Source organism: Pseudomonas sp. Marseille-Q5117 (assembly GCF_946901175.1).
In the GTDB taxonomy this organism is placed as follows: domain Bacteria; phylum Pseudomonadota; class Gammaproteobacteria; order Pseudomonadales; family Pseudomonadaceae; genus Aquipseudomonas; species Aquipseudomonas iranensis.
This window is the reverse complement of sequence record NZ_CAMPPP010000018.1, coordinates 55125-164037: the sequence shown is the minus strand read 5'-3', so window position 1 is coordinate 164037 and position 108913 is coordinate 55125. Positions and strand designations below refer to the sequence as shown.

85 protein-coding genes, 4 pseudogenes and 1 riboswitch (1 of these 90 running past the window's edge) are annotated in these 108913 nt (G+C 60.0%); of the genes and pseudogenes, 50 read left to right on the top strand and 39 right to left on the bottom strand.

Going from position 1 to position 108913, the window contains the following annotated elements; all coding sequences use genetic code 11:
- From OC605_RS24050 to OC605_RS24035, 4 genes are all read left to right on the top strand, one after another.
- Window positions 1-1326, top strand: a 1326-nt coding sequence (locus OC605_RS24050; protein WP_262139929.1) for a PLP-dependent aminotransferase family protein, incomplete at its 5' end; no start/stop codon positions are given.
- 123 nt (window positions 1327-1449) lie between these two features.
- Window positions 1450-1743: a putative quinol monooxygenase gene (locus tag OC605_RS24045; protein WP_039763960.1), complete on the top strand. Its 294-nt coding sequence runs from the start codon at window positions 1450-1452 to the stop codon at window positions 1741-1743.
- Between the two features lie 206 nt (window positions 1744-1949).
- Window positions 1950-2351: a cupin domain-containing protein gene (locus OC605_RS24040; RefSeq protein WP_262139927.1), complete on the top strand. Its 402-nt coding sequence runs from the start codon at window positions 1950-1952 to the stop codon at window positions 2349-2351.
- Window positions 2352-2568: 217 nt separating this feature from the next.
- A complete protein-coding gene (locus tag OC605_RS24035) occupies window positions 2569-3282 on the top strand; it encodes an ATPase (protein ID WP_262139925.1) in 714 nt (237 codons plus the stop codon).
- A gap of 164 nt (window positions 3283-3446) precedes the next feature.
- Here the strand turns inward: OC605_RS24035 and OC605_RS24030 are convergent, their stop codons facing one another.
- Together OC605_RS24030 and OC605_RS24025 are read right to left on the bottom strand one after the other, a co-directional pair.
- Window positions 3447-8342: an NAD-glutamate dehydrogenase gene (locus OC605_RS24030; RefSeq protein WP_262139923.1), complete on the bottom strand. Its 4896-nt coding sequence runs from the start codon at window positions 8340-8342 to the stop codon at window positions 3447-3449.
- A gap of 478 nt (window positions 8343-8820) precedes the next feature.
- Complete coding sequence (locus tag OC605_RS24025) at window positions 8821-10215, bottom strand: hypothetical protein (protein WP_262139921.1); 1395 nt, start codon at window positions 10213-10215, stop codon at window positions 8821-8823.
- A 293-nt stretch (window positions 10216-10508) separates the two neighbouring features.
- On the opposite strand from OC605_RS24025, the gene OC605_RS24020 reads away from it, so the two are divergent.
- From OC605_RS24020 to OC605_RS23990, 7 genes are all read left to right on the top strand, one after another.
- Complete coding sequence (locus OC605_RS24020; protein WP_262139919.1) at window positions 10509-10862, top strand: hypothetical protein; 354 nt, start codon at window positions 10509-10511, stop codon at window positions 10860-10862.
- Between the two features lie 325 nt (window positions 10863-11187).
- A complete protein-coding gene (locus OC605_RS24015) occupies window positions 11188-12147 on the top strand; it encodes an AAA family ATPase (RefSeq protein ID WP_007913915.1) in 960 nt (319 codons plus the stop codon).
- 5 nt (window positions 12148-12152) lie between these two features.
- Window positions 12153-13097, top strand: a complete 945-nt coding sequence (locus OC605_RS24010) for a DUF58 domain-containing protein (RefSeq protein ID WP_016774988.1) — start codon at window positions 12153-12155, stop codon at window positions 13095-13097.
- Window positions 13094-13591 (top strand): DUF4381 domain-containing protein, encoded by a 498-nt coding sequence (locus OC605_RS24005; protein WP_042606790.1) that lies wholly within the window; start codon window positions 13094-13096, stop codon window positions 13589-13591. Before OC605_RS24010 ends, OC605_RS24005 begins: the two co-directional genes overlap by 4 nt.
- On the top strand, window positions 13584-14663 hold the full coding sequence (locus OC605_RS24000) for a VWA domain-containing protein (RefSeq protein ID WP_262139915.1): 1080 nt from the start codon (window positions 13584-13586) through the stop codon (window positions 14661-14663). Before OC605_RS24005 ends, OC605_RS24000 begins: the two co-directional genes overlap by 8 nt.
- Entirely contained in the window at window positions 14660-16396 is a 1737-nt protein-coding gene (locus OC605_RS23995; protein WP_262139913.1) for a tetratricopeptide repeat protein, read from the top strand. Before OC605_RS24000 ends, OC605_RS23995 begins: the two co-directional genes overlap by 4 nt.
- Window positions 16393-18024 (top strand): BatD family protein, encoded by a 1632-nt coding sequence (locus OC605_RS23990; protein WP_262139912.1) that lies wholly within the window; start codon window positions 16393-16395, stop codon window positions 18022-18024. The genes OC605_RS23995 and OC605_RS23990 overlap by 4 nt, the downstream gene beginning before the upstream one ends.
- Before the next feature lie 109 nt (window positions 18025-18133).
- On the opposite strand, the gene OC605_RS23985 is transcribed toward OC605_RS23990, so the two are convergent.
- The 3 genes from OC605_RS23985 to OC605_RS23975 form a co-directional block, all read right to left on the bottom strand.
- Window positions 18134-18547, bottom strand: coding sequence for a hypothetical protein (locus OC605_RS23985; protein ID WP_122506745.1), 414 nt, complete (start codon window positions 18545-18547; stop codon window positions 18134-18136).
- 147 nt (window positions 18548-18694) lie between these two features.
- Window positions 18695-18982: a hypothetical protein gene (locus OC605_RS23980; RefSeq protein WP_262139910.1), complete on the bottom strand. Its 288-nt coding sequence runs from the start codon at window positions 18980-18982 to the stop codon at window positions 18695-18697.
- Window positions 18983-19525: 543 nt separating this feature from the next.
- Window positions 19526-20002: a hypothetical protein gene (locus OC605_RS23975; RefSeq protein WP_262139908.1), complete on the bottom strand. Its 477-nt coding sequence runs from the start codon at window positions 20000-20002 to the stop codon at window positions 19526-19528.
- Window positions 20003-20269: 267 nt separating this feature from the next.
- On the opposite strand from OC605_RS23975, the gene OC605_RS23970 reads away from it, so the two are divergent.
- Genes OC605_RS23970 through OC605_RS23960 form a run of 3 tightly spaced genes read left to right on the top strand, consistent with a single transcriptional unit; the run spans window position 20270 to window position 25745 of the window.
- The gene (locus OC605_RS23970; RefSeq protein WP_262139906.1) at window positions 20270-21514 is read left to right on the top strand and encodes an exonuclease SbcCD subunit D C-terminal domain-containing protein; all 1245 of its coding nucleotides are present in this window, start codon (window positions 20270-20272) and stop codon (window positions 21512-21514) included.
- Window positions 21511-25152, top strand: coding sequence for an AAA family ATPase (locus OC605_RS23965; protein WP_262139904.1), 3642 nt, complete (start codon window positions 21511-21513; stop codon window positions 25150-25152). Before OC605_RS23970 ends, OC605_RS23965 begins: the two co-directional genes overlap by 4 nt.
- Complete coding sequence (locus OC605_RS23960; RefSeq protein ID WP_262139902.1) at window positions 25149-25745, top strand: glutathione S-transferase; 597 nt, start codon at window positions 25149-25151, stop codon at window positions 25743-25745. Before OC605_RS23965 ends, OC605_RS23960 begins: the two co-directional genes overlap by 4 nt.
- Before the next feature lie 35 nt (window positions 25746-25780).
- Here OC605_RS23960 and OC605_RS23955 read toward each other — a convergent pair whose 3' ends face one another.
- The 8 genes from OC605_RS23955 to OC605_RS23920 form a co-directional block, all read right to left on the bottom strand.
- Window positions 25781-26038 (bottom strand): hypothetical protein, encoded by a 258-nt coding sequence (locus OC605_RS23955; RefSeq protein ID WP_039763921.1) that lies wholly within the window; start codon window positions 26036-26038, stop codon window positions 25781-25783.
- The gene (locus tag OC605_RS23950; protein ID WP_039763920.1) at window positions 26035-26247 is read right to left on the bottom strand and encodes a hypothetical protein; all 213 of its coding nucleotides are present in this window, start codon (window positions 26245-26247) and stop codon (window positions 26035-26037) included. The genes OC605_RS23955 and OC605_RS23950 overlap by 4 nt, the downstream gene beginning before the upstream one ends.
- A gap of 245 nt (window positions 26248-26492) precedes the next feature.
- The gene (locus OC605_RS23945) at window positions 26493-26672 is read right to left on the bottom strand and encodes a hypothetical protein (protein WP_016775003.1); all 180 of its coding nucleotides are present in this window, start codon (window positions 26670-26672) and stop codon (window positions 26493-26495) included.
- A 156-nt stretch (window positions 26673-26828) separates the two neighbouring features.
- Window positions 26829-28004, bottom strand: coding sequence for a lactonase family protein (locus tag OC605_RS23940; RefSeq protein ID WP_122610894.1), 1176 nt, complete (start codon window positions 28002-28004; stop codon window positions 26829-26831).
- Window positions 27991-28302: a DUF5629 family protein gene (locus tag OC605_RS23935; protein WP_122507909.1), complete on the bottom strand. Its 312-nt coding sequence runs from the start codon at window positions 28300-28302 to the stop codon at window positions 27991-27993. Before OC605_RS23935 ends, OC605_RS23940 begins: the two co-directional genes overlap by 14 nt.
- A 247-nt stretch (window positions 28303-28549) precedes the next feature.
- Window positions 28550-30130: an aldehyde dehydrogenase (NADP(+)) gene (locus tag OC605_RS23930; RefSeq protein ID WP_122507910.1), complete on the bottom strand. Its 1581-nt coding sequence runs from the start codon at window positions 30128-30130 to the stop codon at window positions 28550-28552.
- Between the two features lie 9 nt (window positions 30131-30139).
- A complete protein-coding gene (gene araD1 / locus OC605_RS23925) occupies window positions 30140-31132 on the bottom strand; it encodes an AraD1 family protein (RefSeq protein WP_262139896.1) in 993 nt (330 codons plus the stop codon).
- Window positions 31133-31288: 156 nt separating this feature from the next.
- The gene (locus tag OC605_RS23920) at window positions 31289-32611 is read right to left on the bottom strand and encodes an MFS transporter (protein ID WP_024013183.1); all 1323 of its coding nucleotides are present in this window, start codon (window positions 32609-32611) and stop codon (window positions 31289-31291) included.
- Between the two features lie 192 nt (window positions 32612-32803).
- Between OC605_RS23920 and OC605_RS23915 the strand changes: the two genes are divergently transcribed.
- Both OC605_RS23915 and OC605_RS23910 read left to right on the top strand, forming a co-directional pair.
- Window positions 32804-34540: an IlvD/Edd family dehydratase gene (locus tag OC605_RS23915; protein ID WP_071172698.1), complete on the top strand. Its 1737-nt coding sequence runs from the start codon at window positions 32804-32806 to the stop codon at window positions 34538-34540.
- Window positions 34541-34727: 187 nt separating this feature from the next.
- Window positions 34728-35446 (top strand): annotated as a pseudogene (locus OC605_RS23910) (FadR/GntR family transcriptional regulator).
- 264 nt (window positions 35447-35710) lie between these two features.
- Here the strand turns inward: OC605_RS23910 and OC605_RS23905 are convergent.
- Window positions 35711-38095, bottom strand: a complete 2385-nt coding sequence (locus OC605_RS23905) for an efflux RND transporter permease subunit (RefSeq protein ID WP_024013186.1) — start codon at window positions 38093-38095, stop codon at window positions 35711-35713.
- The gene (locus OC605_RS23900; protein WP_122507913.1) at window positions 38092-39135 is read right to left on the bottom strand and encodes a WD40/YVTN/BNR-like repeat-containing protein; all 1044 of its coding nucleotides are present in this window, start codon (window positions 39133-39135) and stop codon (window positions 38092-38094) included. Before OC605_RS23900 ends, OC605_RS23905 begins: the two co-directional genes overlap by 4 nt.
- Before the next feature lie 450 nt (window positions 39136-39585).
- Here OC605_RS23900 and OC605_RS23890 point away from each other — a divergent pair, with 450 nt between their 5' ends.
- From OC605_RS23890 to OC605_RS23860, 7 genes are all read left to right on the top strand, one after another.
- On the top strand, window positions 39586-40176 hold the full coding sequence (locus tag OC605_RS23890; RefSeq protein WP_073471126.1) for an amino acid synthesis family protein: 591 nt from the start codon (window positions 39586-39588) through the stop codon (window positions 40174-40176).
- 31 nt (window positions 40177-40207) lie between these two features.
- Window positions 40208-41041, top strand: coding sequence for an alpha/beta fold hydrolase (locus OC605_RS23885; protein WP_116658480.1), 834 nt, complete (start codon window positions 40208-40210; stop codon window positions 41039-41041).
- On the top strand, window positions 41038-42519 hold the full coding sequence (locus OC605_RS23880; protein WP_071172701.1) for an aldehyde dehydrogenase: 1482 nt from the start codon (window positions 41038-41040) through the stop codon (window positions 42517-42519). The genes OC605_RS23885 and OC605_RS23880 overlap by 4 nt, the downstream gene beginning before the upstream one ends.
- A 12-nt stretch (window positions 42520-42531) precedes the next feature.
- Window positions 42532-43017, top strand: a complete 486-nt coding sequence (locus OC605_RS23875) for a flavin reductase family protein (RefSeq protein WP_262139888.1) — start codon at window positions 42532-42534, stop codon at window positions 43015-43017.
- 136 nt (window positions 43018-43153) lie between these two features.
- Window positions 43154-43543, top strand: a complete 390-nt coding sequence (locus tag OC605_RS23870; RefSeq protein WP_262139886.1) for a carboxymuconolactone decarboxylase family protein — start codon at window positions 43154-43156, stop codon at window positions 43541-43543.
- Between the two features lie 57 nt (window positions 43544-43600).
- A complete protein-coding gene (locus OC605_RS23865; protein WP_016775014.1) occupies window positions 43601-44365 on the top strand; it encodes a GntR family transcriptional regulator in 765 nt (254 codons plus the stop codon).
- A gap of 1 nt (window position 44366) precedes the next feature.
- Complete coding sequence (locus tag OC605_RS23860; RefSeq protein ID WP_262139884.1) at window positions 44367-44930, top strand: NUDIX hydrolase; 564 nt, start codon at window positions 44367-44369, stop codon at window positions 44928-44930.
- Window positions 44931-45068: 138 nt separating this feature from the next.
- Here the strand turns inward: OC605_RS23860 and OC605_RS23855 are convergent, their stop codons facing one another.
- Window positions 45069-45365: a DUF1330 domain-containing protein gene (locus OC605_RS23855; protein WP_262139882.1), complete on the bottom strand. Its 297-nt coding sequence runs from the start codon at window positions 45363-45365 to the stop codon at window positions 45069-45071.
- A gap of 69 nt (window positions 45366-45434) precedes the next feature.
- Here OC605_RS23855 and ribBA point away from each other — a divergent pair, with 69 nt between their 5' ends.
- The 5 genes from ribBA to OC605_RS23830 all read left to right on the top strand — a co-directional run bounded on the left by ribBA (window position 45435) and on the right by OC605_RS23830 (window position 50820).
- Window positions 45435-46544, top strand: a complete 1110-nt coding sequence (gene ribBA / locus OC605_RS23850; protein ID WP_016775017.1) for a bifunctional 3,4-dihydroxy-2-butanone-4-phosphate synthase/GTP cyclohydrolase II — start codon at window positions 45435-45437, stop codon at window positions 46542-46544.
- A 357-nt stretch (window positions 46545-46901) separates the two neighbouring features.
- Window positions 46902-47927, top strand: coding sequence for an ABC transporter substrate-binding protein (locus OC605_RS23845; protein ID WP_016775018.1), 1026 nt, complete (start codon window positions 46902-46904; stop codon window positions 47925-47927).
- Window positions 47924-48832 carry an ABC transporter permease gene (locus tag OC605_RS23840; RefSeq protein WP_262139937.1) on the top strand — a complete coding sequence of 303 codons (909 nt, stop codon included), beginning with the start codon at window positions 47924-47926 and terminating at the stop codon, window positions 48830-48832. Before OC605_RS23845 ends, OC605_RS23840 begins: the two co-directional genes overlap by 4 nt.
- A gap of 6 nt (window positions 48833-48838) precedes the next feature.
- Window positions 48839-49648 carry an ABC transporter permease gene (locus OC605_RS23835; protein WP_262139879.1) on the top strand — a complete coding sequence of 270 codons (810 nt, stop codon included), beginning with the start codon at window positions 48839-48841 and terminating at the stop codon, window positions 49646-49648.
- A 17-nt stretch (window positions 49649-49665) separates the two neighbouring features.
- The gene (locus OC605_RS23830; protein WP_133336457.1) at window positions 49666-50820 is read left to right on the top strand and encodes an ABC transporter ATP-binding protein; all 1155 of its coding nucleotides are present in this window, start codon (window positions 49666-49668) and stop codon (window positions 50818-50820) included.
- 203 nt (window positions 50821-51023) lie between these two features.
- On the opposite strand, the gene map is transcribed toward OC605_RS23830, so the two are convergent.
- Window positions 51024-51815 (bottom strand): type I methionyl aminopeptidase, encoded by a 792-nt coding sequence (map, locus tag OC605_RS23825; protein ID WP_262139876.1) that lies wholly within the window; start codon window positions 51813-51815, stop codon window positions 51024-51026.
- Window positions 51812-52039 (bottom strand): ParD-like family protein, encoded by a 228-nt coding sequence (locus tag OC605_RS23820; RefSeq protein ID WP_262139874.1) that lies wholly within the window; start codon window positions 52037-52039, stop codon window positions 51812-51814. The genes map and OC605_RS23820 overlap by 4 nt, the downstream gene beginning before the upstream one ends.
- A 120-nt stretch (window positions 52040-52159) precedes the next feature.
- A riboswitch (cobalamin riboswitch) is annotated at window positions 52160-52354 on the top strand.
- 138 nt (window positions 52355-52492) lie between these two features.
- Here OC605_RS23820 and OC605_RS23815 point away from each other — a divergent pair.
- Genes OC605_RS23815 through OC605_RS23805 form a run of 3 tightly spaced genes read left to right on the top strand, consistent with a single transcriptional unit; the run spans window position 52493 to window position 55280 of the window.
- Complete coding sequence (locus OC605_RS23815; protein ID WP_016775023.1) at window positions 52493-53506, top strand: ABC transporter substrate-binding protein; 1014 nt, start codon at window positions 52493-52495, stop codon at window positions 53504-53506.
- Entirely contained in the window at window positions 53503-54519 is a 1017-nt protein-coding gene (locus tag OC605_RS23810; RefSeq protein WP_073471135.1) for a FecCD family ABC transporter permease, read from the top strand. Before OC605_RS23815 ends, OC605_RS23810 begins: the two co-directional genes overlap by 4 nt.
- Window positions 54516-55280, top strand: coding sequence for an ABC transporter ATP-binding protein (locus OC605_RS23805; RefSeq protein WP_262139873.1), 765 nt, complete (start codon window positions 54516-54518; stop codon window positions 55278-55280). Before OC605_RS23810 ends, OC605_RS23805 begins: the two co-directional genes overlap by 4 nt.
- 476 nt (window positions 55281-55756) lie before the next feature.
- Here OC605_RS23805 and metE read toward each other — a convergent pair whose 3' ends face one another.
- Window positions 55757-58045 (bottom strand): 5-methyltetrahydropteroyltriglutamate--homocysteine S-methyltransferase, encoded by a 2289-nt coding sequence (gene metE, locus OC605_RS23800; RefSeq protein WP_262139871.1) that lies wholly within the window; start codon window positions 58043-58045, stop codon window positions 55757-55759.
- Window positions 58046-58409: 364 nt separating this feature from the next.
- Here metE and OC605_RS23795 point away from each other — a divergent pair, with 364 nt between their 5' ends.
- The 3 genes from OC605_RS23795 (at window position 58410) to yecR (ending at window position 61464) form a co-directional block, all read left to right on the top strand.
- Window positions 58410-59786 carry a pyridoxal-phosphate dependent enzyme gene (locus OC605_RS23795; RefSeq protein ID WP_262139869.1) on the top strand — a complete coding sequence of 459 codons (1377 nt, stop codon included), beginning with the start codon at window positions 58410-58412 and terminating at the stop codon, window positions 59784-59786.
- The gene (locus OC605_RS23790) at window positions 59783-60955 is read left to right on the top strand and encodes a cystathionine gamma-synthase (protein WP_262139867.1); all 1173 of its coding nucleotides are present in this window, start codon (window positions 59783-59785) and stop codon (window positions 60953-60955) included. The genes OC605_RS23795 and OC605_RS23790 overlap by 4 nt, the downstream gene beginning before the upstream one ends.
- Window positions 60956-61155: 200 nt before the next feature.
- Window positions 61156-61464 (top strand): YecR family lipoprotein, encoded by a 309-nt coding sequence (gene yecR, locus OC605_RS23785; RefSeq protein WP_186569583.1) that lies wholly within the window; start codon window positions 61156-61158, stop codon window positions 61462-61464.
- 19 nt (window positions 61465-61483) lie between these two features.
- Here yecR and OC605_RS23780 read toward each other — a convergent pair whose 3' ends face one another.
- Entirely contained in the window at window positions 61484-63091 is a 1608-nt protein-coding gene (locus OC605_RS23780) for a hybrid sensor histidine kinase/response regulator (protein ID WP_262139864.1), read from the bottom strand.
- 113 nt (window positions 63092-63204) lie between these two features.
- On the opposite strand from OC605_RS23780, the gene OC605_RS23775 reads away from it, so the two are divergent.
- Complete coding sequence (locus OC605_RS23775) at window positions 63205-63807, top strand: LuxR C-terminal-related transcriptional regulator (protein WP_262139862.1); 603 nt, start codon at window positions 63205-63207, stop codon at window positions 63805-63807.
- 7 nt (window positions 63808-63814) lie between these two features.
- On the opposite strand, the gene OC605_RS23770 is transcribed toward OC605_RS23775, so the two are convergent.
- A complete protein-coding gene (locus tag OC605_RS23770; RefSeq protein WP_262139860.1) occupies window positions 63815-64813 on the bottom strand; it encodes a bile acid:sodium symporter family protein in 999 nt (332 codons plus the stop codon).
- An 81-nt stretch (window positions 64814-64894) separates the two neighbouring features.
- On the opposite strand from OC605_RS23770, the gene OC605_RS23765 reads away from it, so the two are divergent.
- The 3 genes from OC605_RS23765 to OC605_RS23755 all read left to right on the top strand — a co-directional run bounded on the left by OC605_RS23765 (window position 64895) and on the right by OC605_RS23755 (window position 67562).
- Window positions 64895-65683: an AraC family transcriptional regulator gene (locus OC605_RS23765; protein ID WP_262139858.1), complete on the top strand. Its 789-nt coding sequence runs from the start codon at window positions 64895-64897 to the stop codon at window positions 65681-65683.
- 175 nt (window positions 65684-65858) lie between these two features.
- Entirely contained in the window at window positions 65859-66326 is a 468-nt protein-coding gene (locus OC605_RS23760; protein ID WP_186569586.1) for a hypothetical protein, read from the top strand.
- Window positions 66327-66587: 261 nt separating this feature from the next.
- Window positions 66588-67562 (top strand): TerC family protein, encoded by a 975-nt coding sequence (locus OC605_RS23755; RefSeq protein ID WP_262139856.1) that lies wholly within the window; start codon window positions 66588-66590, stop codon window positions 67560-67562.
- 124 nt (window positions 67563-67686) lie between these two features.
- On the opposite strand, the gene OC605_RS23750 is transcribed toward OC605_RS23755, so the two are convergent.
- Window positions 67687-68787, bottom strand: coding sequence for a polyamine ABC transporter substrate-binding protein (locus OC605_RS23750; RefSeq protein ID WP_262139854.1), 1101 nt, complete (start codon window positions 68785-68787; stop codon window positions 67687-67689).
- Window positions 68788-69036: 249 nt separating this feature from the next.
- Window positions 69037-70443 (bottom strand): purine-cytosine permease family protein, encoded by a 1407-nt coding sequence (locus OC605_RS23745; protein WP_262139852.1) that lies wholly within the window; start codon window positions 70441-70443, stop codon window positions 69037-69039.
- A gap of 323 nt (window positions 70444-70766) precedes the next feature.
- Between OC605_RS23745 and OC605_RS23740 the strand changes: the two genes are divergently transcribed.
- Window positions 70767-71252: a flavin reductase family protein gene (locus tag OC605_RS23740; protein WP_016775037.1), complete on the top strand. Its 486-nt coding sequence runs from the start codon at window positions 70767-70769 to the stop codon at window positions 71250-71252.
- A gap of 140 nt (window positions 71253-71392) precedes the next feature.
- Here the strand turns inward: OC605_RS23740 and OC605_RS28275 are convergent.
- Both OC605_RS28275 and OC605_RS28270 read right to left on the bottom strand, forming a co-directional pair.
- Window positions 71393-71992, bottom strand: a pseudogene (locus OC605_RS28275) (methyl-accepting chemotaxis protein); the annotation flags it as partial.
- A 306-nt stretch (window positions 71993-72298) separates the two neighbouring features.
- Window positions 72299-73183: pseudogene (locus tag OC605_RS28270) on the bottom strand (cache domain-containing protein); the annotation flags it as partial.
- Window positions 73184-73542: 359 nt separating this feature from the next.
- Between OC605_RS28270 and OC605_RS23730 the strand changes: the two are divergent.
- Window positions 73543-74586 (top strand): LLM class flavin-dependent oxidoreductase, encoded by a 1044-nt coding sequence (locus tag OC605_RS23730; RefSeq protein ID WP_110603706.1) that lies wholly within the window; start codon window positions 73543-73545, stop codon window positions 74584-74586.
- A 54-nt stretch (window positions 74587-74640) separates the two neighbouring features.
- Here OC605_RS23730 and OC605_RS23725 read toward each other — a convergent pair whose 3' ends face one another.
- Window positions 74641-75192 carry a hypothetical protein gene (locus tag OC605_RS23725; RefSeq protein ID WP_262139849.1) on the bottom strand — a complete coding sequence of 184 codons (552 nt, stop codon included), beginning with the start codon at window positions 75190-75192 and terminating at the stop codon, window positions 74641-74643.
- Between the two features lie 90 nt (window positions 75193-75282).
- On the opposite strand from OC605_RS23725, the gene OC605_RS23720 reads away from it, so the two are divergent.
- Entirely contained in the window at window positions 75283-75885 is a 603-nt protein-coding gene (locus OC605_RS23720) for a DUF4291 domain-containing protein (RefSeq protein WP_133336490.1), read from the top strand.
- A gap of 8 nt (window positions 75886-75893) precedes the next feature.
- Here OC605_RS23720 and OC605_RS23715 read toward each other — a convergent pair whose 3' ends face one another.
- From OC605_RS23715 to OC605_RS23705, 3 genes are read right to left on the bottom strand one after another with little or no spacing between them, the layout of a single operon-like run.
- Window positions 75894-76388 (bottom strand): hypothetical protein, encoded by a 495-nt coding sequence (locus tag OC605_RS23715; RefSeq protein WP_133336492.1) that lies wholly within the window; start codon window positions 76386-76388, stop codon window positions 75894-75896.
- Window positions 76385-89224, bottom strand: coding sequence for a hemagglutinin repeat-containing protein (locus OC605_RS23710; RefSeq protein ID WP_262139846.1), 12840 nt, complete (start codon window positions 89222-89224; stop codon window positions 76385-76387). Before OC605_RS23710 ends, OC605_RS23715 begins: the two co-directional genes overlap by 4 nt.
- A 24-nt stretch (window positions 89225-89248) precedes the next feature.
- On the bottom strand, window positions 89249-90955 hold the full coding sequence (locus OC605_RS23705) for a ShlB/FhaC/HecB family hemolysin secretion/activation protein (RefSeq protein WP_262139844.1): 1707 nt from the start codon (window positions 90953-90955) through the stop codon (window positions 89249-89251).
- A gap of 223 nt (window positions 90956-91178) precedes the next feature.
- On the opposite strand from OC605_RS23705, the gene OC605_RS23700 reads away from it, so the two are divergent.
- Both OC605_RS23700 and OC605_RS23695 read left to right on the top strand, forming a co-directional pair.
- Window positions 91179-91997 (top strand): alpha/beta fold hydrolase, encoded by an 819-nt coding sequence (locus OC605_RS23700; RefSeq protein WP_262139842.1) that lies wholly within the window; start codon window positions 91179-91181, stop codon window positions 91995-91997.
- A 115-nt stretch (window positions 91998-92112) separates the two neighbouring features.
- Complete coding sequence (locus OC605_RS23695; RefSeq protein WP_262139840.1) at window positions 92113-92736, top strand: glutathione S-transferase family protein; 624 nt, start codon at window positions 92113-92115, stop codon at window positions 92734-92736.
- Window positions 92737-92748: 12 nt separating this feature from the next.
- Here OC605_RS23695 and ptrR read toward each other — a convergent pair whose 3' ends face one another.
- A complete protein-coding gene (ptrR, locus tag OC605_RS23690) occupies window positions 92749-93627 on the bottom strand; it encodes a putrescine utilization regulator PtrR (protein WP_262139935.1) in 879 nt (292 codons plus the stop codon).
- Window positions 93628-93730: 103 nt separating this feature from the next.
- On the opposite strand from ptrR, the pseudogene OC605_RS23685 reads away from it, so the two are divergent.
- Window positions 93731-95121, top strand: a pseudogene (locus OC605_RS23685) (aldehyde dehydrogenase family protein).
- Between the two features lie 160 nt (window positions 95122-95281).
- On the opposite strand, the gene OC605_RS23680 reads toward OC605_RS23685, so the two are convergent.
- Window positions 95282-96451 carry a DUF1624 domain-containing protein gene (locus OC605_RS23680; RefSeq protein ID WP_262139838.1) on the bottom strand — a complete coding sequence of 390 codons (1170 nt, stop codon included), beginning with the start codon at window positions 96449-96451 and terminating at the stop codon, window positions 95282-95284.
- Window positions 96452-96621: 170 nt separating this feature from the next.
- Here OC605_RS23680 and OC605_RS23675 point away from each other — a divergent pair, with 170 nt between their 5' ends.
- The gene (locus OC605_RS23675; protein ID WP_016775060.1) at window positions 96622-97218 is read left to right on the top strand and encodes a paraquat-inducible protein A; all 597 of its coding nucleotides are present in this window, start codon (window positions 96622-96624) and stop codon (window positions 97216-97218) included.
- Window positions 97215-97901, top strand: a complete 687-nt coding sequence (locus OC605_RS23670; protein WP_262139836.1) for a paraquat-inducible protein A — start codon at window positions 97215-97217, stop codon at window positions 97899-97901. Before OC605_RS23675 ends, OC605_RS23670 begins: the two co-directional genes overlap by 4 nt.
- Here OC605_RS23670 and OC605_RS23665 read toward each other — a convergent pair.
- Window positions 97834-100860, bottom strand: a complete 3027-nt coding sequence (locus OC605_RS23665; RefSeq protein WP_262139933.1) for an FAD-binding and (Fe-S)-binding domain-containing protein — start codon at window positions 100858-100860, stop codon at window positions 97834-97836. The genes OC605_RS23670 and OC605_RS23665 overlap by 68 nt on opposite strands.
- 157 nt (window positions 100861-101017) lie before the next feature.
- On the opposite strand from OC605_RS23665, the gene OC605_RS23660 reads away from it, so the two are divergent.
- The gene (locus OC605_RS23660; protein WP_262139834.1) at window positions 101018-101902 is read left to right on the top strand and encodes a LysR substrate-binding domain-containing protein; all 885 of its coding nucleotides are present in this window, start codon (window positions 101018-101020) and stop codon (window positions 101900-101902) included.
- A gap of 102 nt (window positions 101903-102004) precedes the next feature.
- Here OC605_RS23660 and OC605_RS23655 read toward each other — a convergent pair whose 3' ends face one another.
- Together OC605_RS23655 and OC605_RS23650 are read right to left on the bottom strand one after the other, a co-directional pair.
- Window positions 102005-103279: a glucarate dehydratase family protein gene (locus OC605_RS23655; RefSeq protein ID WP_262139832.1), complete on the bottom strand. Its 1275-nt coding sequence runs from the start codon at window positions 103277-103279 to the stop codon at window positions 102005-102007.
- A gap of 30 nt (window positions 103280-103309) precedes the next feature.
- Complete coding sequence (locus tag OC605_RS23650) at window positions 103310-104677, bottom strand: MFS transporter (protein ID WP_262139831.1); 1368 nt, start codon at window positions 104675-104677, stop codon at window positions 103310-103312.
- A 119-nt stretch (window positions 104678-104796) separates the two neighbouring features.
- Here OC605_RS23650 and OC605_RS23645 point away from each other — a divergent pair, with 119 nt between their 5' ends.
- Window positions 104797-105696, top strand: a complete 900-nt coding sequence (locus OC605_RS23645) for a LysR family transcriptional regulator (protein WP_016775066.1) — start codon at window positions 104797-104799, stop codon at window positions 105694-105696.
- Window positions 105697-105836: 140 nt separating this feature from the next.
- Here OC605_RS23645 and OC605_RS23640 read toward each other — a convergent pair whose 3' ends face one another.
- A complete protein-coding gene (locus OC605_RS23640; protein ID WP_016775068.1) occupies window positions 105837-106442 on the bottom strand; it encodes a DUF6338 family protein in 606 nt (201 codons plus the stop codon).
- A 189-nt stretch (window positions 106443-106631) separates the two neighbouring features.
- Entirely contained in the window at window positions 106632-106967 is a 336-nt protein-coding gene (locus OC605_RS23635) for a hypothetical protein (protein ID WP_024013232.1), read from the bottom strand.
- Window positions 106968-107151: 184 nt separating this feature from the next.
- Between OC605_RS23635 and OC605_RS23630 the strand changes: the two genes are divergently transcribed.
- The gene (locus OC605_RS23630; protein ID WP_051600740.1) at window positions 107152-107391 is read left to right on the top strand and encodes a hypothetical protein; all 240 of its coding nucleotides are present in this window, start codon (window positions 107152-107154) and stop codon (window positions 107389-107391) included.
- A gap of 55 nt (window positions 107392-107446) precedes the next feature.
- Here OC605_RS23630 and OC605_RS23625 read toward each other — a convergent pair whose 3' ends face one another.
- Complete coding sequence (locus OC605_RS23625) at window positions 107447-107644, bottom strand: hypothetical protein (RefSeq protein ID WP_024013234.1); 198 nt, start codon at window positions 107642-107644, stop codon at window positions 107447-107449.
- 218 nt (window positions 107645-107862) lie between these two features.
- On the opposite strand from OC605_RS23625, the gene OC605_RS23620 reads away from it, so the two are divergent.
- Window positions 107863-108225: an NUDIX hydrolase gene (locus tag OC605_RS23620; RefSeq protein WP_186566706.1), complete on the top strand. Its 363-nt coding sequence runs from the start codon at window positions 107863-107865 to the stop codon at window positions 108223-108225.
- A gap of 3 nt (window positions 108226-108228) precedes the next feature.
- On the opposite strand, the gene OC605_RS23615 is transcribed toward OC605_RS23620, so the two are convergent.
- Window positions 108229-108471: a DUF1652 domain-containing protein gene (locus tag OC605_RS23615; protein WP_016775073.1), complete on the bottom strand. Its 243-nt coding sequence runs from the start codon at window positions 108469-108471 to the stop codon at window positions 108229-108231.
- A gap of 105 nt (window positions 108472-108576) precedes the next feature.
- On the bottom strand, window positions 108577-108913 hold the final stretch of the coding sequence (locus OC605_RS23610) for a polysaccharide deacetylase family protein (RefSeq protein ID WP_262139826.1). 563 nt of this gene lie beyond the right edge of the window; 337 of the gene's 900 nt are visible here — the last part of the coding sequence; its start codon lies off the right edge, out of view — the gene reads right to left on this strand; it ends in the stop codon at window positions 108577-108579.

The window sequence follows — 108913 nt, the reverse complement described above, 5'->3', positions numbered from 1 at the left end:
CCGCCGAGCCGCTTGCTGGCCGAGCAATTGGGCATCTCGCGCAAGACCATTTCCGACACTTACGCGCAGCTGACCTACGAAAATTTCCTCACCGGGGTGATCGGCAAAGGCACCTACGTCAACGCCCGCCCGGCGCAGGTGCAGCGCAAGCAGAGCCACACCGAGCTGGCCAGTGCCGAGGTGATCGAGAGCTGGCGCAATCTGCCGGTGTTCCTCCGTCACCCGACGCTTGAAGGTTCGCTGCGCTACGACTTCATCGGTGGCGCCACCAGCAAAGGCCAGTTCCCACACGACGACTGGCGCCGCTGCGTCGCCCATGCGATGCGGCAGATGGCGCAGTCGAAAGGCTTCTACAGCGTCGCCGAAGGCTTGCCGGCGCTGCGCAATGCGATCGCCCGGCACATCGCCTTTTCTCGCGGCATCAACTGTCAGGACGAGGACATCGTGGTGTGCAACGGCGCGCAGCAGGCGCTGGACCTGATTGCCCGGGTACTGACCCGCCCGGGCGACCTGGTGGCGATGGAAGATCCGGGCTATCCACCCGCGCGCTTGCTGTTCGGCACCCACGGCGCCGAAGTGGTCGGCGTGCCGGTGGATGCCGAGGGTATTCAGGTCGAGCACATTCCCGATGGCACGCGGCTCATTTACGTCACCCCGTCGCACCAGTTTCCGCTGGGCATGGCCATGAGTCAGGCGCGCCGCGAGGCCCTGCTCGCCCGTGCCCACGAGCTCGGCGCGATCATCATCGAGGATGATTACGACAGCGAATTCCGCTACGAAGGCCGGCCCACCGATTCGCTGTACAACCTCGATCAGCGCGGTATCGTCGCCTACGTCGGCACCTTCTCGAAAACCTTGCTGCCGGAGTTGCGCCTGGGCTACGCGATCCTGCCGCCGTCGATCATCGAAGCGGTGATTCGCGCCAAGCAGTTGACCGATCTGCACGCCTCGACCCTGCCGCAATGGGCGCTGGCCAAGTTCATCGCCGAAGGTTGCCTGCTCAAGCACATCCGCCGCTGCCACACGATCTACGCGCAACGCCGCGAACGCATCCTGGAGCGCATGGCGACGGATCTGGCGCCATGGCTGCAAGCCGTGCCGGCCAGTGCCGGGTTTCACATGGCGGTGTTCTGCAAGGTGCCGATCGATTTGCCGTTGGTCATCGAGCTGGCAAAAAAGGTCGAGGTCGGCCTGTATGCGATCAGTGGTTTCTACTACCAGCAGCCGGCGAAAGAAGGCCTTTACTTCGGTTTCGGCGCTATCGAAACCCTCGACATCGACATCGCCCTCGATCGCCTGCGCGACATCCTCGAACAGCTGTCATGAGCCGTTGGTATAAGGCTTTTACCGCCGATTGGTTATTGGTGATTCACGGCGGCAGGCCTATTCTGCACAGGCGTTATCCCTCAATGAGCAGGATTCGTCCGGCCTGATTCAGGAGTGTGAGCAATGTCCAGCGAAGTGATCAATACGGTTGAGGTGAAGGCTGCTGCGGGCCGCTCGGAAGAGCTCGGCAAGCAATTGCAGAAGATCGTCGACACCCTGCGCGAAACTCCGGGCTGCGATTCCTACCTGGTCGACCGCTGCCCCGAAGACAGCCACCGCTGGACGGTCAGCGCGCGCTGGCAGTCGGAAGCGGCGATGCAGGCGCATTTCAACCGGCCCGAGGCACAGGGGTTTATCGACCTGATCGACAGCCGCCTGGCCAATAGCGTGGATTTCAACAGCTTTCCCATTGTTTGATATGCCCCTTCGCGAGCAGGCTCGCTCCCACATTTGGAATGCGGTCAACTGTGGGAGCGAGCCTGCTCGCGAAGGCGATTTGCGCCGCACCGAAATCCTTCCGAGGCCAATTGGTCACCTGATCTTCCCGAATATTGGCCGTTTGAATGCGCCACCCTGCGGACTACTGTGATCAGCAACACCCCAACCATCACAGGTAACCCGCCATGAAAGCCCTGCACCTCGTCGCCGCCGCCCTCGCCTTCAGCCTGTCCGCTTCGGCAATGGCTCACGACCCGTCCGAGAAAATCACCGTCCTGCAGGAACAACTGCTGAAAAACGCCCCCGGCAAGAAAGCCATGATGATCGAAGTTGACTACCAGCCCGGGCAATCCTCGATCGCGCACAAACACGAAGGTACGGCGATGGCTTACGTACTGGACGGCGAGGTGATTTCACAGGTCAAGGGCGAAAAAGCGATCACTTACAAGAAGGGCCAGTTCTGGTACGAGCCGGCCGGTTCCGAGCATCTGGTGTCGAAAAACGCCAGTTCGACCAAGCCGGCCAAGTTGCTGGTGTTCATGGTCCTGGCCCCGGATGAGCAGGTGCTGATCCCGCTGGAAAACTGATGGCTGAACGGCCAGCCATAAACGAAAGGCGCGAATCGAGCATTTGCGCCTTTTTTATTGCCTTGGGGCATTACCTGCAAACGCTTAAAGCCAATAAAACTAAACCCGCACAGGTTATTCAGGCAACGGTCAGGCCGGCAGGTTTACCCTGAATATCCGCCGATATCTTCGGCCCGTGCACACTCCTCGACAGACCTTGTTTCACGGGAGAAACACCATGAAACCTGCGCTTCCCGCCTTGCTGGCGATCTCCGTTCTGCTGCTCTCTGCCTGCTCTGTTCCCACTGCTCCGCAAGCCGTGTCATCCCTCGACACGCTGCTGCCGCACCCGACCGGTCGCAGCAGTGCTACTCAGGTCAAGAGCGGTCCCGGCGTCTCGCTGGGGGTGATTTACAGCCCCGGCACCCAGGCCAATCGCCAATACTTGCGCGAGTATCAGGCCAAGGCCGGCACCGGTTTGGGTCAGAGCCTGCTGGTGCAACCGATCCACGACGCCTACGTCGCCAGCTCCAGCCCGGATCGCGCGGTGCAGTGGGTCAATGCTTCGCTGCAACGCCAGTTCGGCTCGGTGACGGTGTACCCAGACATGCAAAGCCTGCGTGCCGCCAGGCCGGATGTGGTGGCGATCGTCGATACCCACAGCCAGTTGATCACCTCGCGCAGCTCGGATATCCGCGCGGATGTCAGTGCCGATTTTTACGATGCGCAATTGAACTACATCGGCACAGCGAAGGGCTCGCAGGCGCGGGAACTGACCCCGGTGTGGGCGGACTTCAAGCGCTCGGAAGAAATCGTCGCGGATATCAATCAGCAGGAGGAATTGCAGCTGGCGGCGTTGCGCGAGTTTGACCGTTCGCTGAGTAATCTGGTTGTGCGGCCGGGGGAGAAAGTGTCGATGCTTGAGGGTAAACCAGCTCAAAAGTTGTATTGAATGTAAGTGCCTCTTCGCGAGCAGGCTCGCTCCAACATTTGGAATGCGATCAACTGTGGGAGCGAGCCTGCTCGCGAAAACGCCAGCCCAGACACCAAAAAAAACACAGGCATAAAAAAGCCCCGGCATCTCTCGACACCGGGGCTTTTTCATTCAGCCACTACTTACGCCAGTTCAAGCTCGGCGCTCGCAGCAACCGCAGGCAGGATCGCTTGCCCGCTCAACGCCAGATCCAGCAGTTCGCGGTTGGCCACCGCGTACATGGCGTAGTCCGTACCGCTCGCAGCACGGATTTCCACCAGCATGGCGCGCCAGCGTTCGATCATGCTTTCGTGCTGGGCCATCCACAGCGCCAGGCGTGCTTCCACGTCCTGGGAGCCGTCGCCCTGTTGCAGGACGGAGATGGTGATCGCCCGTTGCTGCCAGTCGACATCATCACGGAACGCTTCACGGGCCAGAGCCTGCCAGTTGTTTTCCACCGGCAGGGCGCTGATCTGTTGCAGGTACCAGGTGATGTCCAGCGCAGAGCCCACGGCGAAGTAAGCCTTGGCCACTTCGGCCGGGTCCTGCCCGGTGACGTCGGCGGCTTCGATGATCGGCAGCAGCGTGTACAGGTGCGAGGTGCCCGCAACCATACGCGCCAGCAATTCCGGCACACCGGCTTCGACGTACGCCTGATAGCGCGACTGCCAGTTCTCGCGGATTTCGCCGCTGAGCAGTTCGTCGAGTTTCAGACCCAGCTCTTTCAGATGCGGACCGAAGTGCGCGACGTCACGGGCAGCGTTCTGCTCGTTGCGGCGGGCACGCAGGAACCAGCGCGTGGCACGACGGCCCAGACGCATCAGCTCGTCCATCAGTTCCAGCTGCACGTCAGCGGAAACCTGATAGTCCAGCGCTTCGATCTGACGGAACCAGTGCGGGAGGTGGAAGATGTCGCGCACGATCACGTAAGCGCCAGCCACGTTCGCCGGGCTCATGCCGGTCGACTCTTTGAGTCGCTGCACAAAAGTGATGCCCATGTGGTTGACCAGATCGTTGGCGATCTGGGTGCTGACGATCTCGCGCTTCAGACGGTGACGACGCATGGCTTCGGAGAACTTGCTGACCAGGGTCGGCGGGAACGCCGTTTCCATGTCGCGGGTCAGGTAATCGTCGTCCGGCACCAGCGAGCCCAGCAACTGCTCTTTCAGGTCGATCTTGCTGTAGGAAATCAGCACCGACAGCTCAGGACGGGTCAGGCCGTGGCCCTCAGCGACGCGCTCGGTCAGTTGCTCTTCGGTCGGCAGGAACTCGATGGCACGGTCCAGCTTGCCACGGCCTTCCAGATCGCTCATCAGACGCTTGTACTCAGCGATGCGCGCGTAGGCACGGCGCGCCGCCAGGGACAGGGCCTGAGTCTGCTTGTAGTTGTTGCCCAGCACCAGATTGCCGACTTCGTCGGTCATGCTCGCCAACAACTGGTTGCGTTGCTTGTCGGTCATGTCACCAGCCTGAACCACTTCGTTCAGCAGGATCTTGATGTTCACTTCGTGGTCGGAGCAGTCCACGCCACCGGCGTTGTCGATGAAGTCGGTGTTGGAGCCGCCGCCATTCAAGCCGAATTCCACACGACCCAGTTGGGTCATGCCGAGGTTACCGCCCTCGCCCACGACTTTGCAGCGCAGCTCGTTGCCGTTGACGCGCAGCGCATCGTTGGCCTTGTCGCCGACATCGGCGTGGCTTTCGGTGCTGGCCTTGACGTAGGTGCCGATACCGCCGTTCCACAACAGATCCACCGGCGCCTTGAGCAAGGCATTGAGCAGTTCGGTCGGGGTCAGCTTGTCAGCCTTGATGTCGAAGCGTTCTTTCATCTGCGGCGAGATCGCGATGCTCTTCGCGCTGCGCGAGAAGATACCGCCACCTTCGGACATGATGCTGGTGTCGTAGTCGGTCCAGGCCGAACGCGGCAGATCGAACAGACGCTGACGCTCGACGAAACTGGTCGCCGGGTTCGGGTTCGGGTCGATGAAGATGTGCATGTGGTTGAACGCAGCGACCAGTTGCAGCTTGTCGGACATCAACAGGCCGTTACCGAACACGTCGCCGGCCATGTCGCCGACACCAACCACCGTGATGCTGTCTTCCTGGACATTGATGCCGCGCTCGCGGAAGTGGCGCTGTACGCCGACCCACGCGCCCTTGGCGGTGATGCCCATTTTCTTGTGGTCGTAACCGGCCGAACCACCGGAGGCAAACGCGTCACCCAGCCAGAAGCCGTAGTCGATGGCAATGCCGTTGGCGATGTCGGAGAAGGTTGCAGTGCCCTTGTCCGCCGCGACCACCAGGTACGGGTCATCGTCGTCATGACGCACGACGTTGACCGGCGGTACCAGTGCGCCGTCCTTCAGGTTGTCGGTGATGTCCAACAGACCGGAAATGAAGATGCGGTAGCAGGCGATGCCCTCGGCCGCGATCTCGTCACGGCTGCCGCCCAGTGGCAGACGACGCGGCAGGAAGCCGCCCTTCGCGCCCACTGGCACGATGACCGAGTTCTTCACTTGCTGGGCTTTTACCAGGCCGAGCACTTCGGTACGGAAGTCTTCTTCACGGTCGGACCAGCGCAGACCACCACGGGCAACGTTGCCGAAGCGCAGGTGCACGCCTTCGACGCGTGGCGAGTACACGAAGATTTCGAACTTCGGCACTGGCTTGGGCAGCTCAGGGATAGCATGCGGGTTGAACTTGAAGCTGAAGTACGACTTGTTCTGGCCGTTGGCGTCAGTCTGATAGAAGTTGGTGCGCAGGGTGGCTTTGATCAGATCCAGGTAACGACGCAGGATGCGGTCTTCGTTGAGCACCTGAACATCGTCCAGTGCGGTCAGAATCGCTTGTTCCAGACGCAGTTGCTTGTCTTCCAGATCATCGCTGCCGAGCTTGCGCGCCAGGTAGAAACGGGTCTTGAACAACCGGGTCAGTTCGCGAGCGATGTCGGTGTGGTTGTTCAGGGTGCTGGCGATGTAACCCAGGTCGAAGCCCAGACGAATCTGCTTCAGGTAACGGGCGTAGGCACGCAGCAGCGCCACGTCGCGCCATGGCAGACCGGCGGTCAGCACCAGACGGTTGAACGCATCGTTCTCGGCATCGCCGCGCACGATGTGTACGAACGCGTCCTGCAGGGTGTCGTTGAGTTGCTGGATGTCGAGGTCCAGACCTTCGGCAGCAGTGAACGCGAAGTCGTGAATCCAGAACTCGCGGCCATTGGTGTGACGCAGGCGATACGGGAATTCACCGAGTACGCGCAGACCGAGGTTTTCCAGAATCGGCAGGACGTCGGACAGCGCCAGCGGCGTGTCGGCGTGATACAGCTTGCAATGCAGCTCGCGCTGGCCGGAGACCTGACCGAGCGGCTGATAAAAGCTCATCACCAGCGGATTTTTTTCGTTGAGGCTCAGCAGGTGCTGCATGTCGACCACGGCCGAATGCGCGGCAAAACGCTCGCGGTAACCGGCCGGGAAGCCTTTCGGGAAGTCGGCCAGCACGTTGGTGCCGTGGGCTTCGCCGAAGCTTTCGACGGTCAGTGCGGCGTAGTCGTCCTGCCAGCTGCGGCAGGCCTGGACCACTTCTTTTTCCAGCAGCAGCGGGTCGATGTCGAGGCGGTTCTTCGGATCGACGCGCAGAATCAGCTGCACGCGGGCCAGCACGGATTCCGAGAAGAACGTCCAGAATTCGCAGTCGGAGGCTTTCAGGCGCTCCATCAGCACTTGCTGGATCTTCTGGCGCACTTCGGTGGAATAGATGTCGCGCGGCACGTAGGCCAGGCAGTAGCAGAAGCGACCGTACGGGTCTTTACGCAGAAACACGCGGATCTTGTTGCGTTCCTGGATCTGCACGATCGACATCACGGTGGTGAACAGTTCGTCGACCGGGGTCTGGAACAGATCATCACGCGGCAGCACTTCGAGGACCTGCGCCAGTTCCTTGCCCAGGTGAGCCTTGGACTGGAAGCCGGAGCGGCGCTCGATTTCTTCGACCTTGCGGCGGATGAACGGGATGACTCGCACGCTCTCGCCGTACACCGAGGAGGTGTACAGGCCCATGAAACGGTGTTCCTTGATGACTTTGCCGTCGGCGTCGATTTCACGGATCGACACGTAGTCCGGGTAAGCCGGACGATGCACGCGGCTCGGGTGCGCAGCCTTGGCGAACGACAGCAGGGTCGGTTCGCGCAGGTAGGAGACGGCGTAGTCTTCGATGCGCAGGTCTTCGTAGGTCAGGCCGGTGCGCAGCAGTTTGGTCAGGCCGAGGAAGGAGCTCTGGTCGTACTCGATGTGGCCGCCATCGGCCTGGTCGGTGACCACGAACTCTTCGTAGCCGAGGAAGGTGAAGTGGTTGCCCACCAGCCATTCCAGGAAGCTCTTGATTTCGTTCTTTTCGTCGGCATCGACCGGATAGGCGCTGTTGTTCAGCTGGGTGAGGATGTCCTGCACCTTGGCTTTCATCGGCTCGAAGTCAGCGACGGCGACGCGCACTTCACCGAGCACCTGCTCAAGCTCTTTGCTCAGCACGTTCAGCTCGGCCGCGTTGGCGCAACGGTCGATTTCCAGGTACATCAGCGATTCGTGCAGCACGCCTTCGCCGATGCTGCCTTTTGGCAGGACTTCCAGCAATTCGCCCTTGCTGCCACGACGTACGCTGAGCACGGTGGTCTGCAGGGTGTGAATGCTGTAGCCGCGACGGTTCAGCTCGGTACGCACCGAGTCGACCAGAAATGGCAGGTCGTGGTGCAGCACTTCGACCGCGGTGTGGGTCGACTGCCAGCCGTGGCGTTCGTAATCGGGGTTGTAGACACGCACTTGCGGTTGCGCGTGATCGAAGCGCTCAAGCAGGCGCCACGCAGAGAGAGTACAGCCAGCGAGGTCGGAGAGGCGACGTTGAGTCAGCTCGTCCAGGGAAATGATGCCGAAGAATTGTTCAGCGAACAGCGCCACTTGTGGCAGTGCCTGTTCACTGATGTGCTGCGCCAGTGCCGCTTGCAGTTGGTGCTGGAAGTCGGCTTTGCTGGCTGCGGTGAAGAACGCCATCTGTGGTACTCCGCTTAAGCTTGTTATTGATGGAAAGCGTCGCGTGCAACACCCCTTTCGGGGCTGGTGTCGCCCTGTTCCTGATTCTCGGGCAGAGGAAACAGGGAGACAGGTGGGTGAAGCTGGACGGGACACTCAGGTCACATTCACCTTCCATGAATGAGCATCTGCAAAAGCGACTGCCAGCACTGCCGGCAATGCCTTTACGGGTGCTCATCCGTTGCGCAGCTTAATGGGTGCGACAATGTGTCTGCTTGCGGTGCTGCGACATATTCGGTCATTGGCACGTAAATGCAGGGTTTGGCCTGCATCAACACTAGCAGGCGTGCGCCGAAATGCAGGTTCGAACCCCGGTTTCACGGGACTTTCGTGCCAGGTCGGTCGTCGAGGACGTTACATATCCGGAAACGAAAACGCCCAAGGCCCTGTTATCGACCCTGAGCGTGGCATCCGGTTCAGCGCCAGCGGTTGACGCGGATCAGTCCGGCAGTTCCTCAAAGGCTCTGAATTTGCTTACCGTGGCGCAGTCGTAGCACATCGTCTGCAGGATCTGCTTGTCCATGCTGGCGTCGATGTTGCTCGAATCGCATTCGCGGCAGAACAGGCGCAGATGGCTGAGCAAGTCGCTGTCGAACGCCACGGCGCAAAAGAATTGCGGGACCAGTTCGTCACGCCAGTACATGCCCGGCGATTTGGAAAATCCGGCGCCGCTGTCCTTGAGCACCACGTCGTAGAGCAAGCGCTGCAAGGCCGTTTGCGGTACTCGCGCATCGCGATGGGCGTTCTTGCGCCAGTTGCGCGCGAGCGCGTCCTGCGCCGTGCTCAGCATGTTGCGCGGAATGGTGTTGGAGGCGTGACTGCGCCCTTTGGAATTGCCGGTGGCATAAAAGTGCGCGGCGTTTCGTACCGCCAAGCGGGCGAAGTAATACAACTGACTCACCGAGAAGTCCTGCAGCAACTGCCCGACCACCTCCTCGGCACGGGCCTCGGCCGTGAAGGCAAAATCCACTTCAGCGGCCAGCACACGGATGTATTGAATGGACGCTTCGCGGGCGAGACTGAAGACCAGCGAATAGATTTCGCTCTTCCAGGCGGCTTTGACGCTGCCCGACAACTCCTGATACAGCACCTGATACAAATTCTCGCGGGCACAGCGCGTTACGCCGTCGAGCGTGACGCTGGGCAGCCAGCGCACCGCGCTGTACTCGCGGATATTGCAGCCCTCGCTGCGATCGAAGGCGTTGATGTCGGAATCGGTGGAAACAGCCAGCACTCCGGCTTCGTGCAGGCCTTTGAGCAGCTCCTCACGGGCCTCGAACGTCAGGGCGAGCAGCTCTTCTCTGGATGGCGCATTCAACGGCGCAATCCATTCAACGGTTGCGCCGTAACCATCATCCAGCAAAGCGAGCAACGTCAGCTTCTGCACAAACCCCAGATTGGCGTAAGGCACTGCGGGGCATCGCGCGCCATATCGAGCTTCCAATTCCAGGCGATCACGCGCGGCCCGGGCGGCAAGCTGCTGCTGGCGCACCTTGAAACATTCTGTGCAGCTGCAAGTCGTGTGGCGGGTATTGGTGCCGGGAAGGCTTTGCTGGTGCTCACAGCGTACGCATTTGAAGGTACTGCGCAGCGAAAGCGGAGTACCTCTGGCGTGTCGGCGCACCCACATCGGCAGTTTGCAGTAAGGACAACTGAGGTCGGCACTGATAACCGGGGGCAGAACCTTGAGCAGACTGCGCACCGATGCAGGGATCTGAAATTCCGCCATCAGCGCGGCAGTTTTTTCGCCTTCGAGATAGCGCTTGTAGATTTCCTCGATCTGTTCATCGGACAGGTGGCGGATTTGTTCGCCGCGGTCGAAATATTGGGTCATGGCAAAGTTCCCTTTTTGGGGTTGTCGTAACGCACTCCATTGCGCAAGAGCGGCGAAACTAACGGTAAAAAGGCGGCGATCACAAGCGAAAAATCGCAATTTCGGATGGATTTTGCCCATCCGGTAATTGCCTTACGCTGGCGTCGGATTTTCCCTTCTTGCTACTCGGAAATGGGCGACGGAAATATCCTGCTTTGCCACTTTTTACCGATGCAGGCAGCGCAAACCGGTTGAGACTGGCAAAATCGCGCCTTCGAAAAGACTCACCGCCGCCACTGCCCAGGATTTCCCCCATGCAAATGACCACCGCCCTACTGATCGTCAACCCGTGCGACGACGAAGAAGACAACATGGCCATGCTCTGCTGCCACAGCGACAAGGGCGAGATGTTCCTGATGAGCCGTTATCCGGATGAGGATGAGCTGGAGATCACCCTGGATGGCGAGCCTTCGACGCTTGACGGAGTGAAGGTCACGCTGACGCCGAATCTGCTGAAGATCGAGATTGCTGCGGCGGATGCCGATGCGTTGAATGGCGATGATGTGCTGGAGATCAGTTTTAATCCGGATATGGTGGATATGGATGAGGTTGTCGAGACTTTGAAGAACATTCTCGATGGCACCGGGACCTTTATCAGCGAGGTTTGATATTGACCGGGCTGGCCCTTTCGCGAGCAGGCTCGCTCCCACATTGGAATGCGTACACCAGACCCTGTGGGAGCGAGCCTGCTCGCGAAGAGGCCGGAACTGCCACCCGATAAATTTCCTCCTGACAGGAGATCAAAAGATCGCAGCCTTCGGCAGCTACTACAGGGGATCGCATTCCAACCGGGAAGCTGCCAAAAGCCGCGATCTTTTGCTCTTTTGCACAAAATGCCGTTAGTCGCCGCCCCCCACGATGGATTAAAGTAACGCCCCCAGCCCCGGCGTTATCCGAACGCCCCGGCCACCCCCTTTCCAGGAACAGTCACCGATGGAACATCGTGAAGCGCTGCTGGCGCTGCGAACCTTTCTTTCAACGCAGATTCTCGGCCAGGAAAAACTCATCGAGCGTTTGCTCATCGCCCTGCTCGCCGACGGCCACATGCTGGTCGAGGGCGCTCCCGGTCTGGCCAAGACCAAAGCGATCAAAGAACTCGCCGAGGGCATCGAAGCCCAGTTCCATCGAATTCAGTTCACCCCCGACCTGCTGCCGGCCGACATCACCGGCACCGAAATCTACCGTCCGGAAACCGGCAGTTTCGTCTTCCAGCAAGGGCCGATCTTCCACAACCTGGTGCTGGCCGACGAAATCAACCGTGCGCCGGCCAAGGTGCAGTCGGCCTTGCTCGAAGCAATGGCCGAGCGCCAGGTCAGCGTCGGCCGCAGCACCTATGAGCTGTCGCCGCTGTTTCTGGTGATGGCCACGCAGAACCCGATCGAACAGGAAGGCACCTATCCGCTGCCGGAAGCCCAGCTCGACCGTTTCCTCATGCACGTCAAGATTGGCTTCCCCGACGCCGCTGTCGAACGGCGCATCCTCCAGCAGGCCCGTGGCGAGGCGCTGAACGGTGAGACCAAGCCCGAGCGCCGGGTCAGCCAGCAGGCGATCTTCGCCGCGCGCAAGGAAATCCTCGGTTTGTACATGGCCGACGCCGTGGAGGAATACCTGGTGCAACTGGTCATGGCCACGCGCAACCCGGCCAAGTTCGATCCGGAAATGGCCGAGTGGATCGCTTACGGTGCCAGTCCGCGCGGCTCGATCGCCCTCGATCGCTGCGCCCGCGCCCACGCCTGGCTGGCCGGCCGCGATTTCGTCAGCCCGGAAGACATTCAGGCCGTACTGTTCGACGTGTTGCGCCATCGCATCATTCTGTCGTTCGAAGCCGAAGCCGCTGGCATCGATCAGGATCGCGTGGTGCAGCGGATTCTCGACGTCGTCGCCGTCGCTTGACCCCCATGAACGCCGCCCTGCCCTCCGAACCCGGTATCCGCATCAGCCTCGCCGAGCTGATCGAAATGCGTCACCGCGTGCGCGAGGTACAACTGTTTTCGACGCCGAGTCAGCGCAGCCCGCTGATCGGCCTGCATCACTCGAAATTCCGTGGGCGTGGCGTCGACTTCGACCAAGTGCGGGTGTATCAGGCCGGTGACGACGTGCGCACCATCGACTGGCGCGTCACCGCGCGCACGCAGGAACCGCACACCAAGCTGTTCCACGAAGAGCGCGAGCGACCGATTTTCATCATGGTCGAGCAAAGTACGCGGCTGTTTTTCGGCTCGGGGCTGATGTTCAAGTCAGTGCTGGCGGCGCAGGTTGCAGCGTTGATCGGCTGGGCCGCGCTGGGGCACAACGACCGCGTCGGCGGGTTGGTGTTCGGCGACAACGAGCACTACGAAATCAAGCCTCGACGCAGCAAACAGAGCCTGCTGCAACTGCTCAACCGTCTGGTCAAGGTCAATCAATCGCTGCACAGCGAGCGCGAACCGGATCGCGATGCTTTCGGCGTGGCCCTGCGCCGCGCGCGGGAAGTGCTGCGTCCGGGCAGTCTGGCCATCGTCATTTGCGATGAACGCGCGTTGTCCGACAGCGCCGAGCAGCAGTTGAGTTTGCTGGCGCGGCATTGTGATCTGCTGATGCTGCCGCTGTCCGACCCACTCGATCACGCCCTGCCCGCTGCCGGCCTGCTGCGCTTTGCCGAGCGTGGCGCGCAACTGGAAATCGACACGCTGAACTTCGACCTGCGCCAGACCTACCGCGCCCAGGCCGAAGCGCGCATCGCCCGTTGGGAATTGCTCGCACAAAAGCTGCGGGTGTTGCTGATGCCGTTGAGCACGCAGAGCGAAATGGTCGAGCAGATGCGCGAGTTCCTCAACCCGCAGCGTCCGGGGAAAGGTCGATGAACGGCCTCGAACAACTGCAACCGCTGATCTCGCCGCCGCCGATCGCCTTCTGGCCACCGGCGCCGGGCTGGTGGCTGCTGCTTCTGCTGTTGCCGCTGCTGGGTTTTGCCGTGTGGAAGCTACGCCGCTTCATTCCGATGAAAAAACGCCCAGTGGTGCGCGCCGAGCAACCGCTGGACCCGGTACGCATCGCCGCGCTCGCCGAACTGGCGCAAATGCCCAAGCCTTACGACGGCGCACCCGCCGGCGCCTGGCTGCAACAACTCAACGGCCTGCTCAAACGCCTGTGCCGCAACCACTATCCGTACAGCCAGAGCCACACCCTCAACGGTCGCAAATGGCTGGCCTTCCTCGATAACCGCTGCCCGGCTGCCGGCCTGACGCGCTGGATGGTACTCGTCGAAGGTGCGTACAAACCGGAATGCAAACTCGATGACAAAGCCATCGCCGGCCTGACCCAAGCGGTCGACACGTGGATTCGCAAACATGTTTGAGTTCGCCTGGCCGTGGATCTTCGTGCTGTTGCCGCTGCCGTGGCTGATGCGTCTTGTCCTGCCGGTGGCCGACAGCGGCGAGCCGGCGCTAAAAGTCAGTTTCCTCGCCGACCTCGAAGGCCTCGCCCGCCGCCGCGCCCGCGCCAACTTGCCGGCCTGGCGGCAGCAGGCGCCGTTTATCTTGCTGTGGCTGATTCTGCTGACCGCCGCCGCCCGCCCGCAATGGCTTGGCGAGCCACTGCCGATTGCCGCCAGTGGCCGTGATCTGCTGGTGGCGGTGGACGTGTCCGGTTCGATGGATTTCCCCGACATGCAATGGCAGGACGAGGAAGTCAGTCGCCTGTCGCTGGTGCAGCACTTGCTCGGTGATTTCCTCGAAAGCCGCGACGGCGACCGCGTCGGCCTGATCCTGTTTGGCAGCCAGGCCTACCTGCAAGCGCCGCTGACCTTCGACCGGCGCACCGTTCGCGTGTGGCTCGACGAGGCGCGGATCGGCATCGCCGATCGCGGTGTTCTTGCCGGCGATGCCATCGGCCTGGCCCTCAAACGCTTGCGTCTGCGCCCGGCGCAAAGTCGCGTGCTGATTCTCGTCACCGACGGCGCCAACAATGGCGGCGAAATCAATCAGCTGACCGCCGCAAAACTGGCCGCCCGTGAAGGCGTCAGAATCTATCCGATCGGCCTCGGCGCCAATCCCGAGGACAGCGGCTCGACCGGCCTGCTCGGGGTCAATCCGAGCCTTGATCTGGATGAGCCGGCGCTCAAAGCCATCGCCGAAATCACCGGCGGCCAGTACTTCCGCGCCCATGACGGCCTGGAGCTGCAAGCGATCAAGGACACCCTCGACCAGCTCGAACCGGTGACCCAGCAACCGACTCAGGCACGCCCGGCGCAAGCCTTGTATCACTGGCCGCTGGCGCTGGCGTTGTGGTTGAGTCTGTTGCTGGTCGTCCGCGAACTGTGGCCGGACAATCCGCTGCAACGCCTGTTTACCAAACAACTGTATTTACAAAGTCCGCTGCCGGACTGGCGTGAGCGCTTGCAGCGTCTGCGCCTGCGGAGGCGCCGATGATCGCGCTCTGGCCGCACTGGTTCCGCCCTTGGTGGCTGTTGCTGTTGCCGCTGCTCGGCTGGCTGCTCTGGCAACTCTGGCACCGGCAGAAACGCGCCGGTCGCTGGCAGATGATTCTGCCGCCGGCATTTCACGCTGCGCTGCTCAGTGGCGGCAGCGGGCGCCAGAGCAAATTGCCGTGGATCGCCCTAGGCGTGGCGTGGTTGCTGACCATTCTGGCCTTGCTTGGGCCGAGCTGGGAGCGCGTCGAACAGACCAGCCAGAACCCCGCCGATCCGCTGGTAGTCGTGCTCGAACTGACCCCGGAGATGCTCGCCACCGACACGCCGCCGACGCGTCTGGAACAGGCGCGGCGCAAGCTGTTCGACCTGTTGCAGGCGCGCAGCGATGCGCAGACCGCCATCGTCGTTTATGCCGGCAGCGCGCACACGCTGGTGCCGCTGTCGGATGATCTGGCGACCAGTCGCAACCTGCTCGACGCGCTCAAGCCGTCGCTGATGCCGGAAGCCGGCCACCGCGCCGATCTGGCCGTGGGCAAGGCGCTGGCCTTGCTCAAGCAAGGTGCGCTGGGACAGGGACGGATTTTGCTGATCGGTTCGTCGCTCAACGAAGAAGAACGGCGAGGCATCCGCCGTGCGCTCAATGGCGAGTCGACGCAACTGCTGATGCTCGGCATCGGCACCGCTGAAGGTGCGCCGATTGCCCAGGAGGACGGCAGTTTCCTCAAGGACGAGCAAGGCGCGATCCGCGTGCCGCAACTCGACAGCCCGGGCCTGGCGACTTTCCTCAACAGCGTCGGCGGCGAGTATCACCCGGCGCGACTCGACGAGGCTGATCTCGGCGCCCTTGGCCTGCTCAACGGCCCGCGCAACCTGCGCGACGACGGCCAGACCGTGCGTCTGGATACTTGGGCGGATCAGGGCTATTGGCTGCTGTTGCCGCTGTTGTTGCTGGCTGCGTGTGCCGGGCGCCGTGGCTGGCTGTTCTGCCTGCCGCTGCTGTGGTGCCTGCCGCAACCGAGCTACGCTTTCGACTTCGAAGATTTGTGGCTGCGCCCCGACCAGCAGGGTTTGCACCTGCTCAAGCAGAAACGCCCGGCCGAAGCCGCGCAGCATTTTGAAGATCATCAGTGGCAAGGGGTGGCGTTGTACGAGGCCGGCGACTACAGTGGCGCCGCTCAGCGTTTTGCCGAGGGCAGCGATGCCCGCGCCCACTACAATCGTGGCAACGCTTTGGCAAAAAGTGGCGAGCTGGAAGCAGCAATCGACGCCTACGAACAGGCGCTGGAACTGCAACCGGATCTACGTCCGGCGCAGACCAACAAGGCGCTGGTGGAAAACCTGCTGAAGCAGAAAAACGCCCCGCCGCCGTCGGAACCGGACAACCAGCCAAACGAACAAAGTCTGCCCGGCGATGAGCCTTCGCCCACCACCGCGCCCCCTCCGGCGGTGAGCAGTGAAACCCAGAGCGAGGCGCAACCGGCCGAGTCGGCCAGCGAACCGCCGCCGACCGCCCCGCCGCTGCCAGGCCCCAATGAAATCCCCGGCAGCAACGAGGAAGAGGAAACCGACACGGTGCCGACCCTGCGCCCGAGCGAGAACAACCTCGAAGGCGAGCAGCGTCAGGCGCTCGAGCAATGGCTGGGCAAGATCCCGGACGACCCGGGCGAACTGCTCAGGCGCAAATTCTGGTACGAACAGCAACAACATCAGGATCAGGAAAACAATCGATGACCCGCTTCACCGCTCTCTTGCTGCCCCTGCTGATCTGCACGGCCACCGCTCAGGCGGCCGAGCTGACCGCCAGCGTGGATCGCAGTCGCCTGAACTCCGGCGAGACGGTCGAGCTCACCCTCGAAACTGACGACGTCACCCAATTCGGCAAGCCCGATCTGTCGGCGCTGGAAGCGCTGTTCGAAGTGCGCGGCACGCGCCAGGTCAACCAGCTCAACACCCTCAACGGCGACAACCGCGCGACCACCCGCTGGATCATCACCCTGCTGCCGAAAGAGAACGGCAGCGTAGTGATTCCGCCGCTGCAACTGGGTGAAGCACAGAGCCAGCCGATCACCGTGCAGGTGATCGCCAGCGACAACCGCGAAGACAACAACAGCCTTGATCCGGTGTTCATCGAAGCCAGCCTCGATCAGACCAGCGTTTACGTGCAGGCCCAGGCCATCCTGACCCTGCGCATCTACCACTCGGTGTCGCTGTACGACGACAGCAGCCTGAGCCCGCTACAAATCGCCGACGCACGCATCGAACAACTTGGCGACACCCGCACCTACGAGAAAGACATCAATGGCCTGCGCCACGGCGTGATCGAGATGCGCTACGCGATCTACCCGCAACACAGCGGCTTGCTGACGATCGCCCCGCAGACGTTCAGCGCGACATTGGTCGATACCGCGCCATCAGCAGACGCCTCGGGGCCGAAGCCTGGGAAATTGATGCACGTGAGTTCTGCGTCGATTCCGCTGATGGTCAAACCGAAACCGCTGACCTACCCGGTCGATGCGCCATGGCTGCCGGCGCGCAGCCTCAGCCTCAGCGAAAGCTGGAGCCCGGAACCGGATCACACCCAGGTCGGCGATTCCCTGACCCGCAGCCTGACCCTGAAAGTCGAAGGCCTCGCCAGCTCACAACTGCCAGCCCTGCCCGCCACCGACGTCAACGGCCTGCGCCGCTACCCCGATCAACCGGTGCTGAGCAACCAGAGCAGCGACCGCGGCATCATCGGCAGCCGCGAAGAACGCGAAGCCCTGGTGCCAAGCCGCAGCGGCGCGATCGACCTGCCAACCGTCGACGTGGTCTGGTGGAACACCTTCGAAGACCACCTCGAACACAGCAGCCTGCCCGCGCGCACCCTGCAAGTGGCGAACAACCCCAGCCTGCAGATCGACACCCCGGCCGGCACCCTGCAACCGAGCACGCCCGACAACGACACTCTGTGGTGGTGGAAACTCAGCACCCTGATCCTCGCCTGCACCACCCTGCTCGGCTTCGGCCTCTGGTGGCGCGCCCGCTGGCAACCGGCAATCCACCGCGCCGCCCAGACCGGCCCGAGTCCACGCACCCTGCTCGACGACATCAAACGCGCCAGCCAGGCCAACGACCCCCACGCCACCCGCCAGGCACTGGACGCCTGGGCGCGGCAGCAGCCGGAGACACTGGCGGACATGGCGGCGCGGTTTGTGCCGTTGTCGGATGCGTTGGACGGGCTGAACGGCGCGCTGTACAGCGAGACCGGGCAGCACTGGCAGGGTGAGGATTTGTGGCGGGCGATACGTACTATTCCCGCCGCCGAGCGCGTGCAGGATCCGGTAAGTGAGAGTGGATTGCCGCCGCTTTATCCGAAGTGAAAAGCGAAAGATCGCAGCCTTTGGTAGCGCCTACGGATTGTGAGCAGGAGCTGCCGAAGGCTGCGATCTTTTGATTCTCATAAGTACTGATTCCTGAGTACCGTCGAACCTAGGGCAGTTTGACCAGCACAATTTCATCGGAGCCCTTTGGCAACTCCAGCAAATACTTCCAGCTTTCAATAATTTTCTTCCACTCTTCCAAGCTGAATTTGCTTTCCGGCTGACCGATCCAGTCATCGTTTATGTTTATATCGACCTGTACACCACTCGCATCAATATTCAGGACAACATCATTTCCGCCTTCACACACTGATAGCTGAGTGCCGTTCATTACTGACGTTAAGGACTCAAGCAGGCGATCACAATCCCCGGAGTATTGGGCAATAGCGCCAAGGACAGAGCAGACATATAGCTCATACCGTTGAACTCCCTCTTGGCCTGGGCTCACTTGCGCCATGTCATGAAAAACCTCACCCAATACTGGGTGAGTGCCAGCCCTATGATAAAAAAATTGCAATTCCATAAATGCATTCTCAGCGAGTAATTCGGGAAAGCTACGCAGTCCCAGAAGATCTATGAGCCTGGTTTTCTGGTGCGTCTTACACGGACAACTCTACGTAGACAGCCTCAACGATGGCGTCGCCTTCTTCGAAATCAGGCACATAAAACCTTAAACCCACGCCAGTGACACTGAAGCCTGAATTATTGAAACGAGAACCTCTCCTCGCTTGGCCAAAAACTGTCGAACCACAAGCGCATTCTCACCGACCAGTTTCTGGTTGTCCCAAACAAGCTCACTCCATTTCAAAAACTCAACGCCAACGAGCCGGTAGCGCTCATCAAAGTAAACGTGCACGCCTAAATCATCGTAAGCGTCGGTCGGTACTGTCGAATCTTCGGCTTTGTAAAACGCCTCAAACCGACCACCAAGCGCCTTCCTTGATTCTTCTCGGGACATGCCAGCGTGATCCAGAACACTTCGAAACCGGCTCCAAGAATGTCGCGCACTTGTCCTCTGGACAACTTTCCATTCAAAGGGCCGGCCGCTCCGTACTCCGCAATTGAAAAGTCCATTTGAAGCCTATTGCTGGCGAACAATCCAGTCCCCACTCTTACCCGAAAGCATGTGGGCGCGCTCTATCATAGCTCCTTGATATAGGAAGAAAAGTTTCCACCACCTTGATCAATATGTAGTCGTTCGCATTTATTACATCGATAAACAGTAGTAGCACCCGCACCTATTTGCTGATAGAACTCTTCCTCAGACAACCAACGATCTGCCAAGGCAGCACCCAGCTCATCTATCTTTCGCTCGGCAACCATCGAATATTCTGACTCGGACGTACCATGAGACAAATTGATTATCTGACCGCAGACACAGGAAAATTTAGGCATTGTATTGGTGGCTCAACTCAAGAAATGTAAAAAACTCGCCCACGGTCTTGAGGCGGACACATCAAAACAAAAAATCTTTCATCAGCGAGTGTTGGGAAGGGATCAATCATTGTTTCACCTGATAAAACGTAACCACCGGGCCGTAATCCTCATCCGAGTTCGACACCTCGACAGTGAATAATGTGTCCGGGAATTTCTCCTTCAACACCATTCGCCAGGCAAATCCGATCATCTCGCACAGTTGAAGAAATATTCTCGGCGATACACCATTTCCGTATTGGCCAAAAACATCATAAATCTTCACATAATTCATAAGCCGCTCAACCTCCACCATGTCGCCAGCGGCCAGGTTCACGCAGCGCGCGAACGCTTCATGTGAAAAATTCCGCTCGAGGAAAACGCCTCCCTCAGACACGATGAACGTCGGGAACAGCAACGTGGAAAATATCAATATCTGTTCCGGGTGGCATTGGTCGTTGATATACGAATGAATATCCAGGCCTTCCTGATTCGACCACTGCTGCTTCCATGTGTCGAAGGGTTCTGTGTCGATAACCAATGGCATAGAGTTGATCACTTGCATTACATTGGCTCCCCACTCGATCTTCCGGCGTCAGCTTTATCGAATAACGCTGAAGACTGGACGTAACGCTTGCGACTGAGATGATATCAATACGATGGCTCGATATTAGGTAGCCGCTGTAAGGGCGTCAACAAGCGAATCGTCGAAATGCCCTGCGGCGTTCCGCTGGGACAAGCTCCACCGGCGCAATAATCTGTAAACTCTCCCCTCTTTCGCCGCCCTCATTTCATCTGCGGCCATCACCTCTTTTCTGTAGCGGAGTCCACCTTGCGTCTGTTCCACACCTCCGACTGGCACCTTGGGCAAAACCTGCACGGCCAGGAGCGCGATTTCGAGCACGCGTGTTTTCTCGAATGGCTGCTGCGCCAGTTGCACCTGGCGCAGCCGGATGTGCTGCTGATCGCCGGCGATATCTTCGATACGGTCAATCCGCCGGTCAAAGCGCAGGAACGCCTCTACGACTTCATCGTCAGCGCTCACGAACAGCAGCCGTTGCTGACCATCGTGATGATCGCCGGCAACCATGATTCCGGTTCGCGGATCGAGCTGCCGGCGCCGTTGATGCGGCGTTTGCGCACCCATGCGTTGGGTCGGGTGCTGTGGCTGGATGACGGGCAGCTCGACGCCGAACGTTTGTTGCTGCCGCTGCCGAATGCGCAGGGAGAAATCACCGCGTGGTGCCTGGCGCTGCCGTTCTTGCGGCCGGCGGAAGTCACTGGCGCGCATCTGGGTGACAACTATTTGCGTGGCATCGGACAGGTGCACGAATGGCTGATCGAAGCGGCCAACGCAAAGCGCAAACCCGGTCAGGCATTGATCGCCATCAGCCACGCGCCCATGGCCGGCGGTTCGGTGTCGGAAGACTCCGAGCGCAGCCTGATCATCGGCAATGCCGAAGCGCTGCCCGCCAGCCTGTTCGGCGAAAGCATCAGCTATGTCGCCCTCGGCCATTTGCACAAGCCGCAGAAGGTCAACGGTGAGGAGCGCATCCGCTACAGCGGCTCGCCGATTCCGCTGTCGTTTTCGGAGATCGGTTATCAGCATCAGATTCTCGATGTGGTCCTGGACGGTGAAACACTAGTCAGCGTCGAGCCGAAACTGATCCCGCGCTCGGTCAATCTGCAGCGCATCGGCCCGGCGCCGCTGGCCGAGATTTTGCTGCAACTGGCCGACCTGCCGAACATCGATCTGCTCGCCGAAACGCAACGCCAACCATGGCTGGAAGTGCGCGTACGTCTTGACGAGCCGCAACCGGATCTGCGGCATCAAGTGGAAACCGCACTGCAAGGCAAAGCCGTGCGACTGGTGCGCATCGCTGCTGAATACGCCGGCAATCGCGGCGTTGATGGCAGTGATGACGGCAGCACGCTGATCGAACTCGACCAACTCACCCCGCAGGAATTGTTCAGCCGCGCCTGGCTCGACAACTACGGCAGCGAGGTCGACGAGCAGACGCTCAAGGACTTCGCCGAACTGCTGCAGGACGTGCAACTGGAGGGCGAGCAGCCATGAAAATTCTCGCCATTCGTTTGAAGAACCTGGCCTCGCTGGCCGGTCCGTTCGAGATCGATTTCACAGCCGAACCGCTGGCCAGCGCCGGTCTGTTCGCAATCACCGGCCCGACCGGCGCCGGCAAAAGCACGTTGCTCGATGCCTTGTGCCTGGCGCTGTTTGGCGCTGTGCCGCGTCTGAACAACACCGGCCGTGATGCGAAAGTCCCGGATGCTGACGGTGAAATCGCCACTGGCGACCCGCGCACCTTGCTGCGACGCGGCACCGGTGAAGGCTATGCCGAAGTGGATTTTGTCGGCGTCGATGGCCGCCGCTATCGCGCGCGCTGGGAAGCCAACCGTGCTCGCGAGAAGGCTGGCGGCAAGCTCCAGGCCAGTCGACAGAGCCTGCGCGACATCGATCAGGATCAACTGCTCGCCAGCCAGAAAGGCGAATACAAAACCCAGCTGGAAGCCGCGCTGGGCCTGAACTTTGAACAGTTCACCCGCGCTGTGCTGCTGGCGCAGAGTGAATTCAGCGCGTTCCTCAAGGCTGATGACAACGACCGCAGTGAACTGCTGGAAAAACTCACCGACACCGCGCTGTACACCCGCCTCGGCCGCCGCGCCTTCGACAAGACCAAAGAAGCCCGTGAAGCGCACAAGCAGTTGCAGGATCAGGCCACCGGTGTGACGCCTTTGGCGCCGGAAGCGCGCGCCGAACTCGACGAGCGTTTCAACACCGCTCAGCAACAGATGAAGGCGCAACAGGCGCAGCTCAAACAGCTTGAGCAACAGCATGCCTGGCTGAAGGATTTGCGTCTGTTGCAGGAAGCGCAGCAAGCGGCCAGCGAACAACTGCAAACCGCGAAACAGCAATGGCAGGCACTGGCCGGCGAGCGGGTAAAACTGACGCGTCTGGAACAGCTTGGCCCGCAGCGTCATCAGTTCGCGCGCAAGGCTGAGCTCGATGCGCTGCTCACGCCATTGGCGGCGCAGATTGCCGCGCACACGCAACAACACGCGGCACTCGGGGAACGCCAGACGCAACTGGAACAGAACCTCGACGCAGCGAAAGTCGCCCTGAGCGAAGCGCAACAGCGCCAGAGCGAAAACGCGCCGTTGCTGCGCCAGGCGTTTGAAGAGCAAAGCACCCTCGCCCGCCTGATCAAGGACACCGCCAGCAGCGCCGAAGCCCGGCAAGCGGCCGACCAAGCGTTCAAGGATGGCCAGAGCACGATTCAGGCTTTGCAGGAAAAACAGGCTGAAGTCGCCGCGCGCTTGCAACGCATCGCCAGCGAGCTTGAGCAGAGTGCCCATCTGGCGCCGTTGAGCGATGCCTGGAGCGCCTATCGCGATCGTCTGCAACAGCTGATGCTGATCGGCAACCGCTTGAACAAGGGCCAGAGCGAACTGGCGTCCCTCGAACGGAACGCCGCGCACAGTGCTGAGCAACTGGCCTCGCACAAACAGCAACTGGAAGTGCTGTTCAAAGAGGCTGGCGCAGAGCCGGACGCAGTCGCCGAACAGATCGGCCTGCTCGGCACCTTGCTGCAGGACAACCGCAAACAGCTGCGCGCGATCGAAGACCTGTCGCGCCTGTGGGCGACTCAGCAGTATCTGGACAAGCGCAGCGCCGAGTTGCAACAACGTCAGCTCGACGCGCAGCAGCAACGCGAACGCCTGACCCAGGATGGGGTGAAAACCAAGGCCGAACTGACCGTCGCCGAGCAGACCCTCAGCGTCACTCGCGAACTGCTTGAACGTCAGCGGCTGGCGCGCAGCGCCAGTGTCGAAGAGTTGCGTGCGCAGTTGCAGGACGATCAGCCCTGCCCGGTCTGCGGCAGCAACGAGCATCCCTATCACCAGCCCGAAGCGCTGTTGCAAAGCCTTGGCCGTCACGATGAAAACGAGCAGGCCAACGCCCAGCAAGTGGTCGATCAGCTCAAGGAAAAACTGATCGAGCTGCGCGGCGAAGTCGGTGGCGTGATCGCACAACAGAAAGAGCTGCTGCAGCAACAGGAACAACTCGCGGCGCAGCAACAAGCCCTGGCCCCGAGCCTCGACGCGCATCCACTGGCCGCGCAACTGTTCAATCAGGACGCCGACAAACGCGACGCCTGGCTCAGCCGCCAGACCGAGCAGTTGAACCAGAGCATCACTCAAGACGAACAACGCCAAAGTGCGCTGCTCACCTTGCAACAGGACGCGGCACGCTTGTCGCAACAATTGCGTCAGGCCGAAGTGGCGCATCAGCAAACGGCGCAACAGCTGAGCCATCAGCAGCATGAACTCAACAGCGACCGTCAGCGTCTTGAAGAAGAACTCAGCGCGTTCGGCCCGCTGCTGCCCGCCGACACACTTGAGGCATTGCGCCTGGAGCCGGCGGCAACGTTCATGCAGCTGGACCGGCAGATCGCCGAGCGTTTGACCCAGCTCGAACAGCAAAAGGAAGAGCTGAGCGAACAGCAGCAACGCCAGCAGACGCTGGAGAAAGAGCAGGATCGCCAGCAGCTGCGCACTCAGCAACTGCACAGTGCCGAACAGCAATTCACGGCGTTGACCGAGCAGCAGCAAAGCTGTCAGGAAAAACTCGCGCAGTTACTTGGCGAGCACAGCAACGCCGAGCATTTGCAGCAGCAATTGGAACACGCGGTGGAACAGACGCGTAGCGCCGAAACCCGTACCGCTGAGGAGCTGCAAAGCGTGCGCACGCAGCTGGTGCAAATCGCTGCAGAGCTCAAGTCTCAGCAGGAACGCCTGCAAGCACTGCAAGCTGAAGACCAGGCACTCGCCGGCAAGATCGCCGATTGGCGCGCCAGCCATCCGGAACTGGATGACGGCGGCCTCGAAGACTTGCTGCGCTTCGACGACGCGCAAGTCGCCACGCTGCGCCAGACCCTTCAGCACAACGAAAAAGCCATCGAACAGGCGCAGGTCCTGTTGCAGGAGCGCGATCAGCGTCTGCTCGATCACCAGACCCGGCAGGACGGCAATCTTGACGCCGAACAGCTGGACAGCGCCCTCGCCGAGCTGCAAACCCAGTTTGCCGTCAGCGAGCAGCAGTGCGCCGAACTGCGCGCCGAACAGGTGGAAGACCAGCGCCGAAAGAACGCCAATCAGGCGCTGGCCCAGCAGATCGCCGACGCCTATGCCGAGTACCAGCGCTGGGCGCGACTCAGTGCCTTGATCGGCTCGGCCACCGGCGACACCTTCCGCAAGATCGCCCAGGCGTACAACCTCGACCTGCTGGTGCATCACGCCAACGCGCAGCTGCGCCAACTGGTCAAACGCTATCGCCTCAAACGCGGCGGCAGCATGCTCGGCCTGCTGGTGATGGACACGGAAATGGGCGACGAACTGCGCTCGGTGCATTCGTTGTCGGGCGGCGAGACGTTCCTCGTATCGCTGGCATTGGCGCTGGGTCTGGCCTCGATGGCGTCGAGCACGCTGAAAATCGAGTCGCTGTTTATCGATGAAGGCTTTGGCAGCCTCGATCCGGAATCCTTGCAACTGGCCATGGACGCGCTCGATGGCTTGCAGGCGCAGGGACGCAAGGTGGCGGTGATTTCCCATGTGCAGGAAATGCACGAACGGATCCCGGTGCAGATTCAGGTGCGGCGCCAGGGCAATGGTTTGAGCACGCTGGAGGTGAAATGAACACGCTGTTTTCCTTCCGCCGCTGCCCTTACGCGATGCGTGCGCGAATGGCGCTGCGTTATGCGGGCGTGCCGGTGGAGATCGTTGAGGTCAGCCTCAAGAACAAGCCGGCGGAAATGCTCGCGCTCTCGCCCAAGGGCACCGTGCCGGTGCTGAATGCCGATGGCGTGGTGATTGATGAAAGTCTGCAGATCATGCGCTGGGCGTTGGCGCAGAATGATCCGGATGATTGGTTGCTGGCCGGCGACTCGTTCGCAGCGCTGTGGATGGAAAAACTGATTGAGGGTAATGATCAGATTTTCAAATCGGCATTGAATCGCTACAAGTACGCCGAGCGCTACCCCGAGCAGCCGATGGAAGCTTATCGAGCTGAAGGTGCGTTGTTTCTGCAGAAACTGGATGAGCTGCTCCAAGGCCGCGATTATTTGCTCGCCGATCACCCAAGCCTCGCCGACATCGCCCTGCTGCCCTTCGTCCGACAGTTCGCTCACGTTGATCGCGAGTGGTTTGCGCAGACGCCTTATGTTCGCTTGCAGGTGTGGTTGCAGCGTTTCCTCGAATCCGACCTGTTCACCTCGATCATGAAGAAGTAACCCGATGTTGGAGCTGCCGAAGGCTGCGATCTTCGTCAGGCCAGGGCGTTACACATGCCCAGCGCCATGCAATCCACTTCAAACGGCCCGAGAAAATCCACCGCGACCTTGACCGGTGGATTGCCGGCCATCAGCCCCAGCGTGTTGGCGCGTTCAATGTTGTGCGCGATGTTGTGGTTGGCCTCTATGGCCCGGGCCAAACCGCCCACCGAGCCCTGGCCAAACCCCAAGAGTGAGGCGCCGTTGGTCATCAGCGCGAGGCTGGCGATGACCCAGAGTCTGTAGCCTTTCATGCGCCGCCGACTCCTGCGAGTTCGGCCCTGTCGACCATCGCGCTTTGCGAGCGCAGTTCGAACTGGATGCCGGGGTGGGCGACGTCGATCGGGGCGTCGAAGCTGTGTTCCATCTGCGCGCCGATGCTGACGAACAGCACCACGGCCAGGTACAGACCGATGGCCAGGTAGGCGCCGCGTTTGGCGGAAGTGAGGATTGCGCTGGCCATGGTGTTCTCCGTGGGCAAAGGTTTCGATGGCCACAGAATCAATCAAAAAAGCCGAAGCAACCACTCAGGGTTTGCAATGGTGAATATCAGCTTCGTTGATTATTTACTGGCTCTATTCCCCTGCTTGAAGAAACTTATAACCAAATGCCGCGCACACGCGTAGGAGCTGCCGAAGGCTGCGATCTTTTGACGATGAAGATCAAGAGATCGCAGCCTTCGGCAGCTCCAACAAGGAGACGGCAATTTCAGGCTTGGGTTTTGTGATCCAGCGCGGCGTAGAAGTTGGCGCTTTGTTGTAGGTATTTCTGGGTGTAGCTCTGGGTGTGGGATTTTTTGCTGGCGATTTCGACGTTGGCACCGGCTGGCAATACCACGGTGGCAGAAATGGCGGAAGCGGCGATGACGGAGAAGAGATTGAAATTCATGGCGGTAACCCTCGTGTTCGTTTGCTTGGTTTGCCCGGTCGGGCTGTGAAACAAACGTAACGCTCGAGGGTTGCCTCCTTGAAATCTTTTGTAGCATTAGCCGATATCAGTGCAATTAATACAACGATGCAGGCCCCGCAGACCGGGGCCTGTGGCTTATTGTCGCACCAGGAATTTCAGGTCGCTTGGCGCGTCCATCGGCAGTTTTTGCACGGTTTTGCCCAGCAGACCGGTCTTGGCATCGCGCTCGACGACGACAATCTGGTTGCTCTTCTGGTTGGCAATCAAGACAAATTTACCGCTCGGATCGAGGGCAAACTCGCGCGGGTGATCACCCTCGACCGAGCGCTTTTGCAGCTCTTTGAGCTGACCGGTCGCAGGATCAATGCTGAACACTACGAGCTGATTGGCCGTGCCGCGATTGCTCACGTAGAGAAACTTGCCGTCAGCCGAAGCATGCAGCGCCGCGCCGGCTTTGTCCGAGGTCGGCTGGCCCGCTGCCAGATCGACCAGTTGCGTCTGGGTCAGTACGCCGTCTTTGTAGTCGAACACCGCGACCTGTGCGCTCATCTCCATGGTCAGCCAAGCGTGTTTGCCATCAGCGCTGAACAGCAGATGACGCGGGCCACTACCGGCCGGCAAGGCTACCGAGGCGGTTTTCGCCGGGGTTAGCGGCAAGTGCGGGTTGGCCTTCGGGTCGTATTGATAGATGAAAACCTTGTCCGCGCCCAAATCATTGGAGAACACATAGCGCCCGTCCGGCGAAGACACCGTCGAGTGCACATGATTGGAAGCCTGACGCTCAGGATTGACCCGGCTGGCCGGGTGGCCGCTCATCTGCACCACCGGTTTCAGCTGGCCGTCGGCATCGACCGGCAATACCGCCAGGGTGCCGCCCGGATCTTCCATCACTGAGTAGTTGCTGACGAACAGGTGTCTGGCATCAGCGCTGAGGCTGGAATGGGTAGGCTCGTTGCCCAGGCTCTGCACCTGATTGATCAGGCTCAGCGCATGGGTCTTCGGGTCGATGGCGAAGCTGCTGACGCGGCCGACCGGGTCAGTCTGGCCCGGGCCGTTTTCGTTGACCACGAACAAGCGTTTCTGGTCTTTCGAGAGGGTCAGCCACGACGGGTTTTCGGTCTTGACCACTTGCAGTGGCTTGGCGTCGATCTGGCCGGTGGCGCTGTCGAACTGCATGCGGTAGATGCCCTGGCTGGAACCGGCGGTGTATGAGCCGACCAGCAACTGCAAGGTGTCGGCAGAGGCGCTGGAAAGCCCCATCGCGCCGACGCTGCCGGCCATCAGCAAAGGCCAGAAGTTACGCATTTTCATTATTGTCATCCTCATCGTCGCTGCTGCTGACTACGTCGCCGAGGCACACCAGACGATGCTCGCCCGTGGTCTTGGTGTCGCTGGCGTAACCGGTGATCAGCCAGCTCTGCAGCGTCTCATCGAACGTCGCTTGCGCGACCTGCGCCGGGGTGAATTCCCAGTGCTTGGCTTCGCGGCCATCGATGCATTCGATGTGCAGGTTATCGTCCTCGTCGAGGGCGAATTCGAAGGCGTGCAGGCCATCGATTTCGACCATACCGCAGTGTTCGAGGGCGTTGAGAAGGGTTTGGGCAGTCATGGCAAACAGTCTTTCTAGGGGGGAAAGGGCCAATGATAGCCCAATGTGATCCGAAGGCCCCTGCTGGAACCTCTGTGGGAGCGAGCCTGCTCGCGAAAGCGGTGTGCCAGTTGCTCGTTCCCACGCTCTGCGTGGGAATGCCTCAAGGGACGCTCCGCGTTCCAGTGGGACGCAGAGCGTCCCGGGCTGCATTCCCACGCGGAGCGTGGGAACGATCAATCAAAGACACAGGAAATTACGGTGCTGGCTAGATCGCCTCACGCGATGGCTTGCCATCCACCAAACGCTGAATCCGCAGCGGGTTGGCGTTTTTCAGCGGTTCGGGCAGCAAGCTGTCCGGGTAGTTCTGGAAGCACACCGGGCGCAGGAAGCGATCGATCGCCAGCGTGCCCACCGACGTGCCGCGCGCATCCGACGTTGCCGGGTACGGCCCGCCATGCACCATCGAATCGCACACTTCGACACCGGTCGGATAACCGTTGAGCAGGATGCGCCCGACCTTCTGTTCCAGCAGTGGCGTCAGTTCGGCGAATTGCTCGAAGTCAGACGGCTCACCGATGATCGTCGCGGTCAATTGACCGTGCAGGCCGTGCAGCGCTGCGCTCAGTTGTGCCTGATCGGCCACTTCGACGATCACCGTGGTCGGGCCGAACACTTCTTCCTGCAGCACTTCGTCACCGTTGATCAACAGGCTGACATCGGCCTTGAACAACTGCGGCTGCGCCTGATTGCCCTGCTGCGGATTACCGGCCAGATGCGCGATGCCGCTGTGCGCCAGAAGCTTTTCCAGGCCTTTGCCATAGCTGCCGAGGGTGCCGGCGTTGAGCATGGTTTGCGCCGGTTGATCACCGATTGCAGCGGCGACTTGTTGGACAAACGCGCTGAACTGCGGCGAGCGAATACCGATGACCAGACCCGGGTTGGTGCAGAACTGACCGCAACCCTGAACCACCGAAGCGGTGAGGTCGCGCGCGACGGTTTCCGAACGTGTGGCCAGTGCTTGCGGCAAAACGATCACCGGGTTGATGCTCGACATCTCGGCGAACACCGGGATCGGTTGCGGACGTGCGGCAGCCATGTCGCACAAGGCGCGACCGCCTTTCAGCGAGCCGGTGAAACCAACGGCCTGAATTACCGGATGCTTGACCAGCCATTCACCGACGCCGCCACCGTAGATCATGTTGAACACGCCAGCGGGCATACCGGTTTTTTCTGCGGCACGAATGATCGCGTCGGCGACCAGTTCAGCGGTGGCCATGTGGCCGCTGTGCGCCTTGAAAACCACCGGGCAACCGGCGGCCAGTGCTGCTGCGGTATCGCCACCGGCAGTGGAGAACGCCAGCGGGAAGTTGCTCGCGCCGAACACCGCGACCGGGCCGAGGCCGATGCGGTACTGACGCAGATCCGGACGTGGCAGCGGCTGGCGATCCGGCAATGCCTGATCGATCCGTGCGCCGTAGAAATCACCACGACGCAGGACTTTGGCGAACAGACGCATCTGCCCGCTGGTGCGACCGCGCTCGCCCTGAATGCGTCCGGCCGGCAGCGCGGTTTCGCGGCAGACCACAGCAACGAAATCGTCGCCAAGCGCATCCAGCTCATCCGCGACCGCATCGAGGAACTGCGCGCGACGTTCGGCGCTGAGGCTGCGATAGGTCGGGTAAGCCGCAGCGGCGGCCTTGGCGGCGGCGTCGACTTCTTCGGCCGTGGCCTGAATGAAATCGTGCGGCAGGGCCTCGCCAGTGCTGGCGTCGACCGAGTGCAGTTTGACGCTGCCGGCGGCGCTGCGCTGACCGCCGATGTAGTTGTGACCGAGAATCTGAGTCATGGGATCTCCTTAAAGGGTGCCGATGCTGTCCGGTTCAAAAGCAGCCTGAACCGGTGCGATACCGTTGACCAGCGGTGCGCCGAAGTCGGCCTGGCTGATCTCGAACGTGTCGCCCGGCTGGGTGCGGATGCCGTCGGCAAACGACAGGGTCGCAGTGCCGAAAAAGTGAATGTGCACGTCCCCCGGACGCAGGAACTGACTGTATTTGAAGTGGTGGTACTCAAGGTTCGCCAGGCTGTGGCACATGTTGGCCTCGCCGCTGAGGAACTCGTTCTGCCAGAGCACTTCGCCGTCACGCAGGATTCGGCTGGTGCCGGCAAGGTGTTGAGGCAATTCACCGGTACGAAGTTCCGGGCCATAACTGCAACTGCGCAATTTCGAGTGCGCCAGGTACAGGTAATTCTTGCGTTCCATGACGTGGTCGGAGAACTCGTTACCGACGGCGAAACCGAGGCGATACGGCTTGCCATCGTTGCCGATGACATACAGGCCGGCCATCTCCGGCTCTTCGCCGGCGTCTTCAGCGAACGGCGGCAGCGGGAACGGCTGCCCCGGACGCACGACAATGCTGCCGTCGCCCTTGTAGAACCACTCTGGTTGCACGCCGGCCTGCCCCGCCGCCGGTTTGCCACCCTCCACGCCCCATTTGAAAATGCGCATGGTGTCGGTCATCGCCGCTTCATCGCCGGCCTGCTGGTGCATCTTGTCGCGGGCCGAAGCACTGCCCAGATGGGTCAGACCAGTACCGCTGACCAGCATGTGAGCCGGGTCCGGGTGATCCAGTGGCGGCAGGATGCGCAGGTCTTTGAGCAACTGCGTGTAGTCGTGGCTGGCACCGAGGCCGAGGCTTTGCACTTGCTGCTCAAGGGAGCTGCCGGCCTCGATTGCAGCCAGGGCCAGATCACGGACACTGCGGGCGTCCTCGACTTCGCGGACCTGACCGTTGTCGACCACGCCGACACGGCGCTCGCCGTTGGGTAATTCGAATTGAACCAGATGCATATGTCCTCTCCTTTATCCAAAATTCCGAAACACCGCAAAACCCTGTGGGAGCTGGCTTGCCAGCGATAGCAACCTGTCTGACACATCAATGTTGGATGTGCCGCCGTCATCGCTGGCAAGCCAGCTCCCACAGGGGTGGTAATTGATCCATAGGTGTCAGGTTCGGGTCGCGCCACGGGCGCTGGCGGCGAACTGGTCGACGGGCAGCACGTGTTTGCGTTCCAGCACGCGGTAGACGATGCCGGTCAGAATCAGCCCGAACACCATCACGCCCGAGAGGAAGTACAACCCCGAAGCCAGATTGCCGGTGTATTCCTTCAACGCGCCGATCACGAACGGCCCGATATACCCGCCGAGGTTGCCCACCGAGTTGATCAAGGCAATCCCCGCCGCGGCACTCGCGCCGGCAAAGAAGCGCCCGGGCAAGGTCCAGAACACCGCGGTGCATGAGAACAAGGCAAACGCCACCAGACACAGCGCCGCCAGTTGCGCCACCGGCAGCGACAGCCAGGCACTGAGAAACAGGCCCAGCGCACCGAGCACATAGAGCACCGCCAAGTGGCCGTAGCGATCATTCAAGCGGTCGGAGCTGCGCGGAATGATCAGCAGGCCGATGATCCCGAAAATGTATGGCACCGACGAGACGAACCCGGTGACCAGATCGCTGCCGCCGAACTGTTTGATCAGCGTCGGCAGCCACAGGCCGAGGCCATAAATGCTCAGGGTCACCGGCAGATAGAACAGCGCCAGCAGCAACACGCGTTTGTCTTTCAGCGCATGCAGCGGATTGCCGTGACGGGTCTGGCCGTATTCCTGCAAATCCTTTTTCAGTTCGCCGGTCAGCCAGTCTTTTTCCGCCTGATCCATCCACTTCACTTGCTGCGGGCCGTCCGGCAGCCAGCGCAGGACCGGCCAGGTCAGCAGGATCGCCGGGGTGCCGATGACGATGAACAGCCACTGCCAGCCATGCAGACCAAGGATGCCGTCCATGCCCAGCAAGCCACCGGACACGGGACCGGTGATCATCATCGCGATCGGTTGCGAGAGGATGAACAGGCCGAGGATCTTGCCGCGATGGCGCACCGGGAACCATTGGGTGATGTAGTACAGCACGCCAGGGAAGAAGCCCGCCTCCGCCGCGCCGAGCAGAAAGCGCATCACATAGAAGCTGTGCGGCCCTTGCACAAAAGCCATGCCGATGGTGATCGCGCCCCAGGTGATCATGATCCGCGCGAACCAGCGCCGCGCGCCGAAGCGTTCGAGCATCAGGTTGCTGGGAATCTCTAGAAGAAAGTAGCCGATGAAAAACAGCCCGGCACCGAGGCCATAGGCGGCGTCGCCGATGCCGATGTCGGCGCCCATGTGCAGCTTGGCAAAGCCGACGGCGGAGCGATCCACATAGGCGATCAAGTACAGCAGGATCAGGAAGGGAATCAGTTTCAGTGTGATGCGCCGGACAAGCCGCAATTCCTGGCTCATGAGATCGGTCTCCGATTGTTGTTTTTATAGAACCTCGGGGGACGCCTCTCGCCAAAACAGCCAGGGCCATCCCTCCGTCGCAAACGACTATATAGTAATACTAATTACCCAACAACTCTTCCAAAGCGCGGATTTTGAGCTTAGATTAAGCGTCAGCTCGCAAACAATAGTCTTACAATAAGAGAATCGATCATGTCTGATAAGAAACCCACCCTGCGCTCCGCCCAATGGTTTGGCACGGCCGACAAGAACGGCTTCATGTACCGCAGCTGGATGAAGAATCAGGGCATCGCCGACCATCAGTTCCACGGCAAGCCGATCATCGGCATCTGCAATACCTGGTCGGAACTGACCCCATGCAACGCGCACTTCCGCCAGATCGCGGAGCACGTCAAACGCGGGGTGATCGAGGCCGGTGGTTTTCCGGTGGAATTCCCGGTGTTCTCCAACGGCGAATCGAACCTGCGCCCGACCGCCATGCTCACCCGCAACCTGGCGAGCATGGACGTTGAAGAAGCGATTCGCGGCAACCCGATCGACGGCGTAGTGCTGCTCACCGGTTGCGACAAAACCACTCCAGCACTGTTGATGGGTGCGGCCAGTTGCGACGTGCCGGCCATCGTCGTCACCGGCGGGCCGATGCTCAACGGCAAGCACAAAGGCAAGGACATCGGTTCCGGCACCGTGGTCTGGCAGCTCAGCGAACAGGTCAAGGCCGGCACCATCACCATCGATGACTTCCTCGCAGCCGAGGGCGGCATGTCGCGTTCGGCGGGCACCTGCAACACCATGGGCACCGCGTCGACCATGGCGTGCATGGCGGAAGCGCTGGGCACTTCGCTGCCGCACAACGCGGCGATTCCGGCTGTGGATGCACGCCGTTATGTGCTGGCGCACATGTCCGGCATGCGTGCGGTGGAGATGGTGCGTGAAGACCTGAAACTGTCGAAGATCCTCACCAAGGAAGCCTTCGAAAACGCTATTCGTGTCAACGCTGCCATCGGCGGTTCGACCAACGCCGTGATCCACTTGAAAGCCATCGCAGGGCGCATCGGCGTCGAGCTCGACCTGGACGACTGGACGCGCATCGGTCGCGGCATGCCGACCATCGTCGACCTGCAACCGTCCGGGCGTTTCCTGATGGAAGAGTTCTACTACGCCGGCGGTTTGCCAGCGGTACTGCGTCGCCTCGGTGAAGCCAATCTGATCCCCAACCCGAACGCACTGACCGTCAACGGCAAGTCCATCGGCGAGAACACCAAGGACGCGCCGATCTACGGCGAAGACCAAGTGATCCGCACCCTCGACAATCCGATTCGCGCCGACGGCGGCATCTGCGTGTTGCGCGGCAATCTGGCGCCGTTGGGCGCGGTGCTCAAGCCGTCCGCCGCTAGCGCTGAACTGATGCAGCATCGCGGTCGCGCGGTGGTGTTCGAGAACTTCGACATGTACAAGGCGCGGATCAACGATCCGGAGCTGGACGTCGATAAGGATTCGATTCTGGTGATGAAAAACTGCGGACCGAAGGGTTATCCGGGCATGGCCGAAGTCGGCAACATGGGCCTGCCGGCCAAGCTGTTGGCAGAAGGCGTGACCGACATGGTGCGCATTTCCGATGCACGCATGAGCGGCACCGCGTACGGCACGGTGGTTCTGCACGTCGCCCCGGAAGCCGCAGCCGGCGGGCCTTTAGCGGCAGTAAAGGAAGGCGACTGGATCGAGCTCGATTGTGCCAGCGGCCGTCTGCATCTGGACATTCCGGATGCTGAACTGGCCGCGCGCATGGCCGATCTGCAAGCACCGCAGCAATTGCTGGTGGGCGGTTATCGTCAGCTGTACATCGATCACGTGCTGCAGGCGGATCAGGGTTGCGACTTTGACTTCCTCGTCGGTTGCCGTGGTGCCGAGGTTCCGCGCCACTCTCACTAACAGCGCAATTCCCCTGTGGGAGCGAGCCTGCTCGCGAAGAGGGAGTGTCAGTCGAGATCTATTTGACTGATATGCCGCCTTCGCGAGCAGGCTCGCTCCCACAGTTGCTTTTGCGTATCGCCTCAAATCTGTGCCGTGCCTGCTATGATGCGCGGCATCTCCATCGCTCAGGATCGCGCCACTCCCCATGGATTACCGCAAACCTTCCGACCGTAAAAGCATGCACTCGCGCATCGTCCAGGAACTGGGCATGCAGATCGTCTCCGGACGCTTTTTGCCCGACGACAAACTGCCCGCCGAAGCCCTGCTGTGCGAGGAGTACGCGGTCAGTCGGCCGGTGTTGCGCGAGGCCACCCGAGTGCTGGTGGCCAAGGGGCTGGTGTATTCCAAGCCTCGCGTGGGCACAGTGGTCAAGGCTCGCCGCGAATGGCACATGCTCGACCCGGACGTGCTGCACTGGCTGATGCAAAGTAGCCCGCAGAATGAATTCTTCAACGTGCTGACCAGTGTGCGCAGCATCATCGAGCCGGCAGCGGCCGCCTCGCCGCCCAGCATGCAACCGATGCCGACATCGCCGCGATCAACGAAGCCTACCAACGCATGGAAGCCGCGCCGACCCCGGAAGCGCTGTTGCAGCCGGACCTGGACTTCCACAGCCGCATCGCCGATGCCACGCACAACGACCTGCTGGCGAACCTGTGCAACATGTTGGCGGTAGCGATTGCCGAGGCGTTGAAGCATTCCAATCAACGGCCGAATCTGCATGAACTGGCGTTGCCGCGGCACAAGGCGATCCTGACCGCCATCGAGAATCGTGATGCGCTGGGTGCCCGGCATGCGACGCTGGTGCAGCTGGATGATGCGCGCAGTGCGTTGAGTGTGGTGCTTGGCGCTGAGCTTTCTTAGGGCTTGAGACCGCTTGCCCTCACCCTAGCCCTCTCCCAGAGGTAGAGGGGACCGATTGGGGAATATTTGAGATTTACGCCGACTTGAACGTTCTGCTGTGAATCCATAACCGACTCGGTATTTCAGGTCGATATATCTAGCCGCCCCCCTCGGTCAGTCCCCTCTCCCTCCGGGAGAGGGCTAGGGTGAGGGGCTCTTGATCTTGATTCACAAAAAAAGCCGCAACCCCTCAAGGTTGCGGCTTTGCCGTTTCAGTCCATCAGATCAATGCGCAAACAGCGAATTGCCCTTCTGCCCCGCCAGCTTCTCAGGCTTGATCAGGAACTTCGCCAGCGCTGGCAGCAGCCACAGCGCACCGAACATGTTCCACAGCAGCATGAAGGTCAGCATCAGGCCCATGTCGGCCTGGAACTTGATCGCCGAGAAGATCCAGGTGCACACGCCGATCGCCAGGCACAGGCCGGTGAACAGCACCGCTTTACCGGTCGACTTCAGCGTCTGGTAATAGGCTTCCTGCAACGGCAGCCCGGCGCGCAGGAAACTTTCCAGGCGGCTGTAGATGTAGATGCCGTAGTCCACGCCAATCCCCACGCCCAACGCCACCACCGGCAGGGTCGCAACTTTCACGCCGATGCCCATGAACGCCATCAGCGCGTTGCCGAGCACCGAGGTCAGCACCAGCGGCAGGACGATGCACAGGGTTGCCGCCCATGAGCGGAAGGTGATCATGCACATCACCGCCACGCAGATGTACACCAGGATCAGGATGGTCAGCTCAGCCTGTTTGATGACTTCGTTGGTGGCTGCTTCGATCCCGGCGTTACCGGCGGCGAGGATGAATTCCAGGCCGTCCTTGTTGTTTTCCTTGGCGAACTCCTGCACCGCGTTGACCGCACGATCGAGGGTCTCAGCTTTGTGATCGTTGAGGAACACCAGCACTGGCGCCAGCGAGCAGCTGTTGTTGTACAGGCCATCGGCGCGGGCGATCGAGTTATTCAGTACGTCCGGGTTGCGCGACAGGGTTTCCCATTTCAGGTTGCCCTCGTTCATACCCTTGATCATCTGCTTGGACACGGTCACCAGCGAGATCGCCGACTGCACGCCCTCGGTGTTCTGCATCTTCCACATCAGCTGATCGATCGGCGCCATGGCTTCGTAGCGCGAGCACCCTTCGGCCTTGGTCTTGACCATCACCACCAGCACGTCGGAGCTGGTCGAGTAGTTGCTGATGATGAAGTTGTTGTCCTTGTTGTAACGCGAGTCCGGACGCAGTTCCGGCGCGCCTTGGTCGAGGTCGCCAATCTTCAGGTTCTGGCTATACCAGAGGCCGCCACCGAAGGCGATCAGCGCCAGCGCTACCGAAATCGGCGCGACTTTCGGGCTGGCGAAGTTCGACAGCAGGCGCCAGAACGGGTGCTCGCGGTTGGCGTCCTTCTTGCTCTTGGCAATCGCGCGCTTGCTGATGCCGACATAGGAAATCGCCACCGGCAGCAGGATCAGGTTGGTGAACACGATCACCGCCACGCCGATCGACGCGCCGATCGCCAGTTCACGGATCACGCCGATGTCGATGATCAGCAGGGTGATGAAGCCCACCGCATCGGCCAGAATCGCGATCATCCCCGGCAGGAACAACTGGCGGAAGGTGCGCCGAGCAGCGGTCAGCGCGTTATCGGCCTCGCTGGATTGCAGGGCGATACCGTTGATCTTCTGCACGCCGTGGGAGATGCCAATGGCGAAAATCAGGAACGGCACCAGCATCGAATACGGGTCGAGGCCGAAGCCGAAGAAGTGCATCAACCCGAGTTGCCAGACCACCGCCACCAGCGTCGTGCTCAACACCGCGATGGTGCTGCGCAGGCAGTTGGTGAACCACAGCAGCAGAATCAGGGTGATGACGAAGGCGACCCCGAAGAACAGCACCACCATCACCAGACCGTCGATCAGGTCGCCGACCTTCTTGGCGAAACCAACGATGTGGATCTTGATGTTGGGGTTCTGCGCTTCGAACTTGTTGCGGATCTTGTCTTCGAGTTCATGGGAGAACTGGCGATAGTCCAGCGCCAGCAACTTGCCCTGATCCTGCGGGTCCGGATAGGCCTCGAGCAGCGGGATGTCGACGATGCTCGACTTGAAGTCGTTGGCCACCAGACGCCCGACCTGGCCGGACTTGAGCACGTTGTTGCGCAGCAGATCGAGGCTGTCCTGCGAGCCGTTGTAGCTCTGCGGAATCACTTCACCGCCGGCGAAACCCTCTTCGGTTACTTCGGTCCAGCGTACGCTCGGGCTCCACAGCGATTTGAGGCCGGAACGATCGACGCCGGAAATGTAGAACACTTCGTCGTTGATCTGGCGCAGGGTCTCCATGTACTCCTTGGAGAAGATGTCGCCGTCGGTGGCTTCCACCGAAATACGCACGGTGTTGCCCAGGTTCGCCAGATCGTTGCGGTGCTCCATCATCTTTTCGATGAAGGGATGCTGCAGCGGGATCATTTTTTCAAAACTGGTCGACGGCCGAATCAGCGTGGCCTGCCAGAACAGGAAAATGCTCACCACCAGGCAGATCAGGATCACGGCCGGACGGTTGTTGAAGATCAGGCGCTCGAGAACCGTCGCCTTTTCCTGCTGAGGAGTGATCAAGGAAGTCATAGCCCCGCCTTCTTGTTATTGGTCTCGGCACCGTTTGGCTGGGTGATGTGCAAGCCACCCTGCCCGGTCAGAATCAGGTTGCCGTTGCCGGCGGCGGTGACCGACGACAGCGAAATGCGATCCGGGCGGTTGAACACGCTGAAGGTTTCGCCGTTGTCGCTGCTGCTGATCACCGAGCCGCCGTTGCCGACGATGACGATCGAGCCGTCTTCCAGCAGCGTGCCGCCGGACAGGCCGAACTCCAGTGCACCGCGTGCGGCTTTGAGTTCGACCTGCTCCCAGTTGCTGCCGAAATCAGTGGAGCGATAAAGATTGCCGCGCAAGCCGTACGCCAGCAGGGTCTGCGGCTGCGCCGTGCCGATCACGCCGAACAGCGAACCTTCGTACGGGCCTTCAAGCTTTTCCCAGGTCTGGCCGTCATCGGCGGAGCGGAACATGCTGCCGGACTCGCCGACGATGAACAGCCCGGCGTCTTTCACGGCGGCGATGGCGTTGAGGTGGAACTGGTCTTCGTTGTCGAGGCGATCGCTGACGTCTTCCCAGTGCTTGCCGCCATCGGAGGTTTCCAGCAGCGTGCCGTAGGCGCCCACGGCAAAGCCGCTGCTGGCGTCCTTGAACCAGACGTCGAGCAGCGGCGATTCGCGTGCGAGGTCTTCGAATTGTTTGGTCCAGGTCAGACCGCCGTCTGCGCTGGCGAGAATCTGTGCGTCGTGGCCCACGGCCCAACCGTTTTTGTCGTCGACGAAATACACGGCGGTGAGCAGTTGCCGGGTCGGCACCTTGGCCTGGGTCCAGGTCTTGCCCTGGTCATCGGAATAGACGATGTGCCCGCGATCGCCGACCGCGACCAGACGCGCGCCAGCGTGGACGACATCAAGAATCAGGCTTTTTGCGGCCTTGGCCGATTCGGTGGCATAGACCACGTCAGCCGGGGCCTCGGCGGCAATCACAGGTGCCGATAACGTGGCAAAGCCCAGCAGTGAGAGTGCTGTGGCCAGCAACGCGGTGTTGCGTAACGCCGGCGGGCGGCAACGACTCATAGACCTTCCCCTATTTATTATTGTTGGGCCATCGGGCCTTCAAGGGCGCCGCAAGGGTGCTCGGCTAGTGGCAGATCAGAAGCATAGTCCTGAAACCCGCAATCCAGAGCCCCTTCGGAAGCTGGCTCATCCTATCGGGCTTTGCAAATGTCTGACAATCGGCGCCGCGTTATCTTTTGTTAACCGAAAGCGGCTCTCTGTAACCCATCATTTTCCCTGTGGGAGCGAGCCTGCTCGCGAAAGCGGTGGGTCAGCCAATAAACAGGGTGACTGATACACCGCATTCGCGAGCAGGCTCGCTCCCACAGGTGTTGGTGGTGAGTGCGGGATTTGAATACATGACCATTCGCCGGGGTGATGAAGCAAATCTCATCAGAGGGACTTGCAGGATCGGTATTATGGTATACCATCAGACGCACAGACACTCTCAATCCCCCAACGGAGCAGCTCATGAGTTTCGAAATTCGCAAGATCGTCAGCTATGTCGAAGAAACCTTCATTGAAGGCGGCAAGGCTACTGACAAGCCGGTGACCATGGTCGGCCTCGCCGTGGTGATGAAGAACCCGTGGGTGGGCAATGGTTTTGTCGAAGACCTCAAGCCGCAGATCCGCGCCAACTGCTCCGACCTCGGCGCCATGATGGTCGAGCGCCTGGTGGGCATCATTGGTGGCGCCGAGAAGATCGAGGCTTACGGCAAAGCGGCGGTGGTCGGCGCTGACGGCGAGATCGAGCACGCGTCGGCGGTGATCCACACCCTGCGCTTCGGTAACCACTATCGCGAAGCGGTGAAAGCCAAGAGCTACCTGAGCTTTACCAACAAGCGCGGCGGCCCGGGCACTTCAATTCAGATCCCGATGATGCACAAGGACGACGAAGGCCTGCGTTCGCACTACATCACCCTGGAAATGCAGATCGAAGACGCGCCGCGTGCTGACGAAATCGTCGTCGTGCTGGGTTGCGCCGACGGTGGCCGCTTGCACCCGCGCATCGGCAACCGCTACATCGATCTGGAAGAACTGGCTGCCGAACAAGCCCAGTAATCACAATAAAAAGGCATTGCAGGAGCGCTCCATGATTCGGCTCACCGCTGAACTCACCCCGGCTGGCACCAGTTACCTGGCGACCGGCCAAGGCCAGCCCGTGGTCTTGATCCACGGCGTGGGCCTGAACAAAGAAATGTGGGGCGGGCAGATTGTCGGCCTCGCCAGCCAGTACCAGGTGATCGCCTACGACATGCTCGGCCACGGCGCCAGCCCGCGCCCGGCCAGCGGCACCGACCTGCTCGGTTACGCCGATCAGTTGCTCGAGCTGCTCGATCACCTCAATCTGCCCCAGGCAGCGGTGATCGGCTTCTCCATGGGCGGCCTGGTCGCGCGGGCCTTCGCCCTGCATTACCCGGAGCGCCTGCAAAGCCTGGTGGTGCTGAACAGCGTGTTCAACCGCAGCGAAGAACAGCGTGCCGGCGTGATTGCCCGCACTGCACAGGCTGCCGAACACGGCCCGGACGCCAATGCCGAAGCGGCGTTGTCGCGCTGGTTCAGCCGTGAATATCAGGCGGCCAACCCGGCGCAGATCGCCGCGTTGCGCCAGACCTTGGCCAACAACGATCCGCAGGGCTACCTGACCACCTACGAATTGTTTGCCACCCAGGACATGTACCGCGCCGACGACCTGAGCAGCATTCAGGCACCGACGCTGATCGCCACCGGCGAACTCGACCCCGGTTCGACCCCGGAAATGGCCGAGCAACTGGCCCGACGCATCCCCGGCGCGAAGGTTGCCGTGCTGCCCGAGCAACGGCATATGATGCCGGTAGAGTCGCCGCGTCTGGTCAACCAGATGCTGCTGGAATTTCTCCAATTCGCACACTCCCGACAAAACCATATAAAGGGGATCGTTGCATGACACTCGCACGCTTCCAGATGTGCATCGGCGGAGACTGGGTCGACGCCCTCTCCGGCAAGACCTTCGAAAGCCTCAACCCGGCCTCCGCGCAAGCCTGGGCGGAACTGCCCGACGCCGATGAAGCGGACGTCGAACGCGCCGTGCAAGCAGCGCAAAATGCCTTCGACAGCCCGGCCTGGCGCGGCCTGACCGCCACTGCGCGGGGCAAATTGTTGCGCCGCCTCGGTGATCTGATCGCAGAAAACAAGGAACACCTGGCGCAGCTGGAAAGCCGCGACAACGGCAAGCTGATCCGCGAAACCCGTGGCCAGGTCAGCTATCTGCCGGAGTTCTTCCACTACACCGCAGGCCTCGCTGACAAACTGGAAGGCGGCACCCTGCCGCTGGATAAACCGGATCTGTTTGCCTACACCGTGCACGAAGCCATGGGTGTGGTCGCCGCGATCATTCCATGGAACAGCCCGCTGTACCTGACCGCGATCAAACTGGCCCCGGCCCTCGCCGCCGGCAACACGATTGTGATCAAGCCGTCCGAGCACGCCTCGGCGACCATTCTCGAGCTGGCACGCCTGGCCCTCGAAGCCGGGATTCCGCCGGGCGTGGTCAACGTCGTTACCGGTTACGGCCCGAGCACCGGCGCCGCCCTCACCCGCCATCCGTTGATCCGCAAGATCGCCTTCACCGGCGGCGCGGCCACGGCGCGGCATGTGGTGCGCAGCAGCGCCGAGAATTTCGCCAAGCTGTCGCTGGAGCTGGGCGGCAAGTCGCCGAATATCATCTTCGCCGACGCCGATCTCGACAGTGCAATTAACGGTGCGATTGCCGGCATCTACGCGGCGTCCGGGCAGAGTTGCGTGTCTGGTTCGCGCTTGCTGGTGCAGGACGAAATCTACGACGAATTCGTCAATCGTCTGGTCGAGCGCGCCCAGCGCATCCGCATCGGCAACCCGCAGGAAGACCACAGCGAGATGGGGCCGATGGCCACCGCGCAGCAACTGGCGGTGGTCGAAGGTCTGGTCGCCGATGCGATCGCCGAAGGCGCGCGTTTGCGCACCGGTGGCAAGCGTCCGGCGGATCTTGGCGAAGGCTGGTTCTACGAGCCGACGCTGTTCGAATGCGACCGCAATTCGATGAAGATCATGCAGGAAGAAGTCTTCGGCCCGGTGGCTTCGGTGATTCGTTTCAAAGACGAAGCCGAAGCGCTGGCGATCGCCAACGACTCGCAGTTCGGCCTCGCTGCCGGCATCTGGACCCGTGACCTGGGTCGCGCCCATCGTCTGGCGCGGGATGTGCGCTCGGGGATCATCTGGGTCAACACCTACCGCGCAGTGTCGGCGATGGCGCCGATCGGCGGCTTCAAGAACAGTGGCTATGGACGCGAAAGCGGCATCGATTCGGTGCTGGCCTACACCGAACTGAAAACGGTGTGGATCAACCTCTCCCAGGCGCCAATGCCTGATCCGTTTGTGATGCGCTAGGAGTCCTGCGAAATGATCGAACCCGGCATTTACAAAGACGTCATGAGCTCGTTTCCGTCCGGCGTTACGGTGGTCACCACCCTCGACCCGGAAGGCGGCATTGTCGGCATCACCGCCAGCGCGTTCAGCGCGCTGTCGATCGACCCGGCGCTGGTGTTGTTCTGCCCCAACTACGCGTCCGACACCTACCCGGTGCTGCGCGACAGCAAAAAATTCGCCATCCATTTGCTCTCCGCCGAGCAGACCGCCGAAGCCTACGCGTTCGCCGGCAAGGGCAAGGAAAAGGCCAAGGGCATCGAGTGGCATTTGAGCGATCTGGGCAACCCGATTCTGGCCAAGGCCACGGCGATCATCGAGTGCGAGTTGTGGCGTGAATACGACGGCGGCGATCACGCGATCATTGTCGGCGCAGTGAAGAACCTGATCCTGCCCGAGCAACCGGTGACGCCGATGATTTATCACAAGGGCAAGTTGGGTGCGTTGCCGCCCCTGGCCTGACAGGCAGACACGATTGCCAATGTGGGAGCGAGCCTGCTCGCGAAAGCGGTCGATCATTCAACATTTGCATCGACTGACACGACGCCTTCGCGAGCAGGCTCGCTCCCACAGGGAACACCTGTGGATTGGAGGAATGATGAGTAACGATAAGTACGAAAAAGGGCTGCAGATCCGTACGCAGGTATTGGGCGAAGCCTATGTTCAGCGCTCGATCGAGAACGCCGACGACTTCACCCGTCCGCTGCAGGAAATGGTCACTGAATACTGCTGGGGCAATGTCTGGGGGCGTGAGGGTCTGTCGCTCAAGGAGCGCAGCATGATCAACCTGGCGATGATCTCGGCGCTCAACCGCCCGCATGAACTCAAGCTGCATGTGCGTGGCGCCTTGCGTAACGGCCTGAGTCGTGAGCAAATACGCGAAATTCTGCTTCAGGTCGGCATTTATTGCGGCGTTCCGGCGGCCGTGGACAGTTTCCGGCTGGCCCGTGAAGCCTTTGCCGAAGCCGACGCCGAGGCCTCCAGTTAACCCTCGGCTGTTTTGATGCCCGTCTGGCATGGACAGCCAAGCTCAAGAGCGGACCCCATGAAACGCCAGCCACTCGACGACAGCTTCAAGGTCAATCGCAACCCCGTTACCCTGCGCGAAATCGTGCTGGACAAACTGCGTAGCGCGATCATGAATTTCCAGCTCATGCCAGGTGATCGCCTGGTCGAACGCGACCTCTGCGATCGCCTCGGTGTCAGCCGCACCTCGGTGCGCGAAGCCTTGCGTCACCTTGAATCCGAAGGCCTGGTGGAATTCGCCGACGCCAAAGGCCCGCGCGTAGCCATCATCACCCTCGACGACGCCGTCGATATCTACGAATTGCGTTGCGTACTCGAAGGCCTGATCGTCCAGCTGTTCACCCTGCGCGCCAAGGCCAAGGACATCAAAGCCCTGGAAAAAGCCCTCGATGACAACCGCAAGGCGTTGAAGGACGGCGAGCTGCAACAGGTGATCGACTCAGTGCAGGGCTTCTACGACGTGCTGCTCGAAGGCTCGGGCAACCATGTCGCAGCCACCCAATTGCGCCAGTTGCAGGCGCGCATCAGCTATCTGCGCGCGACCTCGGTCTCCCAGGAAAACCGACGCGGCGCGAGTAATCACGAGATGGAAAAAATGGTCGAGGCGATCAAGAGCGGCGATCCGCTGGCGGCGCATCAGGCCTGTGTCGATCACGTCCGCGCGGCGGCTGCCGTGGCCCTCGACTACCTCAAGCGCAAGCAGGAAGAAACCGGCGTCGCCGTCAAAGGCACCCCGGCGATCACCCTGCCGATCGCGCTGAAAGAACCCCGCATAGGTCAATGACATGTTCAGCCCGAGCTTTTGCCCGAAATGCGGTGGCCCTGACCTCGGTCAGCAGACGCCGCCGGGTGATACGCACGAGCGCCTGATGTGCCGCGGCTGCGGCTATATCCACTACGTCAATCCGAAGATCATTGCCGGCTGCATCATCGAGCAGGACGGCAAATACCTCTTGTGCCAACGGGCGATTCCCCCGCGCCCCGGCACCTGGACCCTGCCGGCCGGTTTCATGGAAAGCGGTGAGACCACCGAACAGGCGGCGCTGCGCGAAGTCTGGGAAGAAAGCGGCGTGCACGCGGAAATCGTCTCGCCGTATTCGATCTTCAGCGTGCCGAAGATCAGCGAGGTGTACATCATCTTCCGCGCCATCGCCCTGGAGATCACCGGGCAGTACGGGCCGGAGACCATGGATTACAAGTTCTTCGCCCCGGAAGAGATTCCGTGGGAGCAGATCTATTACCCGGCGATCCGGCAGATTCTCGAGCGCTATATCGAAGAGCGCCAGGCGGGGGTTTACGGGATTTACATGGGTAATGATGACAGCGGCAAGATCCATTTCATGCGCTAAAAATCACCAGTCCCCTGATCGTTCCCACGCTCCGCGTGGGAATGCCTCTACGGACGCTCCGCGTTCGGCTCTGGATGGGACGCAGAGCGTCCCGGGCTGCATTCCCACGCGGAGCGTGGGAACGATCATCAGTGTGGCTTAAATTGGGGTGATGCCTTCAACGATGATGATCTCCGCCCTCGCCCAGTCCTCGCGATAACTTTTCGCCTCCTGATACGCCGCCGAGCGGTAGCACGCCACGGCTGTTTCGTAGTTTTCAAACTCGATGATCACCGTGCGCTGTGGCGTCTGCCGTCCTTCCATCGCTTCGCTGCGCCCGCCTCTGGCGACAAACTTGCCGCCGAATGCGGCAATCGCCTGCGGGGTGCGCTGGGTGTATTGGCTGTAGTGCTCGGTATCGGCTATATCCACATGTGCAATCCAGTACGCCTTCATAGTGACCTCTTTGTTGATTTTTGTATTATGGTATACCAATATATTTCCAACGAACCCTGAGAGTCCAGCATGGCCTTCAACAGCATCGAAGAAATCATCGAAGATTATCGCCTCGGCAAAATGGTCCTGCTGGTCGATGACGAAGACCGCGAGAACGAAGGCGACCTGCTGCTGGCCGCTGATCGTTGCACACCGGAGGCTATCAGCTTCATGGCCCGCGAGGCACGCGGGCTGATCTGCCTGACCCTGACCGACGAACATTGTCAGCGCTTGGGCCTGGAGCAAATGGTACCCGCCAATGGCAGCGTGTTCAGCACTGCATTTACCGTGTCGATCGAAGCGGCGGTCGGCGTGACTACCGGCATTTCCGCCGCAGATCGCGCCTGCACAGTCGCCGCCGCCGTCGCGCCGAATGCCCGCGCCGAAGACCTGGTGCAGCCCGGCCACATCTTCCCGCTGCGCGCCAAGGAAGGTGGCGTGCTGACCCGTGCCGGGCACACCGAGGCCGGTTGCGATCTGGCGCGTCTGGCCGGTTTCACCCCGGCCTCGGTGATTGTCGAAGTCATGAACGACGACGGCACCATGGCGCGCCGTCCGGATCTGGAGCAGTTCGCGCGCAAGCACGGAATCAAGATCGGCACCATCGCCGACCTCATCCACTACCGCCTGAGCACCGAGCACACCATCGAACGCATCGGCGAACGTGAGCTGCCGACGGTGCATGGCACGTTCCGTTTGATCACTTTCGAGGATCGCATCGAAGGCGGTGTGCACATGGCGATGGTCATGGGCGACTTGCGCCGTGAAGAGCCGACGCTGGTGCGCGTGCATGTGATCGATCCGCTGCGCGACCTGGTCGGCGCCGAGTACAGCGGGCCGACGAACTGGACGCTATGGGCGGCGCTGCAACGGGTCGCGGCGGAAGGTCACGGGGTTGTGGTGGTGCTGGCCAACCATGAATCGTCGCAGGCGTTGCTCGAGCGCGTGCCGCAGCTGACCCAGCCGCCACGGCAGTTCAGCCGTTCGCAGTCGCGGATCTATTCCGAGGTCGGGACTGGGGCGCAGATTCTGCAGAATCTGGGGGTTGGCAAGCTGCGCCACCTTGGCCCACCGCTGAAGTATGCGGGGTTGACCGGGTATGACCTTGAGGTGGTTGAGAGCATTCCGTTCACCGAATAACCCTGTTATCGATGCTCCCCTGTGGCGAGGGGATTTATCCCCGTCGGGCTGCGAAGCGGCCCCGATTCCTGCCAACGCGATCCGCCAGAAATATCGCATGTCCCGCTTTCAGGGCTGCTCCGCAGCCCAACGGGGATAAATCCCCTCGCCACAGTTTCATTCGCTACACATCTGGATGAAGGCCGGAAAGACAGATCCGCCAGATAACCGGTAAGGCAAAGTGCTTGCACAAAGTCTGGAATACCATAATATGATATTCCATAGACCGGACGACCTGAAAAAGCGTCCAGCTACTGCTCCCGACAGGCGGGCAACAACGCAAGGCCCGCTCAAAAACACAACAATGAGGGCGTGAACATGGTGTTGAACAAAGCTGCAACCGCGATCTTTTTCGCGGGACTGCTCAGCGTTACCGGCCAGGCTGCAATGGCTGCCGAAAGCGTGAATTTTGTCAGCTGGGGCGGTAGCACCCAGGATGCGCAGAAACAGGCCTGGGCCGATCCGTTCAGCAAGGCCAGCGGCATCACCGTCGTTCAGGACGGTCCCACCGACTACGGCAAACTCAAGGCCATGGTCGAAAGCGGCAACGTGCAGTGGGACGTGGTCGATGTTGAAGCCGATTTCGCCTTGCGCGCCGCTGCCGAAGGCCTGCTCGAACCCCTCGACTTCAAAGTGATCCAGCGCGACAGGATCGACCCGCGCTTCGTCAGCGATCACGGCGTCGGCTCGTTCTTCTTCTCCTTTGTCCTCGGCTACAACGAAGGCAAGCTCGGCGCCAACAAGCCGCAGGACTGGAGCGCGCTGTTCGACACCAAGACCTACCCGGGCAAACGCGCCCTGTACAAATGGCCAAGCCCCGGCGTGCTCGAACTGGCGCTGCTGGCCGACGGCGTTGCAGCTGACAAGCTCTACCCGCTGGATCTGGATCGCGCCTTCAAGAAACTCGACACCATCAAGAAAGACATCGTCTGGTGGGGCGGCGGCGCGCAGTCGCAGCAACTGCTGGCGTCCGGCGAAGCGAGCATGGGCCAGTTCTGGAATGGCCGTGTGCACGCCTTGCAGGAAGATGGCGCGCCGGTCGGCGTGAGCTGGAAACAGAACCTGGTCATGGCCGACATTCTGGTCATTCCAAAAGGCTCGAAAAACAAAGATGCGGCGATGAAGTTCCTCGCCAATGCGAGCAGTGCCAAAGGCCAGGCCGACTTCTCCAACCTGACCGCCTACGCGCCGGTCAACCTCGACAGTGTGGAGCGTCTGGATTCGACGCTGGCCCCCAACCTGCCGACGGCTTACGCCAAGGATCAGATCACCCTTGATTTCGCTTACTGGGCCAAGAACGGTCCGGCTATCGCGACACGGTGGAACGAATGGCTGGTCAAATGAAAATCGCGGCCACTGCGGCCCGTCCTTCCACTGCCACCGGGAGCGCCGCCGGCGCTGCCGGTTCGGCTTTCAAGCAACGCTGGCGCGGTGCCGGCAACCTCGTCCCGGCGCTGCTGTTCCTCGGCCTGTTCTTTCTGGCGCCGTTGATTGGCCTGCTGCTGCGCGGTGTGCTGGAACCTGTACCTGGCCTTGGCAACTACGAACAACTGTTCGCCAACTCGGCCTATGCGCGGGTGCTGCTCAACACCTTTTCGGTGGCCGGGCTGGTGACGCTGTTCAGCCTGCTGCTGGGCTTTCCACTGGCTTGGGCGATCACTCTGGTGCCGCGTGGCTGGGGGCGCTGGATCCTCAACATCGTGCTGCTGTCGATGTGGACCAGCCTGCTCGCCCGCACCTATTCGTGGCTGGTGTTGCTGCAAGCCTCGGGCGTGATCAACAAGGCGCTGATGGCGCTGGGCATCATCGATCAACCGCTGGAGATGGTGCACAACCTGACGGGCGTGGTGATCGGCATGAGCTACATCATGATCCCGTTCATCGTGCTGCCGTTGCAGGCGACCATGCAGGCCATCGACCCGATGATCCTGCAGGCCGGCTCGATCTGCGGTGCCAGTCCGTGGACCAACTTCTTCCGGGTGTTCCTGCCGCTGTGCCGGCCGGGTCTGGCGTCCGGCGGTTTGATGGTGTTCGTGATGTCGCTCGGTTACTACGTCACCCCCGCTTTGCTGGGCGGGGCGCAGAACATGATGCTGCCGGAGTTCATCATTCAGCAGGTGCAATCGTTCCTCAACTGGGGCCTGGCCAGTGCCGGCGCCGCGTTGCTGATCGCAATCACCCTGGTGCTGTTCTACTTCTACCTGAAGCTTCAACCGGAATCCCCGGTTGGCGCCAGTAATGCGAGGTAAGCCGACATGCTCCTGACCCCCAATGCCATGAGCCGGCGCATGCGTTTCGGCCTCTACGCCACGACTGGGCTGATCGGTCTGTTCCTGCTGTTGCCGATCGTGTTCATCGTGCTGCTGTCGTTCGGCTCCTCGCAGTGGCTGGTGTTCCCGCCACCGGGCTGGACGCTGAAATGGTACGGCCAGTTCTTCTCCAATCCCGACTGGATGAACGCCGCTGCCGCCAGCCTCAAGGTGGCCGTGCTGACCACGATCTGCGCCGTTGCCCTCGGTCTGCCGACCGCGTTTGCGCTGGTGCGCGGGCGCTTCCCCGGCCGCGAGATGCTCTACGGCCTGTTCACCCTGCCGATGATCGTGCCGCTGGTGATCATTGCCGTGGCGGTGTACGCGCTGTTTCTCAAGCCCGGCTACACCGGGCCCACGTTCGCTTTCGTCGTCAGCCACGTGATCGTCGCGCTGCCGTTCACCATCATCTCGATCATCAACTCGCTGAAGCTGTTCGATCAGTCGATTGAAGACGCGGCGGTGATCTGCGGTGCCTCGCGCCTGCAAGCGGTGTTCAAGGTGACGTTTCCGGCGATCCGCCCGGGCATGGTCGCCGGCGCCCTCTTCGCCTTCCTCGTTTCATGGGACGAAGTGGTGCTCAGCGTGATGATGGCAAGCCCTACTCTGCAAACCCTTCCCGTGAAAATGTGGACCACCCTGCGCCAGGACCTGACGCCAGTGATCGCCGTCGCTTCGACGCTGCTGATCGGCCTGTCGGTATTGGTCATGGTGATCGCCGCCGCCCTGCGCCGGCGCAACGAAATCAGCGCCTGAGCGCCCAGGAGTACGACATGAGTGCCGTGATCAAAGACGCATCCCAGCAGAGCGACAAACCCCTGGTCAGCCTGCGCAACCTGAACAAGCACTACGGCGATTTTGCTGCCGTCGACAATATCTCGCTGGACATCAAGGACGGCGAATTCCTCACCTTCCTCGGCTCCAGCGGCTCGGGCAAAAGCACCACGCTGTCGATGCTCGCCGGGTTCGAAACACCGAGCAGCGGCGAGATCCTCGTCAATGGTCAGTCGCTGGTCAACGTGCCGCCGCACAAGCGCGACATCGGCATGGTCTTTCAGCGTTACTCGCTGTTCCCGCATCTGTCGGTGCGCGACAACATCGCCTTCCCTTTGGCGATTCGCAAACTGGCTGCCGCCGAGCGTGAAAAACGCGTCGATGCGATGTTGAAGCTGGTGCAGCTCGAACAGTTCGCCCATCGCCGCCCTTCGCAGTTGTCTGGCGGCCAGCAACAACGTGTCGCCATCGCCCGGGCGCTGGTTTACGAGCCGCGCATTCTGCTGATGGATGAACCGCTGGGCGCGCTGGACAAGAAACTGCGCGAGGACTTGCAGGATGAACTGCGCCAACTGCACCGGCGCCTGGGCATCACCATCGTTTACGTGACCCACGACCAGGAAGAAGCCATGCGGCTGTCGCAACGCATCGCGATTTTCAGCCACGGCAAGATTGTCGGCTTGGGCAGCGGGTATGACCTTTATCAGAATCCGCCGAATGCGTTTGTCGCGTCGTTTCTGGGCAACTCGAACTTCCTCAAGCTCAAGGCGCAGAGCAATGCAGCGGCGAGTTTCGAGGGACAGTCATTGTCGATTCGGCTGACAGCGGGATTGCATACCGATCAGGATGTGCTGCTGATGGTGCGTCCGGAAAAGGCCTTGGCGCTGAGCGTGCAACAAGCGCTGGATGAGCCGCTGGCGGCGGGCTGGAATGAGGTATCGGCGAATGTTGTGGAGGTGCTGTTTCTCGGTGAAAGCCAGACGTGCAGCGTGGTGACTGCGGGCGGGACGTCGATGACGGTGAAAGCCCTGTCGGCAGCCGGAATGCCACTCAAGGCCGGCGATCCGGTACGGGTGCGCTGGGCGACGGCGGATGCTTGTGTCTATACCGAGTGGACCGAGAGCGATTTGAACAAGGCTGCCGGTGCTCACTGATTGCGCTGAGTCAGTTGGATCTACCCCCTCACCCCAGCCCTCTCCCCCACGGGGGGCGAGGGGGAAAGGGAGCCGATCTTCATGCTGTGCAAAATGTAAGTTCGACTCGGTATCGCACGTCGGCGTATCTCGCAACAACACCTCGGTCAGTCCCCTCTCCCATTGGGAGAGGGCTAGGGTGAGGGCAAGCAGGCCACACGGTATCAGCCAATGGCCCGGTACCCTTCAATCTCATCCGGCCAAGCCGTCAGCACTTCAAACCCGCTCTCCGTCACCGCGACCATATGCTCCCACTGCGCTGACAAGGAGCCATCCTTGGTCAATACGGTCCAGCCATCCGGCATGTTCTTCACATGGCGTTTGCCGGCATTGAGCATCGGTTCCACGGTGAAAATCATCCCGGCCTTGAGCTTCAGCCCTTGATTGGGAAAGCCGTAATGCAGGATCTGCGGTTCGTCGTGATAGACCTTGCCGATGCCGTGGCCGCAGTATTCGCGTACCACGCTGAAGCCCTCCGCCTCCGCCAGGCTCTGGATCGCGTAACCGATATCGCCGAGCGTTGCGCCCGGTTTCACTGCGCGAATGCCCGCGCACATCGCGTCGTAAGTGGTCTTGATCAGGTGCTGCGCTTCAGGAGTTGCCTCACCCACGACGTACATGCGGCTGGTATCACCGAACCAGCCATCTTTGATCACGGCGATGTCGAGATTGACGATGTCGCCATCCTTCAATGGCGTACCCGATGGAATCCCGTGACACACCACGTCGTTGACCGACGCGCAGACGGTTTTCGGAAAGCCGTGATAACCGACGTTGGCCGGCACGGCTTTCTGCACATTGACGATGTAATCGTTGCACATCCGGTCCAGCTCATCGGTGGTCACCCCGGCCTTCACATGCGGCACCAGCATCGCCAGTACTTCGGCGGCGAGTTTGCCGGCGGCGCGGGATTTTTCGATGTCGGCCGGGGTGTTGATCTTGATCTGGTTTCTCATGCGCTGACGGCTTCCTGAGTCAGTTGTTGCAGATCCAGTCCGCCGTTCTGTTCGGCGCGGATCAGCAGGCGGCAAATGGCGCTGTGGTCGAGGTTGGGATGCAGCTCGGCGAGCATGCCGATGCGCATCCAGTGCTCGGCCTGCGCGTTGATCGAGCGGCTGAGGGCGTTGCTGGAGACGCGCAGGTTCTCGTGCATGTCCTCTGAAATCTTTACGATGCCCATATATGAATCCTATACGATGTGTATATGGATCGTATATTAGCTAGGGCATATGACAGATTGCAATGCCGACGACAAAATCGACGCTCTCACAGATTCGCCTCCCCCTCCACCGCGCAAATCGACTACCATGCCGCCGCCGGTTTCCACACGGAATTAATAGGGAATCCGAAATGCTTGCACAGCATCGATCGGAACTGCCCCCGCAACTGTAGGTGCCGAGCCTGCTCCTCGACTGCCACTGGGTGAATCCCGGGAAGGCCGGAGCGTGGCGATGACGCATCAGTCAGGAGACCTGCCGGCACAGTGACTGACTAACCGGCGGGGTGTCCGGGAAGGACATCGTGCCGTGCTTGTTTTCACTATGCCGGCCTTGCGCAGTTTCCACGACTGCGCCCGAGGTGTGTTTCCAACCGTACCCGCCCGCTCCCGTACGGTTCCCCTGGAGACTGCCCCATGCTGCTGCCCCGCGTTGCCACCCTGCTCACCGCTCTGAGCCTTTGCGCCCTGGCGCAAGCGGCGCCGACTGCGTATCCGCTGACCGTCGAAAACTGCGGCAGCAGCCTGACCTTTCAGCACGCGCCCGCGCGCACGGTGACCATCGGCCAGGCCGGCACCGAAATGCTCTACGCCTTGGGTCTGGGCGACAAGGTCGTCGGCACCTCACTGTGGTTCAACGACGTGCTGGGCACATACAAAGCGCAGAACGACAGGATCGAGCGCCTCGCCGACAACGAGCCGAGTTTCGAAGCGGTGATCGCTAAACGCCCGGAGCTGGTTGCCGTCGAGCTGGAATGGATGGTCGGTCCGCAAGGCGCGGTCGGCACTCGCGAGCAGTTCCATGAACTGAAGATTCCCACCTACCTGCTGCCCTCCGATTGCGAAGCCAAGGACAACCTCGTCGGCTCGGACGGCACGCGGCTGGCGCCGTTTCGCATCGACAGCATCTACAAAAGCGTGAGCCAACTGGCGGCGATTTTCGATGTGCAGGCGCGTGGCGAGCAGCTCAATGAGCAGCTCAAAGCCAGCCTCGCGCAATCGATCGCTACCGCGAAAAAGCAGCAGCGCAAAGACGTCAGCGCCCTGGTGTGGTTCTCCAGCGCCGAGATGGACATCGAGCCTTTCGTGGCCGGGCACAAAGGCGTTCCCGATTTCATGCTCAGCACCCTCGGCGTGCGCAACGTGGTCGAGTCGGATGAAGAATGGCCGACCGTCGGCTGGGAAACCATCGCCAAGGCCAACCCGACATTTCTGGTGATCGCGCGCATGGATCGTCGACGTTTCCCGGCGGACGACTATCAGAAAAAACTCGCCTTCCTGCGCAGTGATCCGGTGACGCGCAACATGGACGCGGTCAAGCACAACCGCATCATCATCCTTGACGCCATGGCCATGCAGGCCAGCCTGCGCACCTTCGACGGCCTCGCACAACTGGCCAGCGCCATCAACGGCTACGACCTGTCGCCATGAGCAGACGCCTGATCCGTTTGCTGCTGGTGCTGTTGACGCTGTCGGTCGCGCTGATTGGCGGCGTGGCCATTGGCGAGACTTCGATCGAGCCGAGCGTAGTGTTGCAGGTGCTGGCCAACAAGCTGTGGGGCGCCGGTTATGTGCTCGACCCGATCGACGAAGGCATCGTCTGGAACTATCGCCTGACCCGCGCGCTGGTCGCGGCGGCCTGCGGCGCCGGCCTGGCGACGTGCGGGGTGATCCTGCAATCGCTGCTGCGCAATCCGTTGGCCGATCCGTATCTGCTGGGAATTTCTGCTGGCGCCTCGACTGGCGCGGTGATGGTCGCCCTGCTTGGCGTCGGCGCCGGGGCGATTTCATTGTCGGTCGGTGCCTTTGCCGGCGCGGTGACCGCGTTCGTACTGGTGATTTTGTTGGCACGGGTCAGCGGCTCGGCCAGTGGCACCGGGCAGATCATTCTGGCCGGGATTGCCGGCTCGCAACTGTTCAACGCCCTCACCGCTTTTCTGATCACCCGCTCGGCCAGCTCCGAACAAGCGCGCGGCATCATGTTCTGGCTGCTGGGCAATCTCGGCGGCGTACGCTGGCCGTCGGTGTGGCTGGCGGTGCCGGTGGCGGTGTTGGGCTTGGTTGTTTGTCTGTGGCATCGCCGAGCCTTGGATGCGTTCACCTTTGGCGCGGATTCAGCAGCCTCCCTCGGCATTGCCGTGCGCCGCGTGCAGATTCTGTTGATCGGCTGCGCCGCGCTGGTGACGGCGGTGATGGTGTCGATTGTCGGCTCGATCGGTTTTGTCGGCCTGGTGATCCCCCATGCCGCGCGGTTGTTGCTCGGCACGGGGCATGCGCGTCTGTTGCCCGCCAGTGCGCTGGGCGGTGCGGTGTTTCTGATTGCCGCCGATGTGCTGTCGCGCACCCTGATCAAGGGTCAGGTGATCCCGGTCGGCGTGATCACTGCGCTGGTCGGCGCACCGGTGTTCGCGCTGATTCTGGTGGGCCGGAGATCGGCGCGATGAACACGGTTCTGAGTTGTGCGGGTGTGGGCTTCAAAGTGCGCGGTGCCGAGTTGCTCAATGGTGTCAGCCTCGACGTTCAGCGCGGCGAGACCCTGGGCATTGTCGGGCCGAACGGTTCGGGGAAATCCACTTTGCTGAAACTGCTCGCCGGCCTGCGCGAACCGAGCGCAGGTCAGGTGCAGCTCGACGGTCGGACGCTGGGCAAGATGTCCCGGCGCACTATCGCGCAGACGCTGGCGGTGGTTGAGCAACAGGCCGATACCGACGATGGCATTCGCGTGTTCGACGCGGTGGCGCTGGGGCGCACGCCGTGGTTGTCAGCGCTGCAACCGTGGTCGCCGGCCGATGACGCCATCGTCGAGCAAGCGCTGATTGACGTCGACGCCGTGCACCTGCGCAACCGCCTCTGGCGCAGCCTCTCCGGCGGTGAACGCCAACGCGTGCACATCGCCCGCGCACTGGCGCAGCGCCCGCAGATCCTGCTGCTCGACGAGCCGGCCAACCACCTCGATATCCAGCATCAGTTGAGCATTCTGCAAGTGGTGCGCGCACTGCCGGTGACGACGTTGATCGCCTTGCACGATCTCAATCAGGCGCTCAAATGCGATCGCTTGGCAGTGCTGGAGCGCGGGCGTCTGGTGGCATTGGGCGAGCCGCTGCACGTGCTGACGCCGGAGCGGTTACAGACGACTTTCGGGGTCAGGGCGCACTATCTGACGGACCCGTTCGATGGTGCGCCGATATTGCGCTTCCTTGCCTGATGCATGTGTAGCTGACACACCGCTTTCGCGAGCAGGCTCGCTCCCACAAGGGGATTGTGTGTTGCCGTGAATGACGGGGAGAACGCGAGTTCTGTGGGAGCTAGCCTGCTCGCGAAGGCGTCAGGTCATCCAACATTGATGTCGATTGACACACCGCTTTCGCGAGCAGGCTCGCTCCCACAAGGGTTTTGTGTGTTGCCGTGAATGTCGTGGGAATGTGAATGCTGTGGGAGCGAGCCTGCTCGCGAAGGCGTCAGGTCATCCAACATGGTGTCGACTGACACACCGCTTTCGCGAGCAGGCTCGCTCCCACAAGGGGATTGTGTGTTGCCGTGAATGTCGGGGGAATGTGAATGCTGTGGGAGCGAGCCTGCTCGCGAAGGCGTCAGGTCATCCAACATTGAGGTCGACTGACACACCGCTTTCGCGAGCAGGCTCGCTGCCACAAAGGTTATGTATTCCAGGGCGGTAAAGGGTCAGGCCCACTCTTTGCGCAGTTGCCGCGCTGCGCTGACCATGTGCACCAACGCCGCTTCGGTCTCTGGCCAGCCTCGGGTCTTCAAACCGCAATCCGGATTGACCCACAGCCGCGCAACCGGAATACGCTGCGCCGCCTTGCGAAGCAAGCCAATCATTTCCGACACATCGGGAATCCGTGGCGAGTGAATATCGTAGACGCCCGGACCGATGTCGTTCGGGTAGGCGAACGCTTCAAACGCTTCGAGCAGTTCCATGTCCGATCGTGAGGTTTCGATGGTGATGACATCGGCGTCCATCGCCGCGATCGACTCGATCACATCGTTGAATTCGCTGTAGCACATGTGCGTGTGGATTTGCGTTTCGTCGCGCACGCCGGAGGCGCACAGGCGGAACGCTGCGCTTGCCCATTCCAGATACGCCGGCCACTGCGCCCGGCGTAACGGCAAGCCTTCACGGAACGCCGCTTCGTCGATCTGCACGATTTTGATTCCTGCCGCTTCCAGATCATTCACTTCGTCACGAATGGCCAGCGCCAGCTGTCGAGCCTGCACCTCGCGGCTGACGTCTTCGCGGGCGAAGGACCACATCAGCATGGTCACCGGGCCGGTCAGCATGCCTTTCATGACCTTGTCGGTGAGGCCCTGGGCGTAGCAGATCCACTCGACCGTCATCGCTTGCGGGCGGCTCAGGTCACCGAAGATCACCGCTGGCTTGACGCAGCGCGAACCGTAGCTCTGCACCCAGCCAAAGCGGGTGAAGGCATAGCCGTCGAGCTGTTCGGCGAAGTATTCGACCATGTCGTTGCGCTCTGCCTCACCGTGCACCAGCACATCCAGGCCGAGGCGTTCTTGAATTTCCACCGCGTGGCGAATCTCCGTGTGCATCGCATCGGTGTAATCGGCCGCGCTGAGCTTGCCTTGCCTGTAGGCCTGGCGCGCCAGACGGATCGCCGCCGTTTGCGGAAACGAGCCAATGGTGGTGGTCGGGAATAACGGCAGGTCAAGCTTGCCGCGCTGTTTGGCAATACGCTGGGCAAACGGCGATTGGCGTTGTGCATCCTTGGCAGTGATCGCCGCAACCCGCGCTTGCACGGCCGGTTTGTGAATACGCGGCGAGGCGGCGCGGCTGGTTTGTACCGAGCGGCTTTGCGCCAGGGCGCGCAATACCTGCGGCGATTCCGGCTCGCTGACCGCTCGGGCGAGCACGGCGACCTCTTCGCACTTCTGCACGGCAAACGCCAGCCAGCTTTTCAGTTCGGCATCGAGCTGGTCTTCGCGGCCGAGATCGACCGGGCTGTGCAGCAACGAGCAGGACGGCGCCACCCACAAGCGATCACCCAAACGTTCATGGGCATGACGCAGCGTCGCCAGCGCGTTTTGCAGATCGCAGCGCCAGACGTTCCGGCCGTTGACCACACCCAGCGACAGCACTTTATAGGCCGGCAGACGATCCAGAATGGTCGGGTATTGATCCGGCGCGCGCACCAGATCGATGTGCAGGCCGTCGACCGGCAGGTTCGCCGCCAGACCGAGGTTTTCTTCCAGGCCCCCAAAGTAAGTGGCAAGCAGTTTTTTCAGCGGATCGCGCTGGATCTGGTTGTAGGCGCGCTCGAAGGCATTCTTCCAGTCCTGCGGCAGATCGAGCACCAGAATCGGCTCGTCGATCTGCACCCACTCCACACCCAATGCCGCCAGCCGCGCGAAGATCTGGCCGTACAGCGGCAGCAGGCGGTCAAGCAAATCGAGCTTGTCGAAGTCGGCGCCTTTGGTTTTGCCCAGCCACAGATAGGTCAGCGGGCCGAGGATCACCGGTTTGACGTTGTGCCCCAGCGCGCGGGCCTCTTCGGTTTCCTCAAACAGCTGCTCCCAACCCAGCTGGAATTGCTGATCGGCGCTGAATTCCGGTACGAGGTAGTGATAGTTGGTGTCGAACCATTTGGTCATTTCCTGAGCGTGACCTTCGCCGCAGCAAGCATTACTGACGCCTCGGGCCATGTTGAACAAAGTGTGCAGCGTGGCTTTGCCGTCATGCGGGCGGAAGCGCTCGGGGATCACGCCGAACATCAGCGAGTGGCTCAGCACTTGGTCGTACCAGGCGAAATCGCCGACCGGCAGCAAGTCGATGCCGGCGTTTTTCTGCAAGTCCCAATGGACCTTGCGCAGCTCACGCCCGACGTCACGCAGGCCCGCCTCGTTCAGTTCTCCTTTCCAGAACGCCTCTTGCGCTTTCTTCAGTTCGCGGTCGCGACCGATGCGCGGAAATCCAAGGGAATGGGCCAGTGCCATGATAAACAACTCCAGATGCTTATTCGATGGCGAGTATTGTCGGGAACCGGACTTAATGAAACAAACTCAATAAATTCCAGATCATCACAAGTTCTACTCATGCACAGAAGCCCCTGCAGGAGCTGCCGAAGGCTGCGATCTTCAGACCGTAGGGACGCAGAGCGTCCCCGGCTGCAGTCCCACGCGGAGCGTGGGAACGATCAGACACCTCAGGGCAACATGCCAGTTTTCGTTCTATCGTTAGATCCAAATGGCTGGATTTTCCAAGGATTAGAGGTTGCGAGAGAGGTTGTCAGCGCCTAAGTTGCACGCGAGTCTTTTCCCCGCGATTGGAACGCGATCAACACCATAAAGAGGTGAAGAAATGTCGAAGGAATCACGCCCTGCCGTGCTTGGGCTGATAGGCAATACTCCGCTGGTTCAGGTCACCCGCTTCGATACCGGACCGTGCACGCTGTTTCTCAAACTTGAATCGCAGAACCCCGGCGGCTCGATCAAGGACCGTATCGGTCTGGCGATGATCGACGCTGCGGAACGTGACGGCCGCCTGCAACCGGGCGGCACGATTGTCGAGGCCACTGCCGGCAATACCGGTCTGGGTCTGGCGCTGGTCGGCCGAGCGAAAGGCTATCGTGTGGTGCTGGTGGTGCCGGACAAGATGTCCACCGAGAAAGTCCTGCACTTGAAGGCCATGGGCGCCGAAGTGCACATCACCCGCTCCGATGTCGGCAAGGGCCATCCCGAGTATTACCAGGACGTCGCCGCGCGTTTGGCCAAGGACATTCCCGGCGCGTTTTTCGCCGACCAATTCAACAATCCCGCCAACCCGCTGGCCCATGAATGCAGCACCGCACCGGAAATCTGGGCGCAGACCGAACATGATCTGGATGCCATTGTCGTCGGCGTCGGATCGGCCGGCACGTTGACCGGATTGAGTCGCTTCTTCAAGCGCGTGCAGCCGAATCTGGAAATGGTCCTCGCCGATCCGGTCGGCTCGGTGATGGCGCAATACAGCCGCGACGGCACCTTGCCGACGCCCGGCTCGTGGGCCGTCGAGGGTATCGGCGAAGACTTCATTCCGTCGATCACTGACCTGTCCAGCGTGCGCCACGCCTACTCGATCAGCGACGCGGAAAGCTTCGATCATGCCCGCCAGTTGCTCAAGGCCGAGGGCATTCTCGGCGGCTCATCGACCGGCACCCTGTTCGCTGCCGCGCTGCGTTATTGCCGCGAGCAGACCGAGCCGAAACGCGTGGTCAGTTTCGTCTGCGACACCGGCACGCGCTACCTGTCGAAGGTCTACAACGACCAGTGGATGACCGATCAGGGCCTGTTGCAGCGCAAGGGCTACGGCGATCTGCGCGATTTGATCGCACGGCGTTTCGAGGACGGCCGGGTGATCAGCGTCGGCCCGGACGACACCCTGCTCACGGCCTTCCAGCGCATGCGTCTGGCGGACGTTTCGCAACTGCCGGTGCTGGTCGAAGGCAAACAACTAGTGGGAGTGATCGACGAGTCCGACATCCTCCTCGGCGTCCACGAAGACGCCGCACGTTTCAGCCAGTCGGTGTCGAGTGTGATGACCGACAAACTGCAAACCCTCGCCCCGGCTGCGAGCCTGGCCGAGCTGGAAGCGGTGCTCAGCCGTGGCCTCGTCGCGATCATCGCCGACGCCTCCGGCTTCCATGGCCTGATCACCCGCACCGACATGCTCAACCAATTACGGAGATCCCTTGCATGAGTCAGCACGACGATAAATCCCAAGGCTTCGCCACCCGGGTGATCCACGCCGGGCAAGAACCGGACCCGACCACCGGCGCGCTGATGCCGCCGATCTATGCCAACTCGACTTACCTGCAAGACAGCCCCGGCGTGCACAAGGGGTTCGACTACGGCCGCTCGCACAACCCGACGCGCTTCGCCCTGGAGCGCTGCGTCGCCGACCTCGAAGGCGGCACCCGCGCCTTCGCTTTCGCCTCGGGGCTCGCGGCGATTTCCACGGTATTGGAACTGCTCGACGCCGGCTCACACATCGTCTCCGGCAATGACTTGTACGGCGGCACCTTCCGCCTGTTCGACAAGGTCCGCCAGCGCAGTGCCGGGCACCGTTTCAGCTTCGTCGACCTGACCGATCTGTCGGCGTTCGAAGCCTCGCTGCAGGACGACACACGCATGGTCATGGTCGAAACCCCGACCAACCCGCTGCTGAGCCTGTCGGATCTGGCCGCGATCGCGCGCATCTGCCGCGCGCGCGGGATTATCTGCGTGGCCGACAACACCTTCGCCAGCCCATACATTCAGCGCCCGCTGGAGCTGGGTTTCGACATCGTCCTGCACTCGACCACCAAATACCTCAACGGCCACTCCGACGTGATCGGCGGCATTGCCGTGGTCGGGCAGAACGCCGAACTGGCGGAAAAACTCGGTTACCTGCAAAACGCCGTCGGCGCAATTTCCGGGCCGTTCGATGCGTTCCTCACTCTGCGCGGAGTGAAGACTTTGGCGCTGCGCATGGAACGCCATTGCAGCAACGCGCTGGATCTGGCGCAGTGGCTGGAGCAGCAACCGCAGGTCAAGCGTGTCTACTATCCCGGCCTTGAGTCGCACCCGCAGCATGAACTGGCCAAGCGGCAGATGCGTGGTTTTGGCGGGATGATTTCTGTTGATCTGAACAGCGATCTGGACAGCGCACGACGCTTTCTCGAGAACGTGCAGATCTTTGCACTGGCGGAAAGTCTGGGTGGCGTGGAGAGCCTGATCGAACATCCGGCGATCATGACGCATGCGACCATTCCGCCGGAGATTCGCGCAAAGCTGGGGATTGGCGACGGGTTGGTGCGGTTGTCGGTCGGGGTTGAGGATGTTGAAGACCTGCGTGCCGATCTGGCTCAGGCACTGGCGAAAATCTAACACCGCGCCGGCGGCAAAACCCTCGACATCGGGCGGCTCATTCGAGTCGCCCGACGTTGCACTAGCACATTTGTGCTAATCGACCCTACTCCCCCTCGGCGCTATATTCCTTGCACTCCAGAACGCTCCCGACGTTGCCCTTTCGCAGCGCGCGGGATCGTTGTGCCTGCAATTCAGAACGACACCAAGGAAGAAACACCATGAAATCCCTGATCGCAACACTCACCCTCAGTGCGCTTTTTCTCACTGGCTGCGCCACGCCGAAACAATGGGAAGCCACCGGCGGCAGCAAAACCGATGGCATCGTCCAGGTGTCCTATGAACTGGGCCAATTCGAAAGCGGCCAGACTAACGCCGAGCAGGGACTGACTATCGCAACGCAACGCTGCAAAACCTGGGGCTATAAAACTGCCGAGATCACCGGCTCGGAAAAAAACATCTGCCGCACCATGGGCAAGTTCAATTGCCTGCAAACCACCATTACTCAGGACTACCTCTGCAAGCGATAACAGCGCGATTATTACGGCGCTAAACCTGCCGATCACGCAGCCCGCGCAACGTGGCGCGCAACTCGGCCGGCCGCACAGGCTTCGACAGAATCGCAATCTGGCGGTCGTGCAAGGCAGCCTGAATCTTCTCGATGTCGTGCCCGGTGATGATCATCGCCGGCACGGCCCAGCCGCGCTGCCTGCGCACTTCATCGATGCATTCGATACCCGTGGCATGGGTGCCGAGGTCATAGTCGGCAACGATGATGTCGCAGTCGGTGACCAGATCTTCAGCCGACGACTCGGCCTGCACCACGCAGCCCCAGCGTTCAAGCAACGCCGAAGTTGCCAGCAGCACGTTGCGATCATCCTCCACCAGGCAGACCTTCAGCCCCGTCAACAAACCCGCTTGCCGCGCTTCACCCTGGACAACCAGCGACTGCGGTGCCGCTACGATCGGCAAACCGCCAAGGGTCACTGCCGTGCCGCGCCCCAACTGTGAACGCAGCGCCACTTGCACACCGATCAGTTCACCCAGACGCTTGATGATCGACAGGCCCAGCCCCACGCCTTCGACGTCTTTGTCGCGCACTTGCCGCACGCGATAAAACTCCTCGAAGACCTTGTGCAAATGGTCTTCGGCAATGCCGTTGCCGCGGTCGTAGATGACGATGGCCAACCCTGCCCCGCGTTTACGCACGCCAATCAGCACCGGCCGCTGCGCGCCGTATTTGAAACAGTTGGAGAGCACGTTCTGCACCATGGTCGCCAACAGTGCCGGATCGGTTCTGATCCAGTAGTTGCACGGTCGCAGCCGCAGCTCGACCCCCGCCCAACGTGCCGCTTCCTGATGTTGGCAGACGATGTCCGCGAGCCATTCACCGAGGTTGAGCGTTTGCATTTTCGCTTCGACGCGACCGTTATCGAGGGTGTAGAGGTCGAGAATCGAGCGGAACAATTGCGAGACGTTGAGCAGTGAGCGGTCGATGTTGTCGACCAACCGCCGCTCTTCATCACCCAGGCGCGACTCCCGCAGACACGCGGTAAACAGTCCGATGGAGTGAATCGGCTGACGCAAGTCATGACTGGCCTGCGCCAGAAACCGCGACTTTTCCAGATTCGCCGCCACCGCTTCTTCCGAGGCCTTGCGCGTGCGCTCCAACAGCAAGTGCGCATAAAACGGAATCACCGTGCTGGTGATCAGCAGCATCAGCACCATGAACGGTTGCGCCTGCCAATACGGAGTCAGGCGATAGACCACCAGCAGCGCCACCAGCGCCAGCCCGGTGGCAATCGCCAGATAGCGCGAGCCGTAGCGCATGCCGTTGCCGAGATTGACCCAGACCATCACCGCGTACAGCGGCAGCGCCGCTTCGCCACCGATCACCAGCCCGAAACAGGTGCCGGTGTAATCGTGGGCCATGGCAAAAATCCGCCGGGCTGGATAATGCCCCGGCCAACGCGCAATGGCCTGGCGAAATACGATCGACGCCAGCAGGAACAGGCTGATGTAGGTGATGACCGGCAGGTAGGTCTCGAAGCGATGGCCCGGCAAAAAGACCAGTACGACCATGTAAACCACCGCGATGGCGGCGATGATGATGCGCAGATTGGCCTGGTCGAGTTCGGTGTTTTTCTCGAACTTCATGGGAAACGTCCTTGTGCAGCGATTGCAGTTTCGGAAGCAGCCTACAGGCAACCTTCGCGTCCAGTGCTAAGGTGCAGGCCTTGAATCACGCCTGACCCAGGGAGGGTCGCATCATGACGTGCCGGATCATCATAGCCGACGATCACCCGCTTTTTCGCGAGGCAATGCTGCGCACCGTGCAGCGCTTGCTGCCCGAAGCGAATATCTGCGAGGCCGGCGACTTCGACGCCGTGCTTGAGTTGCTGCCACAGGACAACGAGCCGGACACACTGATGCTCGATCTGCGTTTTCCCGGGCTGACCTGCATCACTCAGCTCACCGACTTGCGCCAACGATTACCGCGCACCACGTTGATCGTGGTGTCGATGGTCGACGATCAGGCGCTGATCAGCGAAGTCATGGCGGCGGGCATTGACGGTTTTATCGGCAAGAACATTGCGCCGGATGAAATCGGCCAGGCGATTCTGGCGATCCGTGAAGGTGAAGTACTGGTGAAGTCGGCGCCGTCCGGCTTGTTGCCGCTGGAAACCGCGACGACGCTGACGCCGCGTCAGCAGGACGTGCTGCGTTTGATCGCGCAAGGCAAGACCAACAAGGAAATTGCCCGTGAACTGGATATCTCCCCGTTCACGGTACGCATCCATGTGTCTTCGTTGCTGCGCACGCTGGATGTGCCGACGCGGGCGGCAGCGGCGGTCAAGTATTCGGGGCTGTGAAGCGCTTTTACGGATCAACCTGCGCCATCAGCTCCGGCACCGACTCCGGTCGTTTCGCATAGCGCTGCGCCAACACCGCGCAGACCATCAGCTGAATCTGGTGGAACAGCATCAGCGGCAGGATCAGCACGCCGATAGTGCTGCCGGCAAACAGTACCTGCGCCATCGGCACGCCGGTCGCCAGGCTCTTTTTCGAACCGCAGAACAGAATGGTGATGCGGTCTTCCTGATTGAAGCCGAACGCTTTGCTCAACAGAGTTGATGCCACCAGAACCAACGTCAGCAGAATGCAGCAGACCACGACCAGGCCAAACAATTCGAACAATGGAATCTGCTGCCAGATGCCTTCGTTGACCGCCTCGCCGAATGCGCCGTACACCACCAGCAGAATCGAGCCCTGATCGACGAATTTCAGCCAGTTCTTGTTGCGCCCTACCCACGCGCCGATCCAGCGGCGGGCGATCTGCCCGGCAATGAATGGCAGGAGCAATTGCACACTGATCTTGACGATGGCATCGAGCGTCGAGCCGCCGTCACCGTGGACGTTGAGCAGCAACGTCACCAGCAGCGGTGTAAGGAAAATCCCGAACAGGCTGGACGCTGCCGCACTGCAGATCGCCGCCGGAATATTGCCTCGCGCCAGCGAAGTGAACGCGATGGCCGACTGCACGGTCGCCGGTAATGCGCAGAGGTAGAGCATGCCCATGTACAGCTGATCACCGATCAGCGGTGACAACAGCGGTTTCAGCGCCAGACCGAGGATCGGGAACAGTACGAAGGTCAGGCCGAACACCAGCAGATGCAGACGCCAGTGGCCGGCGCCGGCGATGATCGATTCGCGCGACAGCTTGGCGCCGTGCAGGAAAAACAGCAGGGCGATGGCGATGTTGGTCAGCCAGCCGAAGCCGACCGCGACCTGGCCGCTGGCGGGCACGAAGCTGGCCAGCAGGACGACGCCGATCAAGGTGAGAGTGAAGTTATCGGGCAGAAAACGTGGGCGCGTCATGATGTTGATCCGGGGTTGCCAGTGCGTGCCGACGACTCTAACGTGACTGGCAATTACCGACTAACGCCGAAGAGCCACAAGATGCCGCCTAAAGGACATGCCAAGAGCGTTCGCCGCAGTGTTCCAGGACTGCCCAGCCTGCCGCGCCCCATGTATGGACGCACCGAATCGCTGCCCAATCGCGCCCTCACCCGCCGCCACAGTCATCCGTGGGTGCAGTTGTCCTACGCGATTCAGGGCGTGCTCGAAGTGCAGACCAGCGCCGGCCGATTCGTCGCGCCGCCGGAGCGTGCGGTGTGGATTCCGGCCGGCGTGCCGCACCGGGTGTTCAGCGCACCGCATACGGAAATGCGCAGCCTGTACATCGACAGCAGCGTCACCGGTTGGGCCGCCGAGCATTGCCATGTGCTCGGCGTCAGCGATTTGCTCAGGGAGTTGATCCGCGCCTTCAGTCAGGTGCCAGTGGAATACGACGAAAGCGGCCCTGACGGACGCTTGGCCCAGGTGATCCTTGATCAATTGGCCGACGCGCCGACCATCGACTTGATGCTGCCGCTGCCGCAAGACCCGCGCCTGAAGCAGATCTATCAGAGCCTGGAGCAACACCCTGAACAGCAGACCACGCTGAGCCACTGGAGCGAAAAATTCGGCATCACCGAAAAGACTCTGACCCGCCTGTTTTTGCGCGACACCGGCCTGACCTTCCGCGCCTGGCGCCAGCGCCTGCGCCTGCTCGGCGCCCTGACCCCGCTGGAAAAAGGCGAGCGTGTGACCGATGTTGCGCTGGCTTGTGGATACGACTCGACCTCGGCGTTTATCGCCGCGTTTCGTCAGCAGTTTGGGCAAACACCGGGTGAATTCTTTGGTTGACCCCTCCCAATCAGTGCCTTACACAAGTTTTACAATCAGCCGTCAACATATTTTGCAAGGAATAACAACTGTCAGACTTGACAGTTGTATAAGACCAAAGCAGGTGTAACCTATCGGTTGACGTAGCGGATTAAAATTGCGCTCCACCCAAAACATTTATCTTGAGGTTTATATCGTGAACAATCTAAAACTCACTCAGCTTGGAATTGACAAAAGCAGTAAACCTTTATCACTCCAACATAAACCTATAACGCAAGAAGAGTATTACAAAGCAACTTTTTCCCCTGCGTTTCCGCCAATCACCACATTCCAGCCCAATCAGTACTTCTATGAATCCTGGTCGGAAGATACCATTAGCGTCGTTGGTCGACGTGACGCTGAAGGCGTGTTTTATCAGATTGGATTTGTCCTCCCACGCAACATCAAAACCGGCAGTTACAACATCGAAGATTGGGGAGACGGCAAAGTTAGCGCCAACGTCGTCGCAGATGGAGTGATTCTCGGTGGAAAACAGGGCAAGATAGACCTCACTCGGTCCGGAAGTTCGATTGTGGCTACATTTTATTTCGAAATCACCCATGGCGGTACGTTATACAAAGTACAAAACGGTAAATTATCTTTAACGGCAACGGGAGAACTCTGACTAAAGCCAGTCATCAACTACAATCTATTGCCAAACTGAAAGCAGTACTTTCGCAGTGTTTGGCAAGTCTAGTACGACAAAGCAGTGCAGAATTGGGCGTGATTTTACATTGCAAGTCTCGAACGCCCAGACAAGGCAACACCTGTAATACTTCGTTTTTCTCGAACCAACCCTCAGAAACAAACGATTTTTCTTTGCCATAAATCTGTCGCTAGCATGGTCCCGTCTGACTCAAATCAAACAAGAGACAGGGAGCGTGCCATGCCTGCCACAAACATTAATATCGGCGAACCCTGGATGTGGGGTGCCTTCATCGTCTTCGTTCTGGCCATGCTGGCCCTGGACTTGTTTGTCTTCGGTGGGCGCAAGGCGCATCGGGTGTCAGTGCGTGAAGCGTCGGCCTGGGTAGTTGCCTGGTGCTTGTTGGCGCTGAGCTTTGCCGGGCTGCTCTGGTGGTATCTGCACGGTGAATTCGGCGGTGAAATCGCCCGACAGAAAACCCTGGAGTTTCTCACCGGCTATCTGATCGAGCAGTCGCTGTCGATCGACAACATGTTCGTCTTCGTAATGATCTTCAGCTACTTCGCCGTGCCACCAGAATTGCAGCGGCGGGTGCTGCTGTACGGCGTGCTCGGCGCGATCGTCATGCGCGCGATCATGATTTTTGCCGGTGTGTGGCTGGTGTCGCAGTTCGAATGGCTGCTGTATGCCTTCGGTGTGTTCCTGATCATCACCGGGATCAAGATGCTGATCTTCGCTGATCATCAACCGGATCTGGAAAAGAATCCGTTATTGCGTTGGGTGCGCGGGCATATGCGCATCACCAGTGGCTTTCATGGCGAGAAGTTTTTCATCCTGCAGAACGGCGTGCGCTGGGCAACACCGATGTTCCTGGTGCTGGTGCTGATCGAGGCCAGCGACCTGATGTTCGCCGTCGACAGCATTCCAGCGATCTTCGCCGTCACCACCGACCCGTTCATTGTTTTCACTTCGAACATCTTCGCGATCATGGGCCTGCGCGCGTTGTACTTCCTGCTGGCGGACATGGCTGATCGCTTTCACCTGCTCAAATACGGGCTGGCGATCGTGTTGGTGTTCATCGGCGGCAAGATGGTGCTGATGCCGTGGTTCCACATGCCGGTGGAATGGTCGCTGGCAATTGTCGGCTCGGTGATTCTGGGGTCGGTGCTGTTGAGTCTGGTGACCAGCCGCGAGGCAGAACGCCGCACCGAATGACACAACCCACCCCCACCTGTGGGAGCGAGCCTGCTCGCGAATACGCCGGATCATTCAACATAGGAGTTGAATGACACCCCGCTTTCGCGAGCGGGCTCGCTCCCACATTTGAAGTGCGGTGCTCTTATTTATCGGATTTGATACTGGTCCACACCCGCGTCCGCACCCGTTCCATTTTCTGCGGCAACGGCTGCACCACATACAGGGTTTTCAGCGCTTCGCTGGTCGGGGTCAAGTTGGGGTTGTCGGTGATGTCCTTGTTGACCAGCGGCATCGAGTCCTTGTTGGCGTTCGGGTAGCCGAGGAAATCACTGATCGGCGCGATCACTTTCGGATCGAGCAAGTGGTTGAGGAATTCGTGGGCCTCGGCGACGTTCTTCGCGCTCTTCGGAATGGCGAAGGTGTCGAACCAGATCGGCGCGCCCTCCTTCGGCAAACGCCAGTCGACCACCACGCCGTTGCCCGCCTCTTTTGCGCGATTACCGAACTGGTAGAAGCTGCCGGAATAACCGATCGCCACGCAGATGTCGCCGTTGGCGATGTCGGTCATGTATTTGGCCGAATTGAAATAGGTCACATACGGACGAATCTTCATCATCAAGGCCTTGGCCTTTTCATAGTCGGCCGGGTTCTGGCTGTTCGGGTCGAGGCCGAGGTAGTGCAGGGCCAGCGGCAGGATTTCCGACGGCGAATCGAGCATCGCCACGCCACAGGCCTTGAGCTTTTCCATGTTCTCGGGCTTGAACACCAGATCCCAACTGTCCACCGGCGCGTTGTCGCCCAGGGCAGCCTTGACCTTGGCCGGGTTGAAGCCGATCAGCACGGTGCCGTACATGTACGGCACGCCGTACTGGTTGCCGGGGTCGTTGGCGTCGAGCAATTTGAGCAGGGCCGGATCCTGGTGCTGCCAGTTCGGCAGTTTCGACTTGTCGAGTTTCTGGAACACCCCGGCCTTGATCTGAGTTTCAAGGAACTGGTTGGACGGCACCACCAGATCGTAACCGGAGTTGCCGGTGAGCAGTTTGGCTTCCAGGGATTCATTGGTGTCGAAGGTATCCCAGGTCACTTTGATCTTGCTTTGCTCGGCGAAGTCCTTGGGCACTGACGGCAGGATGTAATCCGCCCAGTTGTACACCCGCAGTTCGCGCTGCTCGGCCTGGACGGCGCTGACCAGCAGCGTCAGGCCACACACGGTGGCGCCCAGAATGCGTTTGATCGTGACCATGGTTGTTTCCCCGAATGCGACGTGAGATCGATGGTTTTTATGTTCTGTACACGGCAGTGGCTGTAACGATAGCCAAGGGCAAAAAAGGTCGAGCCTGTTGTTATGGTTTCGATTCTTGCTGACAGCGTAGCGCGATGACAGTAGGCGGCAGGCCAAAAGGGGATCGATATGGCCAATTTGCTTGACCGCTGAAATGCGCAAACAAAAATGCCCGGCGCTGGGCCGGGCATTGCTGTGTTGCCGTTGGGATCAGTCGGTATAGCCGAGTCTGGCCGCCCTGCTCTGCTGCGCCTGACCGCGAGTTGCCAGGCAGTAATACAACGGCACGGTGACCACCAGGCCAACCAGCCACGACAGGTCGGCACCTTCGACGAGATTGGCGTACGGCCCGACATACAGCGAGGTGTTGGCAAACGGCAGCTGCACGATGATGCCGATGAAGTAGGCAATGATCGCGTGCAGGTTGAAGCGCCCGTAAATGCCGCCGTCAGCGCGGAAGATCGAGGCAATGTCGTAGTTGCCGCGCTTGATCAGGTAGAAGTCGATCAGGTTGATCGACGCCCACGGCACCAGCACCAGCAACAGCGCCAGAATCAGTCCGATGAATTCGGAAATGAAATCCGCCGAAGCACCGAGGGCGACCACGCAGCATCCGGCCAGAATCACGCTCGACAGCACCACGCGCACCTTGATGCTCGGCGTCCACTGGCTGGCGAAGGTCTGAATCGAGGTGATGATCGACAACACCGCGCCGTACAGATTGAGCGCGTTGTGGCTGATGATGTTGAGCAGAAACAGCACCATCAGAATCGGCCCCAGCCAACCGGTGGACTGCTTGACCGCTGCCATCGCTTCAGTGCCTTCCGGCGTCGCCAGCACCGCCACCGCGCCAAAACTGAAAGACAGAATCGTGCCCAGCGTCGCGCCCAGATACGTCGCCCAGAAGGGTTTGGCGATACCGATGTCTGCTGGCAGATAACGCGAATAGTCGGAGACGTACGGCGAGAAGCTGATCTGCCAGATGATCCCCAGCGACACCGTCGCCAGCCAGCCGGAGAGATTGAAACTGCCGCGCGTCAGGAAGTCCGCCGGCAAGTCATGGGCGAAGATGTAGATGAACCCGGCCAGCAACGCGCCACCCATCACCCAAGTGCCGATGCGGTTGAGCGTATGGATGAAGTTGTAGCCGATCACACCGATCGCCGTGGCGGCCAGGGCGCCGATCAAAATGCTCAGCGGCGCTGGCAGTGACGGCGCAATGCCGACGATGGATTTGCCCGCGAGCACGATGTTGGAAATGAAGAAACCGATGTAGATGAGCGCCGCGAAAAACACGATCAGCAGCGCGCCATAGCGGCCGAACTGACCGCGACTCTGGACCATTTGCGGAATGCCCATGCGTGGGCCCTGGGCCGAGGCCAGCGCAATCACCACGCCGCCGATCATGTGCCCCAGCGCAATCGCCAGCAGCCCCCAGAACAGATTCAGATGGAACACCTGGACCACCATGGCGCCGGTGACGATGGGCAGTGGCGCAATGTTGGTGCTGAACCAAAGAGTGAACAGATCGCGGGCCTTCCCGTGGCGTTCCGCGAGTGGGACGTAATCGACCGTATGATTCTCGATCAACGGATCTTGCCGGGACATCTGGGACATATGCATGAACTCGAGTTTGTCTGTTTTTATCTTTGTATGAAGCCAAACCGGGAGGACTCTTGGGTCGCCCCTCAGATGCAGACCATATTATGGTATTCCAGACTTTGCACAAGCCTGATCCGCTGATTCTGTCGCTGTCTGATCCGCTATCCTCGCTGATCCCACCCCTGACCGGCTAGCTGAAAGCCCCGTAAACACTGAGTTTCCGACGAAAGCGGGACGTTTATCGGTTCACCAGAAAAGCTCTTGCAAGATATGTATTACGGTATACCATCAGACCTACAAACCATAAAAACCGCGTCACACCACCCGAGGACCACCCAATGATCGATGCTGCCATTTACAAACAAGTCATGGGCTCGTTCCCGTCCGGCGTCACCGTCATCACCACGCTGGACGACGACGGCCAGATCGTCGGCCTGACCGCCAGCGCGTTCAGCTCGCTGTCGATGGACCCGGCGCTGGTGCTGTTCTGCCCCAACTACAGCTCCGACTCCTATCCCGTGCTGATCAAGAACAAACGCTTTGCGATTCACCTGTTGTCCAGCGTGCAGCAAAGCGAGGCCTATGCCTTCGCCCGCAAAGGCAAGGACAAGGCGCAGGGCATCGAGTGGACGTTGAGCGAACTGGGCAACCCGATCCTCGCCAATGCGACGGCGGTGATCGAGTGCGAGTTGTGGCGTGAATACGAAGGTGGCGACCACGCGATCATGGTCGGCGCAGTGAAGAACCTGATCGTCCCCGAGCAAGTCGCCGGACCGCTGGTGTATTGCCACGGCAAGATGGGTGCGTTACCGGTTGTGGCGTGATTTCATCAGATCTCGGATATCCCATGTGGGAGCGAGCCTGCTCCCGAAAGCGATGGGTCAGTTGTTACATTTTTGACTGAACCGACGCCTTCGCGAGCAGGCTCGCTCCCACAGGTTTTGGTGTTGCCTGGGCGTCCGTCTCAGGTCCTAAACCGGCTCACCAACTGATTCAATGTCTGCGACAACGCCGTCAGGTTCTGCGCATCCTGGCGAGTTGAATCCGCGAGGCTCGCCACCAACTGCGCATCACCATGAATCTGGCTGATGTGCCGATTGATGTCCTCCGCCACTTGATGCTGTTCCTCCGCCGCTGTGGCGATCTGCGTGTTCATGTCGCGGATCACGTCGACCGATTCACGGATCAATTCAAAACTCGCCCGCGCCTCGTTGATCGACACCACGGTTTCCTGTGACACCTCAAGGCTGGCATGCATCTGCTTGCCCATCTGATGGGTGCGCCGTGCCAGATTGCCGAGCAATGCGTCAATCTCACCGGTCGAGTCCGACGTGCGTTTGGCCAGCGCGCGAACTTCATCGGCGACCACGGCAAAGCCCCTGCCCTGTTCACCGGCGCGCGCGGCCTCAATGGCGGCGTTGAGCGCGAGCAGATTGGTCTGCTCGGCAATCGAGCGAATCGTGCCGAGAATCGACTGGATGTCGTTGCTGTCCTGCTCCAGTTGCTGCATCGACTCGGCGCTGTGGCCGATCTCCTGACTCAGGCGCCCGACGTTACTCACCGCCGCGTCGATCTGCTGCTGCCCGGTGTGAGCCTGACGCTGACCGTTGTCTGCCGAGTCGGCCGCCTGACTGCACGAACGCGCAACCTCGTTGGAAGTGGCGACCATTTCGTGAAACGCCGTCGACACCATGTCCACCGCCTCACGCTGACGCGAAGCGACGTCGGCCATTTCCGCCGAGACTTCGGTGGCGCTGCCAGAGCTGCTGTGAATCTGCCCTGCCGCTTGGCCGATGCGTTGAATCAGTGTGCGAATCGCTTCAAGAAACTGGTTGAACCAGCCCGCCAGTTGCGCGGTTTCGTCCTGCCCGCGTACTTCCAGTCGCGCAGTCAGATCGCCCTCGCCTTGCGCGATGCCTTCGAGTCCGCTGGCGACACCACGAATCGGCTTGACCATCAGTCCGGCGAACCACGCGCCAGCCATCGCAAACAGCAACGCGCAAACCACAGCGATTGCGCCGATCAGCCAGGTCAAACGCGTCGCCCCCGCCATCACTTCGCTCGCCTTCACCAAGCCGACAAACCGCCAGCCCAACGCCTGCGACGGCCAGACCAGCGCCATGTAATCCTCGCCGGCCAGTTGCACCTCGACCAGGCCTTTGCCCGCCTCGGCCAGTTGCTGATAACCGTCGCCGAGATCGCTGAGTTTCTTGAAGTTGTGCGCCGGATCGCTCGGGTCGACCAGCACGGTGTTGTTGGCTTCCATCAACATCAGATAACCGCTCTCGCCGAGGCGAATCTGCTTGACCAGGTCGGTCAATTGCTTGAGCGATACATCGATGTTGACCACGCCAGCATTGCTGCCCAACTGGTTGTTGAAACTGCGCACGGTGCTCACCAGCACCACGTCATCCGCCGCCCAGTAATAGGCCTCGGTGCGCAGGGTTTTGCCGGGATTGGCCATCGCGGTTTTGTACCAGGGCCGGGTGCGCGGATCGTAGTTCGCCAACTTCGCATCGCCCGGCCAGAACAGATAACCGCCCTGCTCGGTGCCGACGGACAGATAGGTATAGGCCGGATGCGCTTTCGCCAACCCGTCGAACAGCTTGAACAGCTGTTGATCCTGCGGCCCCATCGGCACTTGCGCGGCGTCGCTGCTCAGGTAGCGTTTGAGGCTGGTGTCGATGCTCTGCAGTTGCGGATGCTCGGCCAGATAGGCAACGTTCTGGCTGATGCCCTCGAAAAACAGCTGCATGGCGTTTTCCACCTGACGCACTTCGCGCCCGGTGCTGTCGGTAAAGGTGTCGCGCGCGCCCTCGCGGACATTGAGGATGATCAGCGCTGCCACCAGTAACACCGGCAGGCTGGCGATTACCGCAAACGCCAGAGTCAGTTTTTGTTTTATGTTCATTGCTTGCGCCTTCCTTGTACGAAGTGTCGGTCAGAAATATTTTGCGGATATTCCGTATTATGGTATACCAATATTCAATCAACCGAACAGCCGTCCTCGAAGGCGTGCCTGAATGGTGAGAAGACTCGCGAGCGCAACGCGTTCACGTCAGTTCGACAGGCCCGCACACGACCGGCCAATTACAAAAGACTCGAGGTAGCGTCATGAAATTTTCCCTGTTCGTACACATGGAACGCTGGGACGAAAGCGTCAGCCACCGCCAACTGTTCGAAGACCTTACCGAACTGACGCTGATGGCCGAGGCTGGCGGTTTCAGCACCGTGTGGATCGGCGAACACCACGCCATGGAATACACCATCTCCCCAAGCCCGATGCCGCTGCTGGCCTACCTCGCAGCGAAAACCACGACCATCCACCTCGGCGCCGGCACCATCATCGCGCCGTTCTGGCACCCGCTGCGCGTCGCCGGCGAATGCGCCCTGCTCGACGTGATCAGCAACGGCCGCATGGAAGTCGGCCTCGCGCGCGGCGCCTATCAAGTCGAATTCGACCGCATGGCCGGCGGCATGCCCGCCTCGAGCGGTGGCCAGGCCCTGCGCGAAATGGTCCCGGTGGTCCGCGCCCTGTGGCAAGGCGACTACGCCCACGACGGTGACATCTGGAAATTCCCCACCTCCACCAGCGTGCCGAAGCCGATCCAGAAACCCAACCCACCCATGTGGATCGCCGCCCGCGACCCCGACTCGCACAACTTCGCCGTGGCCAACGGCTGCAACGTCATGGTCACGCCATTGATGAAAGGCGACGAAGAAGTCCTTGACCTGAAGAACAAATTCCAGACCGCACTGGACAACAACCCAGACGTACCGCGCCCACAATTGATGGTGCTGCGTCACACCCACGTGCACACCGCTGATAACCCGGACGGCTGGAAGGTCGGCGCGAAAGCCATCTCACGTTTCTATCGCACGTTCGATGCGTGGTTTGGCAACAAGCAAACACCAGTCAATGGCTTCCTCGCGCCGAGTCCGGAAGAGAAGTTTGCCGGACGTCCGGAGTTTGAACTGGAGAGTCTGCACAAGACCGCGATGATCGGCACGCCGGAAGAGATCATTCCGCGGATCAAGTACTACCAGGAACTGGGGGTGGATGAGTTCAGCTTCTGGTGTGACAACAGCCTGCCGCATGAGGAGAAGAAGAAATCGCTGGAGTTGTTTATCAGGGATGTGGTGCCGGCGTTTCGCTGATTACTCGGCGGACGGTCTCTGACCCACTAAAAAGCCCCGGACTTGTCCGGGGCTTTAGTTTTTAGAGATCACAGGAGTGCGGTGGCCCGGTTGGGTGACATCGTAAACACGCTGCTCGCAACCCCGCCCAACAAACTGAAACTCGACCAGGTAGACCTTGCTTCGCTCCGGCGTAAAGGTACTGCTCAGCGGCCCGCAGCTATAAGTGTTGCCGGTACCCATGCCGTTGGAACGCCCCGACACCTCGAAGGGTTCGTCGGCATTGGCTTGCGTTTCCAACTGAGGGAAGTGTTTGAACGTGGCGCTATTGGCCGCTTCGCTAACTTTGGCGATCCAGCCGAACACCTTGCCCCGCCCGGAATCCACCACAGTACCCAGCACTTCCATTCGCCGATCGAGATCTGCAGCACGGCGGACCGAGAACTCGACAGGGTACGTGTAACCTGTCGCTTTCATGATGACTTTGGCGTGTTGTTCATCCGTGGTGACTTTTTTTTGCTGAAGTTGGATGCCATCCTTTAAAAGACTGGGGGAAGAGTCCCTGACGTTGGAATGGCAGCCGGTTAATGTGAGAATAATAGACAGCAGCAGTCGAGACAGTTTCATGTATGAAGGCCCTCCGAGGGATGTCTAGGTAATAAAAGCCAAACGCTAGGACATCGAACATTTACGCGTCATTTAGCTTAGGGTATGAAAATGCTGAATCAGCTAGCGAATTCAAATATCACACCAATCCGCCAAATTCGCGGCTTATACAATGCGAACACCATCCGTGTTTACCAAGCTTATTCTGATGTCATTGCCGATGCCGCGCTACATCACGGCACCTTTGTTTCCCCGCCTTTCAAAATGGAGCGGATGACATGGATAAAGCCATCCTTCCTGTGGATGATGTATCGGTCGGGATGGGGCTTGAAGGACACAAGACAGTCTCGAATTTTGGCCATCGATATTTCACGAGATGGGTTTGAGTGGGCACTGGCCCATAGCTGTCTCAGCCATCCGGAAGATTCCATGAGTGAGGAAGAATGGCTAAAACTGAAAAAAAATACACCCGTCCGAATTCAGTGGGACCCAGATCGAGACATACATCTCAAAGCGCAGATAAGCCGCGCCATTCAGATAGGCCTGAGCGGAAAAGCCGTCGAGCTTTATGTCAACGAATGGATCCAGAACATAAGCGATGTCACTCCACTTGCTCATGACATTCACGAGTTGCTGCTAAAGGGCGAGATTGAAAAAGCCAAAGAGCTTACCCCAATCGAAAAACCCTATAATGCAGCAACGAGTGACTTCTAACCTACACCTTACTTTTTCATGGAATTTAGCAATCGCGCTGCAAGTTCGGACATTTCAGGAACGTCGACCTCGATCAACAACTGTAGTTTTTCCCGTGCATTGTCCGTACCTATTTCATATAGCGCGTAAATGCATTTAACTCCAAGCGCGTAATCGGAAGCAATGTACTGGTAGTGAGTCAGTGCTGCTTTAAATAAATAATCAACCGCGCCAGGGTATTTAAACACCTTCAATTCCCTAGCAATATTTTCATGACTGGTGTGCCAATCCTGAATTAACAGGCGACATAAAATATCAGCACAATCCTGTGTAAATCCAAAAACAGAACCGAATATCAGCAGGCATTCAACATTATCAGAATCTTTAATTTCGAGCGAAGCTTCCAACTCACGACGGAGATATCCATCAGGAATTTCGCCCCCAAAAAATATCTGAACCAATCTTTCCTTGGAAATTTTTTTTGACACCAAATCGATAATCAGATCCTGCTGCTCATGATTCATCGTTTAGCCTCCGAGAATGACTTTATATAATAGTTAAACATATCCAACGCGGCCCCCTTACCTAAGCCAATATTTACCTGCCCACCCTCACCTTTAAAATAGGCATTAGTCATCGTCCAACCGGAAGTAGACAACGGCATGTCGGGGTAAATATTCCGAACCACTTTTGATTGGTCTCGCACCCCTATTCCAGAAAGCGCGTCAACTGCACCTGGCCAGAGATCAAATTTCACAAGCACTCCATCATAATTGAGCGAAAAATCTTTCGTCGGCGATATGAAGGTTTCTCCGGTCGCCGGTAGCTTCCCAGTCGAAATCAAGTCGTCGTAATGTTCTTGACTCATAGCTCGAAAGAAAATCTCCTCATCTACTAATTTCCCACCTATCTGAGAGGTTTTGGTTATTTTTCCAAAACCTACAGCCTCACCGGGGCCTGGGATGATGAGCGTAGCAAGGTCGACAACATTTTGTCCTGATTGCAGAGCTTTCTGATAGCTGTTGTTCTGCAAACCGAATACAAAATCTTGACCGCTTTTGGTGGTTAACCAATTGGAAACCATGGAGTCGTCTGGATCAACAAAAGGATCTAGAAAACTGTTTGCGACGCCTAAAGCATTGCCGGATAAAAGCTCATTACCCACTGACGCCATTGATCGTAAGCCGTCCCAGACACTCAAGGCGCCGCCGACAACTCCACCCGTTACAGAATCAAATGCGCCAGGTTTTTTCTCGCGATAATCCAGATTCAGGTTGTAAAAATCGACCAGGCTGTTGGTATCAAACCTGTCTGGATCCCCCAGATAGCCGATGTTGATATCTGAGTTTTTAAAGTCTGCCGAATGAGCTACGTTGTAGTTCTTTATGAGATTCAGCGTTTCATCGGCGGTATAAGCCTTGTTTCCGTTCTCAAGCACTGAGGTGACGGTGTCATAACGTCCCGCCAGCGGCGCGAGAGCAGTTCCAAGATGTTCTAATGTAGCTGCGTCAAATTGGCCGTCGGCACCACCAATTGTTTTTTGCCACTGAGCATCCGTATAAAACGCAAAAGCACGCGCCATCCGTTGCTCAGCCTCAGATACAGAGATACCAAGTTGAGCAGCAAGTTTTGGCGCTTCTTTCTCAATTAACCTTGCTTCGGTAGGGTGAAATTGACGATTGTATTTTTCAATATTGGCAGCAGTGGTTGCGCCACCCATTTGGGCAATTGTACCGCCCCCTCCGATTGCCGCGCCCAAGCCCGCAGCAATCAATGTGTCGAACGCATCACGACTTTCCAGTCCGATACCGTAACTTTTCAGCACTTCATCCAATGCCGGCATGATTGCCGCCGATGCACCTGCACTAAGAGCACCATTTACCGCAGAGCCACTGGACAAGCCTTGTAAAGCGCCCGCTAAACTATGCAATAAGATGCGCGCAGTCCCCCCTTCAGCCCATGCGGCCTGGAGGTTTTTGTCCTTGCTGCGCGTTGCATCAGCTAATTGCTGATCGGCGTAATCACCGATCTTCTTGTAGGTATCTGCTGCGGTTGTATTGGCAACAAGGCCCAGTGTTGTCGCTCCCCCTACACTCCCCAGGCCGGCAGCGATCACGCCAGCAGCGATATCTGCCATAAAGCGCTTGTTACCACCCACACCCCAACTGTTGTAATCAGCAAGAGCGGCTTGACGTTCCTCCTCAGTGGTCGCTAACTTAGCTTTGTCAATCGCTGCTTGCTGCTGAGCATTTGCTACTTTGCCGATAATATTTTTCGATAGCGCAACGGTGCTTTGAATTAAATCAATCCGCTCTTGAATCGCTTTTTGATCTGGCTTATCCAGGATCTGATTTGCATTCACAGTGTCGCGATTCAAGCCAACTAGATCGTTTGCACCCGCCGCGTTACGCACGATGATGGTGCCTTCACTTACAGCGCTACGAGTGCTGCTATGGTCAGAATCATCAAGCGATAGAGGGACACTTCCGCCAACAGTTGTACCGTTCTTACCGCCATAGGACACTGAAATTCCAGCTGACTGCGCACTGATCTCACTGGTATTTTTGATATCACTTACAAATAGCCGATCAGTGCTAAGTAGGTTCTTGTCCGTCGTTGCCTCGCTCGCAATGACCGCACCTTGCAGGGTGGTGTTTTTACCAACAGAAATATCGTAACCATCCTTGCCGGCGAAAAGACCGCTCTGATCTGTTACCGCCTTGTAGTCGCTGTTCATATTGCCAGCAGCAAGGTTTCCGGAAACGGTCACAGGTGCGCCATAACAGAATGGAGGGATACAGATACTTCCGCCAATACCGGCACTACCCTGCTTACTCTGCTGAGTTTCGGTGTCCTGCCGTGAAGTAATGTTGAGATTGCCTTCAACCAGCGCTCGGATACCGTCGGCTCGAACCTGCGCGCCTGCCAGGGTTGTATCATTCCCACTATGCAGAGTTAAAGAACCGGTATCCAGAGTCGTATTGACTTGAGTAACCGAACTCCCGGTCCCCTTGCTCTGGGCGATGGATGCGCCTAGATCGAGGGTGAATCCGTTCTGTTCACCCAAGTTAAAACTCGCACCAATAGCGGTTTTATTGTTGCTATTGTTATTGGACCAGTCTGCAGTATTCTGCGCACTTTCCAACGTGATGTTGTTCTTGGCCAGCAGTACAGTATCAGCAGCCTTCAACGTGCTCCCGATGATATGAATATCACCCGATGTTCCTGGAGTACTGCCATCGGCAAGGATTAAAAGGCCTTGGCCCGCATTGATCGTGCTTTGCTTAGCAGTCTGACTGTTATATTCGCTGGTGCTTTTACTATGCGTATTAGCCAGCTCAGTGCCAATTTTGATCAGAGAACCATTACTGGCGGTACCCTGTTTTTTCCCATAATCGGAGCCTGCACCTTCGGCATCCGCGCCCATGCCTCCCAGATCATTGAGCGCCATAGCCGCCTGAGCCAGCTTCACCGCTTTGAGTCTTGGATCATCTGCGTTTTTAGCAGCTTCGACCGAATTCCGAATGGTATTGACGGTATCAACGATCATGCCACCGATGACCCGCCCGACCCCAAGGCTGTTGGATTTGTCCGTGCTGCTTTGACTTGCACTTTCCATCCCGGCCGTAATGATCACCTTAGAACCAACCAGACTCATGTTCTTGGTGCTGACCAAGTCACTTGCAATTACGCTCAGTTCACGGCCACTGGAAAGTTTGACGTTACCGGTACTGGAACCAATAGTGCTGCCAGTCAAGGTAGTCTGGGATGACTGCCCAGTGTGGTTCTGGCTGCTGATGGACAGATGCTGATTACCGGTGATGTCATCAACGCCCAAATTATTTGCGGTGAGTACACCGGTCAGGTCACGATTCTTTTCCTTATGCAATTCGTTACGGGTGAACGTATTTTCCGCAGCGTTGATAGTCAGGTCACGACCAGCCTGAACTGCAAGATCTCCTGTACTCACCAGAGCTGAACCAGTGATCGTCACGTCGCGGTTGGCAACCACATCTACGGTATTACCGGAGATCATGCTGCCCACTGCAGTAGTTTGCTGTTCGGAAACCTGATCCTTGACCTTGCTTGACTTCAAGCCACCCCAGCTACTCTTGCTGGAACTGCTTTCGTGACGGACACTTTGTGAATCACTGACTGCAACGATTTGTATGTCGTTGCTTGCAACCAGTTTTACGCCACCTTTATCAGACGCAACTTCGCTACCTTTAATGAGCATGTCATTGTTAGCGAGCAGCGTAATGTCGCCACCTGAAGTCACCGAACTGGCGATATTGGTGGTGCTCGCTACTTCGTCGAGGCGACTTTTCTTACCGGAAGAGCTTTTCTTGGTCTTGCTGTAAAAGCTGTAATCGCTATCCTCCGCCGACTGGAGCGCCAAATTGGCGCCAGCAGTCAAGTAGGCCTCATCCCCCGCGTTTACCCGACTGGCAATAAGGCTTAAATCTTTGCCAGCATTAAGTGAAACAACACCACCCGCTGCCAGCATCGTGGATACCTGGCTGACATGATCCTCCTGACTCTTCACCTTTTTGGTCTTGGTGTAGGAATGCTCTTCATCCGCCGCCGAGGCCAGGGTCAGGTCACCCACGGCGCTCATGCTGACATCGCGCTTGGCCTCGATCTGGCTCGCAACGGCAGAGATATCCCGGCCGGCGTTCACCTTCAGATCCTGACCGGCATTAATGGGCGAACCATATTGAGTAATCGTCTGTTCCGTGTGCAAACCACGTTGGCCGCCGGAGACTTGCTCCGCCGACACGAGGTTGACGTCGCGCCCGGCACTGATCGTGGTGTCCAGGCCGCTTTTCAGCACGCCACCGGTGTTGTTGAAGTCCTGTCCAGCCTTGATGGTCAGATTGTTGGCGGCCTCGATACGCGCAGCACTGTCGACAAAGTCGCTACGCTCACTGCGGTAGCCGCTGTCGCTCTCGTGGGTGGTGACGGTGCGTTCGTTGATGATGTCGCCACGAGTGGCCGTCAACGAAACTTCTTTACCGGCAACCACCCCGCCGGATTTGTTGATCAGGTTATTGCCAGCCAGCAGGTCGAGACGATTTCCCGCCTCGATCAGGCCGCTGTTGACCAGATCGTTTGTGGCGGTGACCGATAGGTTGTTGTTGGCCTTCAAGGTGCCGACGTTGTTCAGATCCTTCCCGGCGATCAGGGTCACATCACTGCCCTGGATCAGGGCGCCGTTAGGGGCCAGGCGATTGTTGGCGTTGGCCAGATACAGCACTGGCACCAGCACTTGTTCGCCGTTCACTTCGGCGGTTTCCATCCAGACGATGTCGTGGGTCAGCGCCGCGACTTGTTCAGAGGTCAGGCTGACGCCCACCGCCAGATTGAGCTCGTTTTTGCTCGCGAGCGCGTTGTCCATCAGGTACTTGAACAGGCCGTCGTTGGACGTCTGACCATCGATGAACCGCTGGCCGGTACGAGCGACCACGGCTTGCTGGATCAAGGTCTGTTCGTAAAAGCCGTCGCCGAGACGCTTGGCGCTTTGATCGGGGTCGTAACCGAGGTTGGCCAGCAGGTAGTCCGAGCTCATGAACTGCTTGAGGTCGGTCAGCACCGGGTTGGTCTCAACCAGGTATTTTTGCGGTCTGGACTGGCCACTGCTGAGCGGCACGCCCTGCACGCGATTGATCGTGAACGCTGTGGAACGGCCCGGCAGCGTCGCGCCGCCAGTGTCCGTAGCCGGGGCGCTGACGTCGATTACGCTGGCACCGGCACCCTGTTGCTGGGCGTGACGATCGACCGGGCTCAGATTGACGCTGCTGGCCGAGGCCGAAGCATTATTGGTTAGCAGAATGTTGCGCGTCTGCACGTTTGGCAACACTTGATCACGCTGGCTCGGATTGACGACTGCACCGCCCATGGTCCAGCTCTGCGGGCCGGTCGCGACCGGCGCGGTGTTTTCCTGGCCGCTGAGACGGAACAAACCGTTCTGCCCGGTTGGCAGCGCAAAGCCAGGCAACACCACCGGGTTGACCTGCTGCTGCGCCAGGTTTGGAGGCAGTTGCTGATTAACCGTTACCCGCGTGGAAAACTGGCTGCCACCAGCCCCGGTGCCGGTGCGCGGGCCGCTGCCGATATAGGTGTAACCCGGGCGCACCACGCTGTTATCAATGTTGTTTTGCGCGGTGATGTTGACCGCGCCTGCGGCCTGGATCACCGCCGCGTAGCTCTGGTCGCTGCCAGCGATTTTACGAGTGCTGCCCAGTCCCGTCAGTTCCGACTCAGTCATGCCGATGAAATGGGCGATGCCACCCTGAAGCCCTCCCAGGTTACTGGCATCGTAGCCGTTGCTTTCATACCAAAACTGATTGGTGAAGGCGCTGGCGGCTCTGTACAAGCCGCCCGCGTTGCTGGTGCGCTCGGAAATGAAGACGCGGGTGTTTTCGGTTTCACCGGTTTCCACGCCACTGTTAGTCAGGTTAGCAACGTTTGCAGTGAGGTTCCCTGCGGTGGCGATAGTGCTGCTCTGGTTGAACAGATCGCCGCCATTGAAAGTGAGGTCGCTCCCAGCGGTGATGCTGGACGCGGCACTCGTTGCGGTGACCTCGAGCTTTTCGCGTTGCACGATCTCCCATACGTGGTTCTGCTTGCCGCTGCAGTCACCGGCGTTGACTCCTTCAATGCAGGTGATTTCACCGATGCGCGCGGTGTAAATGCCGGCGTTGTCGACCGTGAGCACGTCACGGATGTTCTGGATCGAACTCGCCGCGATGGTCATGCTGCCGTCGCTTTGCATCAACGCGGAACGGTTGACGATGGAGTTGGCCCACCCGCCCCTGCCGTCGCGATCGATCGTCAGGTTGCCGAGGCTGTAAACGTTGCCGTAGCTGTTGTTCAAATCGGCGACCCGCAGCGACATGTTCTTGCCGCTGAAGATCAGCCCGCTGGCGTTGACCAGGTTACCGGTGGTGAGGGTCAGGTCACCGGCGGCAGCGGTGGTGCCGTAATTGCGCACGCCGCTGGCATTGATGGTCAGGCCCGCGCCGGAGGTCAGTCGACCGGCGTTATCCAGTTGGCCACCGACATTGATCGTGGTCTGGCCGCCACCGGCGATGCTGGAAGTGGCGGTAGTCAAGCTGACTTGCGCAGCATTCAGACCGAAGTCGCCCTGGCTAGTGAGACGACCGGTGCCCCAATAAGCCGAGCTCAAGCCGACATTCAGGCTGCCATCACTGGCCAGCAACCCTTCGTTGTTCCAGTTGACGCCGTTGCCGATGAAGCTGTTGGAGGCCAGCAACTGCCCGCTGGCGGTCTGGGTCAGGTTGTTGACGTTGACGGTCAGGCGTCCGGCCTGAATCGAGCTGCTGTTGGTCCAGGTGTCAGTGCTGATGGTCAAACCGCCACGGGTCACCAGCGTGCCGCCAGCGTTGATCACGTTGTTGGTGGAGATGTCGAAGGTACCAGTACCGACATGCAACAGGCTGCCCCCGGCATTGAGGAAACCAGCGGCGCCGAGCGTGAGGTCGGTGTTGGCGGTTTCCAGCGTACCGTTGCGGTTGTCAAACAGGCCGCCGATCTGGAAGGCGGTTTTGCCGCTGGTGCCCAACGCACGCAACTGGCCCGTCTGGTTGTCGAGGCTCGCGGCCTTGATCGCCAAAGTGCTGTCGCTCTCGATGATGCCCAGACGGTTGTTCAGCGCACCAGTCAGATTAAGGTCGATCTGCTGGCCGGCAATCTGCCCGTCGTTGTCGCCGCTGTTGTCGAAATTGTTGCCGGTGACGTTGATTTTGCCTTTGGCGTAGAGCCCGCCATTGCGGTTATCGAAGTTGCCGGTGACGACGATGGCGTCGCCGTTTTGCGCGGAGATCCGTCCGCCGTAGTTGTCGATTGACATCAAGGCATTGAGGTTCAGGCGCTTGGCCTGGATAACGCCGCCCTGACGGTTGTTGTTCAGGTCGTAGCCATTTTTCAGCACACCGCTCAGGCGTGCAGTGAACGCAGCTTGCAGGCTGGCGAGAACACCGCCACGGCTATCGAGATGGCCGGCATCAATGGTCAGGTCGCCGTTGGTGGCGATGATCCGACCGCTCTGGTTATCGATGTCGCCAGCGGTGACAACGCTCAGCGCGCCCTGGCTTTGCACGGTGCCTTTGCCGTTGGCGAGGCTGGCGGCGTGCAGTTGCACATCACCAGTCTGGCTGTAAATCAAGCCATCGGCGCTGTTCTGGACGGCGCCCGGTGTGGTGATCGTCAGCAGGCCATTGGCGGCGACAGTGCCGCGATTACGGTTGTCGAGGCCGCCGCTGAGCAGAGTCATCAGACCCTGACTGGCCAATTGTCCGCCCTGGTTGTTGACCTGGGTCGAGCGCTGCAGCAACAGCGCGCCGCCACTGGCCAGTTTGCCGTTGGTGTTGGTCAGGGCACCGAGCAGATCAAGGGTCACCGCGGCGCTACCGACAAGACTGCCGCCGGTGTTATCCAGCGTGGTTCCGGTGAAGCTCAGGTCTTGTTTGGCATTGACGATGCCGCCAGCGTTGCCGAGGGTGATGGCTTGCAGAGCCAGGGTCGCATCGGTGGCGATCAAACCACCCGCAGCGTTATTCAGCAGACCTCCGACGGTGAGGGTTTGCGCACCACCGCTGGAGAGTAAGCCGCCGCTGCTGTTGTCCAGATTCGCGGCATTGACACTAAGGGTTTTCTGGGTGACCAGGGCCCCCTTGCCGCTGTTGAGCAAGTCCCCGCTCAAGGTCACGCTGAGGTTGCCGTCAGCGCTTGAGAGTGTGCCCACGTTACGGTTGTCGAGGCTGGCCGCGTTGACGGTCAGCCCTTGCAAACCGGAAATCAGGCCGTTCTGGTTGATCACGGCGCCGGCGTTGACGCTGAGCAGATTATTGCTGATCAGCTTGCCGCCGCTGTTATCGAAGCTGCGAGTATTCAGGTCGATGCTTCGGCTGCTGGAGATCTTGCCGTTGCGGTTGCTCAGGTCGCGCAGATGCTGAAGGCTCAGCTGGCCTTCGGTGGTGATCAGGCCGCCGTCGTTGTTCAGGTCAGCAGTCGCCGCACCAAAATCGATGGCGATTGCGCTGCCCAACAGCGAGCCGTTCTGGTTGTTCAGGCCATTGCTGTTGATGGTCAGGCCAGTGGTGGCGTTGATCAATCCCAAGCTCTGGTTAGTGAGCAAGCCGTCGAGATTCAGATCAAGGTTTGCGCGGCTGGTCAAAGTACCGCCGCTGTTGTTCAGACTGGCGGCTTTGATGTCCAGCGCGGCGGCGGCGATCAAGCCCTTGAGATTGCTTAGCGCCTGGTCGATGCGCAACGTCACCGCCTGATTGCTGAGCAACTTGCCGTTGCTGTTATCGACGCTTCGCGCCTCCACGGTGAACGCTTGAGTACTCGAGATTTCGCCGCCGTCGTTATCGACGTCCTGAAGATTTTTCAGCATCAGCAACGGTGCGCCGATCAGGCCGTTCTGGTTATTCAGTTGACCGTGATTGAGGTCCAGCTCCAGCGAGGTATTGCTGAACAACTGGCCGCCCTGCTGATCCAGACCGCTGACGTTGGCGGTCAGGGCAGCGCTGCTGGCAATCCGGCCGCCGTCCTGGTTGGTCAATTGGGTGGCTTTGAGATTCAGCGTGTCGCCGCTGTTCAACTTGCCGTTGTGGCTGTTATCCAACGTACCGGTCTGCACCAGCACCGGACCTATTCCGCTGATGACGCCGCTTTTGCTGTTGTCGAGACTGGCACTGTCGAGGGTAAGGCTGGCATCGGTGACGATCTTCCCTTCGCGGTTGAGCACCATACCCGTGATGGTTAACGTCAGCGGCCCGCCAACGGAGAAACTGCCGAGATTGTTGATCAGGTTCGCGGCGCTGACGACTAGCGCTCCTTCGGCGCTGATCAGGCCCTGGCTGTTGTCCAGATCGCCGGTGAGATCGAGCTTCAAATCGTTCTGGCTCAGCAACACACCGGCGTTGCCGTCCAAGGAGTGCCCGGTCAACGTCAGACCGGTCTTGCCCGACAACACGCCCTTGGCCCGGTTGAGCACTTCAGCAACTTTCAGGGTCAACGTGCCCTGGGCGATCAGTTTGCCGCCGTCGCTGTTGTCCAGACGGACGCCGACCAGTGTCACGTCGGCCTTGCTGGATAGCTCGCCACCACGGTTATCGACGGAGCTGACATTCAGTTGCAGCGCGTCGTTGGCGCCGACCAGTCCGCCGTTGCGGTTATCGAGACTGGCGCCGGATAGCGTCAGGTCTGCGGTGGCGACCAGTTCACCGTGCTGGTTGTTGAGGGTACCGACATTGGCGATGACATCGGTTTTCCCGGCGATATGACCATCGCTGTTGTCCACGCTGTCAGCGCTCAGATTCAGCTCGCCATCAGCGATCAAAGTGCCGCTCTGGTTGAGCAGTTGACCGTCCACGGTCACCCCGAGAGTGCCACGGCTGGAGATCATGCCAGAGCCATTATTCAGGCGGGCACTGCTGATATCGACGGTTTGCGCGGAGATCAGGCCCTTGACGCTGGCCAGCAGTTGCTCGATGCGCAGGGTCAGGCCCTGATTGCTGATCAGCTTGCCGTTGTTGCTGTTATCAAGGTTTTGCGCAGTCAGTGTGAAGGCCTGGGCGCTGGAGATTTCACCGCCCTGGTTGTTGATGTCCTTGAGGTTTTTCAGCACCAGCACGGGGGCGTTGATCAGACCGTTCTGGTTGTTCAACTGGCCGTGACTGAGGTCGAGGCTCAGCGCGGTTTTGCTGAACAACTGGCCACCCTGCTGATCGAACCCGGTGACCGTGGCGGTCAGTGCCTTCTCGCTGGCGATTCGGCTGCCGACGCCGTTGCTCACTTGCGTCGCATTAAGGTCCAGAGTGTCGCCGCTGATCAAGCTGCCGCCCGAAGTATTGTCGAAAACACCGGTGGTGACAGCGGTGGCGTTTTTGCCGCTGATCAAGCCCTTCTGGCTGTTATCAATACTTTGCGAGTTGATGACCAGACCTTGGTCGGTGGCGATCGAGCCGGCCTGATTGTTCAGGCTGCCCGTGGTGGTCAGCGTCAGTGCACCGGCACTCGACACATGACCGCGTGTGTTGTCGAGACTGGCCGAATTGACCGTCAGTTTGCCTTCACTGCTGATCAGGCCTTCGATGTTGCTCAGGGCATTGTCGAGACGAATATCCAGACTCTGCTGGCTGACGAGGCTGCCACCGCTGTTGTCCACTATCAGCCCGAGCAGCGTTGTGGCGCCCTGGCTGAACAACTGTCCCTTGGCCTGGTTGATGACGCGGGTCACGGTCAGGCCCAAAGTGGTCCCGGCGAGAATCTTGCCGCTGTCACTGTTGTTCAGGCTTTGCCCTTCAACCGCGACATCGACCGCGCTGGAGATTTCGCCAGCACGGTTATCGACATCGTCGACCTTCAGTTTAAGCGCTTTTGTGGCGCCTACTAGACCGCCGTTACGATTGTCGAGGGACCTGCCGCTCAGGCTCAGATTGCCTTGCGCGACCAGTTCGCCGCCCTGTTGCTGCAGCAGGCCGATGGTTGCCAGCAAGTCGCTTTGGCTGGCAATGCGCCCGGCAGCGTTTTGGATCTCTGCGGCGGTAAGATTGACCGCGCCGGCTGCGCTGAGCAGCCCACCGCTGTTGTCCAGACGAGTGCCCACATAGGTAAGGCCTTGTTTGCCGCTGATCACACCTTTTTCGCGGTTATCCAGTTGCGCGACGTTCAGGCTCAGTTGCTGGTCGGCCTGGATCACACCGCCCCGGTTGTCGACCGCGTCGCCGCGCACGGCCAGCGTGTTTTTACCGATGACTTTGCCGTCGCTGTTGAGCAACGTGCCGGCCTGCAGATCAAGGGCGCCTTTGGCCGAGATGTCACCTTTGTTGCGGTTGTCGAGGGTGCCACTGATGCGCGCCGTCAGGCTGCCATCGCTGACCACCGCACCGGCCTCGCGGTTGTCCAGACTCGCGGCTTTGAGATTGACCAAACGCCCCGAACCAAGAACGCCATCACGGTTGTCCACCGCCCCGCTCAGGTCGATGTTCAGGCCCAGATCACCGAGCATCTGCCCGCTACGGTTGTCGAGCATGCCGCCGCTGATGCTGATGTTTTGCGCGCTGAGCGTGCCGCTTTGATTGTTCAGAATCTGCGTTGCGTTGACCGTCAGGTTGCGGCTGGCGGTGAGGTCTTTGCCGCTGTTGTTGATGGCCTGTGCGCTCAGGCTCAAATCACCGTTGCTGTTACGGCTGCCGTCAGCATTGACGCCGGCTTCAATGGCGCCGGCATTGGTCAGTTGCCCACCGGCGCTGAGCACTACGCTGTCGCGGGCCGCGAGGGTCTGGCGGTTGGTCAGGTTGCCTTGGGTTTGCACGTTGAGCGACGTGCCGGCGTAAATCGGAGCTTGCGCGTCGAGGCTGGCAGCTTTGACGGTGACCGCGCCGGTGGCCGAGGTGTCGGCCAGGCTCAGATGCCCGTTCGCATCGAGCTGAATATCGCCGCCGCTGGCGATCAGTTTGCCGTCGAGTTTCACCCCGACCCCGGCCTCGGTGCCGACCAGTTTGATCGCTCCGGCATACATGCCGCCGAGTGCCGAGGAGTCGATGGCCAGTTGCGGTTTGGCGCTGCCGTCGTCGGCGCGGGCGGTGGCATTGAGTGTGTCGGCGTTGACGTCGTTGCGACCGGCGACGATGGTCAGGTTCTGTGCCTGGATCTGCGCATTGATCTTGGCGCTGCGGGTGATGATTTCGAAGCGGTCGATATTGGTTGCGTTGATGCCCGCGCCTTCGATAGCCACGCTGCCTTGATCGACCTGAAAGCGATCCAGCCGACCGTTTTCCAGCACTGGTTTACCGGTAGTCAGCGTCACTCGAGGTGCGTTGATGAAACCGCAGCCATTGCAGGTGATGCCGTAGGGGTTGGCGACGATGACCCGCGCCGACTGCCCGGCTACTTCGGTGTAACCGCGCAACTGACTCGGGTTGGCGCTGATGACTTCGTTGAGAATCGCCCGCGCCGAACCGCTGTTCTTCAGATTCGGGTTGCCAATGACGTGGCCGCCCAGTTGCGTGTTCGAAGTTTGAGTCGCGCCGTTGTTGAGGATGACGCCTTGTGCGCCGACGTTGTAATCGAGGAACTGGTTGTGCGACAGGCCACTGGCGTTGGGCGTGGCGATGTTGACGATCGGCACGCCGTTGCCGGCACGGTCCAGCGTGGTATTCGGGTTGGCCACGACGATGCCGTCGGCCTGCGCCCACAGCGGTTGCCAGAACATGACGTTGGCCAGCAGGAAGGCCAGTCCGCGCTTGGGCATGCCGAGGAACAACTCACGGTTTTTAACGACCGCACTCGGCTGATCTGCGAGGAAGGCAAACTGGCGAACGTCCATGTCAATAACCCCGATTACTAGCGTTTAGATGAAAAAGTCCAGGCGGAAATATATCGGCGCTTCACGCTCGGTCAGCGCGTCCGGTCGTTCCAGGGAATGCGCGAAAGTCACGCTGGCGGCCACATGCTGACCACGTGCGAACAACTCCAGCGAGTTGCTCGACATGCGCCCGTGCTGATCGCCGTTGTAGCGATCACCGCGAATTACGCCCTGGTCGTAACCGAGGCTGGTGCCGTACTCGGCGAACACCGGTTGCAGCCATTCGGCAGTCACCGGGCGGCTCCAGCGCAGGTCGTTGCGCCAGTAACCGCCGCTGTCGCCCGACAGCGATTGATCCTTGTAGCCACGGATCGACGCCGAGCCGCCGAGGCTGGTGCGCTGTGGGCTGAACAGCACGTCTTCGCTGCGCTGGCCGGTCATCAGGCTGCTGAAGCTGAAGGATTCACCGAGCAATTTGAACGGCTGCAGATAGCTCAGGGTTGCGGTGTATTTGCGGTAGCGTGCATCCGGTTCGCCGGGGCCGGGATTGTGACTGCCCTGCGCATCGAAGGCACCGATGCCCTCCTGCATGCCAGCGTCGAAGTTGACGAAAGCGCTGCCGACACGACGGCCGTGGTTGAAGCCGAATTGCGCTTCGCTGATGCGATTGCTGCTCAGTTTGAGTTTGCTGTCTTCGATGAAGTTGTTAGTGCGCAGGTACGAAAGTCCCGCACTGAGGGAGGTCTTGCTGACCGCGTCGCGATGGATCACGCGCTCGGCGCGCAGTTGATGGTTTTCGCTGTCGCCGGTCTGCTTGAAGTTGTAGCCGTTGGCGGCGATCTGCGAGCGGTACTCGCTCTGGCTGTAGGTGTAACTGAACGTCCACCAGCCCCACGGCAGGCTGTAATTGAGCATGGCGTTGTTGGAAGTGTGCTGGTGATCGGTCATCGCATCGTGGCCGCCGCGCAGGCTCAATTGGTCGGCCAGACCCAGCGGGCTGTCCCAGTCGAACGAGGTGCCCCACTGCTGCTCGCCGGTGCTGCGTTGGCCATCGTTGCTGCGCGACAGGCCGGCTCGCCATGGCTTCTGCGGCGTGTTGGTCACGCGCACCTCGCTGCCGCCGACATTCTGCCCCGGCGCCAGCTCCATTTTGGCCTGGTTGGACGGCAGGCGATTGAGCTGGTCGACCATTTGCTCGATCTCGCGCAGGTTGACCAGTTCACCGCTTTTGCCGGGAAAAGCCATGGCCAGTTCGCGATCCGAGAGCCGGCTGTTTTCTGCGCCTTTCATGCCTTCGAGTTTGCCTTCGACCACGAGCACTTTCAGGTGCCCGGCGGACAGATCCTGTTGCGGCAAATACGCGCGACTGGTGACCAGACCTTTTTCGATGTAATGGTCGGTGATGACTTTGAGCAGCTCGTTGAGCTGCGGCACGCCGAGGCATTCGCCGATATAAGGCTTGAGCAGACGCGCCTTTTCACGCTCCGAGAGGCTGTCGGCGCCCTTGAGTTCGATGTCTTTGATGGTGAAGCAGCGCGTATCGGCGGGTGCTGTCGGTTGCGCCGGTTTGGCGTCTTTGCCGGGCAGATCCTTGAGTTCTTCGAGGCGCCGCTGCTGCTCTTCGAGCAAACGGTTCTGACGTTCGCGGATCAGGTCGGTTTCACCGGGAGTGGGCGCGGCCCAGGCAGATTCAAGCGGAGAAAGGCAGAGCAGCGCCAGGCACAACCGCGCCGTGAAGGCGGGTGAAAACATGTTCGATCCCTCGACATAAAAAGTGACATCAAAATAGTGGCGCGATATTAGATGGCCATCATTTTGACGTCAAACTTATGTTTGATCCGCTCATCAGGATTTGCCGCGCTTTCATACGGGTGAAACCAGCACCTGCGTACAAGTGGTGGGCGCGTTTTGCGCGGATAGTGGCCGTTGCCCATTCGGCATCTATTCTTGCCACACACGATCACAAGGAGTTTGCATGAGCACCTTCAAGACCCAAGACGGCACCGAGATCTATTACAAGGACTGGGGCAGCGGCAAGCCCGTGCTGTTCAGCCACGGCTGGCCGCTGGATGCCGACATGTGGGAATACCAGATGGAGTACCTGAGCAGTCGCGGCTACCGCACCATCGCCTTCGACCGCCGTGGTTTCGGTCGCTCCGATCAACCATGGACCGGCTACGACTACGACACTTTCGCCGATGACATCGCTGGCCTGATCAACCATCTGGACCTGCGCGACGTGACCCTGGTCGGCTTCTCCATGGGTGGCGGCGACGTCAGCCGCTACCTCGCCCGCCACGGCAGCGAGCGCGTTGCCGGCCTGGTATTGCTCGGTGCGGTCACGCCGCTGTTCGGCAAAAAAGCCGACTTCGCCGACGGCGTCGACAAATCGGTGTTCGACGGCATCAAGGCCGGCCTGCTGAAGGATCGTGCGCAATTCATCGCTGATTTCAACGCACCGTTCTACGGCACCAATCAGGGCCAGAAAGTCTCCGACGGCGTGCTCACGCAAACCCTGAACATCGCGCTGATGGCATCGCTCAAGGGCACCGTCGACTGCGTGACCGCGTTCTCGGAAACCGACTTCCGCCCGGACATGGCCAGGATCGACGTGCCGACTCTGGTGATCCATGGCGACGGCGACCAGATCGTGCCGTTCGAAACCACCGGCAAGCAGGCCGCCGCGCAAATCAAAGGCGCCGAGTTGAAGGTCTACGCCGGCGCGCCGCACGGGTTTGCCGTGACCCATGCGCAGGCGTTGAATGAGGATCTGCTGGCGTTCCTCAACCGGTAATCCCGCCCGGCAAAAGCCGTAGTCAGATGCTGATGAACCAAGGCCCGCGCGATGCGGGCCTTGTGTTTTGCGCTATGGTATTTTCCTGCGTCCACCACTCGGAGAAGGAAATCCCATGCTGCGAATACTCGGCAAAGCCTCATCGATCAACGTGCGCAAAGTGCTGTGGACCTGTGCCGAACTGGACGTGCCGTTCGAACGCGAGGACTGGGGGTCGGGCTTCAAGTCGCCGAACACGCCGGAGTTTCTCGCGCTCAACCCCTGTGCCATGGTGCCGGTGATCCAGGACGGCGATTTCACTCTCTGGGAATCCAACACAATCATTCGTTATCTGGCGACGCGTTACGGCGGCGCCCATTTGTATCCCGCTGAGCCTATTGCCCGGGCGCGGGTCGATCAGTGGACCGACTGGCAGGCCTCAGAGCTGAATCGCTCTTGGTCGTACCCGCTGATGGCGCTGGTGCGCAAGTCGCCGGATTATCAGGATCGCGATGCCCTGGCTGCTGGCTGCCGGGACTGGACGCGCAACATGGAAATCCTTGACCGCCAACTGGAGAAGACTGGCGCTTACGTCAGTGGCGAGCAGTTTTCCCTGGCGGACATTCCGATCGGGCTGTCGGTCAATCGCTGGTTCGAAACGCCGCTCGATCACGGGAATCTGGCTGCGGTGCGCGCCTATTACGATCGCTTGAATCAGCGCGACGGTTATCGCTTGTACGGGCGTAACGGCACGCCATAAAGACACGCTCGATCAGGCTTGCTCACGCACCACGCCCCGCTCTTCAAGCAAACGCACGAACATGCTCAGACTGCGCGACACCGTGCCCCGTCGCCACACCAGCCAGGTAGTCAGATAGCGGAAGTCCGCCGTCAGCGGCCAGACACTGACCGTCGCGCTGCCGGGCATGCTTTGCAGCATTTTGCGCGGCATCAGCGCCAGGCCGGCACCGGCACTGACGCAGGCGAGCATGCCGTGGTAGGACTCCATTTCGAAGATCTTGCCGGGTACGGCAGCGTCAGTGCTGAACCATTTTTCGAAATGATGCCGGTAGGAACAGTTGGAGCGGAAGGCGTAGATATTCTCGCCGTTAACGTCCGCCGCACGTTCGACCGGTGAATGATTGAGCGGCGCGATGATGACCATTTCCTCCTCGAGCGCCGGCACGCCTTCCAGAGCCGGATGCAGCACCGGACCGTCGACGAATGCAGCGGCGAGACGCCCGGACAGCACGCCGTCGATCATCGTCCCCGATGGCCCGGTGGACAGGTCGAGGTCGACCTTCGGGTGCTGCTGGTTGTACGCCGCCAATAGTTCAGGAATACGCACCGCTGCGGTACTTTCCAGCGAGCCCAGAGGGAACGCACCTTGGGGTTCCTCCCCCGCCACCGTCCCCCGCGCTTCCTGCACCAGATCGAGAATGCGCCGCGTGTATTCGAGAAAACTCCACCCGGCCGGCGATAGACGCAAACGGCTTTTCTCGCGGATAAACAGATCGACGCCGAGGTCCTGCTCCAGCTGTTTGATCCGTGTAGTCAGGTTCGACGGCACGCGGTGAATGTGCGTGGCGGCAGCGCTGATGCTGCCGTGCTCGGCCACGGCCTTGAAGATTTCCAGTTGCACCAGATCCACAGTCATTCTCCAATCGTGAAAGAAACGCTCTGTATTATTCAGTTTCCAGAAAACTAACACCACCCTACTCTAGGCCCATCCGACGAACCTACAGGACAACGTCATGAGCCAGATTTCCAGCCAGACCCACGCCATCTCGATCAACCCTGCCACCGGCGAGCAGATCGGGCATTACGCGTTTGAATCCGCCGCTGCCCTTGATGCGGCACTGACTCGCGCTGCCTTCGCTTTTGGCAAGTGGAAGCGCAAGCCGCTGCAGGATCGTTCGCTCCTTTTGACCGCCCTCGCCGGCGCGCTGCGTGAAACCTCAGAAGCGATGGCAACCATGATCACCCGGGAAATGGGCAAGCCGATCGCCCAGGCCCGTGGCGAAATCGAGAAATGCGCCAAGCTCTGCGAGTGGTACGCCGAACACGGCCCGGCCATGCTCGACGCTGAGGCGACCCAGGTTGAAGGCGGAAAAGCGCGTATCGAGTATCGTCCGCTGGGGCCGATTCTGGCGGTGATGCCGTGGAACTTCCCGATCTGGCAAGTGCTGCGCGGCGCGGTGCCGACGCTGATCGCTGGCAACACTTACGTGCTCAAGCATGCGCCGAACGTGATGGGCAGCGCTTACCTGCTGCGCGATGCGTTCGTCCGCGCCGGTTTTCCCGATGGCGTGTTTGAGGTGATCAACGTCACCCCGGAAGGCGTTTCCAGCGCCATCGCCGATTCGCGCATCGCCGCCGTGACGCTGACCGGCAGCGTCCGCGCCGGCATGGCCATCGGTGCTCAGGCCGGTGCGGCATTGAAGAAATGCGTGCTGGAACTCGGCGGCTCCGATCCGTTCATCGTGCTCAACGATGCTGATCTGGATGAGGCGGTGCACGCGGCGGTGGTCGGTCGTTATCAGAACTCCGGCCAGGTCTGCGCGGCCGCCAAACGTCTGATCATCGAACAAGGTGTGGTCGAGGAATTCACCCGCAAGTTCGTTGAAGCGACACGTCAGTTGAAGATGGGCGATCCGCTGGAGGCCGAAACCTATATCGGGCCGATGGCGCGCTTCGATCTGCGTGATGAACTCGATCAGCAAGTGCGTGACACGTTGGAGGAAGGCGCGACGCTGCTGCTCGGCGGCAGAAAAGCCGAGGGCGCCGGCAACTTCTACGAACCGACCGTGCTGGCCGATGTAACCGACCGCATGACCTCGTTCAAGCAAGAACTGTTCGGCCCGGTCGCCTCGATCATCACCGCCCGCGATTGCGCGCACGCCGTGGCCCTGGCCAACGACAGCGATTTCGGCCTGACTGCCACGATCTACACCGCCAACGTCGCGCTGGCCGAGCAACTGACCAGCGAACTGGAAACCGGCGGCGTGTTCATCAACGGCTACTCGGCGAGCGATCCGCGTGTGACCTTCGGCGGCGTGAAAAGAGCGGCTTCGGTCGTGAGCTGTCGCACTTTGGCGTACGGGAATTCTGCAACGCGCAGACCGTGTGGCTGGATCGTAAATAAGCCGGGTGCGGTAAACCTGTGGGAGCGAGCCTGCTCGCGAAAGCGTCCTGTCAGTCACTGCTGCATCGACTGACACACCTCTTCGCGAGCAGGCTCGCTGCCACAGGGGCACGGCTGCGCAGATGATTTGGGGCACGACTCCCACATGCTCTGCTTCGATTTACAGATACTTCAGCCAGCTGATGTCCCGGCGCCGCGCTTTCAATGCAGAGAACCAGCGCACTGCCGGGAACAGCACCACCGCAAGAACCACCGCCGCCAGCCACACCGCCGTCACCGTCGAAAAGCCGAAATAGCTGCCCTGATTCAGGCCGAACAGCGCCACACCAATCAGGTACAACACCTTCAACACGTACAAGTGCAGCAGATAGAAAAACATCGGCGCCGAACCGAACACCGTCAGCCAGCCAATCCAGCGGCGACTCTGCACGCGCTCAAAGGCGAGCAACAGCAACAGCCCTATGCTCACAGTCAGCGCGAGAAACAGCAGCGACGGCGGATACTTGGTGATGTTGAAAAAACTCATCAGTGTCTGCACCAGCGAATCGCTGATCGCCCACGGTTTTTCGCCGTAGCCATTGATCAAGCGCAGCGCCACAAAGCCCAGCAATCCAGCGACCCCGGCAATCAGCAAACGACGCTGACGCACCGCCGCGTCCATGCCGCGAGCAAACCACGGCCCCAGCGCATAGCCCAGGCCGATTACACCAATCCACGGCAGCAGCGGATACGAGGTGCGCAGGCGCAGGGTGTCGCTGATCTCGATCCAGCCGCGGTCATGCAGAATCGCCCAAGGCACATGCATCGCCGACTCAACCGGGAAATGCACCGCGTCGAGCAGGTTATGCCCGACGATGATCGCCACGCTCAGCGTCATCAGCAGCGCACGTGACAACCAGACCAGCAGCGCCAGCGCAATCATGCTCAGGCCGATCGCCCAGATCACTTGCAGGTAGATCACGCTCGGCGGCAACTGGAAGGTCCAGGCGAAGTTGACCAAAGTGAATTCCAGCGCCACCAGGAACAATCCGCGCTTGAACAGAAACGCGCTGACATCGGCTTTGCCGGCGTATTTTTCACCGTACAGCCATGCCGACAAACCGGTCAGCAATACAAATACCGGCGCACACAAATGCGCCAATGTGCGGCTGAAAAACAGCGCCGGCTCGGTGCTGGCGATGTCCATCGGATCGGAGACCTGTCGGTGCAAGAGAAAGGTTTCACGTACGTGATCGAGCAGCATGAACAGGATCACCAAGCCTCTGAGCGCATCAATGGATAGCAGCCGGCCAGTCGTCAATGGGGCATTACGGGGAAGCACTGGGGTCATGGATCTTTCGCAATCGAGAGGAATAACACCGGACAGCCACAACGCCGCCCGCAAATTTCGCGTTACCTTATAACACCAGAAAAACAAAACCCAAACATGCATCATCGAAGTTGCCCATCAGCGCCAGCCTTCTATAGTGAACAGGTCCGCCCTGCCCTTGAGCGCTGTCCATGGTCAATACCGAACACCTGATCATCTGCGAGCACTGTGATTGCGTGTACGAGAAAGTCGTGCTCGCCAAACATCAGAAAACCCTGTGCGTGCGCTGCGGTGGCGTGCTGCAGCGCTTCAACGGCCTGACCATCGAGCAGCGTCTGGCCCTGACTTTCACGGCCGCGATGCTGTGGCTGTTTGCCAATTTCTATCCGGTGATGAGCATCAGCCTCAAAGGCATGAAAAACAGCGCAACCCTGTGGGATTCGGTGCTCGCGCTGAGCCAGGGACCGATCACCTTTATCGCCATGGTCGCGGCGATTGCGATCATCATCGCCCCGGCATTTCAGTTGGTGTTGCTGGTCTGGGTGTTGAGTTTCGCCCTCGGCCTGAGGCGGGCACCGGGGTTCAATCTGTGCATGCGCTGGCTGGAAACCCTGCGCCCGTGGAGCATGCTTGAGGTGTGTCTGCTGGGGGCGATGGTTGCAGTGTTCAAACTTGCCGGCCTGCTCGATGTGCTGCCGGGGATCGGCCTGTTCGCCCTGGCGGTGCTGAGCCTGATGATGATCCGCATTGCCGGCCGTGACATCCGCGAACTGTGGGACATTTTATGAAGCGTCCACCGACCGCCAGCGAACTCAACCTGTGCCTGTGCCACAGCTGTGGCCTGGCCTGCGATATGACCGACGAGCCACACGAGTGCCCACGCTGTGATGCGCCGTTGCATCGGCGCAAGACCAATTCGCTGACGCGCACCTGGGCGTACATGCTCGCCGCGCTGGCCTTTTATGTTCCGGCGAACCTGCTGCCGGTGATGAACACAGTGATGCTCGGCAACGGCGCCGACAGCACGATCATGAGCGGCGTGCTGGAGTTCTGGGAGGCCGGGGCGTGGGACATTGCCCTGATCATTTTCATCGCCAGTATCGCCGTGCCGGGGGTCAAGTTCGTCGCCCTGACCTTGCTGCTGGTCACCGTACAGCGCAACAGCGATTGGGCGCGCAGGGAGCGTTCGAAGCTGTACCGTTTCGTCGAGCTGATCGGCTATTGGTCGATGCTCGACGTACTGGTGGTCGCACTGGTCGCGGCGCTGGTGAAATTCCAGGCGCTGGGCGATATCGAGCCACGACCGGGCATCCTGTTCTTCGGCCTGGTCGTGGTGTTCACCATGCTCGCGGCGATGAGTTTCGACCCGCGCCTGATCTGGGACAAGGACATCAGCGACACGATCAGCGACGCAGCGTCTCCAGCAACACCTGCAACGGATGGCGCAGCGCCTGATCCGACTGGCGCTTGACCTGGCTGCGGCAGGAGTAGCCGGTCGCCAACGCCTCGCCCTGCTCCGCCGGCGCCTGCACCTGACGCGCCCACGACTGCTCATAAATGACTGCCGAGGTCTGGCGATTGCGTGCTTCGTGGCCGTAAGTACCGGACATGCCGCAGCAACCGGTAGCCTGCGTGGCCAGCTTCAGACCGGCACGTTCGAAGACCTGTTCCCACTGGCGGGTCGCGGCCGGCGCGTTGGTTTTCTCCGTGCAATGGGCGAGCAGACGGAACGCTTTCGGCTGAGCCTCAGGCGCCTGCTCCGGCATGACCTTGAGTAACCATTCCTGCACCAGCGCCACTTCAGGACATTCATTCAAGCCCGGCACTTTCAGGTATTCCTGGCGATAGACCAGAGTCATCGCCGGATCCAGCCCCAGCAAGGGCACGCCGGTCTGCGCCAGTGCCTGCAATTGCCCAGCGTTGCGCAACGCCGCCCGATTGAACGCCGAGAGAAAGCCCTGCACGTGCAGCGGTTTGCCGTTGGCGCTGAACGGCGCGAGATAGACCTGATAACCCAGGCGCGAAATCAACTCGACCAGATCCGCCAACAACGGCGCTTCGAAGTAGCGGGTGAAGGCATCCTGCACGATCACCACGCTGCGTTCGCGTTGCTCTGAGGTCAGTGCCGACAGCGTTGCAACCGTTGCCGGCTGCACCTGCCAACGGCGCATCGTCGCATGGAAATCGAAACGGCTGAGCAGCGGCACATCGACCATGCCACCGATCCGCGCCAGTGCGCCACGCACCCAGCCCGCGCCCATCAAGCCGTTGTACAGCGCCGGAATACGCGCCATGTACGGAATGGTGTATTCCAGCGAGGCAATCAGGTAATCCCGTGCCGGACGCAGATAACGACTGTGATACAGCTCGAGAAAACGCGAGCGAAATTCCGGCACATTGACCTTCACCGGGCACTGCCCCGCGCAGGATTTGCAGGCCAGGCAACCGGCCATGGCGTCATACACTTCATGGGAGAAGTCTGCCGACGGATCGCGGCTGTTGCGCCAGCGCTGCCACAGCGAGCGGAAAAACGCCGGTTTGCGAATCGCATCCGAGAGCACGTCGACGCCCGCCTCGCCCTGCAACCGCAGCCATTCGCGAATCAGTGAAGCGCGGCCCTTGGGCGACTGCGCGCGTTCGCGGGTGGCTTTCCACGACGGGCACATGGCGTCATCAGGATCGAAGTTGTAGCAGGCGCCGTTGCCATTGCAGTGCATGGCCGCGCCGTAGCTTTGCCAGACTTTCTCGTCGATTTGTCGATCCAGCTCGCCGCGCAGGGTCACTTCGTCGATCTTCAGCAGTGCTGCGCCGCTGTTGGCCGGCGTAGCGATTTTGCCTGGGTTGAACTGGTTGAGTGGGTCGAACGCGGCTTTCAAGGCTTGCAGTGCCGGGTACAACTCGCCGAAGAATGCCGGCGCGTACTCCGAACGCAGGCCCTTGCCATGCTCGCCCCAGAGCAGGCCGCCGTAGCGCTGGGTCAACGCCGCTACGCCATCGGACACCGGGCGTACCAGCGCCGCTTGCTGCGGGTCTTTCATGTCGAGGATCGGCCGCACGTGCAGTACGCCGGCGTCGACATGACCGAACATGCCGTACTGCAAACCGTGGCTGTCGAGCAGGTCGCGCAGTTCGGCGATGTATTCGGCCAAATGCTGCGGCGGCACTGCGGTGTCTTCAACGAACGGCTGCGGGCGGGCTTCGCCGGCGACGTTGCCGAGCAGGCCCACCGCCCGTTTGCGCATGCCATAGACCTTGTTCACCGCTGCCTGACCGATCGCCAGTGTATGTCCGAGGCGCTCCACGGTGCGGTCGTTTTGCAGATGTTCGAGGAACGCTTCGACGCGGCGTTGCAGATCTTCGGGATCGTCACCGCAGAACTCGACCAGGTTGATGCCCAGAGTCGGCCGCTCAGCGTTTTCCGGAAAATATTCGGCAACACCGTGCCAGACGATGTCCTGCATCGCCAGCAGCAAAACCTTGGAATCGACGGTTTCGATCGACAACGGCTTGAGCGCCATCAACGCCCGCGCATCACGCAAGGCATCCATGAACCCGGCATAGCGGATATTCACCAGCATCGTGTGTTTGGGAATCGGCAGCACGTTGAGCCGCGCTTCGACGACGAAGCCCAGCGAGCCCTCAGCGCCGCAGAGCACGCTATTGAGGTTGAAGCGCTGGTCGGCCTCGCGCAGATGCGCCAGGTCATAACCGGTCAGGCAGCGGTTGAGATCGGGAAAGCGTGCCTTGATCAGCTCGCCCTGTTCATCAATGATCTGCCGCGCACAACGATAGATTTCGCCGACGCGATCATCGCGGGCGCACTGCGCTGCAAGCTCATCCTCGGCCAGCGGCAGACCGTGCAGACGCTCGCCGCCGCGCAGGATCATCTCCAGTTCCAGCACATGGTCGCGGGTCTTGCCGTAGGTGCAACTGCCCTGGCCGCTGGCGTCGGTGTTGATCATGCCACCGACCGTGGCGCGGTTCGAGGTCGACAGTTCCGGAGCGAAAAACAGCCCGGCGGACTTCAGCGCGGCGTTGAGTTGGTCCTTGACCACCCCGGCCTGCACCCGCACCCAGCGTTGTTCAACATTGATTTCCAGAATGCGATTCATGTGCCGCGACAGGTCGACGACGATGCCGTCCGTCAGCGATTGACCGTTGGTGCCGGTGCCACCGCCACGCGGGGTGATCACCACCTTCTCGTACGCCCGTTGGCCAATCAGCCGTGCGACACGTGCCACATCGTCCGAATCCAGCGGAAACACCGCCGCTTGCGGCAAGCGCTGATAGATCGAGTTGTCGGTCGCGAGCACCACGCGGCTGGCATAATCAGCGCTGATTTCACCGCGAAAGCCGCTGTCCTTCAGGGCGGCGAGGAATTGTTGGTAATCGCCGGTCAGGGCTTTGGCAGGCGACAGCTGGGCAATCATCGGTCGGGTCATCTCGGTCAAATCGGGCTGTGTGGCGGTGAACAGTTGTGCGCAAGGAATGATTGCGTCAGGCTCCGCCATCTGATTGCGCCCATGTTCATTGCTGGCCAGCCATGGAACAAGCGTAATTTCGACCCGCTATCGATGAGTTTTACGAATGAATCCGCGCACCCTCACACCGTCCATGTCGCTGCTGCTGGCTTTCGAGGCCGCCGCTCGCCACGAGAGCTACACCCGCGCCGCCCATGAGCTGTCACTGACGCAGAGCGCGGTCAGCCGCCAGGTACAGATTCTCGAGAGGATGCTCGGCATGCGCCTGTTCAGTCGCGAGGGCCGGCAAGTGGTGCTGACCGATGTCGGGCGCATGTATCAGCGCGAGCTCACTGAAGCCCTCGGACAGATTCGCAGCGCAACCTTGCAGGCAATGGCGTTTGGTTCGGGCATCCATAGCCTGCGCCTGGCGACGCTGCCGACCTTCGGCTCGAAATGGCTGCTGCCACGGTTGAAGGATTTCTACACGGCGCACCCGGGCATGACCGTGCACTTGCATTCGCGGATCGAAACCATCGACTTCGACACCAGCGAAATCGACGCCGCCATCTGTGTCGGCGGCGGGGAGTGGCCAGGCCTGACCGCCCTGCCCCTGCACACCGAAGAATTGGTGGCGATTGCCAGCGCGCAGCTGTCGGCGACTGAACGCGATGAGGCCGAGCGGCACATTGCGGGGCAGTTGCTGCTCAACGTCAGCAGCAATGCCCAGGCGTGGGCGGAATGGTTCAGCCATCATCAACTGCCGCATCGCAGCATGCGGATCGGGCCAAGCTTCGAAATGACCTCGCACTTGATTCAGGCAGTACGCGCCAATATCGGCGTTGGTCTGGTGCCGCGGATTCTGGTCGAGGAGGAATTGCTCAAGGGCGAATTGCTGCAACTGGGCGAGCCGATTACCAGCCGACGCAGCTATTACCTGGTGTACCCGCCGCGTAATGAGAATTTGCCTTCGTTGAAGGCGTTCAGGGATTGGCTGGTTCATACCCTCTGAAGGATCGAGTCGCGGCCATTCGCGAGCAGGCTCGCTCCCACAGGGAAACGTATGCCAAGTGTGGGAGCGAGCCTGCTCGCGAAGAAGCCAGTCGCAACGACCTTAAAATCTCGGTTTGACCGCCCGCCAATCCGCCTTGTACCGCTGCATCTGCCGCACATCATCGCGCTGGCGAATGCCGCACGTCAGGTACTGATCATGCAGCTTGGCCAGTTGCTCATGGTCCAGTTCCAGCCCCAACCCCGGCGCACGGGTGATCTTCACGCAGCCATCGACAATCGGCAGCTTGCCGCCCTTGATCACTTCCTCGTCCGGCTCCTGCCACGGGTAGTGGGTGTCGCAGGCGTAATCCAGATTCGGCACTGCCGCCGCAACGTGCGCCATGGCCATCAGGCTGATACCCAAGTGCGAATTGGAATGCATCGACACGCCGAGGCCGAACACGTCGCACATTTTCGCCAGTGTCTGCGTATCCCGCAGGCCACCCCAGTAATGGTGGTCGGCGAGGACGATCTGCACGCTGTTCAACGCAACGCTGCGGCGGAACTCGTCGAAATCAGTGACGACCATATTGGTCGCCAAGGGCAGACCGGTGCGTTTGTGCAGTTCAGCCATGCCATCAAGGCCCGGCGTTGGGTCTTCGTAATACTGCAGGTCATCGCCGAGCAGTTCGGCCATGCGAATCGCCGTCTCCAGCGACCAGTTGCCGTTCGGGTCGATGCGCAGCGGAAAACCCGGAAAGGCTTTTTTCAGTGCCTTGATGCAAGCCACTTCATGCTCCGGCGGCAAGGTGCCGGCCTTGAGCTTGATGCTCTTGAATCCGTACGCCTCGATCATCCGCGCTGCCTGCGCGACGATCTGCTGCTCGCTCAGCGCCTCGCCCCAGTCGTCCGGCCTGTAGGGCGAGTCGATATGCTCGGCGTACTTGAAAAACAGGTAAGCGCTGAACGGCACTTCATCGCGAATCGCGCCGCCGAGCAGGTCCACCAGCGGCACGTTCAGGTAGTGCGCCTGCAAATCGAGAAACGCTACTTCGAATGCCGAGTAGGCATTGCTCACCGCTTTGCTGGCGTGGGAACCGGGGGCCAGTTCAGCGCCAGCGACGCTGGCGGGTTTATTCGCCCCCACGGTGGCCTGCACGATTGCGCGCAACTGATTGAGGTTGAACGGATCAAGGCCGATCAACTGGGTCTGCAATTGTTGCTGGATCGCCAGCGCCGGCGCATCGCCGTAGCTTTCGCCGAGGCCGATGTAACCGTTGTCACTTTCAATCTCGATGATCGAGCGCAGGGCAAAAGGTTCGTGGATGCCACTGGCGTTGAGCAGTGGCGGATCGCGAAAGGCAATCGGGGTGACGCTGACACGGGTGATTTTCAAGATAACGCTCCTGACGGATCAACAATCGATTCAGTGGCTCGCAGCCGGACGAGCCGGCGCCACAACGGCGGCTTCGTCACTTGGTTTTGCCGGGGTTTTGCCTTTGGCGCCAGGCGCCGTGCGGGCGAAGAAGATCCCCACGGCGGCGACCAGCGATGTCGCCGCCAAGCCATACAGGCCGCCCTCGATGGAGCCGGTGGTTTGTTCGAGAATGCCGAACGCGGTCGGCGCGACGAAGCCGCCAAGGTTGCCGATGGAATTGATCAGCGCGATCACCGCCGCAGCGATGCGCGCGTCCAGATAGCTTTGCGGAATCGGCCAGAACAGCGCCGATGCCGCTTTGAAGCCGATGGCGGCAAAGCAGATGGCGACGAAGGCAAACACCGGGCCGCCGGTGGTCGACATGAACATGCCGATGGCGGCGATCACCAGGGTCAGCGCGACCCAGGCCTGCTGGAATTTCCATTTGCCGGCCATCGCTGCGAAGCCATACATGGCGACAATCGAAATGATCCACGGAATCGAATTGAGCAGCCCGACCTGGAAATCTCCGAGGTTACCCATCTTCTTGATCATGCTCGGCAACCAGAACGTCGCGCCGTAAATGGTCAGGGCAATGGAAAAATAGATGAAGCAGAACAGCGCGATCTGTCGGTCAGCCAACAGCTTTAACATCGACGGCTTGGCGACTTGTACCGCTTCGCGAGCGCGCTGCTCCTCGGCAATCGCCGCGACCAGTGCGTCTCGCTCTTCCTCGCTCAGCCACTTGGCTTGGCGCGGGTGCGATTGCAGCCAGAACCAGACGAAAGCACACAACACCACCGACGCTGCGCCTTCGATCAGAAACATCCACTGCCAGCCGTGCATGCCCAATCCGCTGATATGCAACAGCGCACCGGACACCGGGCCGGAAATGACCGAGGCAATCGCCGAGCCGCTGAGAAACACCGCCATGGTTTTGCCGCGCTCGGACGCTGGCAGCCACTGGGTGAAGTAGTAAATGATCCCCGGGAAGAACCCGGCCTCGGCCGCCCCAAGAATAAAGCGCAGTACATAGAAGCTGGCTTCACCTTGAACGAAGGCCATGGCCATGGCTGCGGCGCCCCAGGTGAACATGATCCGCGTCAGCCAGACCCGCGCGCCGTAGCGCTGCAACAGCATGTTCGACGGCACTTCGAACAGTGCGTAACCGATGAAAAACAGCCCGGCGCCAAGTCCGTACGCCGCTGCGCCGATACCCAGATCGGTTTCCAGATGGCTGCGCACGAAACCGATATTGACCCGGTCGATGTAATTGACGATGAACATCACCACGAACAGCGGGAGCACGTGGCGTTTGACCTTGGCGGCGGCGCGGGCGAGCACCGTGATGTCCGGCGGACTCTGGAGGGTTTTCAAGGGGCGACTCCCGATCTTGTTTTTTTAGGGATGACTTGAAGCAATGAGCCGATCATGGACGTCGCGCATTGATCCCGTCTAATCTAAACAGGCACTCGATTGATACCCGGATTAGATCAATGTTCGAGCTCACCCAACTGCGCTGTTTCACCACGGTCGCCACCGAACTCAACTTTCGCCGCGCCGCCGAGCGCCTGAACATGACCCAGCCGCCGCTGAGCCGGCAGATTCAGCTGCTGGAGCATCACCTTGGCGTCGAACTGTTCACCCGCAGTACCCGCAGCGTTGCGCTGACGGCAGCCGGCCGGGCATTTTTCGTCGAAGCGCAGAATCTGCTGGAGCGCGCCCAGCAAGCAGCGATCACCGCACGCCGGTTTGCCGAGGGCGACATTGGCTCGGTGAACATCGCGTTCGTCGGCAGCGCGGTATATGAATTTCTGCCCAAGGTGATCGCCGAAGCGCGACTTAAACAGCCTCAGGTGAAAATAGATCTGGCAGAGATGAATACCTATCAGCAGCACGAGGCCTTGCGCGCTCGTCGTATCGACCTGGGCATCGCCCGGGCGCCATTGCAGGAACCGGGCTATGCCACCGAATGCCTGGTGCGCGAACCATTTGTGCTGGCGGTGCCGAGCGGGCATCGGTTGGCCAATGCAGCTGAGGTATCAGTGGCTGATCTGGATAAACAACCGTTCCTGATGTACTCCCATGAAGCCTATCCGCCGTTCAACGAACTGTTGACCGGCACGCTGCGTTCAGCGCGGGTGGCGCCGGATTACGTGCAGTGGCTGGGCTCGTCACTGACGATTCTGGCGCTGGTCAACGCTGGCATGGGTCTGGCGCTGGTACCGCGTTGCGCGACCAGCGTGGTGTTCAGGAATGTGGTGTTTCGCGAGATCGATCTGGGCGAAGGGGTGCAGAGCGAGCTGCATCTAATCTGGCGTGAGAACAATGACAACCCGGCGTTCGCGATGTTGCTGGAGGCGATTCGCCGGGCGGTGGTGCAGGGTTGGGGCTGAAAATTATTGTGGCAACCTGTATTTGAGCGGAGGCGGAGCGCTCGGGGCTTTGATCAACGGCTCCTCCAGCGGCTTGCCGTCAGGCCCAGTGAACAGGCGTTCGTATTGCTTTGGCATTGGTCGCGGTGCTCTTGCAGTCGTCATGATGAACCCTCTGATACCGGGCTGAATTCAACCCACTTAACTTGCGCGGAATCTATCAGCAAAATTTCGGCACCAAAAGGCGTCGACTTGCCATCGTCATTAACCCAACGTGGATTCTGCATCACGAACTGCCCACAACTGGATTCGGACGGCCACTCGACAGGCCAGCCAAACACGCGCCTCTCGTCATGTAAATGCAGGGTTATGAACCGGTCGAACTGGGCGAAAGCGCAGAACCATTCACTGGGGAAAGAAGATTGTTTCGTGACGTTTCGCTTACGTAACCAGCCGTGCAATTTGTCACTCGTAGCCAGGTAACAGGCAAACAATCCCAGCATCAGCGAAAACACAAATGCCCAGAGCGTTTGCGCCCGATCATCCCAGTTTCCTAATGAAAAACCCTTCGAGCCAATCCACAAACAGAGGTTGCCCACCGCCAACACCGCGCCCTGAATCACAAATGTGAATATCAGCGCCTGCACGATCTGGCCGAACGTATCCGGTCGTTTGAATGCCGTAAGTGAATAGAAGATCCAGGTCGATAGAAACCCCGGGATGAGGTACTGCAACAGCGGAATGATGTCCTTGACCAGATCATCCATGATCCGAGACTCCTTTCAGTCATGCCGATCCCGTCACGGGCCGACATCCACAGCCTAGTCAAGGATCCTGCTGCGCCTCGCGGGCAACTGTCACAGCTCATTGCGAGCGTTTGGCGGGAGTCTCCATCCAATGAAAAAAGGCAGACACCGAACTTCGGTGTCTGCCTTTTTTGAGATCCGGGCGCCCGGTTACAGGCAGTCACGCACCGATTGGCGCAGCGATCCGGACTTGGCCCAAGGCGGCCCCTGATAGAGGGACACTTTGCTGCCGTCCTTGTATTTGACGATATCGAGAATCTCATCCGCCGTGATAATGCTCGGCGCGGTAATCCGGTAGCCGTTGGAAATAGACGTCTGCGAAGTCTTGGCCACGTCCTTCTGCCACAGCGGTAACAAACACGCGGCATATTCCTTGGGAGGCTTGTCACTGGTCTTGCTGAGGTTTGGCTCGCCCGGCACCAGCGATGCTGGTAACGAGCAACCCGTCAACAGGGCCAGTGCCAAAGTGCCGATCCATACGCGCATGCTGTTTACCTGTTCCGAAAAAACGTGAATGTACCGTTTAACGGCGTGCACATCCATCGTGGCACCCCGCCGTTACCGGGGTTTGGACAATTTTTTACATCGGTTCAGCCGGGCGTCAGATGGCCTGGCCCCAGGTGGAAAAATGCGACTACTCTTTTCTACCGAGAATGTTCTGGAGGTGATCATGCGGCTCAATGAATACGAACACGAACTTCAACGGGATTTGCAAAGCGTGGCGTCGGACCTGAGGTGGTCGGCGGTCGACCTCAAGCGCATTGCCGAACAATTGCGCAAATCAGGTAACGAGGCAGACGCCCAGACTGTGTTGCGGTCTTGCGAAATCCTGCAAAACGACGAAGAGAGATTGCAGATCTATGCCAAGGAGGTAAAAGCCCGGACCATCAGCCGAATCAAGGTGCACTGACTCCTGATCCAAACAGAAGCCCCGGTCGAAACCGGGGCTCTTTCGTTATAACGCATCAACTCACGTTCTGGCTTTGCACCCGCTTGGCGCGTTGCTTGTAACCAGGAAGCGCCGCCGCATAGGCCATCGCTTCCTCCCTGCTGGTGAATGACGCCAACCGGTCGCCCTGAGTGCAAACCCGCCATGGGCCGTTGTTCACGCTAAGCACGTCATAACCGTTCATGTGCAGCTTGTTCAGCATTGGAATGCTCATGAGCACCTCCATTTCGTCAACGGTGTTTTCGGTGTACGGGCTTACCTTACACCCGCTCCCCGCTGCGGTGTAAACCGGATTAGCCCTGGCACATGTCAATTCACTGGCACTTTTTGCTACGCAAATGGCTCCGAATCAAGAGGGAACCTTTAAATCCGCTTGCGGCTCGAATATTGCAGATTGATTACAGATTTATGACACGCATCAACAGGGCAATCATGAAAGTACGCGCCACCGTCATTTGCGAGCAGGATCGCCATATCCTCCTGGTACGCAAACCCCGCCATCACTGGTCATTACCCGGGGGCAAAGTCGAACCCGGGGAAACCCGTGCGGCGGCAGCCGTGCGCGAGTTGCAGGAGGAAACCGGGCTCAATGCGGAGGACGTCCTGTACCTGATGGATTTTCAGGCGGGCAGTACGCGGCATCATGTGTACGAGGCTTCGGTGGTCAACCTCGACGACGTGCGCCCGCAGAACGAAATCGTCGATTGCATCTGGTACCCGCTCGATGCCGTGCACAATCTTGAAACCAATGAAGCGACAAGGCGCATCGTGCAGGCCTTTCAACGGCGTTTATAACGATCAGCCAGCGAACGCCCGGCGACCGGCGCTGATTTCCGTGCGCAACTCACCAATGAAATTTGAAATATCGCGAATCGTCACCAGATGCTCGGGAGAAACGCCGTCAAGCAACAACTCGACACGCCCACTGCCCGGCTCATACACCTTGATCCGCAACAGACCTTGCCCGGTCGGTGTGCAATCACACTTGAACGTGGGGAAGCCTGACTCGACGATCCGGCAGATATCGGCAATGGCAAGCATGGACGGGCGCCTCGCAGGCGGAGAATCGATCCATCGAGCATAGACCCACGGTGTGTTTACTGCCCGCTCGAGAATGCCAAGCCGATCACAACTCACTCATGCCATTCAATGCGCGTCGTGATCCCAGATCCAGTTCCACATTCCGGGCAGATTCACCGGCTCAGCGCTTTGCTGAACCGTACGCGCCAACGCAGCTTTTTCCAGTGAGGCCTGATTGTCGTAGAACGGCTTGTCCGCCAGTCTGACCCCGGTCGCCGCCGCGCTATCGAGCAGAATCTGCAGATATTCGCGAGTGTGGCGCGCGGTGTAGCGATTGAGGTCATGGAACGTCACCACGACCGGAATTACCCTGTCCACCGTCGGCAATTGACCCTCGGCGATGCGCTCGCGCACTTCCGATAACTGCCGCAGCATGTTCGCCCGACGCCGAGGGCTGGCGTTG

Excerpts from the sequence above, each read along its gene's own strand:
- OC605_RS24045 (WP_039763960.1), top strand. The coding sequence starts at position 1,450 with ATGTCCAGCGAAGTGATCAATACGGTTGAGGTGAAGGCTGCTGCGGGC.
- OC605_RS24040 (WP_262139927.1), top strand. The coding sequence starts at position 1,950 with ATGAAAGCCCTGCACCTCGTCGCCGCCGCCCTCGCCTTCAGCCTGTCC.
- OC605_RS24035 (WP_262139925.1), top strand. The coding sequence starts at position 2,569 with ATGAAACCTGCGCTTCCCGCCTTGCTGGCGATCTCCGTTCTGCTGCTC.
- OC605_RS24030 (WP_262139923.1), bottom strand. The coding sequence starts at position 8,342 with ATGGCGTTCTTCACCGCAGCCAGCAAAGCCGACTTCCAGCACCAACTG.
- OC605_RS24025 (WP_262139921.1), bottom strand. The coding sequence starts at position 10,215 with ATGACCCAATATTTCGACCGCGGCGAACAAATCCGCCACCTGTCCGAT.
- OC605_RS24020 (WP_262139919.1), top strand. The coding sequence starts at position 10,509 with ATGCAAATGACCACCGCCCTACTGATCGTCAACCCGTGCGACGACGAA.
- OC605_RS24015 (WP_007913915.1), top strand. The coding sequence starts at position 11,188 with ATGGAACATCGTGAAGCGCTGCTGGCGCTGCGAACCTTTCTTTCAACG.
- OC605_RS24010 (WP_016774988.1), top strand. The coding sequence starts at position 12,153 with ATGAACGCCGCCCTGCCCTCCGAACCCGGTATCCGCATCAGCCTCGCC.
- OC605_RS24005 (WP_042606790.1), top strand. The coding sequence starts at position 13,094 with ATGAACGGCCTCGAACAACTGCAACCGCTGATCTCGCCGCCGCCGATC.
- OC605_RS24000 (WP_262139915.1), top strand. The coding sequence starts at position 13,584 with ATGTTTGAGTTCGCCTGGCCGTGGATCTTCGTGCTGTTGCCGCTGCCG.
- OC605_RS23995 (WP_262139913.1), top strand. The coding sequence starts at position 14,660 with ATGATCGCGCTCTGGCCGCACTGGTTCCGCCCTTGGTGGCTGTTGCTG.
- OC605_RS23990 (WP_262139912.1), top strand. The coding sequence starts at position 16,393 with ATGACCCGCTTCACCGCTCTCTTGCTGCCCCTGCTGATCTGCACGGCC.
- OC605_RS23985 (WP_122506745.1), bottom strand. The coding sequence starts at position 18,547 with ATGGAATTGCAATTTTTTTATCATAGGGCTGGCACTCACCCAGTATTG.
- OC605_RS23980 (WP_262139910.1), bottom strand. The coding sequence starts at position 18,982 with ATGTCCCGAGAAGAATCAAGGAAGGCGCTTGGTGGTCGGTTTGAGGCG.
- OC605_RS23975 (WP_262139908.1), bottom strand. The coding sequence starts at position 20,002 with ATGCAAGTGATCAACTCTATGCCATTGGTTATCGACACAGAACCCTTC.
- OC605_RS23965 (WP_262139904.1), top strand. The coding sequence starts at position 21,511 with ATGAAAATTCTCGCCATTCGTTTGAAGAACCTGGCCTCGCTGGCCGGT.
- OC605_RS23960 (WP_262139902.1), top strand. The coding sequence starts at position 25,149 with ATGAACACGCTGTTTTCCTTCCGCCGCTGCCCTTACGCGATGCGTGCG.
- OC605_RS23955 (WP_039763921.1), bottom strand. The coding sequence starts at position 26,038 with ATGAAAGGCTACAGACTCTGGGTCATCGCCAGCCTCGCGCTGATGACC.
- OC605_RS23950 (WP_039763920.1), bottom strand. The coding sequence starts at position 26,247 with ATGGCCAGCGCAATCCTCACTTCCGCCAAACGCGGCGCCTACCTGGCC.
- OC605_RS23945 (WP_016775003.1), bottom strand. The coding sequence starts at position 26,672 with ATGAATTTCAATCTCTTCTCCGTCATCGCCGCTTCCGCCATTTCTGCC.
- OC605_RS23940 (WP_122610894.1), bottom strand. The coding sequence starts at position 28,004 with ATGAAAATGCGTAACTTCTGGCCTTTGCTGATGGCCGGCAGCGTCGGC.
- OC605_RS23935 (WP_122507909.1), bottom strand. The coding sequence starts at position 28,302 with ATGACTGCCCAAACCCTTCTCAACGCCCTCGAACACTGCGGTATGGTC.
- OC605_RS23930 (WP_122507910.1), bottom strand. The coding sequence starts at position 30,130 with ATGACTCAGATTCTCGGTCACAACTACATCGGCGGTCAGCGCAGCGCC.
- araD1 (WP_262139896.1), bottom strand. The coding sequence starts at position 31,132 with ATGCATCTGGTTCAATTCGAATTACCCAACGGCGAGCGCCGTGTCGGC.
- OC605_RS23920 (WP_024013183.1), bottom strand. The coding sequence starts at position 32,611 with ATGAGCCAGGAATTGCGGCTTGTCCGGCGCATCACACTGAAACTGATT.
- OC605_RS23915 (WP_071172698.1), top strand. The coding sequence starts at position 32,804 with ATGTCTGATAAGAAACCCACCCTGCGCTCCGCCCAATGGTTTGGCACG.
- OC605_RS23905 (WP_024013186.1), bottom strand. The coding sequence starts at position 38,095 with ATGACTTCCTTGATCACTCCTCAGCAGGAAAAGGCGACGGTTCTCGAG.
- OC605_RS23900 (WP_122507913.1), bottom strand. The coding sequence starts at position 39,135 with ATGAGTCGTTGCCGCCCGCCGGCGTTACGCAACACCGCGTTGCTGGCC.
- OC605_RS23890 (WP_073471126.1), top strand. The coding sequence starts at position 39,586 with ATGAGTTTCGAAATTCGCAAGATCGTCAGCTATGTCGAAGAAACCTTC.
- OC605_RS23885 (WP_116658480.1), top strand. The coding sequence starts at position 40,208 with ATGATTCGGCTCACCGCTGAACTCACCCCGGCTGGCACCAGTTACCTG.
- OC605_RS23880 (WP_071172701.1), top strand. The coding sequence starts at position 41,038 with ATGACACTCGCACGCTTCCAGATGTGCATCGGCGGAGACTGGGTCGAC.
- OC605_RS23875 (WP_262139888.1), top strand. The coding sequence starts at position 42,532 with ATGATCGAACCCGGCATTTACAAAGACGTCATGAGCTCGTTTCCGTCC.
- OC605_RS23870 (WP_262139886.1), top strand. The coding sequence starts at position 43,154 with ATGAGTAACGATAAGTACGAAAAAGGGCTGCAGATCCGTACGCAGGTA.
- OC605_RS23865 (WP_016775014.1), top strand. The coding sequence starts at position 43,601 with ATGAAACGCCAGCCACTCGACGACAGCTTCAAGGTCAATCGCAACCCC.
- OC605_RS23860 (WP_262139884.1), top strand. The coding sequence starts at position 44,367 with ATGTTCAGCCCGAGCTTTTGCCCGAAATGCGGTGGCCCTGACCTCGGT.
- OC605_RS23855 (WP_262139882.1), bottom strand. The coding sequence starts at position 45,365 with ATGAAGGCGTACTGGATTGCACATGTGGATATAGCCGATACCGAGCAC.
- ribBA (WP_016775017.1), top strand. The coding sequence starts at position 45,435 with ATGGCCTTCAACAGCATCGAAGAAATCATCGAAGATTATCGCCTCGGC.
- OC605_RS23845 (WP_016775018.1), top strand. The coding sequence starts at position 46,902 with ATGGTGTTGAACAAAGCTGCAACCGCGATCTTTTTCGCGGGACTGCTC.
- OC605_RS23840 (WP_262139937.1), top strand. The coding sequence starts at position 47,924 with ATGAAAATCGCGGCCACTGCGGCCCGTCCTTCCACTGCCACCGGGAGC.
- OC605_RS23835 (WP_262139879.1), top strand. The coding sequence starts at position 48,839 with ATGCTCCTGACCCCCAATGCCATGAGCCGGCGCATGCGTTTCGGCCTC.
- OC605_RS23830 (WP_133336457.1), top strand. The coding sequence starts at position 49,666 with ATGAGTGCCGTGATCAAAGACGCATCCCAGCAGAGCGACAAACCCCTG.
- map (WP_262139876.1), bottom strand. The coding sequence starts at position 51,815 with ATGAGAAACCAGATCAAGATCAACACCCCGGCCGACATCGAAAAATCC.
- OC605_RS23820 (WP_262139874.1), bottom strand. The coding sequence starts at position 52,039 with ATGGGCATCGTAAAGATTTCAGAGGACATGCACGAGAACCTGCGCGTC.
- OC605_RS23815 (WP_016775023.1), top strand. The coding sequence starts at position 52,493 with ATGCTGCTGCCCCGCGTTGCCACCCTGCTCACCGCTCTGAGCCTTTGC.
- OC605_RS23810 (WP_073471135.1), top strand. The coding sequence starts at position 53,503 with ATGAGCAGACGCCTGATCCGTTTGCTGCTGGTGCTGTTGACGCTGTCG.
- OC605_RS23805 (WP_262139873.1), top strand. The coding sequence starts at position 54,516 with ATGAACACGGTTCTGAGTTGTGCGGGTGTGGGCTTCAAAGTGCGCGGT.
- metE (WP_262139871.1), bottom strand. The coding sequence starts at position 58,045 with ATGGCACTGGCCCATTCCCTTGGATTTCCGCGCATCGGTCGCGACCGC.
- OC605_RS23795 (WP_262139869.1), top strand. The coding sequence starts at position 58,410 with ATGTCGAAGGAATCACGCCCTGCCGTGCTTGGGCTGATAGGCAATACT.
- OC605_RS23790 (WP_262139867.1), top strand. The coding sequence starts at position 59,783 with ATGAGTCAGCACGACGATAAATCCCAAGGCTTCGCCACCCGGGTGATC.
- yecR (WP_186569583.1), top strand. The coding sequence starts at position 61,156 with ATGAAATCCCTGATCGCAACACTCACCCTCAGTGCGCTTTTTCTCACT.
- OC605_RS23780 (WP_262139864.1), bottom strand. The coding sequence starts at position 63,091 with ATGAAGTTCGAGAAAAACACCGAACTCGACCAGGCCAATCTGCGCATC.
- OC605_RS23775 (WP_262139862.1), top strand. The coding sequence starts at position 63,205 with ATGACGTGCCGGATCATCATAGCCGACGATCACCCGCTTTTTCGCGAG.
- OC605_RS23770 (WP_262139860.1), bottom strand. The coding sequence starts at position 64,813 with ATGACGCGCCCACGTTTTCTGCCCGATAACTTCACTCTCACCTTGATC.
- OC605_RS23765 (WP_262139858.1), top strand. The coding sequence starts at position 64,895 with ATGCCGCCTAAAGGACATGCCAAGAGCGTTCGCCGCAGTGTTCCAGGA.
- OC605_RS23755 (WP_262139856.1), top strand. The coding sequence starts at position 66,588 with ATGCCTGCCACAAACATTAATATCGGCGAACCCTGGATGTGGGGTGCC.
- OC605_RS23750 (WP_262139854.1), bottom strand. The coding sequence starts at position 68,787 with ATGGTCACGATCAAACGCATTCTGGGCGCCACCGTGTGTGGCCTGACG.
- OC605_RS23745 (WP_262139852.1), bottom strand. The coding sequence starts at position 70,443 with ATGTCCCAGATGTCCCGGCAAGATCCGTTGATCGAGAATCATACGGTC.
- OC605_RS23740 (WP_016775037.1), top strand. The coding sequence starts at position 70,767 with ATGATCGATGCTGCCATTTACAAACAAGTCATGGGCTCGTTCCCGTCC.
- OC605_RS23730 (WP_110603706.1), top strand. The coding sequence starts at position 73,543 with ATGAAATTTTCCCTGTTCGTACACATGGAACGCTGGGACGAAAGCGTC.
- OC605_RS23725 (WP_262139849.1), bottom strand. The coding sequence starts at position 75,192 with ATGAAACTGTCTCGACTGCTGCTGTCTATTATTCTCACATTAACCGGC.
- OC605_RS23720 (WP_133336490.1), top strand. The coding sequence starts at position 75,283 with ATGCTGAATCAGCTAGCGAATTCAAATATCACACCAATCCGCCAAATT.
- OC605_RS23715 (WP_133336492.1), bottom strand. The coding sequence starts at position 76,388 with ATGAATCATGAGCAGCAGGATCTGATTATCGATTTGGTGTCAAAAAAA.
- OC605_RS23710 (WP_262139846.1), bottom strand. The coding sequence starts at position 89,224 with ATGGACGTTCGCCAGTTTGCCTTCCTCGCAGATCAGCCGAGTGCGGTC.
- OC605_RS23705 (WP_262139844.1), bottom strand. The coding sequence starts at position 90,955 with ATGTTTTCACCCGCCTTCACGGCGCGGTTGTGCCTGGCGCTGCTCTGC.
- OC605_RS23700 (WP_262139842.1), top strand. The coding sequence starts at position 91,179 with ATGAGCACCTTCAAGACCCAAGACGGCACCGAGATCTATTACAAGGAC.
- OC605_RS23695 (WP_262139840.1), top strand. The coding sequence starts at position 92,113 with ATGCTGCGAATACTCGGCAAAGCCTCATCGATCAACGTGCGCAAAGTG.
- OC605_RS23680 (WP_262139838.1), bottom strand. The coding sequence starts at position 96,451 with ATGACCCCAGTGCTTCCCCGTAATGCCCCATTGACGACTGGCCGGCTG.
- OC605_RS23675 (WP_016775060.1), top strand. The coding sequence starts at position 96,622 with ATGGTCAATACCGAACACCTGATCATCTGCGAGCACTGTGATTGCGTG.
- OC605_RS23670 (WP_262139836.1), top strand. The coding sequence starts at position 97,215 with ATGAAGCGTCCACCGACCGCCAGCGAACTCAACCTGTGCCTGTGCCAC.
- OC605_RS23665 (WP_262139933.1), bottom strand. The coding sequence starts at position 100,860 with ATGATTGCCCAGCTGTCGCCTGCCAAAGCCCTGACCGGCGATTACCAA.
- OC605_RS23660 (WP_262139834.1), top strand. The coding sequence starts at position 101,018 with ATGAATCCGCGCACCCTCACACCGTCCATGTCGCTGCTGCTGGCTTTC.
- OC605_RS23645 (WP_016775066.1), top strand. The coding sequence starts at position 104,797 with ATGTTCGAGCTCACCCAACTGCGCTGTTTCACCACGGTCGCCACCGAA.
- OC605_RS23640 (WP_016775068.1), bottom strand. The coding sequence starts at position 106,442 with ATGGATGATCTGGTCAAGGACATCATTCCGCTGTTGCAGTACCTCATC.
- OC605_RS23635 (WP_024013232.1), bottom strand. The coding sequence starts at position 106,967 with ATGCGCGTATGGATCGGCACTTTGGCACTGGCCCTGTTGACGGGTTGC.
- OC605_RS23630 (WP_051600740.1), top strand. The coding sequence starts at position 107,152 with ATGCGGCTCAATGAATACGAACACGAACTTCAACGGGATTTGCAAAGC.
- OC605_RS23625 (WP_024013234.1), bottom strand. The coding sequence starts at position 107,644 with ATGAGCATTCCAATGCTGAACAAGCTGCACATGAACGGTTATGACGTG.
- OC605_RS23620 (WP_186566706.1), top strand. The coding sequence starts at position 107,863 with ATGAAAGTACGCGCCACCGTCATTTGCGAGCAGGATCGCCATATCCTC.
- OC605_RS23615 (WP_016775073.1), bottom strand. The coding sequence starts at position 108,471 with ATGCTTGCCATTGCCGATATCTGCCGGATCGTCGAGTCAGGCTTCCCC.